The organism is Pseudonocardia sp. TRM90224 (assembly GCF_021245725.1).
Classification (GTDB): domain Bacteria; phylum Actinomycetota; class Actinomycetes; order Mycobacteriales; family Pseudonocardiaceae; genus Pseudonocardia.
Map to the genome: position 1 here is coordinate 1 of NZ_JAJGSX010000039.1, position 82961 is coordinate 82961.

Genomic DNA, 82961 nt, shown 5'->3' on the forward strand with positions numbered 1-82961 from the left:
AGCACAGTCTCCCTGGCAGCGGGGCACTTTCGTCTATCCGGGTACGGACGCACCGACCAGCTCATGAAGAGCCGGGGTTAGGTGGCCGAGCCGAGGCAGTCAGTGCTTTCCTTAAGCCCGTTCCGGGCACGAGGCGAACCGGTCGGGGGAAATCGGGCGCGCCGGGCGCCGGGGTCGGGCATGATCGTCGTCGTGGTCTTCGAATTCCTGTACGGCTGAGTCGAGCCGAGCGCTTCCCACTGCCGCCGTGTGCGGCCGCTCCGTGCTGCCCCCGTACCGAACCAGGAGTCTGATGAGCCACGTCCTCATGTCCACGTCCGCCGCGCACGGCCACGTGCACCCCAATCTGCCGGTGATGACCGAGCTGGTCGCGCGCGGCCACCGCGTCACCTATCCCGTCCCGGCCCGGTTCGTCGACGCCGTCGCCGCGACCGGCGCCACCCCGCTGCTGATCCACACCGATCTGCCCGACCCGGCGAAGGGCGAGCAGTGGCCCGAGGGTGGCGTCGAGGTCATGCAGCTCTTCTCCGACGAGGCGCGCAGCGCGTATGCGCAGATCAGCGCCGCGCTGGGGGACGACCGGCCCGACGTCGTGTGCTACGACGGCAGCGGCTGGGCCGGGCACGCGTTCTCGCGGGTGCACCGCCTGCCGCGGGTCGAGCTCGCCCCGCACATGATCGCCTGGGACACGTTCGAAGAGGACTTCGCCGAGGCCTACGCCTTCTACGAGACGCCGGAGGGCATGGCGTGGCAGGCGGAGATGGACGCCTGGCTGGCCGGGGTCGGGGTCGGGCTCGGGAACCGGGAGTTCCTCGGCGCACCGGACCGGTCGGTGGTGCTGATCCCCGAAGCGATGCAGCCCAACCTGGACCGCGTCGACCGGACCCGCTACACGTTCGTGGGACCGGTGATCGGCGACCGTTCGCACCAGGGCTCGTTCGCGGATCTCGGCACGCCGCCGGGCCGGCCGCTGCTGCTCGTGTCGTTGGGGTCGGCGTTCAACGACCGGCCGGCGTTCTGGCGCGACTGCATCACCGCCATGCACGGCACCGGCTGGACGACGGTGCTTGCGGTCGGCTCGTTCGTCGACGTCGCCGAGCTCGGTGCCGTCCCCGACGACGTCGTCGTGCGCAGGTGGGTGCCCCAGCTCGCGGTGCTGGAGCACGCGTCGGCGTTCGTGACGCACGCCGGGATGGGCGGTTGCTCGGAGGGTCTGTGGCACGGCGTCCCGATGGTCGCGGTGCCGCAGGCGGCCGACCAGTTCGTCAACGGTCCACGGCTGGCCGAGCTCGGGGTGGGGGAGCACCTGCCGGCCGAGGAGGTCACCCCGGATCGGCTGCGGGATGCGGTGCTGCGGGTCTCCGCCTCGCCCGACGTGGCGCAGCGGTGCGCCGAGCAGAAGAAGATCGCCAGAGCTGCCGGCGGGGCGGCCGCGGCCGCCGACGAGATCGAGGGCCTGATCGGCTGACCGCGTTCACACATCCTGGCCGGATCACGGAGAGGGTTGGCGCTCGCCGTCGAGCAGCCCGAGGACGACCAGGTCGACGAAACGACCGTCGACCCATGCCGCGCGGCGCAGGGTTCCTTCGTGGACGAATCCTGCGACGTGGGCTGCTCGGATCATCGCGGCATTCTCGGCCAGCGTGTCGATCTGCAGCCGGTGCAGGCCACGGACCAGGAAGCCGTAATGGCAGAGCACCCGCACCGTGTCGGTGCCCAGTCCACGGCCGCGATGCGCCGGGCGCAGCGAGAGCCCGAGGTGGGCGGTTCTGTTGTGGACGTCGATGCCCCACAACAGTGCCTCGCCCACCAGCTCGTCGTCGGCGAGGTGGACCACGGAGAAGCACGCCGCATCGTCGGAGGGTTCGGGAACGGCGTAGGGCGACGCGGAGGAGGTGGGCGCGATCGGTTGCCACGGGCGTGAGTCGGCCCGCGACCGGATCACCACATCGTCGTAGAGCTCGGCGTGCAGGATGGGGACGTCGGCTTCGCGCCGGGCCCGCAATCCGATCTTCTCACCACGTAGCATTCCGCGACCCTGTCCGGTCCGGTGATCATGATCAACCGGGTTCTTCAGGCAGGACGTACTGGTCGCGGCCGGCGGGGTGGACCACCCGGAAGCTGCTGATCCGGGCGGGCCGGATCGCGACGACGACCTTGTCGGCCAGTTCGCCGGGCACCACCCCCCGCAATGCGTCCCAGAGCGCCGCGATCGTCTCGTCGGGTCGGCTGGTGCGGACGTGGAACCGGACGCCGGCCGTTGCGCCCTCGGCCATCCCGAGGTGGCCGAAGTCGCGCACCGCTGCGGCGAACGGGTCCGGGTCGGGGAAGCCGTGGTCGTCGCTCAGGGTGGTCAGCTCGGCGGGGCTCAGGTGCTCGAAAGCCAGGACGATCTCCTGCGGCCCGCCCGGCGGGTCAAGCGTGACGAGCCCGGCCACCCGGTCGAACGCCGCCGGCGTCGCTGTCATCCACTCGAGACCCAGCCCGCTGCCTTCCTCGCTACGGCGCAGCACCGTGTCGGCGTCGCCCCGTGGTGACGAGCCCCAGTAGGGACCGCCGGGCACGGGCAACTCCTGGTACGCGGCCCACACCGCATCGGTCTCCGGGTCGGCCTCGAGCGGGCTCTCCTCGGGCATGTGGCCGCCGCGCACGTCGGGTGCGAGCCGACCGAGCGGACCGCGTCGGCCTGCGCAAGCACCGGCGAGGGTGTCGCCGAGCAGCAAACCGTGCAGCGCCGGCCACAGCGGTGTCTGCGGAAACGTCAGGGGTGTTGAGCCGTACTCGCGGAGCACGCAGGTGTCGTCCGGCTGGGCCACCACCGCCCACCCTCCCTGGCACTCCGTCCACACCCCCACGCCGCCGCCGTTCCGGTACAGCGTGTCCGGCTTTTCGACCGTGTCGCACACGTCCTGCAGCCGGCGTCCTACCAAGGTGAACCATTCGACGACGCTCGTCGGGAGGTTTCCACCGATCCGCTGCTCGGCAACAGCGATGTCGTCAGGTGAACTGCCGTCCGATGCCACCAGGGGATCGGCGTACCAGCGGTTGATGACGTCGTCCAACCAAGCCCAGCGTGGGGTGGCCAACAGTTCGTGTTGGGCGTCCGAGGTGATCACGCCGCGAAGCTCAGCACGTCCCGCGGATGCCGCAGCTACCCGGTGCGCAGTCCGCGACGCGTCGCGTAGCCCGCCGCGAGGCGGTAGACGGCGGTCGACGGCGGCAGGTGGTGTCCGGATCGGGTGTGCGGGGCGTAGGTTGCGACCCCGTCGGGGCTGACGTCCAGCCACCCGGTGAGGACGTGCTGGTGCTGGCCGAGGACGTGTCGGGTGAACGCGTTGGCGGTGAGACCGGCGCGGCGACCTCCGACGGGCAGCAGGCCGGCGGGCGCGTCGAGCCGGAACCCGTGGGGTGTCACGCCGGACAGGCGGGCCGTGACGACGCAGGGCAGGCCGTCGCCACCGACCCAGCCCAGCAGCGGGTCGGGGAGTCGCGTGATCGCGGCGGCCAATTTGCGGTGGTCGATTCGCGGTCCGGTGCCGCGCGCCGGTGGCCGCTGAGGGGGCGCGGCACCTGGGCGGGGTTCGCCGAGGACCTCCGGTTCACCACGACACGTCAGGTCGGGCCAGGCCAGCGCCCTGCGCGCGGTCACCGTGATCTCCGAGCGGGTGTGGTAGACGCGGAGCCAACGTCGCCACAGGGCTCCGGAGGGCGGGGTGCCGTCGCAGCGGTCCCACAGTTCGCCGAGGTGAGCCGGGTAGTCCGCGATGGGGGCGGACACCACGGCTTCGCCCTGCAGTAGCACGAACTCGGATCGATCGGTCTCGCTGTGCGCACGGGTGTGGTAGGCGAGCGCCACTCTCGGGTCGGCCCGGATGCGCTGCAGCTTGCGCGGGGCACCGACGGAGCTGTTGACGGTTGCCGTCGCGGCGGGGCGGTCCCGGAGCCGGAAGTTGGTGAGCGGGGTCAGCACGACCCCCGCGGCGGGGGTCCTGTGCGCGAGGACGACAACCTGGTCGCCGCCCATGATCTCGTCGACCGCGTCCGACCACGAAGCTGTCATATGTCGAGACTGATAGTCTCGACACTTTTTGTCAAGACTGCCAGTCTCGCGTACGTTGTGCCGGTGGCAGCCGACGAAGCCGGACCCCGATCCCATACCGGACGCCGCCGCAACGAGGCGGCCCGGCGGGCGATCCTGGACGCCATCGGCGCTGCGATCGAGGCCGGCGCGAGTCTCGACCAGCTGACGATCGACCGGATCGCGGCGGACGCAGGTGTCGGCCGGCAGACGATCTACCGGTGGTGGCCGTCCAAGGGCGCCGTACTGGCCGAGGCCATGACCGAGACCGCCCGGCGGCTCGCGCCGCGACCCGAGTCCGGCTCGCTGGACGCGGACCTGCACCGGTTCCTGGTCTCGACGTTCGAGGTCGCCGGCCGGGAGCCCGCGGCCGGTTTGCTGCGGTCGGTCGTGGCGGAGGCGCAGCGGGATGCTGCGACGGCAGCCGCGCTCGCGGAGTTCGCCGCCGCGCGACGCGCCGAGCTCGCGGCGATCGTCGAGGCTGCTCGCGGGCGCGGCGAGCTGGATCCGGCCGCCGATGCCGAGCTGCTTGCTGAGCAGGCGCTCGGCGTCTTGTGGTACCGGCTCGTGGTGACAGGGGCGCCCGTGGACGGCGAGGTGGCGCGCCGGCTCGCCGAGGTGCTCGTCGCGCAGCTGCGTTGATTCACGTCGTCAGCTACCTGCTCGTGCGGATGCGTTCGAGCGCTGAATCGAGCGCCACGGTCAGCGGTGGGACGTCGTCGGCGATCGCTGTGCGCAGCAGCTCGGTGGTGCGCTCGACCGCGGCCTTGAGGTCGGTGCCGATCGTCTGGGGGTCGAGGCCGAGGTGGTCGGCGCCGTTGAAGATCACGCCGCCGCAGTTGGCGATGAAGTCGGGGACGTAGAGGATGCCGCGACTGTGCAGCAGCTCTGCCACCGAGTCGTCGGTGAGCTGGTTGTTGGCCGCGCCGACGACGGCCCGACACCGCAGCCCGTCGACGGTGGTCCGGCTGAGCACCTGCCCGCCGGCGCAAGGGGCGAACACGTCGAGCGGGCGGGTCGCGAACCCGTCGACGGGCACAACCCGCGCCCCGGTCGCGGCGGCGACGTCGTGAGCGCGGTCGGCGTCGGTATCGGCGACGACGACCTGCGCGCCGGCCTCGGCGACGAGCGCCGCCAGGGCCGCGCCGACCTTGCCGACGCCCAGGACGCCCACCGTGCATCCGGTCAGGTCGGGGGAGCCGCTCACCAGCTCGTAGGCGGACCGCACGGCACCGAATACGGTCTCGGCGGTTGCCGGCGACGGGTCACCCAGGCCGCCCTGCGCCGGTGAACGGCCGGTCACGCAGTTCGTCCGCTCGGCGATCCAGTCCATGTCCTGAGGTGTGGTGCCGACGTCCTCGCCGACGACGAACCCACCCTCGAGCCGCTCCACCATCCGGCCCAGGGCGTGCATCCGGGCCCGTCGATCGCTGCTGGTGGGCGGAGGCAGCATGACGGCCTTGCCGCCGCCCAGCGGCAGCCCCGCGGCTGCGGTCTTCAACGTCATCGCCTTCGACAGTCGCAACGCGTCCGTCACCGCTGCCGACAGCGACGGGTACGGCTGGATCCTCAGGCCGCCGATCGCTGGGCCGAGCGTGGTGGAGTGGACGGCCACCACGGCCGTCGACCCCGTCGCAGGGTCGTGCTCGACAACGAGCGACTCGTGCTCGAACTCGCTGTCGAACTCGGATTCGGACATGAGCAGTACTCCCATTCTCAGTGCTCGATTTCTCAGTCCTCGATGCGGATGCGGAGCCGGCGGAACCCACGGCCCTTGTTGTCGATCTTCGCTACGCGGATCCGGCCGATCTGCTTGGTGGACGCGACGTGGGTGCCTCCGTCGGCCTGCGTGTCGAGGCCGACGATGTCGACGATGCGCACCTCGCTCAGCTCCGGTGGCACCAGGTCGGTGGCTGTGCGGATGATGTTGGGGATCGCGAACGCGTCCGCGCGGGGCAGGACCCGCACGTCGATGCGCCGATCCAGCACGACCTCGGCGTTGCAGAGCTCTTCGACCTGCTCCTTGAACCCGGCCGGTACGTCGAGGAGGTTGAAGTCCATGCGCGCCTGCAGCGGTTCCATGTTCGTGCCGGTGACCAGGGCGCCGTAGTCGCGGAACACCACCCCGGAGAGCAGGTGCAACCCGGAGTGGGTGCGCATCAGCGCGCTGCGCCGCTCGTCCTCCACCGCCCCGACGACGGCGGTGCCGACCGGTGGCCGGGGATCGTCCTCGGCGGTGAGCAGCACGAGGTCGTCGGACCTGCGGGTGCCGACGATGCGGGTCTGCACACCCTGCCAGAGCAGCACCCCGTGATCGGGCGGCTGCCCACCGCCGCCGGGGTAGAACGCCGACCGGTCCAGGACCACGCCGTCGTCGGTCACCCCGATCACCGTGGCCGTGAATTCGCGCAACGTCTGGTCGGCCAGATCGAGGCGCGCGGTGCGGGAGGACGTTTCGGTGGCCACGCCGAGGACCGTACGGCCGGCGCCGACCGCGGAGCGCGGTGATCGAACGAGGCGCCGGCGGCACCTACCCGGGCGTCCGGTCGTTCGGCGCTGCCCTGTTCAGGCGGTCGCGAGCCGAACGAACGGTGGGAATCAGGGCTTGGCGACGTCGGAGAGTTCGACCTGTTCCCGTACCTCGACGTGGTCGAGCAGCACGGTCGTCCGCACGTCGACGAACTCCTTGCGGCGGGCGATCCGGTCCAGCACGAAGTCGCGCAGGTACCGCGTGCTCGGCACGGCGACGTGGACCATGACGTCGTCGTTGCCGGTCACCACGAACACGCTCAGCGTCTCCGGCATGGCGGCCAGGCGATCGCGCACCGACAGGATCGCCTCCTCCGACTGCGGCCGGACCCGGATGGCGATCAACGCCTGCACACCCCGGCCCAGCGCTGCCGGATCCACCGCGGCGTGGAACCCGGTGATCACGCCGCCGGCGCGCAGGGCCCGGGTCCGCTCCAGCGCCGTCGACGGGGCAACGCCTACGGCGGCGGCCAGCTCCCGGTTGGTCTGCCGTCCGTCCTGCTGCAAGCGACGCAGGATCGCCCCGTCCACCGCGTCCACGCGCCGCCGCCCTTCAATCAAGGCGAACATAGTTCGCCGAAGACCGATCCTACGACCCGAAGGCCGAACGAACGGCGGCCACTTGTGCATCCCGGCTCGACCTCGCCACCAACCTCCCCACCGTTTTGTGCACTTGCGCGGCCGCTGGGCGCGCATCCACCCAAAACGGTGGGGAAGTTGCCCACCGTTTTGCCAACCCGCACGGGGTTTTGGGTGTGCAGGTTGGCAAAACGGTGGGGAAGTTCGGGTGGCTCACACCGGCTGAGGTCGGCGTGGAATCGCCGTCGCCGCGAGCGATCCGGGCGCTGGAGAGGCGGGTGGGCAGCCGGTTGTTCGACCGGACGAGCCGTCACGTGCGGCTGACGCCGATCGGTGAGCAGCTCGTCGCCGCGGGGGGCCCCCTACATGCGCAGCTGGTCGAGGCGATCGCCGACGCTCGACATGCCGCCGCTGCGCGCACCGCGAAGTTGCTCATCGGGTTCAGCCGGTCGCTGCCCGGTGATCTCGTCGATGCGATCCGCGCCGCCTTCGAGGCGGAGTTCCCCGGCAGCCGGATCCTGCCGGTGACCGTCAACCCGCTGGACATCGCGGCGCTGGCGCTGGACGCCAACGAGCCGGTCACGCACAAGCAGCTGATCGCCGCGACCTGGGGCGACGCTCCACCGTCGACGGTCGGGATGCTGCACAACGTCGTGTCCCGGCTGCGGCGGGCGCTGGCCGCCGTGGAGCCCGACGGCGGCTCGCGCATGATCGGCCCATCGCTCGCGTTGATCCGCGCGGACCCGCCATTTCATCCGGAAAGCCGGGATGGCGCGTCCGGTTGAAGAAGATCGCCAGGGCCCGCGGTATGGCGGTAACGTCCACATCCCTTTCGGGGAGTCTCAGGGCAGGTTCGGCAACCCGCATCGCCGACCGACCACCTGCGGGAGGACATCGATGCAGCCGCTTCAGCCTGGCGACCCGGCCATGGTGGGTCGCTACCGCCTCGGCGGGCGGCTCGGGCACGGGGGCATGGGCCAGGTCTACTGGGGCCGTTCGCCCAGTGGACGGCCCGTTGCGATCAAGGTGGTGCACCCGCACCTCGCCGGCCAACCCGACTTCCGGCGGCGGTTCGCGCAGGAGGTCGACGCCGCGCGGCGCGTGAGCGGGTTCCATACCGCCCCCGTCGTCGACGCAGATCCTGCGGGCGACCCACCGTGGCTGGTCACGGCCTACGTGGCCGGGCCGTCGCTGGCGCAGGCGGTGCAGCGCGCCGGGCCGTTCCCGGTGCCGACGCTGAGGGTGCTCGGCGTCGGGCTCGCCGAGGCGCTCGAGGCCGTGCACGCCGCCGGGCTGGTCCACCGCGATCTCAAGCCCGCCAACATCCTGCTCGTCGACGACGGGCCGCGGGTGATCGATTTCGGGATCGCGAGAGCGCTGGACCCGGCAGAGGCGCACGGCCTGACCGGCACCGGGGCCGCCATCGGCACACCGCGGTTCATGGCGCCGGAGCAGTTCGGCGACGAGCCGATCACCGGCGCGGCCGATGTGTTCGCGTGGGGCACCGTCATCTGCGCCGCGGCCGGCGCGCACCCGTTCGGTGAGGGCTCGGCCGCCACGATCGTCGGCGCGATCCTCACCCGCCCGCCGCGGCTCGACGCGGTGCCGAAGCAGCTGCAGGAGCTCGTCTCGACGGCGCTGGAACGGGAACCCGCCCGCCGCCCCACCCCGGTCCAGCTCATCGAGGCGCTCTCGGACGGCACGTCGTCGCACGGCTGGCTGCCACCACCCGTGCAGGCGATGCTGCCCGAGCACACGCTGCCCGACGCCGCGCCTCCCGGTGAGCGCACCGAGATCGTGTCCACCGAGGTGATCGACGGCGGGCGCACTGCCCGGATCGCGCCCCCGCCCCACCAGCAGCCGGTGCAGCAAACCCGGCAGTTCATGGGCCTGCCGCCGGAACCGGTACCCGAGCCGCTACCACCACCGAGCGGGCGCCGGCGCGGGGCGGCGCTGACCATCGGCATCGCGGTGGGCGCGATGATCCTCGTCGTCGTCGCCCTGATCGTGGGCATCAACCTCTCCGGGGCGCGCACAGCCACGCCGCCGGCCGCGGCGCCCTCGACGGCCGAGACCACCGAGGAGCCGCCCTCGGACTCGACGCCGACCGCTGCCGGCGACGTCACGCCCGAGTCGTTCCTCGGCAACTGGCAGACGGTCGACGGCTCGGACCAGAACGTCGCCGTCAGCATCGACCCGCTTGAGGAGGGCACGACCGCGTACGGGCTGTCGATCACCATCGTCGACGCGACGGCGTGCAACGGCGGCAGCTACAAGGGCACCGGGACGGGCAGCCCGTCCGGCGACGTGCTCGCGACGAGCTGGGTGGTGGCCTGCGACACCGACAGCAGCTTCACCGACTCGTTCACCCGGACGTACACCTTCGACGCCGCGACCGGGCAGTTGACCGATGACCAGGGGCTGGTCTTCAGCAGGCAGTGACGCGGCGTCGCTGATCAGAGACCATCTACGCTGGGCAGCGTGATCACTTCCTCGCCGATCGCCGTGGCGGCCGGAGTGGTGGTGCTGGGCGCGTGGCACTGGCCCGGCGACCCGGCCCGGCTGCCGGTGCTGCTGGTGCACGGGTTGGCCTCCAATGCCCGGGTGTGGGAGGACGTGGCCGCGCGCCTGGCGGCGACCGGCCGTCAGGTGCTCGCGGTCGATCTGCGCGGGCACGGGACGTCGGCCTCCGTGCCCGACCCGCCCGGCTCCGACCCGACCCGGATCGCGGCCGCCGATCTGGCCTGGACGTGCAGGTCACTGGGTTGGTCGAGGGTCGTGGTGGCCGCGCACTCCTGGGGCGCCAACATCGCGTTGCAAATGGCCGCCGACCTGCCGCACCTGGTCGCCGGGCTGGCTCTGGTAGACGGTGGCTGGCGGCCTTACGCCGACCGCTTCACCGACCTCGACACCGCCTGGCGCAGAGCGGCCCCACCCGACCTGACCACAGTGACCCTCGAGGACGTGCGTGATGCGCTGGCCGGCGGGCACCCGGAGTGGTCTCCCTCGGCGGTCGAGGCGACGCTGGCCAACCTGGAGCAGCGCCCGGACGGCACGGTGCGCGCATGGTTGACAAGGTCACGCCACTACGACCGGATAGCCAGCATGTACGCCCACCGGCCGCGCGAGCTGCACCGCCGGGTGCGCTGCCGCACTGTGCTGCTGGCGGCCGACGACCCGCCGCACCCATCGGCACGTGAGGCTGCTTCGACGCTCCTCGACGCCGAGCTGATCGCATTCCGCGACGGCGAGCACGACCTGCATCTCCAGTTCCCGGACCAGGTTGCCGCCGCGATCGCACGGCTCGGCTGAGCGTCGAACGAACCGGGCAAGGTGCGGCCCGAGGACGGCCTGGCGATCGACTTCGTCGTGGTGTCCGATCGCGCCCAGCTGGGTGAGGTCGTCCAGCGGGTGCGCGACGGACGGCTGCGGACGCTCATCGGCACCGTCGCAACCCTCGACGAGGCCGTTGCGGCGCACAACCCCGCTCAACGGGTCAAGGGCAAGACGATCATCCAGGTGCGTCGGTCGTAGGTCGCGGAACCCAGCCGAACCATCACGCCGTGCGCCGGTCCTCCCGGCTGCCGTCGGCGTCGACACGACCGGATCGCAGGGTGGGGATGAGCGCGAGTCCGGCGGCGGTGACGGCTGCGGCGACCACGAAGCCGGCCGACCATCCCGCGGTGGGGGTCGCGGCGGCGGTCGTGAGGACGGCGCTGATCACCGCGAGACCGACGGCGCCGCCGACCTGCTGCACCGCGTTGAACAGCGCAGCGGCGACACCGCTGTCGGAAGGATCGGTCGAGCCGACCGCGACGTCGGTGAGGGCGACGAACGCGACCCCGAGACCGAGCCCGGCCAGCAGGAGCCCGGGCAGGACGACGCCGGCGTAGGTGCTGTCCGGTGCGACGCGGGCAAGGCTCGCCAGTGCGGCGGTCACGAGCGCGAACGAAGTGAACAGCAGGACGCGGTGGCCGGCGCGTGGCAGCAGGCGGGCGGCGGCGGCGGAGCCGAGCGCGATCGCGAGTGCCATGGGCAGGAACGCCAGTCCGATGGCGATCGGCCCGTAGCCGAGCATCCCGCCGAGGAAGAGGCTCAGGAGGTAGAACAGCCCGTAGATCGCGACCGAGACGATGAAGCCGAGGGCGTTGCCCGTGACGAGCACGCGGTTGCGCAGCAGCGTGGTGGGGAGCAGCGGGTCCGTCCGGCGGACCTGCAGGAGCGCGAACGCGGTCAGCATCAGCAGCGCTGCCGCGGCCGCCGACCAGGCCGTGATCGATGTCCAGCCGGCGTCGGCGAACCGCACGAGCGCGAAGACGAGTGCGACGAGCCCGAGCGTCACGAGCACGGCTCCGGCCAGGTCGAAACGACCGCTCGGCGGGACGCGCCCGGCCGGGAGCAGGCGCGGCGCGGCGAGCGCGGCGGCGGCGGTGATCGGCACGTTGATCCAGAACACCCACTCCCAGGACAGGGCCTGGGTCAGCAGCCCGCCCAGCATCAACCCGATCGCCGTTCCGGCGGCGGAGACCCCGCCCCACACGGCAAGCGCGCGGTCCCGGTCGGGGCCGGGTGGGAACACCGTCATGAGGAGTGAGAGCGCGGCCGGCGCGAGCATCGCTGCTGCGAGCCCCTGCAGCGAGCGTCCGACCAGCAGTGGTGCCGCGGATTCGGCGAGGCCCGCCACGAGTGAACCGATCCCGAACCCTGTCGCGCCCGCCACGTACATGCGCCGTCGGCCGATCCGGTCCGCAAGCCTGCCGCCGAGCAGCAGGAACCCGCCGAAGGTCAGCAGATAGCCGGTGAGGACCCACTGCAGATCGCCGGGATCGAGATCGAGATCGGTGCTGATGCTGGTCAGTGCGACGTTGACGATCGTTGCGTCGAGCACGATCAGCAGCTGGCTCCCGGACAGCACGGCCAGCGCCAGCTGCCGCGACGTCGACTTCTCATCATTCACTCCACAAGCGTAGAGCCAAATTCGACTTCGCTCAACGTGTGTAGAGTCGCCGCGTGGAGCGGGAGACCGAAGAGGCGGCCGTGGTCGCGCGGGCGGAACGTCGTCGACGCAGTGACGCGGCGATCGTCGCGGCGGCGCGCGAGCTGTTCGCCGAACGCGGCTTCGACCGCACGACCATCCGCGCCGTCGCCGACCGGGCCGGTGTGGACCCCGGTCTGGTGATGCAGAACTTCGGCAGCAAGGACGCGCTGTTCGCGGCGGCCGCACGCTGGAGTGCACCGATCGAGCAACTGGTGGCCGCGACCCGCGACGAGTTGCCCGCGGCTGCGCTGCACCACGTCCTCGACGCGTTCGAGGACCCGCGCGAACGGGCGGCCGCACTCGCCCTGATGCGCAGCAGCCTCACGCATGAGGCCGCGCGGGTCGCGATGCGCGACGAGGTGCTGGCGCCCGCCCAGGAGCGGGTCGCCGACACGATCGGTGGGCCCGACGCCGCGCTTCGCGCCGCGGTGCTCAACGCATGCATGCTGGGCGTGTCGATCAGCCGCTACCTGCTGGAGGTCCCGGCGCTCGTCGATGCCGACACCGCCGATCTTGAACGGATCCTGCTCCCGGCGCTCGAGCGGATCACGGAGCCCATCCGCTGAACCGTCGACAACGACGTTCTGGCTGTTTGTGAGCGCTAACAACAGCCAGAACGTCGTTGTCGACGTCAGTCCGGTGGGGCCAGCATCGCTGCGAGTTCTGTCGGTCGGCTCAAGGCGGGGCAGTGGCCGCTCGTGATCTCGTCCGGGGTCGTTCCGAGTCGATCGTGTGCGAGTCGGCGTTGGAACGCTGCGGGGAACAGGCGGTCCTCGGTGCAGAGGATGTACCGGGTGGGGACATCCGGGTGGGCGTCGAGGGGCCAGGGCTCGTAGTAGGCGGCGTTGGAGGGCGGGGGCGGTTCCCTGTGCGACACCTGGTCGGCCAGCTCCTTGGGCACGTCGTGGTAGTAGCCGATGTACGGGTCGGGGGAGCCGGTGCGGCCGCCGTCCTTCGCGGCCTGGATCCGGACCGCCTCCGGATATCCGGTGTTGGTCCACCAGTCGGCCGGCGATTCGCCGGGCCGGGGGACCATGGCGGTGACGTAGATCAGTCCGGCGGTGGGGAGACGTTCGGCGACCAGGGGGGCGGTGAACCCGCCGAACGAGTGGGCAACGACGAAGAGCTCGTCCGGTGTGTCGATCATGTCGACGACGCTGTCGGCGTAGCCGGACAAGGTCTCCGATTCGTCGCCTTTCCAGGGTGAAGGGGCGACGGTGGTGTGTCCGCGGGACCGGAGCTCGGTCTCCACGAGGTGCCAGAACCAGCCGCCGCCGACTCCGGCGCCGTGGATGAACGCGAACGTGCTCATGCGCTGCTGCCCCTCTCGCCATCGTGGTGCTGACGACGCTATCCAGGAGCTCTGATCACGTACAGCGATGATCTGTGCTGAATAGGATCGCTCCGGACGATCGCTATGGAGCGATTGGACCATCGGCGGCGCGGCGCGGGCGGCGAGAAAGGCGTCAGCGCTCCATCGGTACACCGGCCGGTAGCGGGTGCTGATGGTTGTCGCGGCGGCCACCAACGCCCGCTACCCACGAGTACGCGCGCTCGGGCGTTCAGGTCGCGACCCATCGAGCGCGTCCCCGGGCGGCCTGCCCACCGCCGCGTTGCTCGACGAGGCGGTCCTGGAGTGCCCGGTCGCACTGTCCAACCGTGATCACCACACGACGTGGGAGTGTGATCAGGCGTCAGGTATCGAGCCGGACGTGTTGGATGCTGACCACCTCTTGTCCCTCGTGCGGCGTGACCGTGTACCAGATGGTCACGTGTTCGGAGTGCAAGCGGAGTTCGTACGCGCCGGGCAGCGGGTCGTCCTCAGGGAACGGGTCTGCGAGCGTCGGGACGGGTTCGTCCAGCAGATGGAAGATCGTCCGCTGGACGGTCCAATCGGACTGGTTGGGGAAGTGCTTCTATGAGTTGCGCGTCCTGCCGCGGCGGGCGGCGAGAATGGCGTGAGCGCTGATCGAACAGCGCTGCGGTCGATCTCGCCGACACCGACGCCCGTCGCAGTGGAGCGTCAGAGCGTCGGGTGTTGGGCGTCGTAGCGCAGCGGGCGTACCTCGATCGGTCCGCGGCACACCTCGGCGCACTTCTCGGCCCAGACCAGTGCTGAGGCGAGATCGGGGGCGCGGATGACCCAGAGCCCGCCGATTTGCTCCTTCGTCTCGGCGAAGGGCCCGTCGGTCATCGTGGTGGTGCCGTCGTCCACGCGCACGACGGTGGTTCTGTCCGACGGCAAGAGCCCGGCGGCGAAGACCCAGACCCCGGCGGCCACCATCTCATCGCTCACGCGCGCGACCCCGTCGACGGTGGCCTGGAGCACCTCCTCGGTCGGCGGTGGCAGGCTCTCGTCGTTCTGGATGGCCAGCAGGTACTGCATGTGCGATCGCTCCTCGGGGTCGTGCGGGTCAGGCGCGCAGTCGGCGGGCGACGGCGGGGATCACGATCGCAGCCGCAACCAGGTGCGTCACCATCAGCAGCGCCTTGGTGGCTGTGTCGGCGTCGGCGATGACGTCGGGCACCAGCGACAGCGCGGTGAGCGCGACGGTGGTGCGGACCCACGTGGTGCGCGGGTGCCGGGCGAACCGGCGCAGACCCAGCGCGATGAGCAGGCCGAGGACCGAGAAGATGACGGTGAGTGTCGCGAAGCCCGTCGGCGGGATCGCGCTGCCGGAGATGGCGCCGCTGATCCCGATCGCCTGGCCGGCCGCGGCGACCGCAGTGGTGGCGCCGGCGGCGATCACGGTGGCCACGGCCCCGCCCCGCAGCAGCGAACCCGCGGACGGCACAGCGGTCGTGGTGGCGGTGACTGGGGCGGTGGTGGGGACGGACATGGTGGCCTCCGGTGGTGAACCGACCGGCACGTTGCCGGTCTCTCACCCTGGCTACGAACGGGATCGACGCCGTTCGACATGTCCTGCGCAGAAAATCCGAAGATCTTTTGTTGGCTCCGTCGGAACACCGATGACCTGGTCGTCCTCGGCGATCACGCCGGCCGCGGGCCGGAGGCACCGCGACGCCGAGCGGACGGCATTCGGCGCGGCAGGGCCTCGACGTCGATCCGGCTCCCGCCCGCTACTGTTCAGGACGATCCGGGGCGGTGGCGGCGGGCTCCGGAGCGCAGGCAGGGGGAGCGTCGCCGCGGGGGTGTCACATGTGGTGGCGACGTGCTCAGGATGCTGATGGGGACCCTGGCGTTCCGGCGAACGTCGAACAGGGTGGACCGCCCGGCGGTGGGTCGGGTGACGGGCTGAGCGAGGCGCTGGCGGCGGCCGGGGCGGTCGAGGATCCCGTGCGGCGGGCGCAGCGGGTGCTCGGGTCGGTTCAGGAGTACCTGGCGGGTGTCGACGACGATGCGCTCGGCGGCCGGCTGGGGCCGCTGCAGGAGGCGCTGATCGCGGTAGCGGCCGAGCTGCCCGACGAGGCCGTGCGTGAGCTGGTGGGCGTGTCGTGGCGGTGTGATCTTGACGAGCGGGCAGCACAGGATGTGCTGGTGCGGTGGGTGCGGCGGCCCAGCGCCGAGACGTTCGCGGCGACCTGGGGGCCGGTGTCGGGGCTGCTGACGCAGTCGACGGCTCTGTGCGGATGGTTGACCCGCACCATGGTGGACGAGCAGGCAGCGGAGTTCCGGGCGCTGGCCAGGGAGCACCTGACGCGGTTGCTCGACGAGCAGTTCGAGAAGTACGAGTTCAGCACGGCTTCGCCGGTGTGGAAGGTGTTGTACGCGCTTGGCCCGGCCGATCGGGCCCACTGGTTCTGCCTCGTGGGCGATCGGGCGGCGGATCGCGGTGACGAGACCGCGGCGGCCCACCGCTACGAGTTGGCGGACCGGTACGGGGGGAAGGGCATCCCTGAGCGTCGGGAGCGGCTGCTGGACCTGTCGGCCCATCGGCAGCTGCGCGAGGGGACGACCTCGGCGGCACGCCTGGGCGGCGCCGGGACACCGACCGCGTATCGGCGAATGCTGCTGGCCGCCGGCGCCGTGCTGCGGGGTGATGCGGCGGAGGCGCTCCCCGACGATCCCGATCGTGACGGCGGCGGGCGGCTCCGGACACCGACGCTGCTGATCCGCGCGCTCGACCTCGTCCAACAGGGCCGCTCGGACGACGCACGGCGCCACCTCGAGCTGGTGCTGGACGCGCCGCCCGCCTCCGCTGTCGAGCAGGATCTGGTCACCAACGCCGCACTCGTCCTCGGCGCCCTCGACGACGACGACCAGCGGATCACGACCGCGGTGCGGACGCTGCGTGCGCGGCACGGGGACGCCTGGCAGGCACGGTCGCTCGTCGCTCCGGCCCGGGTGGTGGCGGCCGTCGCCAGGGTGGACGCAGCGTTGCTGCCCGAGCTGGGCACATCGGCTCCTGGCGGTGCGCTCGACGCGGTGCGTCGTGCGGCGGCCGGTGCGGCGCTGGCGGGGGCCGCGCAGGCGGTCCTGCTCGGCCGGCCCGGCGAGCAGCAGCGGTTGAGCGACGAGGCACGCAGGCTGCTCACCGGCGACGGGGCCGCCGAGGCCGAGCTCAGGGCCGCGAACCGGATCGCGGAACTCGCCGCGACCCTCTCGGGCGACGACACGCCGCAGCGCCCGGTCGACCGGCTCGCCTACGCCGCACTGCGCCAGGACGGCGCGCTCCTCCCGGTGACGCCCGAGGCGCTGCGGTTGTGGCGGGAGCTCGACGCCGAGTCGGCCGGTGATCACCGCAGCCTCCACCATCTCGCCATCGCCGAACACGCGCTCGCGCACCGGCTCGACCTCGACGGTGACGACACCGCGCCCGAGCAGTGGCGCAGGGCTCTCCGTTGCTGGGCACGGCTGGGGGCCGACCCGGCGTTCTGGTCGGATCTGCGCTCGCATCTGGCCGCCGTGGTGCCCGACGCGACGGTCGACGACATCGCGACCGCCGTGGGGCATGCGCAGGCACAGCTGTCGGCGCACTTGCTCGAACCGCACATCGCGCGGGTGCTGCAGCTGCGCCGCAGCGACCCCGAGCGGGCGCGGGCCCACGTGCAGATCCTGCACACCGCGCCGTTCGGCGCCGACGTCATCGAAGCCGCGCGCCGGCGGCTGACCCGCGAGGCGATCAGCAGCGTGCGCGGTCTGCTGCGTGAGGACCACCTGGATCGTGCGCTGGAGGAGGCCCGGTCCTGGGCGGCGGTCGACGCCGGGAACGTCCCGCTCGCCGAACTGCTCCTCGACGTGGGGATCGAGCGTGTGGAGAAGGTCGGCCGGGACGAGTTCAAGTGGGCGGCGGACGCCCGTCCGTTGCTGGAGCAGCTCGCCGACGTGGTGGAGCCGATCCGGGCCGCCCTCAACCTGACCGGTCGCGAGCTGATCACGCGTCGCCGGGCGCACGTCGCGGACGGCGATCACGCGGCCTTCTCCGCCAAGCTCGCCCGATTTGAGTTCTGGCTGGGGAAGAGCCAGCTCTACACGACCTACGACCGGCGCCGGACCGACCCGTTCCACAGCATGTCCGGCTACCGCACCGCGGGGTGGCACCTGGACGTGGCGATCGTACTGGGGCTGCCCTCCCGCGCACCCTTCAGCGCAGCTCGCGAGCTCCTCGTGCTGGCCGGGAAGCTCGCGCGCGGCTCCTCGGTGGGCTTCAACTGACGTGATCGGAGCAGGTGTGAACCCATGGGCGTGGACGGGCCGGAACCCGTACTTCGAGACGGCGTTCCAGGTGCTGGATCTGGACCCCGCCGCCGATCGTGCGACGGCACGCACGCGGATCGGCGCGCGGCGCAAGCGGATCTCCTACGACGCGGAACGGTTCCCGCTGTTCGGCACCACGTTGAGCGCCGCTGACGTCAACGACGCCGAGGAGCGGATCGCCACGCTGTCCGGGCGGATCGCCGCGGAACTGATCACCCACCCGACGGAGGCCGAGGGCGCCGACCTCGCGAGCCTCGCCGAGCTGATGGGGTTGTGCCGGGAATGGTCCGAGCGCGGTGCGGGCGGCGCAGGCGTCCGGAGGGACACCGCGTCGTGGCTCGATACGAGCGTCCTGCCCGAGCTCCTCCCCGCGCCCGGACCGGTCCAGCACACCGCCGAAGGGGCCACGGCATGAGCATCGTCGCCGGTATCGACCTCGGCACGACCAACTGCTGCGTGGCCGTACCCGCCGACGCCGACATCCCGAACCGCGACGAGCTGATCATGCAGCGGCGGCTGCGGCCGTTCGGCGGAGCGCTCATCGTGGCCAACCCGGACCTCTCGCTCACCACTCCGTCCGCGGTGTGGATCGGGCCCGACGGCATCCCCCTCGTCGGTCACGCGCCAAACGCAAGGCCCGTCAGCCGGGTGCGCCGCCTGCCTTGTTCTTCAAGCGCAACATGGGCACCGACCAGCCCGTGACCGCGGGACACACCACGCTCACCCCGTTCGAAGCCTCGGTGCTGCTGCTGAAGCAGCTCAAGGACAACGCGGAAGCGACACTGGGCATGACCATCGACCGCGCCGTCGTCACGGTGCCCGCCTACTTCGAGACCAGCGCCAAGACGCAGACCACGCAGGCGGGCGCGGAAGCCGGGCTGGAGGTGGCCGAGACGCTCATGGAACCGGTCGCCGCCGCGCTGGCCCACATGCACGAGAACGGGTACACCGCGGATCCCGCGAAGAGCCGCCGCTTCCTCGTCTACGACCTGGGTGGCGGCACCTTCGACACCTCCGTCGTCTCGTGGGCCGCGCAAGAGGGCTTCACCAGCAGGTCCTTCGGTGGCAACCGGTACCTCGGTGGGTACGACTTCGACCAGGCCGTCGTCGATTGGGTGATCGCGCGGTTGCCCGCGTACGACCTGCGCTCCGAGCCGGGCGATCCCGGCTCCGACGAGCGCAGGGCACGCCTGTTGGCGCTCGCCGAATCCGCGAAGCACGACCTGTCACGGGAGTCCGAGACCGAGATCATCAGCGACGACCTCGAGGATCGCGCCGGGCAGCCGATGACGATCAACCTGTCGCTGAGCCGGGTCGAGTTCGACCAGCTCATCGAGGGCCACCTGCGCAGCACCGTCGACCACTGCGCCGAGGCGCTCGCCACGGCGCGTGTCGAACCCGGCGAACTCGACGAGATCGTGCTGGTCGGCGGCTCGTCCCGGATTCCGCTCGTCGCCGAGCTGTTGCGCGAGCGGTTCGGTATCGCCCCGCGGTTGTTCCATCCGGAGCTGGTGGTGGCGGTGGGTGCGGCGTTGAAGGCCGCGGGGCTCGCCACCCGCAGCAGCGTGCTGGAGCTGGAGAACCTGGAGCCCGACGGGGACGTCGTCGACATCGCGGGGCGGGTGCTGCTCTCCGGGATCAGCGGTGCCGAGATCGTCGTCGAGGTGGCGGCGAGCACCGGTGATGCGCTGCGCGAGCCGGTCTCCACCGGAGGTACGTTCCTGTTCGTCGACGTCCCGGTCGGCACGGGCGAGTTCACGGTGCGCGTCCTCGCCGATGGTCGGGAGGTCGGCGCCGAACGCCTGGGCGTGCGCACCCGACCAGGCCCGACCGTGCCGGACGTGGCAGGCGACATCCTCGCGCACGACTTCTCCGTGGAGCTGCTCGACCGGCAGCTGTGCCTCGTCGCCAAGGCCGGCACCAGGATTCCCCACCGGGTCCGCCAGCGCCTGGAGACCGCGACGCGGGGCACCACACTCGCCGTTCGGGTGTACGAGGGCTGGATACCCATCGGCACCGTGCGCATCCGCGACCTGCCCGAGGAGCTGGACCCCGGCGCCGCCGTCGAGCTGACCATCGAGTTCGAGGTGGGGTGGACCCTTCGCGCGGGGGTGCGCATCCCGCAGCTGGATCGATCGGCCACCGCCGTCATCGAGCTCCCGGTACGGGAGGTTGCGCCGTGGGAGCAGATCCGTGCCCGGGCCACTGCAGCGCGTGCCGACTGGGCCCAGATCCGCCGCGACGTGCACCCTGCCGAGTCTGCCGCGGCCGCTCCCGAGGTCGAGCGCCGTCTCACCGTTCTCGACACGTTGGTGGCCCGCAACCAGGACCAGGCCAAGGCCCACCACCTCCTGCTCGAAGCCGAGACCATCCTCCAAGGGCTGGTCAACAGCCGCGGCCCGGCCGACTACATGGAACCGCCGCTCTCCGAGTTCGAGGACACCCTGCGTGAGGTCTCCGACCTGGTCCTGCTGCTGCAGCGCAGCGAACCGGAGCGCGCGCCCATCTACCGGGCCCGTCGTGACGATCTGGAGGTCGAGGGCCGCAGCGCCTACGCGGCCGGCGACTTCCTCACCTGGCCCCGGGTCAACGAACAGCTCGACGACCTGCACGTGGAGCTGTTCCAGATCTCGTCCGTGCGCGAGATCGTGATGGTCGAGCAGACCCCGCGGGTCGTGCGCAGCTGGATGGGGCGTCGCATCACGAGGACCGACGCCGAGATCCGGCGGAAGCACGACGAGCTCCAGCTGGATGCGCGGCTGGAGGAGCAGGACCGTGCCAAGCTGCCCGCCCAGCGCGACGATCTGCTCGCCGAGCTGGCGGTCGTCGCGATGGCCATCGACCAGGTGGACGACAAGCGGGCCTCGGCCCCGGAACAGATGTGGAACATCTGGTTCGACCGGATGAAGCCGCTCACCCGACGCGTCGCCGGCTGGGGTCGGGAAGCCCGGATGCGCCGGACGTCGTAGACCATCCGGCCCTCGACCAGCGAAGATCACCGGCGTAGCTTCGCGCGATGGTGAAGAGCTGGCGATGCCGGCTTGGGTGGCACCGCTGGGTGAAGCGGGTCAACGACAGCGGTGAGCCATACCTCGTCTGCCGGCGTTGCAACAAGGAGGACGACGTTCCGAGCCGGACCCGGCTCGGCGGTATCGGCGGTTCCTAGACCTGGCAGCAACCTTCCGCCGGGGATCTCGGCGGCGAGGGCTCGGCCGTGCTCGATGCTGGCGAGTTGCGGGTGCTGACGGCTTTACAGCAGCCACCACCACCCGCTACCCACGAGTACGCCACCGTGGGGCGTCGGTTGCCGCCGTCGACACCTCTTCCAGCACCGCCTGGCGGTCGCCCCGGAGTGACCGGGCCCCGCGCCTCACCCGGAGGCTGGGGGAGGGCAGGAAAGCCACTTTCCGGCCCTCACAGGGCAGGAAAGTGGGCTTTCCTGCCCCCGGTGCGGCGGCGCTGCTGACCGCCCGGGTGCTCGCCGGTCGTGCCGCTGGTCATGTCAGTGGGGCTCCGACGTCCGGCTCGCGCCGTCGTTTCCTCGGCCTCGTCGGTGGCGCGGTCACCCTCGGCGCCGCGACCACCGGCCTCGGCATGGTGCTGGCGCCCCGTGCGGCGGCCGCCGGTGCGGCGGGCGGCGTGCTGGTGACCGACCTGCGCGGGACGGGCCCGCCGGCGCCGGGTGGCACCGTCCGGCGGCACACCGTCACCGCGCGCAAGGCCACGGTGCGCCTGCCCACCGGGCGAGAGGTTGCGGCGTGGACGTACGACGGGCAGCTGCCCGGCGATCACCGCCACCAGGGGCGACGTGATCGAAGTGCACCTGCGCAACGTCGACATCGACGGTGGGGTGACGCTGCACTGGCACGGCTACGACGTGCCCTGCGGCGAGGACGGCGCTCCCGGGACGACGCAGGACACCGTCGTCCCGGGCGGGGAGTTCACCTACCGGTTCCGCGCCGACCAGGCCGGCACCTACTGGTACCACACCCACCACGCCTCCCACGTCGGCGTGCGCAGGGGCCTGTACGGGCCACTCGTCGTCACCGAACGCGACGCCGAAGAAGGGCTGGACCTCACGCTGCCCGTCCACACGATCGACGCCACCGTGCTGCTCGCCGACAACGACGTGCCCATCGAGCAGCCTGCGCCTGCTGGCGTCCCCGTTCGGCTCCGGCTGATCAACACCGACTCCGATCCGCACCGGATCGCGCTGGTCGGGATGGCGTTCCGGGTTGCGGCCGTCGACGGGCGCAACCTCAACGAACCCGGCGAGGTCAGCGCCGTCGCGGTGCGGCTGCCGGCCGGTGGGCGCGCCGACCTCGTGTTCACCATGCCGAGCGACTCGGTGGCGCTAGTCCTCGACGACCACCGCGCAGGGCTGCGCCTTTCAGGGGTGCGGATCGGAGCAGACGAGGCGCCCGTCGCAGATCCGGCCGGGTGGCCAGAACTCGACCTGCTCCATTACGGGGTCGCGGCTCCGGCGCCGTTCGATCCCGACCAGCCCGATCGGCGCATCACGATGGTCCTGGACCGCGGCGTGGCGCTGGTGGACGGCCTACCGGCCTACGCGCACACCGTCGACGGGTACGGGCACCCGTCGATCCCCGACCAGATCGTCGGGGCGGGCGAGGTCGTCCGGTTCACCGTCGTCAACCGCAGCCTCGAAACCCACCCGTGGCACCTGCACGGCCACCCGGTCCTCGTCCTGTCCAGGAACGAGGCCCTGTCGACCGGCAGCCCGCTTTGGGTCGACACGTTCGACGTCCGCGGCGGGGAGACCTGGGATGTGGCATTCCACGCCACCAACCCCGGGGTGTGGATGAACCATTGCCACAACCTCCCCCACGCCCACCAGGGGATGATGCTGCGGCTGCGCTACGAGGGCGTCACAACCCCGTTCGACAACGCGCACCACGGCCACTGATCCGTCGCACGGGGAATGGCGGGATGCGCCAGGAAAGTGCTGTCAGGTGAATCGCCGCAGCCACCGCGGTGGACCGGCACCCCGGATCCAGGCACTGGCTGATCGGGAGTGCGCTGAGGGCTGTCGCGGCAGCCCTGGGCACACTCAACTCACGATCCCGCCCGCTCGGCGACAGCCGGGACGTGCGCGAACGGCACTTTCAGGCCAACCTATCGTTCGAAAGTGCCGTTCGCGCAGCTCACCCCCCGGGTGACGGTCTACGTCGCCGACGACGCCGCGGCCGCGGAGTACGCCGCCGACCGGCGTCAGCGGGCCCAGGGGGCGATGACGGGGGGCTGGCCGGGGATGAGGCCCTGCCCGCCGACCGGCAGCACGACGACCGCCTCGAAGGTCTCGTCGCCGGCTGTCGCCATCGCGAACGGTTGGTGTGCGGGCACGATGAGTGCGTCCCCGGCGGTGACGGTGAAGGTGTCCTCGCCCATCGTGACGGTCATCGTCCCGGCGAGCGCGATGAAGATCTCCTCGCGGTCCAGGGCATGCGGGGGAGCGTCGGTGCCGGGCTTGAGGATCAGTCGCCAGGCGCTGTTCTCGGTGGAGCCGCGGCTGGGCGCGGCCAAGCCGATGAAGGTCGCGTGTTCGTTCTCGAACCGTGGCGCGCTGTCGGCGGTGATGTGTGGCACGACTCTCCTGCAGTTCGGTGGGTATTCGTAAGACGATGCGCCGGGAATCACCGTCGATGATCGCCTTTGCGAGCACAGCGTAACGGGTCTGGGTTCTGACACGATGCATCGACCGCTGGTCGACCAGAACGCGCGGTAAGCGAGCCGTGGCCACCGGTGATCCCGCCCGCGGATCGCGTGATCGATGGCGCGGCGCAAGGGAAGCTTTGCGTTTCCGCCATGGTGGGTGCTGCCGGGCTGGGGCACGTTGGCTGTTCCCGCCGGTTCGGCCCAAGCAGGTGATGGAAATGCACGAATTGTTGGCGGATCCGCCGGTATCGATCTGGGCCGGCCCAGAAGACGGCCAGATCGACGACCTGACCGACGACCACGCTTACTACGCGAGTCGGGCGTCCCGTCGTATCGCCGATTCCCTGGTCCGGTGGCTCGACCTGCCGGCCGGCCTGCGATGGCTCGACGTGGCGTGCCTGTCGGGAGCGGTGGCGGGCGCCGTGCTGACCGGGGCCGGCCCGGCGGAGGTGCATGCCGTCGAGCCGACGTCGAAGTTCGCCCGCCATGCGCGCGGGCAGGTCGTCCGTCCGTCGGCCCGACACTCGCCGACGAGGGGGGTCGCGCTCCCGTTCGGGGACGGCCGGTTCGACGTGGTGGTGACCGGTGTCCTGGAGGGCTTCGTCCCCGAGTCGAGCTGTGCCGTGTCCGAGCTGGTCAGGGTCGCGTCGACACCGGGTGTGGTGGCGGCCTACCTGTCGCTGCCCGGCCCGGACGGGCCGCTCCGGGCCGGCGAGCAGCGCGACCTCCTGCGGGCGATGACCGGGCTGTGGACGAACGCCGGGCTGCACGGCGTCGTGGCGGAAGCGCTCACCGTGCCGGCACCCGCGCGGCGTGGACGGGCGGGCGATGACGCATCCGATACCGGTGGGCGGCTTTTTGTGGTCCGCGGCATTCGCGTGGCCCAGATCCGGCGCAACGGATCGACCGAATAGAGCACGAGAAAGGTGGAGCAATCATGGACGACACCAAGTTGACGGATTTCCTGAACAGGTTCGTCGGTGATCTCGGGGCGACGATGGCTGCCGGGAACGTGGTGGTGGGTGAGCGGCTCGGGCTGTACCGCGCGCTCGCGACCGAGCCCATGCTGCCGGCCGACCTGGCCACGCGGACGGGCACCGCGGCCCGGTACGTCGACGAATGGCTGCGCGGCCAAGCGGCAGGCGGCTACGTCGAGTACGACCGGGACACCGGCCACTACTCGCTGAGCCCCGAGCAGGCCTTCGCGCTCACCGACCCGGACGGGGTCGTCTTCGCCCCTGGCGCCTTCCAGCTCGCCCTCGGCACCCTGCGTGCGGAGGAGCGGATCACCGAGGCGTTCCGCGACGGGCGAAGGTGTCGGCTGGCACGAACACGACAACGAGGTGTTCGTCGGCTGCGAGCGCTTCTTCCGGCCCGGGTACAACGCGAATCTCGTCGACGGATGGATCCCGGCGCTGGACGGGGTGGAGGAGAAGCTGCTCGCGGGAGCGGCGGTGGCTGATGTCGGTTGTGGGCACGGCGCCTCGACCGTCCTCATGGCGCAGGCGTTCCCGAACTCCCTGTTCACGGGAGTCGACTACCACCGCGCGTCGGTCCAGGAAGCGCGCAAGCGTGCGGCCGAGGCCGGTGTGCACAACCGGGTCACGTTCGAGCAGGCCGCGGCGCACGACTTCGACGGCGGCCCGTACGACCTCGTCGCGACGTTCGACTCCTTGCACGACATGGGCAACCCCCAGGCGGCCGCCGCCCGGATCGCGACGGTGCTCGCGCCGGGTGGCACGTGGATGATCGTCGAACCGTCCGCGGGGGACGCGGTCGCCGACAACCTGAACCCCGTCGGCCGCGTCTACTACTCCTTCTCGTCCTTCCTCTGCGTGCCGAACGCCTTGTCGCAGGAAGGCGACTACGCGTTGGGGGCACAGGCCGGTGAACAGGCGATCCGCTCGATCACCGAGGCGGCGGGTTTCGGCCGGTTCGAGCGGGTGGCGGAAACGCCGTTCAACAAGGTCTACGAAGTCAGGTTCTGACCCGGCCTTCCTCCCGGGCCGCTGTCGGCAAATCGACGGCAGCCCGGGAGTTGCCGATTCCCGAAGTCGAGGGAGTTCCCTCTATGGCGACGGCTCGCGCCCGGATGTGCTTGCTGTGGTTCGGGTCGAACGGTGCCCGACCGCTGAGCTGCCCAGTGGAGAGGGGTCGAAATGGACAGCTACGTAGAAGTGTGGTCGGCGGCCGGCGTCGAACGCGCCGTGCTCGCCGGTGAGCGTCTGACACTGGGGCGTTCCCGGCGCAACGACATCACCATCGACGATGCGCAGGCTTCCCGGCTGCACGCGGTGATCGAGCTGCTGGGCGGGGCGTGGTGCGTCCGGGACGTCAGCTCTCGCAACGGCACCTACGTCAACGGCGGCAGGATCGTCCAGCAGACGTCGTTGCGCAGCGGCGACGAGATCCGGATCGGGCGCACGCGCCTCGTGCTGCGGGCAACGGAGGCGGACACGGACGTCGAGGCGACGGCCGCCCAGAAGCCGCCGCCGCGGCTCACGCACCGGGAACGGGACACCCTCATCGCGCTCTACCTCCCGGTCTTCTCGACCGACACGTTCACGGAGGCAGCTACTCCCCGGGAGATCGCGCAATCGCTCTGGATCACTGAGGCGGCCGTGCGCCACCACCTCGCGAACCTCTACGACAAGTTCGGCATCGACGGAACCGGTGAGAAGCGGCGGACCCAGCTCGCGAACGAGGCGCTCCGCCGCGGGGCCATCACCCTCGCCGACGTCCGCGCTGCGCACGAGGCCCGCGAACAGCGGGCCGCCGGGTACGACTGAGCAGATCCCGGGGCGGATTCCGGCGGTCTGCGAAATACCTGGCAAACCGTGCAGGGAACCTTGCGGCGACGACATGGTGCGCTCCCGTCGGGTGGCGAATCCTCATTCGTCAGTCGCCGTTGTGGCTCGGCTCGATGAGCTCCGAAATGTCTTCCGCAGCGGCCCGGGAATGGAGTGACCCATGGTCTTCCGATCGACACCGCTGCGCATCCGCCCCTTTCGTCGTGACGAGCCGGAGACGTTGGACGCGGTTTTCGACGGGCTGTCGGCGCGCGCCAGGTTCATGCGCTTCCACGGCCCTGCGCCGCGGCTGACCGAGAGCGTGCGCCGTGCGCTGATGGATGTCGACGGGAGCCACCACATCGCGCTGGTCGCGGAGACGGCCGGCGGGGACGGCACCGCGCGCCCGATCGGCATCGTCAGGTGCGTCCGTACCCGCGTGGGCGGCACCACCGCCGACGTCGCCATCATGGTCGCCGACGCGTGGCAGCGGCGCGGTGTCGGACGATCGTTGGTCGCGGCACTGGCCGAGCGGGCGGCCGAGGAAGGGATCACCCGTTTGCAGGCGCGTGCCCTGCCGACCAATTACGGCGCTGTCGCGCTGTTCCGGGCGGCGTTCCCCAGCGGGTTCACCATCCCCGACGACGACGCGATCGTCATGATCGCCCTGATGGCGGGCGCGGGGGCGTTGGAGGTCACTCTCGACGACGTGCTCGCCGATCTCGCGAAGTGATCGGATGATGCTCCGATGAGCCGCGAGTTCTCGACCGAATTCTTCAGCGCCCTGGAATCGTCGATCGGTCCCGACGGTGTCGACACGACGCCGGAGGCGTGCGCCCGCTATGGCAGCAACCGGCTGCCGGGTGGCGACCGGCAGGTCGCGGGAGTGGTCATGCCGGCCACGACGGCGGACGTCGCCGCTGCGGTCCGGCTCGCCGGCGAGCACGGCATGACCTTGTGGCCGACCAGCACCGGTCAGAACCTCGGGCTGGGCGAGTTCTCGCCGGTCCGGTCGGGGCAGGTGGTGCTCCACCTCGGCAAGCGGATGAACCGCGTGCTCGACGTCGACGAGCGGCTGGGGTTCGCGGTCGTCGAGCCCGGTGTGACCTTCTGGCAGCTGCGCGCGGAGCTGCGGGCCCGCGGCGACAAGCTCATGCTCAGCTCCACGTCCGGCCCGCCGGAGGGCAGCATCCTCGGCAACGCGCTCGACCGCGGTGCCGGGTACACGCCGTACTTCGACCATTTCGGGATGCTGTGCGGGCTCGAGGTGGTGCTCGCCGACGGCTCGGTGCTGCACACCGGCGACGGGCTCCTGCCGGGCGCGGCCACCCGCTTCGTCAACAAGTCCGGTTTCGGGCCGCTCCTCGACGGCATGTTCTCGCAGTCCAACTTCGGGATCGCGACCCAGGCGGCGATCTGGCTGATGCCCCGGCCGCCTGCGGTGGTCGGGTTCGCGTTCACCTTCCCGGAGGACGACGACCTCGCCGAGATCATCGAGCTGGTCCGGCCGCTCAAGCTGTCCAACGCCGTGCCGACCTTGATCAAGGTGACGTCGGACGTCTACGCGTTCGGCACGCGGTGCACCTATCCGTTCGAGCGGACGGGAGGGGCGATCCCGTTGCCCGACACCGTCCGGCGGGAGCTTCGTGAACAGCACGGGACGGGTGCGTGGACGGTCACCGGCGCGCTCTACGGCCCGAGCGCTGAGGCCGTCGCACCCGCGATCGAGCGGATCCGGGCGGTCTTCGAGGGCTCGGGTCGGGCCACCTACCATCCGCACGACCGGATGCTCGACGATCCGCTGCTCCGCATTCACCTCGACACCTTCAGCGGCGAACCGACCGACAGCGAGCTGGGCCTGCTGAACTGGCGCCCCGGCGGTGGCGCCACCTGGTTCCTCCCGGCCACCCCGATGATCGGGGAGGTGGCGCAGCGCCAGCAGGAGCTCTCCCGGCGAATCCTCACCGAGCACGGATTCGAGTACGTCGTCGAGTTCGTCTGCGGGCCGCGCGCCGCGCGGGCGCTGCACATCATCCCGTTCGACCGCTCCGACCCGGCCGAGGTCGCGCGCATGAATGCGGCGTACGACGCGCTCGTGGCGGCCCACGACGCCGCCGGCTTCCCGATCGGGCGCACGCCCGTCGATCGGCAGGAGTGGGCGATGCAGCGGCTCCCGCAGTTCCAGGACGTCACGTCGAGGATCAAGGGCGCGCTGGACCCGCACGGGATCATCGCGCCGGGGAAGTACGGAATCCGGTGACGCGAACTCGGGCCGGCTCACGCCCGGCGTTGCGCCCTCTTCGCGACGTAGGCGACCAGCTCGGTCCGGGAACGCACGTCGAGCTTCCGGTAAATGGTGGAGAGGTGGCGCTCCACCGACTTCCGTGAGAGGAAGAGCGCCGCCGCCACTTCGGGGTTGCTGTGTCCCTTCACGACGGAGAGGGCGACCTGCAGCTCCTGCGCGGTGAGGTCGTCGAGGCCCGGGGCGGCGGTGGACGTCTCGGCGGCGGGCGCGCCGGCGAGGGTGAGCGCGGAGCGCGTCTGGTCGATCCACGACGTGGCACGCAGGCGTTCGAAGGTGGCCAGCGCCTCCGTGAGCAGGCCGCGCGCCCGGGTGGGCTGGCGACGGCGCCGCCGCAGCAGGTGGTTGGCCCAGGCGAGCCGGGTGCGCGCCTCCTCGAACGGGATCTCGACGCGGTCGAGGCGCCGGAGCGCCCGAGCGAAGTGGTGATCGGCGGTGTCGCCGGTGGCGAGGATGCCGTGGCAGCGGGCAGCGACGGCGGCCGGCCACGCCAGCCCGGTGCCGGCGGCTCGACGATCGAGGTCGGCGAGCCGGCGCAGCGCGTCGTCGCGGCGGTTCGTGTGGATGAGCGCCTCGATGTGGTCGCCGTGCCACGGCACGGTCAGCGGACTCTCCAGACTGACCTCGGCGACCGCGACGGCGACCTTGTCGAGCCACGTGGCTGCGCCGCGGTGGTCGAGCCTGCCGAGCGCGTAGCGACCCCTGGCCGCGTCGGCGTAGACGGGGATGCAGTCGACCCCTCCGGTCAGACCGAGCTCGGCGGCGGACGCTGCAGTCGACATGGCGGTGTGGTCACCGCGGTTGGCGAGGATCCAGGCGTACTTGACCATGGCGAACGATTCCGCGCCGAGCTGCCCGAGCTCACGGCCGAGCCGGATCGATTCGGCGGCGTCGGCGGCGGCGAGCGTCCACGAGCCGGTCCAGTCGCCGAGCTCGCTGCGGTGGGCCAAGGCGTTGGGCAACGCTGCCGGCACCGACGAGTCGCGTGCGGTGTCGATGATCTGGTCGATGAGGACGCCGGACTGCTCGAACCGCTCCGCCCAGGTGAGCGACTGCGCCGCGTGGCAGAGCGCCGGCAACCAGGCGAGGTCGTGGTGCGGGGAGAGGTCGATGCGCCCGCGGTCGAACAGCTCCACGCCGGCGGCGACGTCGCCGTTGAGGATCATGACGTGCGGGACGATGGGCCACGGCAACCGGTGCCGGCGCATGTCCGCGACGCTCAGCTGCTTCTGCGCGCGGGCGCCGACCTGGGCGGCGTCGCGCGGGCGGGCGCCCATGACCTCGAGCAGCGCCCATTCGAGCAGGAGGGTCGCCGCCCGCACCGGGTCGGAACCCTCGACGTCCGGCGCGGTATCGGCGAAGACGGCCCGGGCCTCGTCGAGGCGGCCCGACCACATCGCCGCGTGCGCGTACGCGGCACGGGCATCGGCCCGCAGCCCCGCGTCGTCGCTCGCCGCGTAGGCCTCGCCCGCCCACGCCTCGGTGAGGTCGAGCCGGCCGGCGAGGCCGGCGGCGGCGCTGGCATCGAGCAGCCGTCGGGTGCGGTGCTCGGTGGCCGGGGACAGCTCGGCCGCCCGTCGCAGCGTGCGGGCCGCGGTGAGGTGCCCGCCTGCGCGCTGCGCTCGGCCCGCCGCGTGCTCCAGCCCCGCGGCGATGGCCTCGTCGGGGGCGTCGGCCGCGGCGGCGCGGTAGAGGATTCCCAGCCGCGGATCGGCGGTGGCCGCCAACGCCGCGTAGGCGGCCGCTTTGACCGGCGGCGATGCGGCATCGACGATGGCGGCCCGCAGCAGCGGGTGGGTGAACTCGACCCGACCTTCGACGAGGTCGACGATGCCGGCGGCCTCGGCGTGGTCGAGCAGCCCGGGATCGGCACCGGCCGCGCGGATCGCACGTCCGACCGTGGTGAGGTCCGAGTCGACGCAGACGGCCGCCACCAGCAGCGCCTGTCGCGTGGCCGGGTCGAGGCGCGTGATCCGGCTGCTGATCAGCCGGAGCAGGGCGCGCGCGCCCGCGTCCGGCGGCGGCAGCTGCGACTGCCCACGCAGCTGGGCCGCGGAGAGCGCGGCGACCAGCTCACGCGCGGCGAGCGGGTTCCCGTCGGAGGCAGCGGCGAGCTCCGCCGCAACCCGGGGAGCGATACCGACATCGGCGGCGAACGTGGTCAGCAGCACCCGGCTCTCGGCCGTCGAGAGCCGCTCCAGCTCCAGCTCCGGCAGCGGTGCCAGCGCCGCCGCGGCGTCCTCGTGCGTCCTGACCGTCATCAGCAGGAGCACGGGCTGATCGGCCAGCCGCCGCCCCACGAAGAGCAGCGTGTCGCGGGAGGTCGGGTCGAGCCAGTGCGCGTCGTCGACGACCAGCAGCAGCGGCGTGTCCTCGGCGACGAAGGTGATCAGGCTGTGCACCGCGGTGCAGATCGCGTACGAGCTGGTGACCGGTGGCTGACCGACCTGCCCGGCCACGGCACGAAGCACCGCGGCCTGCTGGCGGGGAAGTTGCTCGACGGCGTGCGGGAACACCCTGATCAGCTCGCCCAGACCGGAGCACGCCAGCTCGACCTCGGACTCCACACCGCGCAGCGTGACCACCGTGTAGCCGTTCGATCGTTGCGCCACGTCGCTGACCAGCGCCGACTTCCCGATCCCCGGCTCGCCGCGCACGACCAGCGCGCCACCGGAGCCCGCCTGTGCCTGGCGGAGCAGCTCCCCGATGTGCGCCCGCTCCACCGCCCGTCCCACGATCCCGCCGCCGCGGCGCAGCGTCCCGACGGCGTGCAGTTCGCGCCGTCGTTTCGCTTGGGGATCGCCGTTGCGGGCCGTCACGGTGGTCGCCGCGGAGCCGGCGAAGCCACCTCCGACGACGGCGACGTCCCACCGCGGCCCGCTCCGGCATCCATCAGATCGACTCCGGGCCTGCCGGTCGGATGTTCTGGTTGACGTGGAACGTGTTGTCGGGGTCGTAGCGGCGCTTGACCTGCGCGAGCCGGTCGTGGTTCGCCCCGTAGGCCGCGCGGACGCGGTCGGGGCCCTCGTCCATGAGGAAGTTGACGTAGGCGCCGCCCGCGGACATGGGGTGCAGCTGCTCCCAGTAGTCGCGGGTCCACTGCGTGATCGCGGCGTTGTTGGCGGGGTCGGGGTCGACGCCGACGATGACGCCCGCCCAGCCGCCGTTGCGGTGGGGGAACGCGGTCGCACCGACGTCGACGCGGCTCGCGGCGCCGTCGAAGGGGTAGAGGTGCATCGTGGAGTGCCCGGTCGGGAGCAACTCGCCGAACCGGCAGTGGACGTCGATCGCCTCGTCGGTGATCTCGTCGAAGACGTCCGCGCGCCAGTACCACTGCAGGCCGGCGGGGTACAGCGGGTCGAAGGCGCTCTGCAGGACGTTGAACGGCATCTCCTGCAGCCCGACGACCAGCGGGGAGCCGAAGGTGCGGATCGGCTCCAGCACCTGGTCGGCCTGCTCGTGCGCACCGGTGTAGCACCACACGATCGCGCAGGCCTTGCGTCCCCACAGCTCCTCCGGGAACGGCGGTGCGCCCGGGATGGTGATCAGGCCGATCCAGCCGCTCAGCTCCTCCGGCAACGACGGCAGGAGCTCGCGGTACCAGCGCATCACGGCGGCGGTGTCGGCGATGTCGTAGAGCACGGGCCCGCCGATGATCGTCCCGCTCTCGCCGATCGGGTGGCAGCGGAACGTGACGGAGGTGACGACGCCGAAGTTGCCGCCGCCGCCGCGCAGCGCCCAGAAGAGGTCGGGGTGAGAGCTCTCGCTCGCGGTCACGAAGCTGCCGTCGGCGAGCACGACGTCGGCGGAGACCAGGTTGTCGACGGTGAGGGCGGCCGGCGATCCCTGGTCGAGAGCGTGCAGCACCGCGGTCAGGTCGTCGCCGCGGAAGCGGGCGATGGCGGCCTTCCCGTGGCGCAGCACACCGGCGAGGTCGCCGTTTTCGACGCCGGCCACCGCGGCTTCGCGTTCGCGCATGAACGCGCTGACGTCGACCTCGCAAGTGGGGCTGTCCTGCCAGCACAGGTCCCTGCTGGCCACGACGAGCGCGGGGTCGTCGCGCAGGACCTGGCGCAGGAGGTGCAGCTCGCGGCGCAGGTTGGTGAGCGCCTGCGCGTCCGACGAGTCGGGCCAGAACAACGCGGCGATGCGTTGCCGGGACTGGGCAGCTCCTGCGTGCACGGCGAGGAAGCCCACGAGCGCGGCGGTGTGCGTGGAACGGGTGCTGACGGCGCCCGGTCCGCCGTCCGTCAACGACTGATCACCGAGCAGGACGACAACGATCACGTCGGCCTCCTCCCGATCGGCCGACCGGGCGTCCGACCAGCCATGCCTACGTAGATTGACGAATACCGGGGGCGCCCCGCAGATACATCGTTTTCGTGCTCGGGCAACTACTTCGCGATCGGCTTCATGCAGATGGCCGTGCCGGTTGTCGTGACCCCGCGCTTGCCCTCCCAATAGGAACGGGTGGTTTCGGGGTACGCGACGCACGCCGTGGTGCCGCCGTCGCTTTCGGTCACCCCGTCGACCCGGCCGAGGACGACGAACGCCGCCTCGGGCGCCGCGCAGTCGACCTTGGTGATCTCGTCCGCGTCCTTCGCGCCGGTCAGGCAGTCGCCGACGCCGGCGCTGCCGGCCGAGGAACGGGCCGCCGAGATACCGAAAACGATGAGTGCGGCGAACCCGCCGGCCAGCACGACCATCAAGATCGCCCCGGTCCGCTTCTTGCGCCTCTCCGCGGCTGCGGCGGGGTCGTCCATCGGCTCCGAAGGCGGCGGTGTGGACGGGCCGCTCCGAGGATCGCGCGGGTCGCCGGGCCGGTGGGGCGGGGGCCCGGGCGGGGCCGGGTGGCGCACGTCGGGCGGGTTGGGCGGCCGGCGCTGCGGCGGTGCGGGGGGCCGGTGGTGCGGCACGCCTGGCGCATGCGGCATACCGGTCGAGCCGGGACCGGGGCGCGCGTGTGGGCGTCCGGCGGGCGGGCCGCCGATGGTCTGTGCTCTCCAGCCGACCGGCGCCGGCCGGCTGGAGGATCCTCGCCCGCCCGGCGCGACCGGGTGGGGCGGCCGGGCCGCCTGCGCCGCCCGGAAGGTCTGGCCGGGCGGTTCGGAGAGGTTCACGGTGGGCTCGCTCGCCGCAACCTCGACGTCGGGCGCGGCCCTGCCGTCGACGACCGGGAGGGGCTGCAGCGGGTGGGGTGGTGGGACGTTGCTCCGACCGTCGCTCATCATCCGTCTCCTGACCGGTGGTGTGGGGCTGCAAGCACTGTCACCGTCAGGCCCGATCGTGCCCATGGCGGCGGCGATAGGTTTTCGACGCACGCTGTCAGGCGAATCGCTGCAGCCACCGCGAGCAGCAGCTCACCCCGGGGTTGGGGGAGGGCAGGAAAGCCACTTTCCGGTCCTCACAGGGCAGGAAAGTGGCTTTCCTGCCCTACACACACCCGGGGCGCGCCGTGGGCCACATGGAACCGTGTGGTCGTCACGGAGCCCTGTGGATCAACCACAGGGTTCCATGAGGCGACCCCGGCCGACCTGTGCAACGTCGAGCCAGGGGCTGCGGCGATTCACCTGACAGCCACTTTCCTGGTACCGCCGCGGCTGGGTTGGGATACGTCCTGCCCTTCCCGGACAGGCCCGCCGGCCTAGCCGCAGCCGCGCCCCTTACCGCGGATCGTCCGCCGGAGTGTCGGGTGCATGAGTCGTGGGCCTGTTCGGCTCTCCGTTCGAGTTCGCCTCTCCCCGAGGTCGCGGTGTGTCGGCGCCAGGTCTGGCGTGGGAGCGGGGTTCGGCCGCAGGCCGCCGGGTTCCGTGCATCTGGACGACCGGACGGCGCGGCTCGGTGTTGAGGAGCAGTTGCGCCACGTCGGGGCGGCCGTAGTGGCCCGTGGGGTCGAGCAGTGACTTCGCCAGTGGCAGCAGGCCGAGGTCGATGTCGGCGAGCACGAGGCCTTCCTGCCGCGGGCTGAGCGTCCGGCCGATCGGGCGGCCGTCGGGGGCGAACACCTGTGCGAAGCCTCCGCTTCCCCCGCAGAGCAGGGCGGCCTTCTCCCCGTCGCCCTGAGCGAAGAGCGTGAGGCCGGCCTCGCCGAGCATGGTCGTGGCCGCGACGACGTAGCAGCCGCCCTCCAGGGCGTAGACCTGGCTCACCCGCAGGTTGGCCTCATGGCTTAGCGCATACACGAGCTCCGGCTCGGCGAGGTTCGGCCAGCTCGCCACGTGGACCTGCTCGCCCATGCCGTACATCGCCGCCCTGAGGAGCGGCTGGAGGTGCTCCCAGCAGTTGAGGGCGCCGATCCGGCCGACGCCCGGCATATCGCGGACGACGAGGTCCGACCCGTCGCCCTCGCCGAAGACGGACCGCTCGACGTGCGTCGGCTTGATCTTCCGCCGGGTCGCGACGACCTCGCCGTCGCGACCGAACAGGAACTGCGCCATGTAGATCGAGCCACCTGCGCGCTCGCTCGCGCCGAGCACAACGTTGATCGAGTTGTCCGCCGCGGCCTTCCGCAGGCGCTCGAAGCGGGCATCGCCCACGACGATGGAGTTCTCGTGGTAGCGCTGGACGAACTGGGTGCCCCAGAGCGGGCTGCCGATCCAGATCCATGCCGGGTAGCCCGGGATCCACGCCTCGGGGAACGCGACCAGCGACGCACCCGCGGTGGCGGCGTCGCCGATGATCCCGATGGCCTTCTCGGTGCTGGCATCCGCATCGAGCCACACCGGCTCGGCCTGCACAGCAGCAGCAACGAAACTGTTCGTGGTCATCGCACTCGCTCTCGCCGGAAGACGGTGCGCGACGCTAGCCGTGGACCCGCGACGGCAGGGGTGCGGGAGTGCACGGGGTCCGGTGCTGGAGCGCACGATCATCGGGAGGCGGGTCGAGCACACGGTAACCTCGCCCACGTCCATGATCGATCCGCGCCTGCACGGAGTCACGTTTGCAACTCTCGCTGGATCTCAGCGATGTCCCGGCCGAGGACCGGTTGGCCGTCTGGCGGTCGGCAGCCGAGGCCTCCTTCGTCCCGGTGGAGATCGTCGCCGGCGACGACGGCCTGTCGAGCGCAACGCTGCACAGCCACGATGTCGGGGACGTGCGGGTGTGCGACGTCCGGGCCGGCGCGGGCCGGGTGGTGCGCAACCGCCGGCTGACCGGCGACTCGTCCGAGGACTACGTGATCGTCGCTGTGCAGCGGAGCGGGTCGGGCCGGGTGGTGCAGGACGGGCGCGACGCGGTGCTGTCACCCGGGGACGTCGTCTGCTACCGGACGACCCGGCCGTACGAGCTGCTCTACGGCGGGCCGTTCTGGCAGTCGCTGGTCAGGATCCCGCGTGCGCTGCTCGCGTCCCCCGACGCGGTGCTCGCCGATGCGACGGCCAACCCGATCCCAGCCGGCAGCGGGGTCGGCCGGCTGCTGGTGCCCCTGCTGTCCGGCCTCGCCGAGGACGCGGCGAACTTCGCGGGTCGACCTGGCGAGCACGAGCTCGCCAACGCGGTGGTCGAGCTCTTCGGTGCGGCTGTCGTCGAGCGCCGCGCAGGTCGCAAGAACGGTCCGCAGAACGCGCGGGAGGTGTTGCGAGCTCGCATCCGGAATTTCCTCGAGAATCGGCTCGGCGACCCCGACCTCAGCCCGCGCAACGTGGCCGCCGAGCACAACATCTCGGTGCGACACCTCCACAAGCTCTTCTCGGAGGTCGGCACGACGTTCGGGGGTGCGCTGCGCGACGTCCGCCTGCGGGCCGCCGGTCGCGAATTGCATCGGCCGGGCGCTGCACATTGGACGATCGAGGCGGTGGCCCGGCGCTGCGGTTTCGCCGACGTCTCCTATTTCAGCAGGTTGTTCACCCGCGCCTACGGGGTCAGCCCGCGCCAGTGGCGAGCCCGGACGTCGGACGAATAGTCCTTTCGGGTCCGATGGCGACCGATGTGGACGGACCGGCCGGGCCGGTGGGTCGAATCCGGGGCCGGACTGCAGGTGCGCCAGCACTTGCGTCGCATGGTAGGAACCTTCCGCGATCGGTTCCGCGGCAGCACCGAGGGGGTGGAGCGAGGGCTGGTGTCGAGGGCTGATGCCGTTCCCCAATCGTCGTATCTGCCTTGTCGGCGGGGTCGACACTTTTCGCCGAATGTCACTCAGGAGTTCGTGAACCGTGCGTCGAGAAAGCAACAAGAACGCCTCCGCCCATCCGCACGACAAGGTGGTCCGCAAGCGGCTGACGTTGGTGGTCCTCATCCCCAGCGTGACGTTGTTGGTGCTCTGGGGCGTGGCGTCGTCGTTCTTCGTCCTCAATGGTGTTTACGTGAGGGCGGTCGCGGCGTCGGTGCGGCAGGTGTCGATCCCCGCTGTCACCGCGCTCGCCGCTTTTCAGGAGGAGCGCCGGCACGTCCTGCAGTACCTGGACAATCCCGCGTTGGACCAGCGTGAGCTGACGGCCCGGTGGACGCTGACGGACCAGCGGCTCGCGACGCTCGAGACGGCGTTCGACTCGACGATCGCCTACGCGCCGAACGAGATCGCGGTCAAGATGACCGCGTTGAAGGGCCAGTTCGACTACCTGACGGTGCTGCGGTTCCAGATCAGCACACGCGGCATCGACCGCGCGCAGGTGAGCTCCTACTACGACGGGGTGCTGGACACGGCGTCGAACCTGTTCGACACCCAGGCCCGGGTGGTACCCGACGCGCAGGCCGCGATGGGCGGTCTCACCGCGGTCGCGGTCTTCCGCTCTGCGGAGTTGATGTCGCGCGAGAGTTCGCTGGTGTCGTCGGCGTTGGCGGCCGGGGTGTTCGTCCCGGAGTCCTTCGTCCGGTACACCCAGCTGCTCGGCTTCTACCGCACGCAGCTGGCGCAGGTCGCGCCGTTCCTCGAGCCCGAGGTCCGCGCCGACTACGAGGCGCTGACCACCAGCGCGACCTGGCAGCAGCTCGCCGGCGCGGAGGATGCGCTGGTCCGCCACGGTGCGTGGGTGGACCCCGAGCGGGAGCCCGCACCGGTGGCTGCGGCCGACTGGCAGCGCCTCACCGCCGACGTCGCCGATCGGCTCAACGGCCTCGCCATCAAGCAGGCCGACAAGGTCTCCGCCGCCGCTCTCGCCTCCGGCGACCGGCAGTTGCTGAACGCGGTCATCGGCAGCATCGTGGCGCTGCTCGCCTCGGTGATCGCGATCCTGCTCGCGGTGCGGGTGTCCCGCTCGCTCGTCGACCGCACGTCGGTGATGGCGCGGCTGGCCCGGTTGCGAGACGACGCGCTCGACCTCGCCCGCAACCGGTTGCCGAGCATCGTGCAACGGCTCAAGAGCGGCGAACCCGTCGATCTGGACGACGAGCTCCCCAGGCTGGACCACGGTGAGGACGAGATCGGTCAGGTCGCCGATGCGTTCAACGCCGCGCAGGAGGCTGCGGTCAACGCTGCCGTGAGCGAGGCTAAGGCCCGCAGCGGGTTGAACAACGTGTTCCTCGGCATCGCGCACCGCAACCAGGTCCTGGTTCACGAGCAGCTGCGGCTCATCGACGAGCTGGAGAGCAGGGAGGGCGACTCGACGCAGCTCGCCTCGTTGTTCCGGCTCGACCACCTCTCCGCGCGTGCCCGCCGAACCACGGAGAACCTGATCATCCTCGGTGGTGGGCAGCCCGGCCGCCGCTGGCGCAAGCCGGTCGCGCTGATGGAGGTGCTGCGTGCGGCGGTGTCGGAGACCGAGGAGTACGCCCGGGTCCGGGTCGAGCAGATCCCGGACGTCGCGATCGTCGGGGCCGTGGTGGCCGACGTGGTGCACATGGTCGCCGAGCTGGTCGACAACGCGACCTCGTTCTCGCCGCCCGGCGCGCCGGTCGAGGTGACGGGCCGCGCGGTCGCACGCGGTGTTGCGGTCGAGGTCTCGGACCAGGGGCTCGGCATGAAGGACGACGTCCGCCAGGAGGCCAACCAGATGATGGCCGCCCCGCCCGAGTTCGATGCGATGGCGCTGCGGGCCGACGCCACCCTGGGCCTGTTCGTGATCGCGCGCCTGTCGGCCAGGCTCGGCACCACCGTCACCTTCGACCCGTCGCGGCTGGGAGGGCTGCGGGTGACGGTGCTCATCCCTTCGCAGCACCTGTCCGCCGCCCAGCCCGTGGAGCCGGCCGACGAGGTCGACAACGGGAGCACCGCGTTGACCCCGCCCGCAGCTTGGGCTGCTCTGGACACCCGCTCGGCGACGTCGACGGCCCGACTTCCGGAACAGGTCGCCGACCGGCCGCGACCGCGACCGCGCCCCGCCCCGGCGCCGACACCGGCAATGGCGCGAGCCGAATCCGTGCCCGCCGTCGCGCCCAGGGCGACGCGCGCCGACGGTCCTGCCGCGCCGGCACTCGTACCCAGCGACGACCGGCCGAGGTTGCCGCAGCGCAAGCCCCAACAACACTTGGCCGCCGAGCTCCGGGAGGAGCCCGAGGACGGCCTTGCCGAGGCTCCCGCGGGAGAGCGGACGGCGCATTCCTTGGCGGCGTTCCACAAGGGCACCCGCCTGGGTCGGGAGGAGCGCCGTGATGTCTAGGAGCGCCTAGTTCACGACCGGTCACAGGAAAGTGCACACAGGAAGCCAAGGGAACCCTCGCATGAACGACCGCAGGAACGTCACGCCCGATCTCAACTGGCTGCTGGACGACGTCGTGAACCGTGCCGCCGGCGCGCAGGGCGCCATCGTGCTGTCCGCCGACGGACTGCAAATGGGCAGGTCCGCCGGTATGAGCCGGGACGACTCCGACTACCTGGCCGCGACTGCTTCCAGCTTGCAGAGCCTTGCCAAGAACGCGAGCCGCCATTTCTCCCGCGGTCAGGTGCTGCAGAACATGATCGAGATGGAGCGCGGGTACCTATTCGTCCTGGCGGCCGGCCGCGGGGCCTGCCTCGCGCTGCTGGCGGAGGACAGCGTGAACGTCGAGATGATCGCTTACCAGATGAACCGGCTGGTCAAGCAGGTGGGTGACTACTTGGAGGTCGCTCCGCGTGATGCCCGACCGCCGGTTCCGGAAGCCACATGAGCGGTGACGACGGCTGGTACGACGAATCAGCCGGTCCATTGGTGCGGCCGTACACGATCACCAATGGCCGTACACCGACCGATGACGCGCAGCTCGATCTCTCCACCCAGGTGATGGCGCTGCGCTCGGAGCTGGTGCCGGCGGGACTGGGCCCCGAGCACGTCACGGTTCTGCACGAATGCCTCTCGCCGGTTTCCCTCGCCGAGATCGCGGCGCACATGAAGCTCCCGCTCGGGGTCGTCCGGGTTTTGTGCGGCGACCTCATCGAATGGGGTCTGGTCATCACGCGGTCCCCTTCCGACCGTCCGGCGGAGCAGCCGGACCTCGAAATACTCCAGGCGGTTCTCGATGGCCTCATCAACTACTGACCACCCGGAGGCGGGTTTCGTCCCCACCCCGGTCAAGATCATCATCGCGGGCGGGTTCGGTGCGGGGAAGACCACCATGGTCGGCTCGGTGAGCGAGATCCCGCCGCTGACCACCGAGGAGGTGCTCACCGAGGCCAGTGCGGGTGTCGACGACCTGTCCGGTGTCGAGCGGAAGAACACGACGACGGTCGCGCTCGACTTCGGCCGGATCAGGATCTCGCCGCGGCACGTGCTCTACCTGTTCGGCACGCCGGGGCAGACGCGGTTCTGGTTCATGTGGAACGACCTGGCGCGCGGCGCGATCGGGAGCATCGTGCTCGTCGACACCCGCCGGCTGGACGCCAGCTTCGCGGCGATCGATTTCTTCGAGCGCCGCGCCATCCCCTTCGTCATCATGGTGAACTGCTTCGACAACGCACCGCGCTACACCGTCGGCGAGGTCCGCGCCGCCTTGGCCATCCCCGATCGGGTGCCGGTCCTGTTGGGCGACGCCCGTGACCGGGACTCGAGCAAACTCGCGTTGGTCCGGCTGGTGCGGCACGCGATAGCGATGCTGCCGATGCCGGCCTGATCGGGCTACCTGCAGCTGGAGCAGCCGGCCGTGTACTGGCAATCGGTGCACGGGCCGCAGATCACGGGCTGGCCCATCCCGCCCGAACACCAGCGATAGCAGATCTGGTGGCATTCGCAGAAGCAGTAGAACCTGGCCCCGCCGGCCGCGGCTGCGCGAACCTGCGGGACGAACTGGCCGAGAAGCCGATCCCCCCAGCGCTCGATGAGGTCAGTGGCCTTGTGCGTCACGGTCATCGACTGCTCCTCCGCCGAAAGGCTGCCAGCTCGGGAACCATCGACCGGAGCGCCTTGCGGCGTCAACGACGATGGCAGGATCGGAGGGGAATTCGGCAGCTCTGTCGTGCCGAACTGTCGGTGCGCTCTGCGACCGTCGCCTCATGGAGCTGCACGGACTGCGCGCGCTGGTGACCGGCGCCGGCACCGGGATCGGGCGCGCGATAGCCGAGCGGGTCGCGGCTGACGGCGCGATCGTGCACGTCAGCGACGTCGACGCGGCCGGTGCGGCCGAGACGGTGCGTCGCGTGCGTGCGGCCGGTGGCCGCGCCGAGCCGCGCATCGCCGACCTCCTCGTGCCGGCCGAGCTCGCCGCGCTGGCCGCCGAGCCCGTCGACCTGCTGGTGAACAACGCCGGCGGCGGCGGGCACATCCCGCCGAGCTATCCGAACGCTCCGCCTGCGGAGTGGAGCGCCACGCTGGAGCTCAACCTGCGGGTGCCGCTGCTGCTCGCCCAGCTCTGCGGCGCCCGGGCCGTCGTCTCGATCGCCTCGATCGCCGGCCTGGGCACGGATGCCTACGCCGGGGTGGAGTACGCAGCCGCCAAGGCGGGGCTGATCCGCGCGACCACGAGCTTGCGCGGGTTCACGCCCCGGTACTCCTGCGTGGTGCCCGACTGGGTCGAGACCGAGCGGGCGCGGCGCGAGCTGGCTGCCATGCCGGCCGCCCAGCGGGCCGCGGAGCTGCCGCTGGTACCGCTGGCTCTGCTGGCCGAGCAGGTCGTCGGCCTGCTGCGCGACGACACCGCCGCCGGCCGCGTGGTCGTCCTGGACCGGGGCGAACCACCGCGCGACCTCGACGCACCGCGCGTCGTCACCTGAACTCCTCCAGTTCCGCGGCCGGAAACCTCCCCACCGTGTTGGGCACTTGCGCGCCGAATCGGCGCGCGTCCAACCAAAACGGTGGGGAGGTTTCCATCAGGTCGCGTTTCCGGTCAGGTCGTCGGAGCGGCCCGCCTCGATCCGCGACCACTGCGCGATGGGCCGCCCGTTGACCCGCGTGTGCTCCACCATGTTCTTTGGCCAGCCCTCGGGCGAGTCCTCCCACGGCTCCCGGCGCCCGTACACGGTCAGATCCATCATCGAGTAGTTGATGTCCTGCACCTCGACGCCGCGGTTCGTCGTCCAGTAGGTCTCGAACACCCGATCGCCGTCGCGCAGGTAGCAGACGATGTGCATCATCCCGATCGTCCGCCCGACGAGCAGGGTCTCCAGGGAGTCCTTCGCGGAGTACCACGGCATCGTCCAGCCCATGAAGTCGTGGTAGCGGATGCTCTCGTCGTAGGGCCCCTGGCAGAACACCGCGAAGGTCACGTCGCGGGAGTGCAGGTACGACAGCTCTCCCATCTGAGTGTTGTTCCACGTGCAGCCCTCGCACTGCTGGGACGCGGGCTGCCCCGGGTGCCACATGAAGTAGTAGGTGATCAGCTGCTGGCGCCCCTCGAACGCGTCGAGCAGGGTCGTGGGCCCGTCCGGCCCGATCAGCTGCGTGGTGGCGTCCACCTCGACCATCGGCAGTCGTCGCCGGGCCGCCGAGATGACATCACCGGCGCGCGTGTGCGCCCGCTCCCGGACCCGCAGCGCGTCGAGCTCGGCCTGGAACGCATCCCGGTCGACGACCGGGGGCATGCTCATCGACTCGTTCGTCATGTCGGCCTCCTGAAGTAGGTACTGCAACTCAGCGGTTGCCACACTATCGCAACCTCTGAGTTGCGTCAACGCCAACCGTGATGGGGCAGCGGCACCGCTCGGTTCGCGGGAAATCGAAATGCGCCGGTCGAGATCGGCGCAAGGCCGGCAGTACGCGCAGATCACCTTCATCGACGCCGCGGTCCGGCTGTGGCGCGACAGCGGTCGCACCGTCGACTGGGCGGTGATGGGTGACGCGGCGGCGCTGGACCGGATGGTCCGCAGGAACCTGCCGCCCGGGCACCGTGGGGTGTCCCGGGAGCTGGTGCAGCAGCAGTTCCGGTTCTGGGGGCAGTACTTCGCCGAGGAGGAGATGGCCGCGGTGAAGCTGATGACCGATCGCTACCGCACCGAGGACCCGTCGGCCGCGTTGGGGCTCGACGAGGCGCTGCGGCGGGTCACGATCCCGACTTCGCGGCGCTCCCGAACTACCGCAAGCTCGTCGACGAGTACAACGAACGAAATCCGGACCGGGCGGTCGCGCACCTCCATTGAGGAATGCGTGACAATACATTCGCAATTCGGTGGCCCGCCGCGGCCTGGCTCCTTAGCCTTCGTGGCATGACCAGGACGAACCTTCGAGTACAGGTCGATCTGCGGTCGGGCGACCGGTTCCGCACATGCTGGGTGGAGCCGCGCGTGAAGGTCGGGGATCGCATCACGCTGCGGAACTCGAACGATCCGCAGGAGCTGTGGGACGTCCTGCGCGTCGGTGCGCCGGTCGACGCGGGCAGCATCCGCCGCGGCTGGGACAACGACATCTGACGCCGGGCGCCGCAGGCCCCGCGAGCCGCCGGACGCCACATGGAACCTTGTGGCGGTCGTACGACGATGAAAGTCGACCACAGAGTTCCATGTGGCGCCGGGAGGCCGCTGGCTCAGTGTGAGCCCAGCAGTGCCCGATTCAGCAGTTCCCGATTCAGCAGTTCCCGATTCAGCAGTGCGGAGTCTTCCGGTAGCAGCCCCACTGGCGGACGACGTTGTTGCACATCTGCTCCCAGCAGCACCAGATCTCCGCGTAGGAGGCGTCGCCTTCGCAGCGGCACTGCTTCTCGGCGGGCGTGCAGGCCGCGTGTGCCTCGGCCTGCGGGACCAGAACCGCCAGCAGCTTGTCGCTCGCGGTGCGGACCATCTTCAACACGTCGTCTCCAACCTCGCCGGACCCTCCGGCGTGGCTGGGAGTTTAGGAAGCGGCGGTGGCACCGACCGCACTTTTCGATCTTCTCCGAACCCCGGAACCGTCAGCGCAGCCTGACGATCACGACCACACCCATGACGGCGATGACGCCGGCCGCCGCGAGCAGCGCCAGCGACACCCCGTCGACGAACGCGGTGTGCGCCATGGTGAGCAGTTCCGCGGGCCGGGCGCCGGGGGAGCCGATCAGGCCGGCGTAGGTGTCGGGCAAACCGTCGCCGGGTGGGACGCCCAGCCGGTAGACGGCGGCGGCCAGCGCACCCAGCAGGGCGATGCCCAGCGCCCCGCCCAGCTCGTTCGCCGCCTGGGCCGCGCCCGACGCCGTCCCGGCCGCGTGCGCCGGCGCCGCTCCGATCACGATCTGGGTCACCAGGACCGTGGTCGGCGCGACCCCGATGGAGATCACGACGTTCGCCACCACGACGCCCCAGAGGCCGCCCATGCCGGGCATCGCGGAGAGCGCCAGCAACCCGGCGCCGACGAGGAGCAGCCCGGTGCCGACGAGCGTGTGCTGCGGAACGGTCCGGACCAGCCTGGGCACCAGCGTGGTCGTCGCGACGAGCGCCAGCATCCCCGGCAGCGTCACCACCGCGGCGAGCAGCGGGGTGAGCCCCAGCCCGAGCTGGATGTAGAGGGCCAGCAGCATCGAGACGCCGAACATGACGAACGAGGTGACCACGTTGGTCGTCAGTCCCAACCCGAAGCCGCCGGCCCGGAACAGCGTCAGGTCGAGCGCGGGTGCGGCGATCCGGCGTTGCCGCAGCACGAACAGGGTCAGTCCGGCGGCGCCGACGGCGAGCCCGGTCAGCGCGATCGCGTCGACACCCTCCAGCGAACCGTGTTTGGCGCCATAGACGAGGGCGAGGATGCCTGTGATCGACAGGCCGACGCTCACCAGGTCCGTTCGTGCGGTCGGGTCGCCGGGGACGGTGGGCAGCAGCCGCGGTCCCGCGATCACCACCAGCGCCATCAGCGGCACGTTCAACCAGAACACGGCGCTCCAGTGGAACGAGACCAGTAGCAGCCCACCCAGCACCGGGCCCAGCGCGCCCCCGGCGGCGAACGAACCCATGAGCACGGCCATGGCGCGGGCCCGGCGGTGCTCGTCGGAGAAGAGGGTGAACGCGAGGGCCATCGCCGATGGCACGACCGCCGCGCCCGCTACGCCCTGCAGCGCACGGGCCAGGATCAGGACCGTTGCGTCCGGTGCGAGCGCCGCGATCGCGGAGGCGACCCCGAACGCGCTCGCGCCGATCACCAGCGCGCGCCTCCGTCCGATCCGGTCGGCGAGTGAGCCCATGGTCAGCAGCGAGGCGGCGATGAGGAAGCCGTACACGTCGGTGATCCACAACGCTGCGCTCGCCGACGCGCCGATGTCGGGAACGATCGAGGGCATCGCCAGGAACAGCACGGTCAGGTCCATCACGACGACCACGCACGGCACCGTCAGCAGCGCCAACGCCCACCACGCGCGGGTGCCGTCGCCGTCGATCACCGATGGTCCAGGCCGGTTCAGCTCGTCTGTCATACCGCTAGAACCTCGATCGATGCGCGAACTCATCGGGCTCGCGCAAAAGCCATGCAGGTCTGGCGTTCCGGCCGAAAACGCTTCATCATCAGCCGCGTCGATCGAGTACGGACTGGGCGGGCGTCGAGGCAGTTGAGGGGACAGGCCGGTGAGTCCGGACGGCTGCTGAGGCGCTTCGGCCGCCGATACGCAGCCGCTGTGCGCCTCGTCGTGCTGGTGCCGATCGGGTCGATCAGCCTGCTGGAAGCGCCCCCGGAGCGTGCCGCGAGCGTTGCCGTCGCTGTTGCGGTGCTGGCGATGTGGACCTGCGGCTACGCGTGGTGGCTGAGCAGGGCCGGCGGCATGGTGCTGCCCCTCGCCCTCGATGTCGTCGTGATGCTCGGCGCCAGCACCGGCCCGTGGACCGGCGTCGTCGGGGACGACAACCGTGCCCCGCTGAGGCTGCTCGTCACGTTCGCCGCCGTGACCTACCAGTGGTACACGCCGCCGGTGGTGGGCAGTCTCGCTGCGCTGGTGACAATCGGTGGGTTGCTCGGGAGCAGCGTGGCCGGGGGAGCGGACGTGAGCACAATGTCCGGGCAAGGGTGGGTGCTGGTGGCGGCGGCGCTGTCCCGAGCGGCGTGGACGCTGGTCCTGCGCGCCGCAACGCGGGCCGATGAGCTGGCGGCCGAGGCCGAGCGGGCGCGTCGTGCGGCGCAGGTCGAGGCCGCCGTCCGGGCCGACCAGCGGGAGCTCGCGAACGCGCTGCACGACACCGCTGCCACGACGATGCTCATGGTGGGCACCGGCCGGGTGCCCGCGGGCGCCGGCTGGCTGGCGCCGCAGGCGCGTCGCGACCTGGAACGGATGCGCAGCGACGGGCGGGAGCCACCCGATCGCGCCGACCTCGTCGCCCTGCTGCGCGAGGACCTCGAAGCGGCGCACCTCACCGTCGAGTTCGAGGGCCCGGAGCAGCTGCCGTTGCCCTTCGACGTGGCACGGGCGATCGCGGACGCCACCCGGGAGGCGCTCAACAACGTTCGTCGCCACGCGGGTGTGGAGCGGGCGGTCGTCCGGCTCGGCGGTGCCGCTGGCGGCTTGTGGTTGGAGATCGCCGACGAGGGGACGGGGTTCGCGACCGGTGACGTCCGGGCGACCAGCCGTGGCCTGACGCATTCGGTGCTCGGCCGGATGAGGCGGATCGGCGGTGCTGCCGTGATCACCTCCGCCGTGGGGACCGGCACCGTCGTGCGGCTGGAATGGCCGGGTGGTGCCGGATGAGCGGCGACGCTGCCGAGGAACTGGCCCGGTCGCAACTGCTGCGCGGCTTGCGGATCGCGACGCTGCTCGTGGCCGCCGTCATCGCGCTCGCGCTCGGCGGCTCGCACCTGGTGCGCAGCCTCGACGTCCACGACCACGTGCTCGTACAGGTCACGTCCTTCGTGATGCTGGGTGCGGTGCTGGCCGGCGAGGCGGCGCTGCTCGTGCTGCGCCGACCTTGGGGGCGCCTGCGCCGGCCCGCCATCGCCGTGGTGCTCGCGGCGTCCGTGCTCTCGTCGGTGACCCTGCCGGACGGGCAGACCTCGACCACCGTCGACTGGATGTTCGGTGCGGCCAACTTCGTGGGCCTCGTGGTGCTGCTCGATCGCCCGCTGCGGATCGTCGGAGCGTTCCTGGCCACCCATGAACTGATCGCGGTGCTGAACCTGGTGCTGCTGCACGACGTGACCCGCGACGCGTTGCTGCGGCTCGCCACCGGCTCGGTGAACGTGATCGGGGTGCCGCTCTGCGTCGCGGTGGGAGCGTCCGCGGTGCGTGGAATCCATGCGGCGGCGCTGGCGTCGCGGCAGGAGATCGAGCGGGTGCGCACGAGGGAGGCCGTCGCGGCGGAGGCCCACCGCCGGCGGCAGCACCGGTTCGCCGAGATCGCTGCGACGAGCGTCCCCTTGTTGGAAGGGCTGGCCGACGGGTCGCTGCCCCCCGACCGCCCCGACGTGCAGCGGCGATGCGCGGTGGAGGCCGCCCGGATGCGGCGCCTGTTCGCGGAATCGGACACGGTCGAGAATCCGCTGCTGCACGAGCTGCGCCATTGTGCGGACCTCGCCGATCGCAAGGGTGTGGTCGTGGAGTTCGACGCACGCGGTCACTGGCCGACGCCGCCGCTGGCGGTCCGGCGCGAACTCACCGATGCCGCGTTGACCGCGCTCGCGACCGCCGCCTCGTGGGCCCGGGTCACCGTCGTGGGCGATGCGGACCTCGTGTCGGTGAGCGTCGTCGCCGACTGCGGGGACGTCGAGGTGCACGATCCGGCGAGCGCCGATGTGCGGGTCGAGACGTTCGCGACCGACGACATGATGTGGATCGAGGCGCGGTGGCAGCCGGCTCGGCAGGGAACACCATCACGGCGCTGATCATCACGGCGCTGATCATCAAGCGCTGCCGGGGTGCGGCCTGAAAGAGTGCCCGTCGGTGCCGAATGCGAAGGTTGTGATCGATGACCGGATCTGCCCCGAATCGATCTGCGCCGCACCCGTCGACCGAGGGTCCGGACTCCGGCGGGGGCCACGAGCGGGCCTTCGCCGTGCTGGCGATGCACCGGCTGGGGCGGCGTGCCGAGGGGTGCTCGGCGATCGTGCGCTGGCTCGGGCTGCGCACGGGGCGTTGGGTCGGGGTGGTGGACCGGTCGGGTGCCGTGGTCGCGGGTTCTCCGCCGGACCCCGCTGTGGCGGCCGCCGTTGCCGCAGGTGTCGAGGTGGTGCTGGCGCGTGGTCTGCGCACCTTCGTGGGCGACGGCGGTCCGGCGGGTGACCTGCTGCTCATGCTCCTGGACACGCCGGCCGACGATGCCTTTGCGGTACTGGTGTTCGCCGGGGCCGACGGGGTGCCGCGGTCGCTGGCCGCCGATGCCGCGACCGTCCTGGGGACCTGGTGGTCGGCGGAGACGACCCGGCGGGCCCGCCGGCGCAACGACGACGCCGAGGCGCGTTCTCGTGAGGCAGTGCTGCACCTGCTCATGTCGCGGCACGTCGCGACGGCTCGGCAGATCGCTGCGGCGTTGTCGCCGGCGCTGTCGCCGCCGCTGCCCGACCCGGTGCGGGTGCACGTCGTCGAGTGCGCGTCGGACAGGCGCGGCGAGGTCGTCGACCGGTGCCGGGAGGCGACCGCCGGGAACGCGTGGATCGTCCGCTGCCCGGTGCACGCCCGCCACGTGATCGTCATCGCGCCGGCGGCCGACGCGCGCGCCGGGGAAGCGCTGGAGGTCGGGCTCACCGGCGACATCGAGGGTTGCGCGGTCGGGTCCGGCGACGCGGTGGCGCTCCACGACACGGCGGTCGGCTACGAGCAGGCGTTCCACGCGCTCGCCGTCGCCCGCGCGCATCCCCGGCGGTGGACGCGTTTCGATCGACGGCTGGACGTCGCGGCGCTCATCGAGCCGGCCGGACGGGCGTGGGCGGCCGCGGTACTGGCGCCGTTGCTCTCCTACGTCCCCGCCCGCAGCGGCGACCCCGACGCACAGGAGCTCGTGGCGACGACGCGGTCGTGGCTCGCGTTCTCCATGTCGGCCACCCGCCACCTGAAGATCCACAAGAACACGCTGGTCGGCCGGCTCCGGCACATCGAGGGCCTGCTCGGCCGCGATCTCGGCGGCGCCGAGCAGCAGGCCGTGCTGGATCTTGCGCTGCGGGTCGTCGCGACCCCGCGCAGCGCCGTGGTGTCGACGGACTCCGGCGGCGAGCTGGACGACCTGCTGCGGCTCCCGGCCGTCCAGCACTGGGCGCGCGCCCTGCTCGACCCGCTGAGCCACCAGCACCGCGGCGCCGGCGGCGCGGTGCTGGAGGCGACCCTGCGGGCGTGGCTGCGCAGCGACGCCCGGCTCAGCGCCACGGCCGACACGCTCGGGATCTCGGTTCCCGGCGCTCGCAAGCGGCTCTGCCGGCTGGAGCAGGAGCTGGGGCGGTCGCTGCTGCGCTCGCCCAGCGCCCGGCACGATCTGTGGTTGGCGGTGCGGGCAGTCGATCTCGCGGCTGCCGGAGCCACGGTGTGATCTGTTACCGAGGAGGCCGGTCGATGGGCGTTTTGGTCCTCGCCGTCCGGTCGGGTGCGCGTCTATTTTGCCGGCATGTCGCCAGCACCTGCTCCGCAACGATGACGCGTCCGGGATGCCTCAGCCGTCGCGGATCGATCGAGGATCGATGAGCGCCGATCCCGAGCCGACCAGCGCGGTGATCGTCGACGACCACGTCGCTGTTGCGGCCGGGGTCCGGTACTGGTGCGAGCAGGCCGTCCCACCGGTCCGGCTCGTTGATGCCGCCGGCGCGCTCGCAGATGTCTGGACGGGGCCCGGCGCCGACGCCGACGTCGTGGTCCTCGATCTGGAGCTGGTGCCGGGGAACCCCGAGTTCGGTGAGCTGCGCCGGCTGGTCGACAGCGGCCGGCGAGTCGTCGTGTACTCCCAGCACGTCGACAACGCCACCGCCATCAAATGCATCGAGCTGGGCGCATTGGCGTACCTGACCAAACGTGAAGGTGCCGAGCACCTGGTTCCGGCGATCCGGGCCGCCGCGGAAGGACTGCCCTACACCGGGCCGTCGCTCTCGGGAGCGCTCGCCGCCGACGACACCTCCACCCGGCCGCAGCTCTCCCCGCGGGAGATGCAGGTGTTGCGGGCGTGGTTCGCGTCGTCGTCGAAGGAGCTCGTCGCCGCCAAGCTCAACATCACGGTGAAGACCGTCGACACCTACATCACGCGGGTGCGGGTGAAGTACGCGAACGTGGGCCGACCGGCCCGGACGAAGAGCGAGCTGGTCGGCCGGGCGCTCGACGACGGACTGCTGACGCTGGCCGAGCTCAACAGCGCCGCGGCGCCGACACCGCGTGAGCGGCGGCGTTCATGAGGGACAGCAGCCCACCGCGCTGACCTCGCGTTCGGCGCGCGCCGGGATGGGCTCGCGCAGCTCACCCGGGGAGGGCAGGAAAGCCCCTTTCCTGCCCTGTGAGGGCCGGAAAGTGGCTTTCCTGCCCTCGCGTGCGGACCGCACACATCCCGGCCAGCGGCGCCCCGGCACATGAAGCGCCACCGGGCTAGGGACGGCCGAAGGCCACCGTCTCCGCCTCGTCGCGGTTCTGGGCGCGCTGCAGCATCCGGAAGATGACGAACCGCTCGCCCGTCCAGGTCGCCTGCTGGTTGTCGACACCGAACCGGCCGCTCCGGAGGAGCTCTTGGAGCTTCTCGTCCTCATGGGACTTCACGGCAATGGGCAGCAGGGGCGTCGTCGCGCCGGTGGCTGCGTCGATCGACAGGAGCAGGCCGGGCACGTCGTTGGCGTTGGCGGACTGGTAGGTGACGATGCTGCCGTCGGTCGTCGGCACCAGGTGCATCGCCCGGCCGTCGACCATCCCGGTGCGCCACGCCTCCGCGCCTGTGCCGACGTCGATGGCCACCAGCTCGTTGCGGAACTCGGTGCTCGTCATACCGGGGTAGGCGCCCTCGGAGCTCGGGTTGATCTGGCGGGGGATGGTGGTGAGGATCAGCTTGCCGTCGACGACACGTGACTGCGCGCAGTGCGCGATCCCGCGCTCTTCGCAGGCTGCGAGGTAGCGGCTCTCGGCGGTGGCGCCCCGCGTCCGGGACACCAGCGGGGCGACCTCGTTCGATCCCCGATCCACGCGAACCGTTTCGATCGTGTCGGTGCCGGCCCGGTACAGCTCGACCACCAGCGGCTCGACCGAGAGCACGCTGCGGACCTCCAGCGGTTTCCCGACGGATTCCAGTGGTGCCCGCCACGACCACTGCTCGCGAAGGTCGGCGTCGTACGCCCGCAGCCCGCTGAGGGCGACGTCGCTGCCCGGCGGCCGCTGGCGACAGCTCACCCGAGCGACCAGCACGTCCCCGACGACCGCGTAGGCGTCCTCGCGGCACTGCCCCTCGTCCGCGACCGGGACGTGCTTGCCGGTGTCGATGTTGAACAGGTGGCCGCCGGCCCGGCTGCCGACGAGCACGAAGTCGCCGATCACGACCGGCACGTCGGCCGTGTCGACCGCAGTCCGTTCGATCTGCGGGATCTCGGTGGTGAACACCTCTTGGCCGGAGGCGATGTCGACCACGGTGAGCGTGCCGCAGTCGCTGCTCTGCGCACCCGCGGCGCGCAGCAGGGCCACCCGGGTACCGGAGCGTTGCTGGGAGGACGGGCAGTCGTCGCCCGGCTCGCCGGGGAGCGGGAGCTCCCACGCCACCTGGCCGGACGCCAGGTCGTGGGCGACGACGCGGCCCGGCAGCCGCCGCACGAGGTGGGTGTCGGTGACCCAGTGGTCGCCGGTCGCCTGCACGCCTGGTGCGGCGCCCTGCGGGAGCCGCCACAGCTCCTGTGCGGGGCCGGTCGCGCCGATCGCCGCCGCCCAGTCCTGCGCGGCGCGTGCGCCCGACTGCCCGCCGCCGTTCGACGACAGCAACACGCCGCCGACGACGCCGGCAACCACGATCGTCGCGCCGATCGCCGCCGCGATGACGATCCGGCGCGGCTTGCGGCCGCTGTCCCGTTGTGGCGGCGGGAGGCGGTGGCCGGGCCCGGGGATCCGGGTCGGGGGAGGTTGCGTTCCACGGCCTCGTGCGGACTTGAGCTTGCCGACCCCGTACAGCAAATAGCCGATCGCGATCACACCCACCAGCAGGCCGACGACGATGACGACGAACCCGCCCTCACGAGGGTCGAGGAACTCGTAGAGCGAGCGGTAGACCCCGGCGCTGAGGAAGAACACGAGGTAGGCGAGTGGGAACGCGATCCAGGTCAGCGGGTACCACCAGCGGGCCGCCGCTTGGTTGCGCCCGACGGCGAGCCAGTCGACGAGCACGAGCAGCGGCGTGACGATGTGCTCGAACGGCAGGTACCCGGGGTCGCCGCCCATGATGCCGAAGAAGGTGCCGGCGACCAGCAGGAGCAGCACCGCCGTGGCGCCCCGCAGCCACGGCGACTCCGGCTCGTGCCGACGGAGCCCGGTGCAGGCCGGGTACACCAGCAATCCGAGGTAGACGACGCCGGTGAGCAGGCTGGCCTGTTGGCTGAGGCCCTCCAGGTTCTGCCGCCACGCGGTGGCGTCGCTGAACCCGTAGAGCGCGCTGGCGGCGATGACCAGACGCCACACGCTGACGGCGGCCAGCACGTCGGGACGCACCCGCGGAGCCGGCGGCGGGGGTCGGTCGGGGAGGTGGATCGGCACCGTGTCGGCTCCGCCACGGGTGAACTGCATGCAACGTCCTTCGATCGTCGTTCCGTGGTGCGCGCCCGTCACTCCGCGGTCGGTCGTGCCCCCTGCGGCTGCGCGAACGGATTCGTGATCCATTCGGTCGGATGCACGTGCTCCGCCGGACTCGTGGTCCTGGTGGTCCTCGGGGTCCTCGGGTCGGTCTCGGCGCGCGCGATGCTGCGCAGCCGACGGGCTTCGCGGCGGTGGCCGACCGAGCAGTAGAGCGGCGACGACCCGACGCGAACCGGCTCCCGGACGTCCGCGGGACAGCCCGGTAGCGCGCATCGGACGGCTGCCGAGTACGAACCGTTGGACATGCCTCTGATCCCGTCTCGACGCCCGTCGCCCACCCGACGTCACGGTATGACCGGTGACGGCCCGCCGGTGCCGGGTGAACGCCGGACATCGATCTCCCGTGGGAGAGCTCAGAGGAACGAAGGGTCGTCGATCACCATGCGCCAGCGGCCGTCGACACCACGGCGCAGCACCTCTGCGGTCACGCCGGAGCCGTGCTGCACCGTGCCGTCGCCCGCGACGAACGTTCCCGACCAGTTGGCGGACGAGAGCGCCAGGTCACCGACGACGTGGATGCGACGTGTTGCGCCCGTCATGGTCCGCATCGAGGAGACGAACCCGTCGAACATGGCGCGGATCTCGGCATGCCCGCGACAGGGCCGGCCCGTCAGGTCGAGGGCGAGTCCGTCACCGGTGTAGAGCGCGGTGACCGCGTCGAGATCTCTGCTCGTCACCGCCGTGAGGAAGGCGTCGTGGACATCGGTCGGTTCGTTGAATGCCATCCCCATATCGTTCCGACCACGTTTGCACCCGGATTGCACAGCGCTTTCCCGGCGCGGTCAGCCCACGGCGGCGAGCCGGCGGTCGAGGGCGGGCAGCCCTGAGCCGGCAACCGGGAGCCATACCCTCCCCGCGCACCCGGGGTTGGGGGAGGGCAGGAAAGCCACTTTCCGGCCCTCACAGGGCAGGAAAGTGGCTTTCCTGCCCTTGTGTGCGGAACGCACGCATCCCAGCCGGCCACCACAACCCGGGCCGGGCCGCGGGGCTCGCTCGTGCACGGAGGCATCAACCTGCGCCTGATGAGGGTGGCGGCCCGAGCACCGGCTCGCGCGTCACGGTGTGGCCCAGCCCACTCGCTCTTCACGCGCCCCTACCTCGCGGCTATAGTCATACAAAGTACGAATGACCATAGGAGGTGGCATGCGAGTCGTCGAGTTCGACGCGGGTGGGTACCGCTTCGTCCACGTGCAGGGCGTGTTCCAGTTCTCCAGCGGCGTGCTGGCCGATCGGGGGTACGAGGTGGAGCGGGTCCGCCTGCCTGCGCCCGTGCCGCTCGCCGACGGGTTCCGGCTGGTCGAGAAGCGGTTGGCGGCGGTGGGTCGACCGATCGCGGCGCTGTGCGCGATGGAGCTGCGCTCGCCCGCGCCGTTCTCAGAGCGCGGGTTCGTGGACTTCAACCGCCGGTACGTCGGCCAGCTGGCGGAGTGGGGCCTGGTCCGCGACTACGTGAACCCGGTCGCGCGCACGAACGTCTGCCCGGTCCGCGGCGCACCGGCCGTCCCGTCATTGCATTCGTTCGCCTACACCGCGCGGTCGACCCGACGGTCGCCCACCTTCGTGCTGGCCGGCAGCTCGGAGGCCGACCAGGGGCCGGCGGAGTACCGCGACTCGATCGTCCGGCGAGGCGACGTCTCGACCGACGGCATGCGCGAGAAGCTCGCCTGCATCCTCACCGAGCAGGAGAAGCGGCTGCGCATCCTCGGGCTGGGTTGGGCGGACGTCGGGTGCGCCCGCCTCTACACCGCGCACGACCTGGGTCCGCTCATCCGGGAATGCCTCTTCCGGACCGGGACGGCCGCCGAGGTGACGTGGATCGACGCCCGGCCGCCGGTCCAGGACCTCGATCTAGAGATGGACAACAGCAGCGTCGCGCGGGAGGTCGTGCTCGATGGCGAAGCGTGAGGTGGTGGCGTCGGATCTGAGCCGGCCGGTCGGGCACTTCGCCCAGGCGATCACGGTGGACGCGAGCGACCGGCTCGTGTTCGTCTCCGGGATGACGGCGCGTGCGGCTGACGGGTCCATCGTCGGGGCCGGTGATGTCGTCGAGCAGACCCGCCAGGCGTGCCGGAACCTGCAGGGGGTGCTCGAAGCCGCCGGCAGCGGGCTCGGCGAGGTCGTGCGCGTGGACGTCTACGTGCGCAACGTCGAGCACTTCGAGGGCGTGCACCAGGTGCGCCGCGAGTTCTTCCCGCCGCCCGCGCCCGCGTCGACGATGGTCGAGGTCAGCAAGCTCGTCGACCCGCAGATGCTCGTCGAGATCACCGCGGTCGCGATCGTTCCGGGAGACCGGCGATGAGGCTCGCCACCGTCGTGACGCCGGAAGGTGAGACGTTCGGCGCCGTCACCGACCGCGGTCTGCTGGACCTGCGGGCGCGGCTCGGCGGCCGCTACCCGGACCTGAAGGCGCTGCTGGCGGCCGGGCCGGCCGATGTACCCGAGCCGGTCGAGATCGACTACGCGCTCGCGGACCTGACTTGGCGCCCGGTCGTCCCGAACCCCTCGAAGATCATCTGTGTGGGGCTCAACTACCGCGATCACCGCGCCGAGACCGGCAACCGCGAGTCGGCGCATCCCGCGCTCTTCCTGCGGACCCCGGACTCGCAGGTCGGCCACGGACAGCCGCTGCTGCGGCCGGGGGAGTCGGCGACGCTCGACTACGAGGGCGAGGTCGCGGTCGTCGTGGGGCGGGCCGGGCGGCGCATCCCGCGCAGCCGGGCGTGGCAGCACATCGGCGGGATCAGCTGCTACAACGACGGATCGGTCCGCGAGTACCAGCGCCACACCGCGCAGTACACGGCCGGCAAGAACTTCCCGCGCACGGGCGGTTTCGGGCCGTGGTTGACCACGATCGACGAGTTCGGCTCGGCACCGCTGCTCACACTCTCCTGCCGGGTCAACGGCACGACCGTGCAGGCGGCCCGCACCGACGACATGATCTTCCCGATCGACGAGATCGTCGAGTACGCCTCCACGGTGTTCGCGCTCGAACCGGGGGACGTGATCGTGACCGGAACGCCCGGCGGGGTCGGTTCCCGTCGCGAACCGCCGGTCTACCTCCAGGCGGGCGACGTCGTCGAGGTCGAGATCGACGGGGTCGGCGTGCTGCGCAACCCCGTCGCCGACGAAACCCCGGGGTAGGCATGTGATGGCCGACCTGCACGATCTCGGGATCGACGAGCTCGCCCGGCTGCTCGGCATGGGCGCGGTCTCGCCCGTCGAGCTGAGCACGCACCTCGCGGACCGGGTCGAGGCCATGGACCCGGCGATCAACGCGTTCGTGCACTGGGACCGGCGGCCGGCGCTCGCGCAGGCCCGCGCGGCGCACGAGCGCCGGCGGGCCGGCCGCCCGCGTGGGCCGCTCGACGGCGTGCCGGTCGCGATCAAGGACAACATCACGACGGCCGACCAGCCGACGACGGCCGGCTCGGCGGCACGGCTGCCGGTGCCCGAGGGAGATGCGGCAGTCGTGGCCGCGCTGCGGGCCGCCGGTGTCGTGATCTTCGGCAAGACCAACCTGCCGGAGCTCGCCTACGGCCCGGTCGACAGCTACGTCTTCGGGCCCACCCGCAACCCGTGGGACCCGCACCGCTACGCCGGCGGCTCCAGCATGGGCGCGGGGGCGGCGGTCGCCGCCGGGTTCGTGCCCGGCGCGGTCGGCACCGACACGACGGGTTCGGTGCGGAACCCGGCGAACTGGTGCGGCGTGGTCGGGCTGAAGCCGACGCGCGGCCGGATCCCGCTGGACGGTGTCATCCCGCTGTCCCGTTCGCTCGACCACGTCGGGCTGCTGACCCGCTCCGCCAGGGACTGCCGGCTGCTGCTGCCGGCAGCGGAGGGCTGGCCGGTCGCGCCGATGCCGGGCGCTCCGCGACCGGGACCCGGTCGGCTGCGGATCGGTCTGCTGCGGACCGCGATCCTCGCCGGGCTGCCCGATGCCGTGCAAGCGGCCGTCGCGGCAGCCGTCGAGGAGTGGCAGGCGCTCGGGGCCACCGTCGTGGACTGTCCGGTCCCCGGCTGGGGTGCCGCGGCCGCGGCCGCGGAGGTTGTAGTGGCCAGGGAGGCGGCCGTGCGCTACCGGCCGCTGATCGATGCCGATCCGGACAGCATCGGCGTCGGGCTCCGTGGACGCCTCGAAGCGGCAGCAGCGGTGTCGGGGCAGGCGTACGTGGACGCGCGCCGGGTCGCCGCCGCCTTCGACGCCGAGCTGGAGGCGGCGACGCGCGGGGTCGACCTTCTGGTGCTGCCCGGCCGTGAGCGGGCTGCGCCGCGGATGGATGTCGCGGGCCGGGTGCTCGACGCGCCGGTCGGGGTGCGCTGTGTCGCACCGCTGAACGTGGTGGGGTGGCCGGCGCTCGCCGTGCCCTGCGGGGTCGACCCGGACGGGCTTCCGCTCGGCGTGCAGATCGTGGCGCGCCCGGGTGTCGACGAGCTGCTGTTGCAGGCGGCGGAGGCCCTGCAGGAAGTGACGGGTTGGCACCTGCGCCGACCACCGTTGTGAGCGAGGTTCACCTATGTACGACGAAGGAGACGTCATGGCAGACATGCTCGTGGTCCGCAGCCGCGAAGGGCAGGCGTACCGGCTCGGCAACGCGCTGTTCAAGGTCGGCGGCAGCCAGACCGGAGGTCGGTTCGACTTCATGGTGATGGATGTCGAGCACCGCTCCGGCCCGCCGCTGCACGTGCACGAGGCGCAGGACGACACGTTCTACGTGCTGTCCGGGGTGCTCACCCTGCAGGCCGGTGACGAGGTGCTGGAGATCGGACCGGGCGACTTCGCGACGGTCCCACCGGGCGTCGCGCACACGTTCGACAACCTCGACGCCGCTCAGGGCCCGGTCCGGGTCGTGAACATCATGACCCCGGGCGGGTACGACGAGCTGTTCAAGGAGTGGGAGAGCGTCACGGCCAACCCGCTCGCCGAGGAGGTGGTGGCCATCTACGCACGCCACGGCGCGCGGCCGGTCGGGCCACCCCTGCGTGATCACCTCGACAACAGCGCCGGGTGAACCGCGTGGAGCACCATGAGGGAGACGGACTCGAAACCGGCCACCTGAGCCGGGTGCAGATCGTCGCGCTGGCGCTGGTCTCTTACACGCCCGCGGTTGCGCTCGCGACCGTTCCGTTCCTGCTCGTCGTCGGCGCGGGCAACGGGAGCTGGTTCGGCGCGCTGATCGGCGCCGCCGCGATCGGCTGCGTCGGCGTCGCCGTCGTCACCTTCGCGCGCCGCTATGTCGTGACCGGCACGCTCTACTCCTACATCGCCCACGTCTTCGGGCCGTGGGCGCGGGCGCTGATGGGCGCAGCGCTGCTGCTCGGCTACGTCGCCCTGATCGCCGGGGTGTCGATGACCAGCGGGGTCTTCGCCGGGAGCTTCCTCGTCTCGATCGGCGTGGAGCCCGGGCTGGACGCCGGTCCGTTGGCGCTCACGACGACCGTCGCCATGGTGCTGGCCGCCGCGCTCGCCTACCGCGGCCTCGACACGTCGGTGCGCACCGCGGTGGTGCTGACGGTGATCACGCTGCCGATCACCCTCTTCGTGACGATCGCGGTCGCGACCAGCACCGGGCTCGCGTTGCCGGCCCAGCTGGGCCTCGACGGCTCGACGTTCGGCGGCATCGTCAACGGGGTGGCCGCCGCGGCGGTGTTCCTCGTCGCATTCGAGAGCTCCGCAGCACTGGCTGCGGAGACGCGCAACCCGAAGCGCAACGTGCCACTGGCCGTCATGAGCGTCCCGATCGTGCTGGGCGGCTGCTACCTCCTTGCGACGTTCCTGCAGGTCCCCGGGCTGATGGCGGCCTCGGACGCGCTGGCGTCCGGCATGTCGCCGGCAGCCGCGCTCGCCCAGCAGGCCGGGTTGGGGGCCGGCTTCGCCATGGTCACCGACGGCGCGCTGGCGGTCGCCAACGTGGCCTCGCTGATCGCGTTCGTCAACTACGGCTCGCGGTTCGTCGCCACCCTCGCGACCGACGGCCTCGCGCCCCGATGGCTGGCCAAGGTCCATCCGCGCCACCGCAGCCCCAGTGCCGCCATCATCGCCCTCTCCGCCGTCGCGCAGGCCGTGCTCCTCGTCCTCGTGCTGGTCTGGCCGGAGGAACTGCTCACCGGGGTCTTCCCGTCGATCTCCACGCTGACCGTCTACCTCTGGCTGATCCCGTACGTCCTGATCTGCGTCGGGGCGGTGGTGCTCGCCGTGCGCGAGCGGAAGCTGACGCCGACGCTCGCGGTGTGCGCGTTGCTCGGCGCCGCGGGGATGGTCTGGGTGTACGTGAACGCGCTGCTCAACCCACCACCGGCTCCGGTGGACGCGATGGCGGTCGTCTCCGCGGTGGCGATCGTGCTCGTCTTCGCCTTATTCCTGGCGCGGGAGCGGATCTCGCGCCCGTCGGTGGACGCCCGATGAGCAGGACGGGACCGCTGGCCGGCACGACCGTCGTCGACCTCACCCGGGCGCTCGCCGGGCCGCAGGCCACGATGCTGCTGGGCGACCTCGGGGCGTACGTGATCAAGGTGGAGCAGCCCGGCCGGGGCGACGAGACACGCGGTTGGGGACCGCCGTTCGTCGGCGCAGAGGGGGAGCGGCCGGAGTCGACCTACTTCCTCTCCGCGAACCGGAACAAGCAGTCCATCGCGCTCGACCTCAAGCAGCCCGCCGACGCGGAGCTGCTGCGCCGCCTGATCGCCGCCGGGGACGTCCTCGTCGAGAACTTCCGGCCGGGGGTGCTCGACCGGCTCGGGTTCTCCGTCGCCGAGCTGCACGCCCTCAACCCGCGGCTCGTGGTGCTCTCGATCACCGGGTTCGGGCACGACGGGCCTGATGCGGGCCGCGCGGGCTACGACCAGATCGCGCAGGGCGAAGCCGGCCTCATGTCGATCACGGGCAGCGCCGCCGACGATCCGCAGAAGGTCGGCGCCCCGATCGCCGATCTGCTCGCCGGGATCTTCGGGGCACAAGGTGTGCTGGCCGCGCTGCTGGAGCGGGAGCGGACCGGACGTGGCCGGGTGGTCCGGACCTCGCTGCTGGCAGCGGTCGTCGCCGTGCACGGGTTCCAGGGCACCCGCTGGACCGTCGCGGGCGAGCTGGGCACCGGTGTCGGCAACCACCACCCGGCGATCGCGCCCTACGGCCTGTTCCGCTGCGGCGACGGCGCCGTGCAGATCGCCGCCGGGAACGATCAGCTCTGGGCCCGCCTGTGCGACGTGCTCGGGCTCGACCCGACCGCGGCCGAGTTCGCGACGAACGCCGACCGGGTGGCGCGCCAGCCGGATCTGATCCGCATCATCGAGGACGCGCTGCGCCCCCGAACGTCGGTCGAGGTCCTCGCCGCCCTGCGCAAGGCGGAGATCCCCGCCGGCGAGGTCAAGTCGCTCGACGCCGTGTACAGCTCGCCGCAGACGCGCTCGCAGCGCCTGCTCGTCGACGTCGACCACCGTGCGCTGGGGCGGATCGTGCTGCCCGGCAACCCCCTGCGGTTCTTCGAGCTCGACACCGGCGCCGAGACCACCCCGCGCGATCACGACGCGCCGCCGCTGCTCGACGGCGACCGCGCCGCCGTGCAGGCGTGGCTGGACCGCAGCGAGGACGCGCCGTGACCGGCACAGCTGAGACCCTCGACGCGGTGCTCGACCCCGCCTCGTTCGAGCGTTGGCCGGAGAGCAGCGACTCGGTCGTCGCCGGCGCAGGCACCGTGGCGGGCACGCGCGTCGCCGTGCTGCTCGGCGACTACAGCGTGCACGGCGGGTCGATCGGCGTGGAGGCCTCCGGGCGGTTGGCGGGTGCCATCCGCCGGGCCACCGCCGAACGCCTGCCCCTGCTCGCCTCCCCACGGTCGGCCGGCACCCGCATGCAGGACGGCACGCGCGCGTTCGTCGGGATGCTGCCCATCACGGCCGCGGTGACCGCGCACCGGCGCGCGGGCCTGCCGTACCTCGTGTGGTTGCGCGATCCGGTGTTCGGCGGGGTGCTCGCCTCGTGGGGATCGCAGGGGCACGTGACGGCCGCGGAACCGGGGGCGCGCATCGGCTTCCTCGGGCCGCGGGTCGTCGAGGCGCTGCGCGGTGCCGGTATGCCGGCGGGCGTGCAGACCGCGGAGAACCTGCACCGCAACGGCCTCGTCGACCGCGTGCTGCCGCTCGCGCAGCTGCGCGGGGCTGTCGGCAAACTACTCGGACTGCTCGACACCACCGCCGAACCGGCGGCCGTGGAGCCCGGGTGTCCGGCGGCGGAGCCGGTCGGGGAACCCGATGCCGCGACCGCCGTCGCCCGCAGTCGCGACCCGGGACGTCCGGGGGTGCGCGACGTCGTCGCGGATGCCGGACTCCGGATCGCCGAGCTGCACGGCACCGGCCGCGGCGAGACCGGACCCGCTGTGCTGCTGGCGCTGGCCGACCTCGGTGGTGCCCGATGTGTGCTCATCGGGCAGGACCGTGCGGCGCAGGCGGACGGGCACCCGGTCGGGCCGGCTGAGCTGCGGGTGGTGCGCCGGGGCATCGCGCTCGCCGACGAGCTGTGGTTGCCCATCGTGACGGTGGTGGATTCCGACGGCGGGGAGCTGAGCGTCCGCGCGGAGGAGGGCGGGTTGGCGGCGGAGGTCGGCGGCTGCCTCATGGACCTCACCTCCGTCACCTGCCTCAAGGTGGCCGTGCTGCTCGGGCAGGGCGCGGGCGGCACGGCGATCGCCCTGCTCGCCGCGGACCGGGTGCTGGCCGCGCGGCACGCCTGGTTGGCGCCGCTCCCGCCGGAAGGGGCCAGCACCATCCTGCACGGCCGACCCGACCGTGCCCCCGAGATGGCGGCAGCGCAGCGGATCCGGGCGCACGACCTCGCCCGGGCCGGCTTCGTGCACCGGATCGTCGACGAACGCCCGGACGCGGCGGCCGAGCCGCAGGCGTTCGCGCGGCGGCTGGTCCGAGCTGTCGGGGCCGAGCTGTCCGCGCTCCGACTCCAGACCGAAGGAAGCCCTACGAACATGAAGAGGGAATCGATCCGATGACGAAGATCGTGATGATCTCCGGAAGCCTGCGTGCCGAGTCCACCAACTCCGCGATGATCCGTGCTGCCGCCGCGTCCGTGGCCGCGTGCCCCGGCGTCGACGTCGAGGTGGTGTCCGTGGACGAGGTCCCGCTGTTCAACGAGGACGTCGAGGCCATGGGCGACCCGTTCGAGGTGATCGCGCTGAAGCGGACCGTGGGCAGCGCCGACGTCCTGCTGATCTGCACGCCGGAGTACAACGCCAGCGTTCCCGGGGTGCTGAAGAACGCCCTCGACTGGCTCTCGCGGCCGTCCGGCGAGAGCGTGCTGACCGGCATGCCGGTCGCGACGATGAGCGCATCGACCTCGGGGTTCGGCGCGCGATGGGCGCAGGACCACCTGCGCAGCATCCTCGTCGACGGGATCGGCGCCGTGCTGGTCGACCACGAGCCCGTGTGCATCAGGAAGTCGGACGAGCGGGTCGTCGACGGCATGCTGGTCGACCGCGAGGCGCTGGCGGAGATCCGCTCGCTGGTCGCCACCGCGGTGGGCACCTGCCTCGACGCCGCCTCGGCGTGAGCGGGCGGGTCACCGAAGGCCGGAACCGCTCCGGTCACCTGATCCGCAGCCAGCGCAGCGTCGCCTCGGCCTGTGCGCGCTGGAACTCCCGCACCGTCGGCAGTCCCGGGGGCGCGGGCCTGCGGGCCGAGTCGGCGAAGAACCCGGCGCAGCCGGCCAGCACGCCGGAGATGTGCTCGGCCGGTACGTCCGGCAGGTGCGAGCGCAGCAGGTGCTCGACGTCGTGGCCGCCGTAGAGGTTCACGTTCACCAGCACCATGAGCCGATCGAGCCATGCCGGGCCGGTGCAGGCCCACGGCCAGTCGACGACGACCACGCTCCCGTCGGGCCGGACGAGGAGGTTGTCGGCGCGGACGTCGATGTGCACCAAGGTGTCGCCGGCGAGCGCGGCGACCCCGACCCGGGCCAGGTCGCGCAGGTCGTCGAGGTGCGCCGCCGCCCACGGGTCGAGATCGTCGTGCGGATCGGCGGCCAGGCGGTCGAAACCCGCGAAGTCGTCGGCCAGTGCCTCGGCGGCGGTGCGCGAGTCGAGCACCGGCGCCGGTGTCAGGGTCTCGGCCATCTGGCGCAGCGCGGCCATGACGGCGTCGACCTCCGACCGGACCCACGGCGTCGCCGGCTGCCGGCCGTCGACGTCCTCGAACACCAGCGCGACCCACTCGCCGTCGTCGTGCACCCCGAGCAGGTCCGGCGCCGGCACGCGCGCCGGTAGCGCGGTCATGACCAGCGCCTCCCGGCGGTGCATGTCGGGGGTGTGCGGGTTCAGCGACGGGTGGACGGCCTTGACGAACGCTCGCAGACCACCGGCCGTACGCACTCGGTCGGCTGTTCCCGGGGAGAATCCACCGACCTGCGACACAGCCTCGACGATCCGGTCGCCCACGATGGCCTCGACGGCCCGATGCACGTTTCCCGGCAACTCCGGCCAGCTGATCCGAACCCCCGCTGCGATCACCATGGGCGGGGAGCATGGCAGAGGCTTGCGATGGGTGCGCGGTATTTGCAGGAGTTCGCCACCTCCTCGCCGCGAGCGGCAGGAGGTCGCGAGATGAACCGCAGGGGTCCTTTGATCAAGCGTGGACGGCGCTCAGGTTCATCTCGGCGCAGGGAGCGAGCAGAGTGCGTGCGGAACGCACACCCGCCAGCCACCTACGAGGCCGGGGGAGCAGGCACAAAAACCTATCGCCGCCAGCATGGCCGTGGCGGGGAAGCGTGCGTCATCGTCGCTGCAACACCACCGGAGCACGAGGTGCGGCATGAATGCGGAGCATGGCGACAGCCTGGCCGGCGAGGTCGATCCCGGAGTGGATTCCGGCTCCTCGTGCTCGCGGCTCCGGGCGCGGAGCTTCCCCCCAACTCGCCCCGTGCCCGGAGTCGCGTCCCCTCGAGGTGGTCAGGTGAGGTGGTTGCCGGGCGTCAGGTTCTACGCGGTCCTGACCCGCCATCGCAGCCAGGGCGGATGGGTTTCCGCCGTCGTTCCGGACGATCACGCGCCGGCCATCGCGGGCCCGCTCGGGCGGATTCCGGTGGTCGCCGTGGTGGATGAGCGTTCGTGGCGGACGAGCGTGTGGCTGGACCACGTGGGCAGGTGGTTGCTGGTGGTGCCGAGGTCGATCCGCCGCGAGAAGGACGACGGCGACGTCGTCAGCGTTGCCATCGCCATCGATCGCACCCGACTCCAGCTGTTCCCGGAGGTTTGACGAAAGCGCCACAACAGAGCCGTGACATGACGTCCACGCATCATCGGGTCGACGACTTGCACGGCTGTGAAAGGAGACTGTTGTGGACGCTCGTGTCGAGCCCGGCCGGATCGAGGCCGACCTCCCCATGGACTGGGTGGAGGTTTGGTCGAGCGCCGGCGTGGGGCGCGTCTCCCTCGCCGGCGACCGGATAACCATCGGTCGGTCCTCCCGCAACGACGTCATCATCGACGACCCTCAGATCTCCCGACTGCATGCCGTCATGGAGCGACTCGGCGGCGCGTGGTGCATCCGCGACATCAGCTCGCGCAACGGCACGTTCGTCAACGGCGGGCGGATCGTGCAGCAGGCGACGTTGCGGCCCGGCGACGAGATCCGGGTCGGACGCACCCGGCTCATGCTGCGGGGCGAGGGGCCCGTATCCGATACCGACGTGGAGGTGACCGTTGCGCATCGACCGCCACCGCGGCTGACCCACCGAGAGCGCGACACCCTCCTCGCGCTGTTCTCAGCCGTCTCCGCCACCGACACGTTCACCGAACTGGCCACACCCCGAGACATCGCGGGCTTGCTGTGGATCACCGAAGCGGCAGTGCGCCACCACCTCGCGAGCCTCTACGAGAAGTTCGAGATCGACGGCGGTGGTGAGCAGCGCCGCGTGCGCCTGGCGAACGAGGCGCTCCGCCGAGGCGCGATCACCTTCGCCGACGTGCGTGCGTCCACCGCGGAACGGGCTGCCACCGGGTCGTAGCCACCACCGCGGGTGCCGGTTCCGCTCAGTCCGCCCGGCGGCTCCGTAGATCCTCGGCGTCGGCGGAGATCGCGGCGTGCAGCCGGGCGAGCACATCGGCGCGGGCCCGGAGCTTCGATTCGGCATGCGCGGCGGCCACCAGCCGCTCGTTCAGCTCGGCCGCGACGTTCGCCGCCGCGACGGGTGCGTCTCCCGGCTCCACGACCCGGTCCAGGAATCCCGCGGCCACGGCGTCGTCCGGTCCGAACGACTCCGCGAGCAGCGCCGCCCGCTGGAACGCCGCGGGGGTCAACCGGGCCTCGAGGAGCACCACGGCCGAGCGCGGCAGGGTGAGCCCGATCGCAACCTCGTTCGCCGCCACCCTGTACGTGCCGTGCGTGCCGATCCGGTAGTCCGCGGCGAGCAGGAGGAACGCCCCCATCGCGATCGCGTGGCCCGTGCACGCGACGACGACCGGCGCGGGGAACGACATCAGCCGGGCAGCCGTGGCGAACCCGGTCAGCACCATGTCGGATGCCTCCGGACCACCACCGCGCAGGACGTTGAGGTCGAAACCGGCCGAGAAGACGCCGTCCCGGCCCTGCAGGACGACCGCGCCACCGCCCTCGACGTCGGCGGCGGCGCGGTCGAGCGCACGGCCCAGGTCCGCGAGGAGGCTCGGAGACAGGGCGTTCGCCTTCCCGTCGTCCATCGTGATCGTCACGACATCGGCTCGACGGTGGTAGTGCACAGCGCTCGTCATGGTCACGGAAAGCAGTGTGCCGACCGCGCGTTCCGCAGCGCTGCCCCGAAACTGCGCAAGAACCCGCCGCAGGTAATCCTGTTGTCCCGGCATAGCCGAACCGGCGCGGTTCGTTGCGCACGCGAGGGCAGGAAAGCCACCTTCCGGCCCGCACAGGGCAGGAAAGTGGCTTTCCTGCCCTCCACCCCCTGGGTGAGCTGCGCGAACGGTCTGCGGCGTGGCTGCCTGACCGCTCGCCTCACCAGCGTCCGTGAACCGTCGGACTGTTCACGTTGCGGATCACCGATCCGGAGTTGTTGTCGATCAGGCGCACCTTGACGAAGATCTCGTCCCCTTCCCCCGAGTCCTCGTTGAGGTCGCTGTCGAGGACGCATGTGCTGTACCGGAACTCCAGCCCGCTGGGCACAACATTGCGTGCACTGGCGTTGAACGGCCCGAACTCGTGGTCGTCGCCACCTCTGGTCCAGTCGTCGTCGCCCCAGCCGTCGAGAATGATCCGATATCGCTGGATGTCGACGAGCGCTTCGCTCTGCGGCATCCGCACCAGCACCACCCCGGACACGAGCTCACGATTCGCGGCACAGCCGGCGCTCGGCGGCCCGATCGAGAGCGAAACCGTCATCGAGCCGACCGCCGCGTCGGCCGCGGACCCCGCGAATCCGAACGCGGCCGCGGTCGTCATGGCAACAACGGCCGTCCGACCGAATCGCCGGGGCCAGCGCGTATCCGCAACCTTCGTCTGCACGATGTTCACCTCGAGAATCCGTGGACAAGTGGCCCAAGGCTCGGTGAGGTGCGCGATCCACGCCATGGCCCTACCAGCAGGTTTTCCTGCACCCGTAACACGCACCGACGGTCAACACCGGGTGGGCGCCATGCCAGCGGCGACAGATTCATCGCGACAGGTGCGCGTGGGTGCGGGGCTTGTCACCTTCCCGCAGGAGAACCGCGCGCCGGTGCCATGTCCGCCGTTGCCGCCGGTCCTGACCATGGAACGGCACCCGGAGGGCCCGGGTCGGCGCAGGCCGAAGGCGGTTGTACGTAGCGATGCCTGACCAGACAGATCGTACGGCGGGACGTCGTCGGCTCCGCTGGCATTGGCTCGTGCTGGTCGGCTTCCTGCTGGTGATGATCGTGCCGGCGTTCCTGGCCGGGCTGGGGACTGGTGGGGAATCCGCGCGGCCGCCCGCGGCGGGCGAGGTCGCCGCCCCTCCGGTGGCGCCGGTGGCGCCCGCGGAGGACGTCGAGGGCCTCTCCGGAGGGCTCCTGCCTCGCGCCGACGGTGTGCAGGCGGCGAACGGGGACGGGAGCTCCCCCCCTCGGGACGAGCGGCCGGCGAGTCCGTCCGCGTCGTCGCAGCCGGGCGGTATGGGGCAGGTGATCCTCTCGCTCGTCATGCTCGTGCTCGCGGTTCCGCTGGCCGGTGTCGCGGGCACCACTACGTGGTGGATGCTGCATGCGTGGCGCACGCCTGACTCGTTGAAGGGCACCGGCTTCGTCCGGCGGACCGCACGCCGCACCCACACCTTCTCGTTGCTGCTGCCGGCCCGGCACGAGCAGGAAGTGCTGGCCGACACGATCGACGCGCTGGCCAGGCAGGACCACGACGCGTTCGAGATCATCGTCATCATCGGGCACGACGATCCCGAGACGATGGCCGTCGCGCACGCGGCTGCTCGCCGGCATCCGCGGCTGGTGCAGGTCGTGATCGATCACAACGTGCCGAAGAACAAGCCGAAGGGGCTCAACACCGCCCTTCCCCGGTGTCGCGGCGAGATCGTCGGCGTGTTCGACGCCGAGGACGAGGTGCATCCCGGGCTGCTCAAGCTGGTCGAGGCGCGGTTCGAGGAGACGGGCGCGAGCGTCGTGCAATCCGGTGTGCAGCTGATGAACATCCACACGACGTGGTGGTCGCTGCGCAACTGCCTCGAGTACTACTTCTGGTTCCGGTCGCGCTTGCACTTCCACGCTCAGCAGCGGTTCATCCCGCTCGGCGGGAACACCGTCTTCGCCCGCGCCCACGTGTTGCGCGAGTTCGGCGGTTGGGACCAGGAGTGCCTCGCGGAGGACTGTGAGCTAGGAGTCCGGCTGTCCGCGGCGGGGCACCAGGTCGCCGTGGCCTACGACCCGCAGGTCGTCACCCGCGAGGAAACCCCGGACACGATCCCGAGCTGGATCAAGCAGCGGACCCGTTGGTGTCAGGGCTTCCTGCAGGTGCTCCGGAAGGGGCTGTGGAAGCAGCTGCCGACCCGCAGGCAGCGCATGCTCGCCCGGTACACGCTCTGGATGCCGTTCCTGCAGGCCTACTCCGGGGTGATGATCCCGATCTCGCTCGTGACGATGTTCGTCGTCAAGGTCCCACTCGCAGTGACATTGCTGTCGTTCGTGCCGCTGATCCCGACCGTTGTCAGCATGGCCGTCGAGGCCGCGGGGCTGGAGGAGTTCGGCCGCTCGTTCGGCATCCGGATCAGGTTCCGCGACTACGTCCGGCTGGTGCTGGGCGCCTTTCCGTATCAGGTCCTGCTGTCCTTCGCCTCGATCCGTGCCGTGGTCAGGGAGGCCCGCGGACAGGTCGGTTGGGAGAAGACCGCGCACGCGGGGGCGCACCGCAACGCCCCAGCCAGTAGCGCAGCCCAGTAGCGCAGCCGCCGTACCGCATCCACCCGGAGGAACCCGAGATGATCACCGCGATCTCCCGCTCCCGCCTCATGTCGGCGGCGGTGCTGCTGCCCCTGCTCGTGGTCACCGCGGTCGTCCGCGCGGTGAACCTGGTCGGTGCTCCCCAACGCATCGACGACGAGGGCACCTACGTCGCGCAGGCGTTCGCGATCCTGCAGTTCGGTGAGGTGACCCACTACACCTACTGGTACGACCACCCGCCGCTCGGCTGGATCCAGATCGCGGGCTGGATGAAGCTCCTGGAGACGTTCGGGTTCCTGACCGACTCCGTCGCGGCGGGTCGCCAGCTCATGGTCGTCGTGTCCGTCGTCGCCGGTGCGCTGCTGTGGACGCTGGCGCGCAGGCTCGGGTACGGCCGCGTCGCGGCGGGCGCCGCGGTGGCGCTGCTCGCGCTGTCCCCGCTGGCTGTGGGGTTCAACCGCACGGTTTACCTGGACAACCTCGCCACCGCGTGGGTCCTCGCCGCGCTCGTTTGCATGTGCACCCCGCAGCGGCGCCTCGCCGCCTACATCGGCGCGGCGGCCTCGTTCGGCATCGCCGTGCTGACGAAGGAGACGTTCCTCCTGCTGCTGCCCGCGGTCGCGTGGTTGGGCTGGCAGCGCGGCAACCACGCCACCCGCCGGTACGCGATGGCCGTCGCGGGGACGCTGTTCGGGCTGCTCGGCAGCGCGTACGTGCTGACGGCCGCGGTGCGCTCGGAGCTCATCCCGGGCGAGGGGCACGTCAGCCTCATCGACGGCATCGCGTTCCAGCTGCTCTCGCGCACCCCGGGCGGCAGCGTGTTCACCCCGGGCACGAACAACTACAACACGGTGGCGCAGTGGGTGGACCTCGACTGGATCCTGGTCGCCGCCGGTCTGGTCGCCGCGCTCGTCGCGCTTGCGGTCCGGCAGCTCCGCCCGATCGCGGCCGGCTACCTGCTGCTCGCGGTGATGATGTTGCGTGGTGGCTACCTGCCGGTCCCATATGTGATCGTGCTGCTCCCGTTGGCGGCGCTGCTCGTGGCAACGGTCGCGGCCGAGGCTGCGCGTCGGCTGAGTGCCGGTGCGGTGCTGGTGCGAGCTGGAGCGGTCGCGGTGCTCGTCGCCGTCGCCGCGACCGGCGTGGCCGCGGTTCCGCCGTGGGGGGCGAAGATCGGCTTCCTCACCAGCGCCGACCAGGACGCGCCGACGCGCCAGGCCCGCCAGTGGTTGATCGAGAACGTGCCCCGCGACCAGCGGCTCATCGTGGACGACGTCCACTGGGCGGACCTGGTCAGGGCCGGCTGGGATCGCGACGACGTCGGCTGGTTCTACAAGCTCGACACCGACCCCGCGGTGCAAGCGCTCAGCCCGAAAGGTTTCATCGACTACGACTACATCGTCGCGACCGAGGCCATCCGGCTCTTCCCCGCTTCGTTCGCCCAGATCAACGGCGCCCTGACGAACTCGCAGGCGGTGGCGACCTTCGGCGCGGGATCGCAGCGGGTCGAGATCCGGCGCATCGGTGCGAGCGCCGCACCGCCGCATGCGGAGCCCGAGCTGAGGACGGTCGGAGCCGCGCTGGCGGACCGGCTCGCGGACACCGCCGAACCGGTTGTGGTGGAGCAGCTGCGGGCGGGCCGGGTCGACGCTCGTGTGCTCACGACACTCGGCTACCTCGCCACCGTCGAGGAGGTGCTGGTGGCCGACCTCCCCGAAGCGGCCGGCGAGGACGCCGCGGGCCGGCCGCGTCGACAGGTGCTGCTGAACGCGTCGGGCGCCCGTGCCGAGCGCATCGTCTCCTACTTCAAGGCCCAGCGCGGCGCGTTCGAGGTGCAGGCGGCCGTGGCCGGGCCGAGCGGTGTCCGGGTCGTGTTCGCGCCTGCCGCACCGTCCGGGCTGCTCGCCGCTGCCGCGACACCACCTGCCCAGGGCGAGGCCGCTGCACTGCGGGTGCTCAACCTCGTCACCGGTTCGGGTCCGTTGCAGGTGCGGCTCGCCGGCATCGACGGCACTGCGACCGCACCGATCCCGGTGGGCGCGTACGGCGACACGGGCATCGGCGCGGTCGGCTATCACGCGGTGCCCCCCGGGGTGACCACACTCGGGGTGGGCGCGATCGACCCGGCACTGCCCACGGCGTTGAGCCAGACCGTCGCGCTCGCCCCGGGCAGCAGCTACACGCTGATGCTCTTCACATCGCCGGAGGGCAACGGCGTCCGCGGTCAGCTGGTGCCGGACCCGGCCGTCCCCGGCCCGGACCTGCGCGGCATCGTCCGCCTTGTGCACGGCGCGGCGAAGGGGCCGGAGCTGACTGTTGCGTCCGCGGATGCCGGACCGCTCGCGCAAGCCATCTCGTACGGTCTCGTGACCGGCTACGCCGAGCTGATCCCCGGTACCGCCGCGCTCACGCTGACCAGCGGCGCCGCAACCTCGGTCGCGCAGGTGCCGGTGAACGCCGGTGGTGTCGCGACGCTCGTCGTGATCGACGGACCGGACGGGCCGGTGGTCCAGCTCGTCCAGGACCCGGTGCAGCCCCCGGCGGGCGCGGCGCTCGAAGTGACCTCGCCGGCGAGGCCGGGTGTCCTGGTCCCGGTGGCACCGTCGGATCCGGCCGCGCCTGCGGAGGCGGCCGCGCCCCCGCCACCGGTTGCGTCCGACCGCGGGCTCGGCGACCTGCCGCTCATGGTGATCGGCTGGGCCCTGGTCATGGCCGCGGCGGGGTTCTGGCTGCGTAGGCGGAAGCCCGGCATCGACGTGGCCGCGCCGGGTCGCCCGGCACCGCTGCCGGCCGGTTCCCGTCCACTCCTCAACGACGACGAAACCGTGCAGCTCATCCGGTGGAAGCCGACGTTGGGCCGAGCGCCACGACCGCCACGACCACCCGACGATCCCGACAACACGATGATGGTCGAGCAGATCGAGGCGATGCGTGCCGCTGCAGCACGAGAAGCTGCTGCGCGAGCGGCGGTGGCGCAGCGCCCGAACCCCGCACAGCGCCGCGCACCGGCCCCACCCACCCCCGCCCAGCCCCCGCGCGAACCGGCGGTGCCGGCGGGGCGGGACCGCGCTTACCACGAGCCGACGGTGTTCCGCGGTGACCTGGCGGCGCTTCGTCGGGCAGCGGCGCAGTACGTCGCGCGCGGCGGGCGCGACGGCGACGCGGGCCGGACGACCGCGATGCCGCCGGTTCGTCCACCGGCCGGCCCCACCGATCCCCGCCGCAACCACCCGGCACCGCACCCTCGGCGCCCGAAGCCCTAGAGCGGCGGCCACCACCAGACGTGGGGCATCAGGAAAGTCCGCCATGGCCCTCCGGGCCGCCGCGAGGGATGAGAATCGGTGCTGGGTGCGGCACTCGGGGGTACGCCGCGGTAGGGGTGGGTGACCGAACGGCACTTTCGTCCATACCTAGTGGACGAAAGTGCCGTTCGTTCGTTTCCGGCCCGACGGGTGGGTGCACGGACTGCCGGGCGTAGGGCGCTCGTGCACAGGTTGATGCCTTCGTGCACACGTTCGAACCTGTGAACGAGGAGGCGAACCTGTGCACGACCAGCCCCGCGGCCTGAGCCGGGCCGTGACGGTCGGTCGGGTTGTGTGCGTTGCGCACGCGAGGGCGGGAAAGCCACTTTCCGGCCCTCACAGGGCAGGAAAGTGGCTTTCCTGCCCTCCCCAACCCTTGGGCGACGGCGCGAACGGCACTCTCGATCGGCCAACGCCAGGAACCTCGGGTGCCGGTCCACCGCGGTGGCTGCGGCGATTCACCTGACAGCCACTTTCATGCAACCACGTTGCATGAAAGTGGCTTTCCTGACCTTCCCGTGAGCTCGCCGGGTCGCGTGGTCACCGGCGGAGCAGCTCCTGCCCGAGGGTGGTGGCCGCCGGCGACACCCATTGCCCGTCGAGCGTCGCACCGTCGATCCGGTAGCCGACAGCGCCGGCAGGTGAGCCGTCCCTCGTGTAACCGATGATCAGGAGGTCTCGCACGAGCAGGCCGACCCCGGAGTACTGGGATGATCCCACCGTCCAGGCCACGTCGTACCGGCTGTCGCTGCGACTGATCGTGAGCGTGCCGGTGTAGTGGCTGCCGTCCGGGTTGCTGCCCTCGACCGAGTAGTCGCCGCTCAGCCCGGGCGTGCCGAGGGCGGTCTCCTGTCCCGGCGTCACGCCCGCTTCCGCGTCCACCCATCGCCCCTCCAAACGTCCACCCGCGACGCGGTAGACGACGACGCCGTGCGGGGCGCCGTCGCCCGCGTACCCCACGGCGAGCGTCCCGCCCTCGACGAGGCCGACCCCCATCTGCGGCGGGGCGGTCGGGAACGACCACTGCAGGTGGTTGACCTCGCCCGTCACCGCAACGGTCACAACGCCCTGGTAGGCGCCCGCGTTGTCGGGATTCAGCCCTTGCTCGATGACGTAGGTGCCCGCCAGGTCTGGTTGCACGTTGGTAGGGGGCGCCGGGCCGGGCGTCGGCCCGGCGAGATCCGGCCCGGTGCGGCCACCGATGAGGGGGAGTGCCAGCAGTGCCACGAGTCCGAGGGCGATCGCCGCGAGCGCGAGCCCGGCGATCAGCAGTCCCGTTCGCCGTGGCGGTCGGGGCGCCGGCCCGGGGTCAGCCGACGCGACCGGCGGTTCGCTGGCAGGTCCGCTGGCAGGTCGGGGAGCAACCGGCCGGGACGGGCCGGGATTCAGCGCCGCCCGAGCCGCCTCGGCGAGCGCGCCCGCGGTGGGTGGGCGGTCGGCGGGCCGTTTGGCCATGCCCCGGGCGATGACGTGGTCCATGCCCGGCCCGAGATCGGCCCGGTGCGGAGCCAACGACGGCGCGGGCTTGTGGAGATGGCCGTGGATGATGGTGGGCGCCTCACCCGGGAACGGCGGCCGATTCGCGAGGAGCTGGAACAGCACGCAGGCCAGGGCGTAGGTGTCGACGCGATGGTCGACGGATCCGCCGAGGAACCGTTCGGGGGCCATGTACTGCACGGTTCCGGCGGTCTCGCCGCTGCCCGTCACGTTCGTGTTCGACGTGTGGGCCCGGGCGATGCCGAAGTCCACGAGGTAGACGAACTCGGGCCGTCCCGGGACCACGAGGATGTTCGACGGTTTGACGTCGCGGTGGATCAGCCCCTGCGCGTGAGCGGCGTCGAGCGCGGCCGCCACCTGCTCGACGATCGCGACGGCCCGCGGGGCGGCGAGCGCACCCTCGCGGGCGAGCACGGCCCCCAGATCAGGGCCGTCGACGAAGCGCATGTCCAGGAAGAGCCGCCCGTCGATCTCCCCGTAGTCGTGGATGGGGACGACGTGCGGCTCGTGCAGCAACGCCGCTATCTCCGCCTCCCGTCGGAAGCGGGTGCGGAACGCCTCGTCGTCGGACAGGTGCGCGGGCAGCAGCTTCAGGGCGACGACACGATCCCGTTTGCGGGTGTCGTAGGCGCGGTAGACCTCGCCCATGCCGCCCCGCCCCAGGAGCCGGTCGAGCCGGTAGGGCCCGAACTCGCCTTCTGCCACCGGCCGCACCCCTCGCGTGGCGGCGCCGTCCAGGCGCCGTCGAGTCGTGCCGCATCGTACGAGCGGGCGCCGATCCGGTCCAGGTCGCCACGAGGGAGTTCGAACGTCTGCGCGACCGATGATTCTCGCCTCCCACGGTGGTCTATACGTCCGAGGCTCACGACCGGTACCGGAAGGTGACGACCAGGATGCAGACACCAGAGATCGCTTCTCCACACGAGTGGGAGGCCGCGCGCCGGCAGTTGCTCGTGAAGGAGAAGGAGTTGACCCGCGCCCGCGATGCGCTCGCGGCAGAGCGACGGCGGATGCCGTGGCTGCCGGTGGAGAAGGCGTACCGGTTCGACGGACCGCAGGGCGAGGTGAGCTTGCTCGACCTCTTCGAGGGCCGTCGCCAGCTGATCATCTATCGGGCCTTCTTCGAGTCCGATGTGGCCGGCTGGCCCGACCACGCTTGCGTCGGCTGCTCGATGATGGCCGACCAGGTCGCTGACGTCGCACACCTGAACGCCCGCGACACCTCCCTCGCCTTCGTCTCGCGCGCACCGCTGCCGGACATCGAGCGCGTGAAAGCCCGGATGGGCTGGACGATGCCCTGGTACAGCCTGCTCGACGGTTTCGACCTCGACTTCGGGGTCGACCAGATGCACGGCACGAACGCGTTCATCCGCGAGGGCGAAAGCGTGTTCCGCACGTATTTCGTGAACGATCGCGGCGACGAATCGATGGGCGGCACGTGGAGCTATCTCGACCTGACCGCTCTCGGTCGGCAGGAAACGTGGGAGGACTCGCCCGAAGGCTATCCCCAGTCACCTCCGTACCAGTGGTGGCGCTGGCACGACGCATACGGATCGGGTGAGCAGCGCGGGTGATGCCCGCCGCAGGACTCCAGGCCTGGACCGACACGGGTGAGCGGGCAGGCCTGGACTCCGAGGCCGGAGCGGGACGTCCGGCCGGGCGCTGTCAGCAGCGATCGTTCACACGCCGGAACCTGCAGGGACCGCATGCGGTGTCGTGCAGCTCGTCCCAGAGTCGGTACTGCTTCAGATACCTCTGAGTCCATTCACCATCCCACACGCAACCGCAATACCGCTCGGTGCACACGACCGCTGCAGCTTTCCCCTGCGGGACCACCAGCTCGAGGAGGTGATCTGCCAGCCGGGCCACCTGATCTTTTGCGTTCCTCAATCCAGCTCCCCTTGTCGGGCGGTTGTCGGCCTCCGCACCGTAGGAGAGCTGCGCTATAAGAAGCCTGTCAGAGATCTGTCGAGCACCGTCCCGCTGTGCGGGGTCCCTATCCTGCGACGGGGGTGTCCGCAACCAGGTTGCTCGTGCTCGGCGTCGTCGACGCGTCCGGGGTGGCGCACGGCTGCCAGGTGCGGCGGACGTTGGTGCAGTGGCACGCGCAGGCGTGGGCGCATGTCGCGCCGGCGTCGATCTACCAGGCCATGCGCACGCTGACGAAGCACGGGCTGCTCGAACGCCTCCTGCCGAGGCCGGGGACGGCGGCCCCGAGCGCACGGCGCACCGGATCACCGCGGCCGGGCGCCGGGAGCTGCTGGACCTCCTGCGCGGCGCGGTCGCCGATCCCGGCACGGGCTTCGATGCGCTGAACGCGGCCTTCGGGTTCCTGCACCTGCTGGAGCGTGCCGAGGTGGTGGCGCTGTTCGAGATGCGGGCCGGGGCGCTGCGCGGCCGGCTGGCCGTCGCTCAGGAGGATCAGCCCTGCCGGGGTTGATCGACGCGCACTCCCACGTGATGACCGGCAGCCTCGAACAGGCGTTGGCGTTCGGTGTGACCACCGAGATCGACATGTTCGCCCCGCCGGCACGGGCGTCACGGTGGCGGGCGGGCATCCGACGCAGCTGGTGGAGCGGGGTGTCTACCCACCGTTCCCGGTGCTGGGTCCCGGGGACGACCCAGCGTCGTTCGTCGCGGCCCGGGTCGCCGAGGGCAGCGACCACCTCAAGATCTTCATCGACGACGGGGGAGTGGTGGGCTGGCCGGTGCCGACGCTCCCCGGGTCGACGGTCGCGGCGCTCGTGTCCGCGGCGCATGCCCACGGTGTGCTGGCCGTGGTGCACCCGGGCGACCACGCGGCGGCGGAGGTTGCCGTCGCCGCGGGTGCCGACGGGCTCGCGCACGTGCCGTTCGACCGTGTGGTGACCGGCGCGCTGGCGACCCGGATGGCCGAGCAGGGGACCTTCGTGATCCCGACGCTCGGTGTTGCGGACGCCGTCGGTGGATGTGGCAGCGGCCCGGCCCTCGCGGCCGATCCGAGGTTCGGGTCCCGGCTGGACGCCACCTCGCGCATGATGTTGACGATGGTGGGCGGCAACTTCCCGCTCGGCCCCGGCGCCCATCCCGACGTGGCGGCGGCCCGGGAGAGCATCGCGGTCCTGCGGGAACGCGGGGTCACCGTGCTCGCCGGCTCCGACGCCGGCACCCTCGGCGTCGCGCACGGCGTCAGCCTCCACCACGAGCTCGCGCTGCTCGTCGACTGCGGGTTGACGCCGGCCGAGGCGCTCACCGCGGCCACGGCCGCGCCGGCGGACGCGTTCGGGCTGGCCGATCGTGGCCGGATCCGCGTCGGGTTGCTGGCCGACCTGCTCCTCGTGGCCGGCGATCCGATCTCGGAGATCACCGCGACCGCGGCCATCTCCGGTGTCTGGAGGCGTGGCTGCCCGGTCTGATCTTCCGGTCTGATCGGCCCGCGGCGCACGTGGAGGTCGACCTCGGCCTCCACGTGCGACGGTGGGACGGGCTGTGGTTCAGCAGGTGCCGCGCCGGTAGCAGGCGCCGCACTGGCCTCCGCAGCAGTTCATGTAGTACTGGATCCGCGTGAACTGGTCGCAGCCGCAGCTCACCTCGTACCCGCGGCAGGCCTGTGCGGCTGCCTTGGGTGCGACGCGGGTCACGAGGGCGTCGGCAGCACGTGCGACGATCTTGAACATGCGGTATCTCCGATCGACGGGCGGACGGGGAATGTTTCCGGTCAGATGACTGACTGGACAAATAGGAACCGACCGTCAGGTAAATGTCAAGAAAAGCGCTCAGTGAATACTATTGGCAACAACTGGTAAGCGCTCCGTCACGACGGTTTACAGGCGACCGTACTTGTTGTAGACATCGGAGACGGGCACCCCCGCCTGGACCTCCTCGCGCACCTTGTCCTCGACGTCCTTGGCCTCTTCCGACTTCGCCAGCACCTCGTCGAGCGCGTCCTTCGGGATGACCAGCACACCGTCCTCGTCGCCGAAGATCCAGTCGCCCGGGTCGATCCTGACCTGGCTGGTGAGGCTGCCGGTGACCGAGATCGGGACCTCGATGTCGCGGATGCGGGAACGGTGCAGCGACTCGATGGGGGAGGTGTAGCGGGCGAACACGCCGAGGCCGTCGATCTCGCGCACGAGCCGGCCGTCGCGGATGCCGCCGTCGATGACGATGCCGGTGGCGCCGCGCACCCGGCTGGCGTTGCTCATCAGCTCACCCCAGATGCCGCTCTGCCGCTCGCCCGCCGCACCGACGACCACGACGCAGCCCTCGTACATCTGCGTGAAGATGCCGAAATCGGCGAGCTTGGGGTTCGGCGGCATCTCCTCGCGCGCTCGCATGTCGGGCCCGGCGATCGCGGTGAACGCGGGCCCGGCCACCTGCATCGAACGGTCGAGCGGCGCGATCGCGAGGTCGAGGCACTGGTTTGGCAGGCCCATCTCGTCCATGACGTCGTAGACGACCGCGGTGTAGAGGGCCTTCAACCGCTTTGCCGTGTCCATGCTCGCGCCCCTCACTCGAAGATTCCGAAGCCCGGGACGGCGTGCGCGCGCACGGCGTCCATGTCCAGCTCGACGCCGATGCCTGGGGTGTCGGGCGGGATGATGTAGCCGTCCTTGACGATCGAGCCGCTGCCGTCGGGCGCGATCACGTAGCTGTCCCACACGTCGCGCTCTTCCAGTGCGTGCCACTCCTGCACGTAGAAGTTGGGGATGGCCGCACACTGGTGGGCGGTCGCCATCGTGCCCAGCGGGGTGGAGACCAGGTGCGGGGCGAACGGGATGTAGTGCATCTCGGCGAGGTTGGCGATCTTCTTGGCCTCGGCGAGCCCGCCGCACTTCGGGACGTCGGGCTCGATCACGTCGACCGCCCCCTTCTCCAGCAGCTCGCGGAAGCCCCACCTGAGGTAGAGGTTCTCGCCCGCGCAGATCGGGGTGCGGGTCTGTGCGCGCACCCGCACCAGCGCGTCGACGTTCTCCGCCGGCACCGGCTCCTCCAGCCACATGAGCCCGAACGGCTCCAGCTCCCACGCGATCCGGCAGGCGCTGGGCACGTCGTAGCGGGCGTGCAGGTCGATGGCGAGATCGACGTCGGGGCCGATGGCCTCGCGCACCGCGGCGACCCGCTCGACCATCGAGCGCAGCTCAGCGGCGTTCACGGTGTGGTTGAAGGCGTCGAACTTGGCGGGGTGGCCCAGGTCGTCGATGTCGAACTTGATCGCGGTGAAGCCCTCCTCGACCATCCGCTGGGCCCGGTCGATGCAGCCGGCGACGGAGCCGGCGGGGTCGTCGCCGTCGCCGCAGTCGGCGTAGAGCCGGATCCGGTCGCGGAACTTCCCGCCCAGCATCCGGTGCACCGGCTGGCCGGCGGCCTTGCCCGCGAGGTCCCACAAGGCCAGCTCGATGCCGCTGAGCGCGATCACGAACACCCCGGCCTGTGGTCCGGCGAAGACGCGGCGGCGCAGCTTCTCCCAGCAGCGTTCGACGTTGCGCGGGTCCTCGCCGATGAGCAGCTCCTTGAAGGAGTTGATCAGCCCGACGACGCCGCCCGCGCCGGCGTCGGGGTTCGCCTCGCCGTACCCGGTGAGCCCCTCATCGGTGTCGATCCGCACCAGGGTGGCCTGCCCGTGATAGGCGACCACCGCTGTCCGGACGTCGACGATCCGCATTGTTACCTCCCGGGATTGGTGACGAGCGCCACATGTCATATAAGCTGATGAGATGCCGAGGAGACAAGAGGCCGAGGACCCCGTGAAGGTCCGCACGCTCCCGGTGCAGGTCGCTGCGCGCCTGACCCGACGGATCGTCGAGGGCGGCATCGAGGACGGCCGCGCGCCGTCCGAGCTCGACATCTTGCAGGAGTTCGGCGTCTCCCGCGTGGTCGCCCGCGAGACGCTCAAGATCCTCGCGTCGCTCGACATCGTCGACATTGCGCAAGGCCGCCGCGTCACCGTCCGCCCGCAGGCCGAGTGGGACTACCTGAGCCCGCTGCTCGCCGAATGGCTCCCCGACGAGCACGTCGACGGCCTGCTGCGCGAGCTGCACCAGATGCGCGAGCTGCTGGAGCCGGGGCTCGCCGCGATGGCGGCGGTCGTGATCAGCGACGAGACGTTGGCCCGGCTGCGTGAGGCGGTGGACCGGATGGCGAGCCTCGAATCCGACCCGGCCGCGTACCTGGAGGTCGACCAGGAGTTCCACATGGAGATCTGCCGGGCCGCGGAGAACCGCATTCTCGACCGCATCATGTACTCGGCCCGCTGGCTCGGCATCGCCAGCCGCCGGGTGACCAACAAAGGCAGCTTGCCCAACGCCACAGTCGACCACGCGCGGATCTTCCGGGCGCTGGAGGCCCGCGACCCGGACGCCGCGCGCGAGGCCATGCGGGTCCACATGGAGGGCAACTCCCCGCTGCTCCCGCAGAAGGCCAAGCGGAGCGATCTCGAACGGGCGCCGTAGTCCGCTCGGCGTAGATCCCGCGTTCCGCACGATCCCGTTCCTCGTAGGAGGCGAAACGGCGCCCCTGCCGCTTCGCCCCGTCGGTTGCACCGTCGCCCCGGTCGGACGCGTCCAACGTCGGACGCAGGAGGAGTTGTCATGGCACCTGATCTTGTGTGGTCGAGACGGAAGTTCCTGGGGATGAGCGCGCTCGGCGCCGTCGGGCTCACCGCCGCCGCCTGCGGTGGCGGCCCACCCGCCGCGCCCAAGGTGGACGTCCAGGTTTCGCAGGCGGTGCTCGACGCCGCAGCCCCGTTCCGCGGGCAGTCGGCCGGGATGCTCTCGCAGAAGCTGTACTCCGAAGCCGCCAACCAGGCGCTCGACCGGTCGTTGCAGGCGTTCGCGCAGGCCACCGGCACCACGGTCCAGAACGACCTGGTCTCTGGTGATGCCGGCGACCTGGTCGCGAAGATGGACGCCGACGTGAAGGCGGGCACGGCTCGCGACCTCGCGTTCATGAGTGATGCCCGGTTCGTCGGCCAGCTGCACAACCTCGGCGACCTCACCGACGTCACCGACGTCGTCGAGGAGATGAAGAAGCTTTACGGCGAGCCCGCCACCGAGGCCACAAACTACTGCGTCTTCGAGGGTCGCTGGTTCGCCATCCCGTACCACTTCATCGCGTCCGGGATGTACCTGCGCAAGGACTGGTACGCGGAGAAGGGGATCGCCCTCAAGCCGCACTACAGCTGGGAGGAGCTGCGCGACAACGCGCTCGCGGTCTCCGACCCGGCGAAGCGCCGGTTCGGCTGGGGCCTCACGGTGAACCGCTCGGGCGACGCCAACGGGTTCATCGAGAACGTCATCAACACCTACGGCGGGGCGATCGCCGACAACACCGGCCGGAAGGTGACGCTGAACTCCCCGGAGACCGTCGAGGCGGTCTCGTTCATCGGCGACATCTACACGAACCCGAAGTACAAGCCGATGCTCCCGCCCGGGATCGAGAGCTGGACCGACTCCAGCAACAACGAGAACTGGCTGGCCCAGATCCTCGGGCTCACGCTCAACCAGTTCAGCGTGTACGCCGACTCGAAGACCAAGGGCAACCCCGTCTACGCGAACACGCACGTGATCAGCGGCGCGACCGGTCCGGCGATCGACAAGCCGTTGGCGTACGGCCAGTCGAACTCGTTCGTCGTGTTCAAGGGGGCGAAGAACCCCGACCTGGCCAAGCAGGTGGCGAAGTTCATGGTGAGCGGGAGCGCGCTGCTGGGTGTTGCGCAGGGCGCGCCCTGCCTGGTCAACCCGGCGTGGGAGAAGGTGTGGGATTCCGACCCGTACTACTCCTCCGGTGACCCGGCCTACGGCCCGATCCGGGAGCAGACCCGCACGCCGCTCCCGCTGACCACCACCACCGGCTACTCGTTCCCGCAGCCCCCGAGCCCCGGCCAGCAGGCTGCGGTGGCCGCCTACCTGCTCACCGACATGATGCAGTCGGTCGTCCAGGGCACCCCGGCGGCGCAGGCCGTGGCGACCACGCACGAGCGGATGGTGCAGATCTTCGAGCAGCAGGGCTACAAGCAGTGACCGTCGTGCGTCCGCGGCCGGCCCCGTCCGGCCCGCGGGCGGCCGGGCCGTCGTCGCTCTCGGGCGCCCAGCGGGTGTTCGGGCGCGACTGGAAGCTCGCCGCGGCGTTCATCGCGCCGACCGGGCTGCTCGTCGCGGCGCTGATCCTCTTCCCGATCATCAGCTCCGTCGTCACCAGCACCACCGAGCGGCACGGCGCGGAATCCGTGTTCGTCGGGCTGGACAACTACACGGCGCTCGTCGACGACGCGGTGTTCCACAAGGGCGTGCTCAACTCGTTCGTCTTCACCGCCTACGCCGAGATCTTCAAGGTCACCCTCGGGCTGATCGCGGCGCTGATGCTGCACCACATGCGCCGCGGTCGGGCCGTGCTCGCCGGGGTGATCCTGCTGCCGTGGGTGGTGCCGACGGTCGTCACGGCGTTCACGTGGCGGTCGCTGTTCGACCCGATCTTCGGCAGCGTCAACACGCTGCTCACCGACTCGGGGATCGGTCCGGTGCTCGCCGCGATCGGGCTGGTCGACAGCTGGCCGGCGGAGTGGCTCTCCGACCCCGAGCTTGCGATGCCGGCGGTCATCCTGGTCAACGTCTGGAAGGGCATCCCGTTCTTCACGGTGACCTTCCTCGCCGGGCTCAAGGCCATCGACGCCGGCCTGTACGAGGCGGCCATGGTGGACGGGGCCTCGCCCTGGCAGCGGTTCCGGCACATCACGCTGCCGGGGCTGCGTCACGTCATGATCGTGACGGTGCTGCTGTCGTCCATCTGGACGTTCAACAACTTCGACCTGATCTGGCTGATGACACAGGGCGGCCCCGGTGATGCCACCGCCCCGTACGTGATGGTGGCGTACTCGAAGGCGATCCAGCAGCTGCAGCTGGGCGCGGGCGCCGCGGTGACGCTGGTGATGCTGCCGATCGTCGGCATCCTCGTGCTGGTGCTCGTGCGGATGATGCGGCGCAGCGACCAGCCCGGCAGCGGCGACCTCGGGCGCAGCCGGCTGACCCCGGCCCAGCGCGCGGCGATGCCGTGGGTGATCGTTGCGGTCTCGGTGCTGGTGCTGGTGTGGGCGTCGCCGCACATCGTGTGGAAGGCCGCGCTGGTGCTCGGCGTGTTCGTGCTGCTCGCGGCCGTCGTCGGGCGGGTCGTCTCGACGCTCGCCGCGCGGGGGAACCGGACGGCCGCCAGGGTGGTCAACGGCACCGGCACGGGCGTCGCTCTCGTGGGGCTGCTCGGATTCGTGCTCGCCCCGCTCTACTGGATGACGGTCACCGCCTTCAAGTCCGACGACCAGATCGTCATGCGCACCAACGACCTCTGGCCCACCCCGTGGAGCACCGAGCAGTTCACCAACCTGTTCTCCGGCCGGGCGTTCGGCACCTGGTACGTGAACACGGTGCTGGTGGCCGGGGCGTCGACGCTGATCGCGCTGATCTGCGCGGCGCTGGCCGGCTACGCGCTGGCCCGGCTGAAGTTCCGCGGTTCGGAGAGCTTCACGGTGACGATCCTGCTCACCTACGTGATGCCGGGCGCGCTGCTGTTCATCCCGCTCTACCAGATGATGAGCGGGATCGGGCTCAACGATTCGCTGTGGTCGCTGGTCGTCACCTACCCGACGTTCACGCTGCCGTTCGCGACGTGGCTGCTCGTGGGCTACTTCAAGTCGATCCCCGCCGACCTGGAGGAATCGGCGCTGGTGGACGGGTGCACGCGGTTCGGTGCGTTCCTGCGGATCGTGCTGCCGCTGGCGAAACCGGGCCTGCTCGCCGTTGCCCTGTTCACCCTCACCAACGCGTGGAACGAGTTCCTCTTCGCGTTCGTGTTCATCACCCGCAACGAGTACATGACCCTGCCGGTCGGCATGCAGTCGATGATCTTCGGGGACGTCGTGCCGCAGGGCCAGCTGGCCGCCGCGTCGCTGCTGATCAGCATCCCGGTGGTGCTCATGTACGCGTTCGGGCAGCGGTTCCTGACCGAAGGCCTGACGGCGGGTGCGGTGAAGGGCTGACCCCCGGGGGGCGGGTCGCGCACGGGGGTCAGGAAAGCCACTTTCCTGCCCCACAGGGCCTGACTGTGGCTGTCAGGTGAATCGCTGCAGCCACCGCGGTGGACCGGCGCCCGAGGTTCCTGGCGTTGGCCGATCGAGAGTGCCGTTCGCGCCGTCGCCCAAGGGTTGGGGAGGGCAGGAAAGCCA

General features: G+C 71.3%; 78 protein-coding genes. 49 read left to right on the forward strand and 29 right to left on the reverse strand.

Going from position 1 to position 82961, the window contains the following annotated elements:
- Positions 1-292 precede the first annotated feature (292 nt).
- Complete coding sequence (locus tag LL648_RS34735) at positions 293-1468, forward strand: macrolide family glycosyltransferase (protein WP_232667064.1); 1176 nt, start codon at positions 293-295, stop codon at positions 1466-1468.
- A 24-nt stretch (positions 1469-1492) separates the two neighbouring features.
- On the opposite strand, the gene LL648_RS34740 is transcribed toward LL648_RS34735, so the two are convergent.
- The 3 genes from LL648_RS34740 to LL648_RS34750 all read right to left on the reverse strand — a co-directional run bounded on the left by LL648_RS34740 (position 1493) and on the right by LL648_RS34750 (position 4060).
- The gene (locus tag LL648_RS34740) at positions 1493-2029 is read right to left on the reverse strand and encodes a GNAT family N-acetyltransferase (RefSeq protein ID WP_232667065.1); all 537 of its coding nucleotides are present in this window, start codon (positions 2027-2029) and stop codon (positions 1493-1495) included.
- A gap of 31 nt (positions 2030-2060) precedes the next feature.
- A complete protein-coding gene (locus LL648_RS34745) occupies positions 2061-3062 on the reverse strand; it encodes a hypothetical protein (RefSeq protein ID WP_232667066.1) in 1002 nt (333 codons plus the stop codon).
- Positions 3063-3151: 89 nt separating this feature from the next.
- Positions 3152-4060 carry a hypothetical protein gene (locus LL648_RS34750; RefSeq protein WP_232667067.1) on the reverse strand — a complete coding sequence of 303 codons (909 nt, stop codon included), beginning with the start codon at positions 4058-4060 and terminating at the stop codon, positions 3152-3154.
- Positions 4061-4123: 63 nt separating this feature from the next.
- Here LL648_RS34750 and LL648_RS34755 point away from each other — a divergent pair, with 63 nt between their 5' ends.
- The gene (locus tag LL648_RS34755) at positions 4124-4720 is read left to right on the forward strand and encodes a TetR/AcrR family transcriptional regulator (protein WP_232667068.1); all 597 of its coding nucleotides are present in this window, start codon (positions 4124-4126) and stop codon (positions 4718-4720) included.
- A gap of 13 nt (positions 4721-4733) precedes the next feature.
- Here LL648_RS34755 and LL648_RS34760 read toward each other — a convergent pair whose 3' ends face one another.
- The 3 genes from LL648_RS34760 to LL648_RS34770 form a co-directional block, all read right to left on the reverse strand.
- Positions 4734-5777 (reverse strand): Glu/Leu/Phe/Val dehydrogenase dimerization domain-containing protein, encoded by a 1044-nt coding sequence (locus LL648_RS34760; RefSeq protein WP_232667069.1) that lies wholly within the window; start codon positions 5775-5777, stop codon positions 4734-4736.
- Between the two features lie 32 nt (positions 5778-5809).
- The gene (locus LL648_RS34765; protein ID WP_232667070.1) at positions 5810-6544 is read right to left on the reverse strand and encodes an alanyl-tRNA editing protein; all 735 of its coding nucleotides are present in this window, start codon (positions 6542-6544) and stop codon (positions 5810-5812) included.
- A gap of 132 nt (positions 6545-6676) precedes the next feature.
- Positions 6677-7147: an Lrp/AsnC family transcriptional regulator gene (locus LL648_RS34770; RefSeq protein ID WP_232667071.1), complete on the reverse strand. Its 471-nt coding sequence runs from the start codon at positions 7145-7147 to the stop codon at positions 6677-6679.
- A gap of 272 nt (positions 7148-7419) precedes the next feature.
- On the opposite strand from LL648_RS34770, the gene LL648_RS34775 reads away from it, so the two are divergent.
- From LL648_RS34775 to LL648_RS34790, 4 genes are all read left to right on the forward strand, one after another.
- Positions 7420-7971, forward strand: a complete 552-nt coding sequence (locus LL648_RS34775; protein ID WP_308190435.1) for a LysR family transcriptional regulator — start codon at positions 7420-7422, stop codon at positions 7969-7971.
- A 112-nt stretch (positions 7972-8083) separates the two neighbouring features.
- Positions 8084-9628, forward strand: a complete 1545-nt coding sequence (locus LL648_RS34780) for a serine/threonine-protein kinase (RefSeq protein WP_232667073.1) — start codon at positions 8084-8086, stop codon at positions 9626-9628.
- Between the two features lie 39 nt (positions 9629-9667).
- Complete coding sequence (locus LL648_RS34785) at positions 9668-10498, forward strand: alpha/beta fold hydrolase (RefSeq protein WP_232667074.1); 831 nt, start codon at positions 9668-9670, stop codon at positions 10496-10498.
- A 21-nt stretch (positions 10499-10519) separates the two neighbouring features.
- Positions 10520-10720 (forward strand): hypothetical protein, encoded by a 201-nt coding sequence (locus tag LL648_RS34790; protein ID WP_232667075.1) that lies wholly within the window; start codon positions 10520-10522, stop codon positions 10718-10720.
- A 22-nt stretch (positions 10721-10742) separates the two neighbouring features.
- On the opposite strand, the gene LL648_RS34795 is transcribed toward LL648_RS34790, so the two are convergent.
- Complete coding sequence (locus tag LL648_RS34795) at positions 10743-12143, reverse strand: MFS transporter (RefSeq protein WP_232667076.1); 1401 nt, start codon at positions 12141-12143, stop codon at positions 10743-10745.
- A 53-nt stretch (positions 12144-12196) separates the two neighbouring features.
- On the opposite strand from LL648_RS34795, the gene LL648_RS45535 reads away from it, so the two are divergent.
- Positions 12197-12790, forward strand: coding sequence for a TetR/AcrR family transcriptional regulator (locus LL648_RS45535; protein WP_232667077.1), 594 nt, complete (start codon positions 12197-12199; stop codon positions 12788-12790).
- Between the two features lie 65 nt (positions 12791-12855).
- Here the strand turns inward: LL648_RS45535 and LL648_RS34805 are convergent, their stop codons facing one another.
- The 3 genes from LL648_RS34805 to LL648_RS34815 all read right to left on the reverse strand — a co-directional run bounded on the left by LL648_RS34805 (position 12856) and on the right by LL648_RS34815 (position 15064).
- The gene (locus LL648_RS34805; protein ID WP_232667078.1) at positions 12856-13536 is read right to left on the reverse strand and encodes an alpha/beta hydrolase; all 681 of its coding nucleotides are present in this window, start codon (positions 13534-13536) and stop codon (positions 12856-12858) included.
- Between the two features lie 711 nt (positions 13537-14247).
- Positions 14248-14610 (reverse strand): YciI family protein, encoded by a 363-nt coding sequence (locus tag LL648_RS34810; RefSeq protein WP_232667079.1) that lies wholly within the window; start codon positions 14608-14610, stop codon positions 14248-14250.
- Positions 14611-14638: 28 nt separating this feature from the next.
- Positions 14639-15064 carry a DUF6069 family protein gene (locus LL648_RS34815; protein ID WP_232667080.1) on the reverse strand — a complete coding sequence of 142 codons (426 nt, stop codon included), beginning with the start codon at positions 15062-15064 and terminating at the stop codon, positions 14639-14641.
- A gap of 320 nt (positions 15065-15384) precedes the next feature.
- On the opposite strand from LL648_RS34815, the gene LL648_RS34820 reads away from it, so the two are divergent.
- From LL648_RS34820 to LL648_RS34835, 4 genes are read left to right on the forward strand one after another with little or no spacing between them, the layout of a single operon-like run.
- Positions 15385-17841, forward strand: coding sequence for a hypothetical protein (locus LL648_RS34820; protein WP_232667081.1), 2457 nt, complete (start codon positions 15385-15387; stop codon positions 17839-17841).
- Between the two features lie 16 nt (positions 17842-17857).
- The gene (locus LL648_RS34825) at positions 17858-18298 is read left to right on the forward strand and encodes a hypothetical protein (protein WP_232667082.1); all 441 of its coding nucleotides are present in this window, start codon (positions 17858-17860) and stop codon (positions 18296-18298) included.
- Positions 18295-18585: a hypothetical protein gene (locus tag LL648_RS34830; RefSeq protein ID WP_232667083.1), complete on the forward strand. Its 291-nt coding sequence runs from the start codon at positions 18295-18297 to the stop codon at positions 18583-18585. Before LL648_RS34825 ends, LL648_RS34830 begins: the two co-directional genes overlap by 4 nt.
- Positions 18582-20852 carry an Hsp70 family protein gene (locus LL648_RS34835; RefSeq protein WP_232667084.1) on the forward strand — a complete coding sequence of 757 codons (2271 nt, stop codon included), beginning with the start codon at positions 18582-18584 and terminating at the stop codon, positions 20850-20852. Before LL648_RS34830 ends, LL648_RS34835 begins: the two co-directional genes overlap by 4 nt.
- Positions 20853-21297: 445 nt before the next feature.
- On the opposite strand, the gene LL648_RS34840 is transcribed toward LL648_RS34835, so the two are convergent.
- Positions 21298-21681 (reverse strand): hypothetical protein, encoded by a 384-nt coding sequence (locus LL648_RS34840; RefSeq protein ID WP_232667085.1) that lies wholly within the window; start codon positions 21679-21681, stop codon positions 21298-21300.
- A 10-nt stretch (positions 21682-21691) separates the two neighbouring features.
- Between LL648_RS34840 and LL648_RS34845 the strand changes: the two genes are divergently transcribed.
- Positions 21692-22810, forward strand: a complete 1119-nt coding sequence (locus LL648_RS34845) for a multicopper oxidase family protein (protein ID WP_232667086.1) — start codon at positions 21692-21694, stop codon at positions 22808-22810.
- Positions 22811-23115: 305 nt separating this feature from the next.
- On the opposite strand, the gene LL648_RS34850 is transcribed toward LL648_RS34845, so the two are convergent.
- A complete protein-coding gene (locus LL648_RS34850; RefSeq protein ID WP_232667087.1) occupies positions 23116-23490 on the reverse strand; it encodes a cupin domain-containing protein in 375 nt (124 codons plus the stop codon).
- Positions 23491-23777: 287 nt separating this feature from the next.
- Between LL648_RS34850 and LL648_RS34855 the strand changes: the two genes are divergently transcribed.
- From LL648_RS34855 to LL648_RS34880, 6 genes are all read left to right on the forward strand, one after another.
- Entirely contained in the window at positions 23778-24473 is a 696-nt protein-coding gene (locus LL648_RS34855; RefSeq protein ID WP_232667088.1) for a class I SAM-dependent methyltransferase, read from the forward strand.
- A gap of 23 nt (positions 24474-24496) precedes the next feature.
- Complete coding sequence (locus LL648_RS34860) at positions 24497-25021, forward strand: hypothetical protein (RefSeq protein WP_232667089.1); 525 nt, start codon at positions 24497-24499, stop codon at positions 25019-25021.
- Positions 24984-25547, forward strand: coding sequence for a class I SAM-dependent methyltransferase (locus LL648_RS34865; protein ID WP_232667090.1), 564 nt, complete (start codon positions 24984-24986; stop codon positions 25545-25547). Before LL648_RS34860 ends, LL648_RS34865 begins: the two co-directional genes overlap by 38 nt.
- A 171-nt stretch (positions 25548-25718) precedes the next feature.
- The gene (locus tag LL648_RS34870) at positions 25719-26348 is read left to right on the forward strand and encodes an FHA domain-containing protein (RefSeq protein ID WP_232667091.1); all 630 of its coding nucleotides are present in this window, start codon (positions 25719-25721) and stop codon (positions 26346-26348) included.
- Between the two features lie 181 nt (positions 26349-26529).
- Positions 26530-27081: a GNAT family N-acetyltransferase gene (locus LL648_RS34875; RefSeq protein WP_232667092.1), complete on the forward strand. Its 552-nt coding sequence runs from the start codon at positions 26530-26532 to the stop codon at positions 27079-27081.
- Between the two features lie 15 nt (positions 27082-27096).
- A complete protein-coding gene (locus LL648_RS34880) occupies positions 27097-28608 on the forward strand; it encodes an FAD-binding oxidoreductase (RefSeq protein ID WP_232667093.1) in 1512 nt (503 codons plus the stop codon).
- Positions 28609-28625: 17 nt separating this feature from the next.
- On the opposite strand, the gene LL648_RS34885 is transcribed toward LL648_RS34880, so the two are convergent.
- The 4 genes from LL648_RS34885 to LL648_RS34900 all read right to left on the reverse strand — a co-directional run bounded on the left by LL648_RS34885 (position 28626) and on the right by LL648_RS34900 (position 35417).
- Positions 28626-31469, reverse strand: coding sequence for an AAA family ATPase (locus LL648_RS34885; protein ID WP_232667094.1), 2844 nt, complete (start codon positions 31467-31469; stop codon positions 28626-28628).
- 73 nt (positions 31470-31542) lie between these two features.
- The gene (locus tag LL648_RS34890) at positions 31543-32937 is read right to left on the reverse strand and encodes a BBE domain-containing protein (RefSeq protein WP_232667095.1); all 1395 of its coding nucleotides are present in this window, start codon (positions 32935-32937) and stop codon (positions 31543-31545) included.
- Positions 32938-33044: 107 nt separating this feature from the next.
- Entirely contained in the window at positions 33045-33878 is an 834-nt protein-coding gene (locus LL648_RS34895) for an LppU/SCO3897 family protein (protein ID WP_232667096.1), read from the reverse strand.
- Positions 33879-34313: 435 nt separating this feature from the next.
- On the reverse strand, positions 34314-35417 hold the full coding sequence (locus LL648_RS34900; RefSeq protein WP_232667097.1) for a carbon-nitrogen hydrolase family protein: 1104 nt from the start codon (positions 35415-35417) through the stop codon (positions 34314-34316).
- A 173-nt stretch (positions 35418-35590) separates the two neighbouring features.
- On the opposite strand from LL648_RS34900, the gene LL648_RS34905 reads away from it, so the two are divergent.
- The 5 genes from LL648_RS34905 to LL648_RS34925 all read left to right on the forward strand — a co-directional run bounded on the left by LL648_RS34905 (position 35591) and on the right by LL648_RS34925 (position 40608).
- Positions 35591-36550 (forward strand): helix-turn-helix domain-containing protein, encoded by a 960-nt coding sequence (locus tag LL648_RS34905; protein ID WP_232667098.1) that lies wholly within the window; start codon positions 35591-35593, stop codon positions 36548-36550.
- A gap of 250 nt (positions 36551-36800) precedes the next feature.
- Entirely contained in the window at positions 36801-39182 is a 2382-nt protein-coding gene (locus tag LL648_RS34910; RefSeq protein ID WP_232667099.1) for a sensor histidine kinase, read from the forward strand.
- Between the two features lie 61 nt (positions 39183-39243).
- Positions 39244-39669: a roadblock/LC7 domain-containing protein gene (locus tag LL648_RS34915; RefSeq protein WP_232667100.1), complete on the forward strand. Its 426-nt coding sequence runs from the start codon at positions 39244-39246 to the stop codon at positions 39667-39669.
- Positions 39666-40037: a DUF742 domain-containing protein gene (locus tag LL648_RS34920; protein ID WP_232667101.1), complete on the forward strand. Its 372-nt coding sequence runs from the start codon at positions 39666-39668 to the stop codon at positions 40035-40037. The genes LL648_RS34915 and LL648_RS34920 overlap by 4 nt, the downstream gene beginning before the upstream one ends.
- Positions 40018-40608, forward strand: coding sequence for a GTP-binding protein (locus LL648_RS34925; protein ID WP_232667102.1), 591 nt, complete (start codon positions 40018-40020; stop codon positions 40606-40608). Before LL648_RS34920 ends, LL648_RS34925 begins: the two co-directional genes overlap by 20 nt.
- A 5-nt stretch (positions 40609-40613) precedes the next feature.
- Here the strand turns inward: LL648_RS34925 and LL648_RS34930 are convergent, their stop codons facing one another.
- Complete coding sequence (locus LL648_RS34930) at positions 40614-40844, reverse strand: hypothetical protein (RefSeq protein WP_232667103.1); 231 nt, start codon at positions 40842-40844, stop codon at positions 40614-40616.
- Positions 40845-40987: 143 nt separating this feature from the next.
- Between LL648_RS34930 and LL648_RS34935 the strand changes: the two genes are divergently transcribed.
- A complete protein-coding gene (locus LL648_RS34935) occupies positions 40988-41704 on the forward strand; it encodes an SDR family NAD(P)-dependent oxidoreductase (RefSeq protein WP_232667104.1) in 717 nt (238 codons plus the stop codon).
- Positions 41705-41800: 96 nt separating this feature from the next.
- On the opposite strand, the gene LL648_RS34940 is transcribed toward LL648_RS34935, so the two are convergent.
- Positions 41801-42532, reverse strand: a complete 732-nt coding sequence (locus LL648_RS34940; protein ID WP_232667105.1) for a DUF899 family protein — start codon at positions 42530-42532, stop codon at positions 41801-41803.
- A gap of 118 nt (positions 42533-42650) precedes the next feature.
- On the opposite strand from LL648_RS34940, the gene LL648_RS34945 reads away from it, so the two are divergent.
- Entirely contained in the window at positions 42651-43136 is a 486-nt protein-coding gene (locus LL648_RS34945) for a hypothetical protein (protein WP_232667106.1), read from the forward strand.
- Entirely contained in the window at positions 43133-43336 is a 204-nt protein-coding gene (locus LL648_RS34950) for a hypothetical protein (RefSeq protein WP_232667107.1), read from the forward strand. The genes LL648_RS34945 and LL648_RS34950 overlap by 4 nt, the downstream gene beginning before the upstream one ends.
- A 169-nt stretch (positions 43337-43505) precedes the next feature.
- Here LL648_RS34950 and LL648_RS34955 read toward each other — a convergent pair whose 3' ends face one another.
- A complete protein-coding gene (locus LL648_RS34955) occupies positions 43506-43712 on the reverse strand; it encodes a hypothetical protein (RefSeq protein ID WP_232667108.1) in 207 nt (68 codons plus the stop codon).
- A gap of 100 nt (positions 43713-43812) precedes the next feature.
- Positions 43813-45294, reverse strand: coding sequence for an MFS transporter (locus tag LL648_RS34960; protein ID WP_232667109.1), 1482 nt, complete (start codon positions 45292-45294; stop codon positions 43813-43815).
- 198 nt (positions 45295-45492) lie between these two features.
- Here LL648_RS34960 and LL648_RS34965 point away from each other — a divergent pair, with 198 nt between their 5' ends.
- From LL648_RS34965 to LL648_RS34980, 4 genes are all read left to right on the forward strand, one after another.
- Positions 45493-46554 carry a sensor histidine kinase gene (locus LL648_RS34965; protein WP_232667110.1) on the forward strand — a complete coding sequence of 354 codons (1062 nt, stop codon included), beginning with the start codon at positions 45493-45495 and terminating at the stop codon, positions 46552-46554.
- On the forward strand, positions 46551-47684 hold the full coding sequence (locus LL648_RS34970) for a hypothetical protein (protein ID WP_232667111.1): 1134 nt from the start codon (positions 46551-46553) through the stop codon (positions 47682-47684). The genes LL648_RS34965 and LL648_RS34970 overlap by 4 nt, the downstream gene beginning before the upstream one ends.
- An 83-nt stretch (positions 47685-47767) precedes the next feature.
- Positions 47768-49318: a helix-turn-helix domain-containing protein gene (locus LL648_RS34975; protein ID WP_232667112.1), complete on the forward strand. Its 1551-nt coding sequence runs from the start codon at positions 47768-47770 to the stop codon at positions 49316-49318.
- Positions 49319-49466: 148 nt separating this feature from the next.
- Positions 49467-50168 (forward strand): response regulator, encoded by a 702-nt coding sequence (locus LL648_RS34980; RefSeq protein ID WP_232667113.1) that lies wholly within the window; start codon positions 49467-49469, stop codon positions 50166-50168.
- A 187-nt stretch (positions 50169-50355) separates the two neighbouring features.
- Here the strand turns inward: LL648_RS34980 and LL648_RS34985 are convergent, their stop codons facing one another.
- Both LL648_RS34985 and LL648_RS34990 read right to left on the reverse strand, forming a co-directional pair.
- Positions 50356-52518, reverse strand: a complete 2163-nt coding sequence (locus LL648_RS34985) for an outer membrane protein assembly factor BamB family protein (protein WP_232667114.1) — start codon at positions 52516-52518, stop codon at positions 50356-50358.
- 422 nt (positions 52519-52940) lie between these two features.
- Entirely contained in the window at positions 52941-53312 is a 372-nt protein-coding gene (locus LL648_RS34990) for a YybH family protein (RefSeq protein WP_232667115.1), read from the reverse strand.
- A gap of 418 nt (positions 53313-53730) precedes the next feature.
- On the opposite strand from LL648_RS34990, the gene cnbZ reads away from it, so the two are divergent.
- From cnbZ to LL648_RS35035, 9 genes are read left to right on the forward strand one after another with little or no spacing between them, the layout of a single operon-like run.
- Positions 53731-54492 (forward strand): 2-amino-5-chloromuconate deaminase CnbZ, encoded by a 762-nt coding sequence (cnbZ, locus tag LL648_RS34995; protein WP_232667116.1) that lies wholly within the window; start codon positions 53731-53733, stop codon positions 54490-54492.
- On the forward strand, positions 54479-54886 hold the full coding sequence (locus LL648_RS35000; RefSeq protein WP_232667117.1) for a RidA family protein: 408 nt from the start codon (positions 54479-54481) through the stop codon (positions 54884-54886). Before cnbZ ends, LL648_RS35000 begins: the two co-directional genes overlap by 14 nt.
- Positions 54883-55728 carry a fumarylacetoacetate hydrolase family protein gene (locus LL648_RS35005; RefSeq protein WP_232667118.1) on the forward strand — a complete coding sequence of 282 codons (846 nt, stop codon included), beginning with the start codon at positions 54883-54885 and terminating at the stop codon, positions 55726-55728. The genes LL648_RS35000 and LL648_RS35005 overlap by 4 nt, the downstream gene beginning before the upstream one ends.
- 7 nt (positions 55729-55735) lie before the next feature.
- Positions 55736-57088 carry an amidase gene (locus tag LL648_RS35010; protein ID WP_232667119.1) on the forward strand — a complete coding sequence of 451 codons (1353 nt, stop codon included), beginning with the start codon at positions 55736-55738 and terminating at the stop codon, positions 57086-57088.
- Positions 57089-57122: 34 nt separating this feature from the next.
- A complete protein-coding gene (locus LL648_RS35015) occupies positions 57123-57596 on the forward strand; it encodes a cupin domain-containing protein (RefSeq protein ID WP_232667120.1) in 474 nt (157 codons plus the stop codon).
- A 5-nt stretch (positions 57597-57601) separates the two neighbouring features.
- Positions 57602-58990 (forward strand): APC family permease, encoded by a 1389-nt coding sequence (locus LL648_RS35020; protein ID WP_232667121.1) that lies wholly within the window; start codon positions 57602-57604, stop codon positions 58988-58990.
- Positions 58987-60180, forward strand: a complete 1194-nt coding sequence (locus LL648_RS35025) for a CaiB/BaiF CoA transferase family protein (RefSeq protein ID WP_232667122.1) — start codon at positions 58987-58989, stop codon at positions 60178-60180. The genes LL648_RS35020 and LL648_RS35025 overlap by 4 nt, the downstream gene beginning before the upstream one ends.
- Complete coding sequence (locus LL648_RS35030; protein WP_232667123.1) at positions 60177-61580, forward strand: carboxyl transferase domain-containing protein; 1404 nt, start codon at positions 60177-60179, stop codon at positions 61578-61580. The genes LL648_RS35025 and LL648_RS35030 overlap by 4 nt, the downstream gene beginning before the upstream one ends.
- Positions 61577-62137: an NADPH-dependent FMN reductase gene (locus tag LL648_RS35035; RefSeq protein ID WP_232667124.1), complete on the forward strand. Its 561-nt coding sequence runs from the start codon at positions 61577-61579 to the stop codon at positions 62135-62137. Before LL648_RS35030 ends, LL648_RS35035 begins: the two co-directional genes overlap by 4 nt.
- A gap of 34 nt (positions 62138-62171) precedes the next feature.
- On the opposite strand, the gene LL648_RS35040 is transcribed toward LL648_RS35035, so the two are convergent.
- Positions 62172-63095: a phosphotransferase family protein gene (locus LL648_RS35040; RefSeq protein WP_232667125.1), complete on the reverse strand. Its 924-nt coding sequence runs from the start codon at positions 63093-63095 to the stop codon at positions 62172-62174.
- Between the two features lie 448 nt (positions 63096-63543).
- Between LL648_RS35040 and LL648_RS35045 the strand changes: the two genes are divergently transcribed.
- Positions 63544-63837, forward strand: coding sequence for a DUF1905 domain-containing protein (locus LL648_RS35045; protein WP_232667126.1), 294 nt, complete (start codon positions 63544-63546; stop codon positions 63835-63837).
- Positions 63838-63919: 82 nt separating this feature from the next.
- Positions 63920-64588 (forward strand): FHA domain-containing protein, encoded by a 669-nt coding sequence (locus LL648_RS35050; RefSeq protein WP_232667127.1) that lies wholly within the window; start codon positions 63920-63922, stop codon positions 64586-64588.
- 25 nt (positions 64589-64613) lie between these two features.
- On the opposite strand, the gene LL648_RS35055 is transcribed toward LL648_RS35050, so the two are convergent.
- Together LL648_RS35055 and LL648_RS35060 are read right to left on the reverse strand one after the other, a co-directional pair.
- Positions 64614-65330, reverse strand: a complete 717-nt coding sequence (locus tag LL648_RS35055) for a crotonase/enoyl-CoA hydratase family protein (RefSeq protein WP_232667141.1) — start codon at positions 65328-65330, stop codon at positions 64614-64616.
- A gap of 238 nt (positions 65331-65568) precedes the next feature.
- Positions 65569-66141 carry a hypothetical protein gene (locus LL648_RS35060; protein ID WP_232667128.1) on the reverse strand — a complete coding sequence of 191 codons (573 nt, stop codon included), beginning with the start codon at positions 66139-66141 and terminating at the stop codon, positions 65569-65571.
- A 293-nt stretch (positions 66142-66434) separates the two neighbouring features.
- Here LL648_RS35060 and LL648_RS35065 point away from each other — a divergent pair, with 293 nt between their 5' ends.
- Both LL648_RS35065 and LL648_RS35070 read left to right on the forward strand, forming a co-directional pair.
- Positions 66435-67970: a glycosyltransferase gene (locus LL648_RS35065; RefSeq protein WP_232667129.1), complete on the forward strand. Its 1536-nt coding sequence runs from the start codon at positions 66435-66437 to the stop codon at positions 67968-67970.
- 38 nt (positions 67971-68008) lie between these two features.
- A complete protein-coding gene (locus LL648_RS35070) occupies positions 68009-71233 on the forward strand; it encodes a DUF4397 domain-containing protein (RefSeq protein ID WP_232667130.1) in 3225 nt (1074 codons plus the stop codon).
- A 579-nt stretch (positions 71234-71812) separates the two neighbouring features.
- Here LL648_RS35070 and LL648_RS35075 read toward each other — a convergent pair.
- Positions 71813-73474 (reverse strand): serine/threonine-protein kinase, encoded by a 1662-nt coding sequence (locus LL648_RS35075; RefSeq protein WP_232667131.1) that lies wholly within the window; start codon positions 73472-73474, stop codon positions 71813-71815.
- 188 nt (positions 73475-73662) lie between these two features.
- Here LL648_RS35075 and LL648_RS35080 point away from each other — a divergent pair, with 188 nt between their 5' ends.
- The 3 genes from LL648_RS35080 (at position 73663) to LL648_RS35090 (ending at position 76164) form a co-directional block, all read left to right on the forward strand.
- Positions 73663-74343 (forward strand): DUF899 domain-containing protein, encoded by a 681-nt coding sequence (locus tag LL648_RS35080; protein ID WP_232667132.1) that lies wholly within the window; start codon positions 73663-73665, stop codon positions 74341-74343.
- Between the two features lie 524 nt (positions 74344-74867).
- The gene (locus tag LL648_RS35085) at positions 74868-75209 is read left to right on the forward strand and encodes a hypothetical protein (protein WP_232667133.1); all 342 of its coding nucleotides are present in this window, start codon (positions 74868-74870) and stop codon (positions 75207-75209) included.
- Positions 75210-75312: 103 nt separating this feature from the next.
- The gene (locus LL648_RS35090; protein ID WP_232667134.1) at positions 75313-76164 is read left to right on the forward strand and encodes an amidohydrolase family protein; all 852 of its coding nucleotides are present in this window, start codon (positions 75313-75315) and stop codon (positions 76162-76164) included.
- Positions 76165-76242: 78 nt separating this feature from the next.
- On the opposite strand, the gene LL648_RS35095 is transcribed toward LL648_RS35090, so the two are convergent.
- The 3 genes from LL648_RS35095 to LL648_RS35105 form a co-directional block, all read right to left on the reverse strand.
- Positions 76243-76425 carry a hypothetical protein gene (locus tag LL648_RS35095; protein WP_232667135.1) on the reverse strand — a complete coding sequence of 61 codons (183 nt, stop codon included), beginning with the start codon at positions 76423-76425 and terminating at the stop codon, positions 76243-76245.
- A gap of 147 nt (positions 76426-76572) precedes the next feature.
- A complete protein-coding gene (locus LL648_RS35100; RefSeq protein WP_232667136.1) occupies positions 76573-77247 on the reverse strand; it encodes an RraA family protein in 675 nt (224 codons plus the stop codon).
- Between the two features lie 11 nt (positions 77248-77258).
- A complete protein-coding gene (locus LL648_RS35105; protein WP_232667137.1) occupies positions 77259-78413 on the reverse strand; it encodes a mandelate racemase/muconate lactonizing enzyme family protein in 1155 nt (384 codons plus the stop codon).
- Positions 78414-78465: 52 nt separating this feature from the next.
- Here LL648_RS35105 and LL648_RS35110 point away from each other — a divergent pair, with 52 nt between their 5' ends.
- The 3 genes from LL648_RS35110 to LL648_RS35120 all read left to right on the forward strand — a co-directional run bounded on the left by LL648_RS35110 (position 78466) and on the right by LL648_RS35120 (position 82775).
- On the forward strand, positions 78466-79200 hold the full coding sequence (locus tag LL648_RS35110) for a FadR/GntR family transcriptional regulator (protein ID WP_232667138.1): 735 nt from the start codon (positions 78466-78468) through the stop codon (positions 79198-79200).
- Positions 79201-79338: 138 nt separating this feature from the next.
- The gene (locus LL648_RS35115; RefSeq protein ID WP_232667139.1) at positions 79339-80769 is read left to right on the forward strand and encodes an extracellular solute-binding protein; all 1431 of its coding nucleotides are present in this window, start codon (positions 79339-79341) and stop codon (positions 80767-80769) included.
- Positions 80770-80774: 5 nt separating this feature from the next.
- Positions 80775-82775 (forward strand): ABC transporter permease, encoded by a 2001-nt coding sequence (locus LL648_RS35120; RefSeq protein WP_232667140.1) that lies wholly within the window; start codon positions 80775-80777, stop codon positions 82773-82775.
- The last annotated feature ends 186 nt before the right edge of the window (positions 82776-82961 follow it).

Bases quoted from the DNA above. Each gene is read 5' to 3' on its own strand.
- LL648_RS34780 (WP_232667073.1), top strand. From the start codon at position 8,084: ATGCAGCCGCTTCAGCCTGGCGACCCGGCCATGGTGGGTCGCTACCGC.
- LL648_RS35080 (WP_232667132.1), top strand. From the start codon at position 73,663: ATGCAGACACCAGAGATCGCTTCTCCACACGAGTGGGAGGCCGCGCGC.
- LL648_RS34900 (WP_232667097.1), bottom strand. From the start codon at position 35,417: ATGACCACGAACAGTTTCGTTGCTGCTGCTGTGCAGGCCGAGCCGGTG.
- LL648_RS34880 (WP_232667093.1), top strand. From the start codon at position 27,097: ATGAGCCGCGAGTTCTCGACCGAATTCTTCAGCGCCCTGGAATCGTCG.
- LL648_RS34820 (WP_232667081.1), top strand. From the start codon at position 15,385: ATGTGGTGGCGACGTGCTCAGGATGCTGATGGGGACCCTGGCGTTCCG.
- LL648_RS35105 (WP_232667137.1), bottom strand. From the start codon at position 78,413: ATGCGGATCGTCGACGTCCGGACAGCGGTGGTCGCCTATCACGGGCAG.
- LL648_RS34870 (WP_232667091.1), top strand. From the start codon at position 25,719: ATGGACAGCTACGTAGAAGTGTGGTCGGCGGCCGGCGTCGAACGCGCC.
- LL648_RS35115 (WP_232667139.1), top strand. From the start codon at position 79,339: ATGGCACCTGATCTTGTGTGGTCGAGACGGAAGTTCCTGGGGATGAGC.
- LL648_RS34925 (WP_232667102.1), top strand. From the start codon at position 40,018: ATGGCCTCATCAACTACTGACCACCCGGAGGCGGGTTTCGTCCCCACC.
- LL648_RS35015 (WP_232667120.1), top strand. From the start codon at position 57,123: ATGGCAGACATGCTCGTGGTCCGCAGCCGCGAAGGGCAGGCGTACCGG.
- cnbZ (WP_232667116.1), top strand. From the start codon at position 53,731: ATGCGAGTCGTCGAGTTCGACGCGGGTGGGTACCGCTTCGTCCACGTG.
- LL648_RS34750 (WP_232667067.1), bottom strand. From the start codon at position 4,060: ATGACAGCTTCGTGGTCGGACGCGGTCGACGAGATCATGGGCGGCGAC.
- LL648_RS35040 (WP_232667125.1), bottom strand. From the start codon at position 63,095: ATGGTGATCGCAGCGGGGGTTCGGATCAGCTGGCCGGAGTTGCCGGGA.
- LL648_RS34740 (WP_232667065.1), bottom strand. From the start codon at position 2,029: ATGCTACGTGGTGAGAAGATCGGATTGCGGGCCCGGCGCGAAGCCGAC.
- LL648_RS34815 (WP_232667080.1), bottom strand. From the start codon at position 15,064: ATGTCCGTCCCCACCACCGCCCCAGTCACCGCCACCACGACCGCTGTG.
- LL648_RS34860 (WP_232667089.1), top strand. From the start codon at position 24,497: ATGGACGACACCAAGTTGACGGATTTCCTGAACAGGTTCGTCGGTGAT.
- LL648_RS34990 (WP_232667115.1), bottom strand. From the start codon at position 53,312: ATGGCATTCAACGAACCGACCGATGTCCACGACGCCTTCCTCACGGCG.
- LL648_RS34875 (WP_232667092.1), top strand. From the start codon at position 26,530: ATGGTCTTCCGATCGACACCGCTGCGCATCCGCCCCTTTCGTCGTGAC.
- LL648_RS35000 (WP_232667117.1), top strand. From the start codon at position 54,479: ATGGCGAAGCGTGAGGTGGTGGCGTCGGATCTGAGCCGGCCGGTCGGG.
- LL648_RS34805 (WP_232667078.1), bottom strand. From the start codon at position 13,536: ATGAGCACGTTCGCGTTCATCCACGGCGCCGGAGTCGGCGGCGGCTGG.
- LL648_RS35005 (WP_232667118.1), top strand. From the start codon at position 54,883: ATGAGGCTCGCCACCGTCGTGACGCCGGAAGGTGAGACGTTCGGCGCC.
- LL648_RS34970 (WP_232667111.1), top strand. From the start codon at position 46,551: ATGAGCGGCGACGCTGCCGAGGAACTGGCCCGGTCGCAACTGCTGCGC.
- LL648_RS34975 (WP_232667112.1), top strand. From the start codon at position 47,768: ATGACCGGATCTGCCCCGAATCGATCTGCGCCGCACCCGTCGACCGAG.
- LL648_RS34855 (WP_232667088.1), top strand. From the start codon at position 23,778: ATGCACGAATTGTTGGCGGATCCGCCGGTATCGATCTGGGCCGGCCCA.
- LL648_RS34920 (WP_232667101.1), top strand. From the start codon at position 39,666: ATGAGCGGTGACGACGGCTGGTACGACGAATCAGCCGGTCCATTGGTG.
- LL648_RS34830 (WP_232667083.1), top strand. From the start codon at position 18,295: ATGAGCATCGTCGCCGGTATCGACCTCGGCACGACCAACTGCTGCGTG.
- LL648_RS34935 (WP_232667104.1), top strand. From the start codon at position 40,988: ATGGAGCTGCACGGACTGCGCGCGCTGGTGACCGGCGCCGGCACCGGG.
- LL648_RS34930 (WP_232667103.1), bottom strand. From the start codon at position 40,844: ATGACCGTGACGCACAAGGCCACTGACCTCATCGAGCGCTGGGGGGAT.
- LL648_RS35095 (WP_232667135.1), bottom strand. From the start codon at position 76,425: ATGTTCAAGATCGTCGCACGTGCTGCCGACGCCCTCGTGACCCGCGTC.
- LL648_RS34980 (WP_232667113.1), top strand. From the start codon at position 49,467: ATGAGCGCCGATCCCGAGCCGACCAGCGCGGTGATCGTCGACGACCAC.
- LL648_RS34735 (WP_232667064.1), top strand. From the start codon at position 293: ATGAGCCACGTCCTCATGTCCACGTCCGCCGCGCACGGCCACGTGCAC.
- LL648_RS35055 (WP_232667141.1), bottom strand. From the start codon at position 65,330: ATGACGAGCGCTGTGCACTACCACCGTCGAGCCGATGTCGTGACGATC.
- LL648_RS35070 (WP_232667130.1), top strand. From the start codon at position 68,009: ATGATCACCGCGATCTCCCGCTCCCGCCTCATGTCGGCGGCGGTGCTG.
- LL648_RS35100 (WP_232667136.1), bottom strand. From the start codon at position 77,247: ATGGACACGGCAAAGCGGTTGAAGGCCCTCTACACCGCGGTCGTCTAC.
- LL648_RS34950 (WP_232667107.1), top strand. From the start codon at position 43,133: ATGACCAGGACGAACCTTCGAGTACAGGTCGATCTGCGGTCGGGCGAC.
- LL648_RS34895 (WP_232667096.1), bottom strand. From the start codon at position 33,878: ATGAGCGACGGTCGGAGCAACGTCCCACCACCCCACCCGCTGCAGCCC.
- LL648_RS35035 (WP_232667124.1), top strand. From the start codon at position 61,577: ATGACGAAGATCGTGATGATCTCCGGAAGCCTGCGTGCCGAGTCCACC.
- LL648_RS35010 (WP_232667119.1), top strand. From the start codon at position 55,736: ATGGCCGACCTGCACGATCTCGGGATCGACGAGCTCGCCCGGCTGCTC.
- LL648_RS35110 (WP_232667138.1), top strand. From the start codon at position 78,466: ATGCCGAGGAGACAAGAGGCCGAGGACCCCGTGAAGGTCCGCACGCTC.
- LL648_RS34915 (WP_232667100.1), top strand. From the start codon at position 39,244: ATGAACGACCGCAGGAACGTCACGCCCGATCTCAACTGGCTGCTGGAC.
- LL648_RS34945 (WP_232667106.1), top strand. From the start codon at position 42,651: ATGCGCCGGTCGAGATCGGCGCAAGGCCGGCAGTACGCGCAGATCACC.
- LL648_RS35025 (WP_232667122.1), top strand. From the start codon at position 58,987: ATGAGCAGGACGGGACCGCTGGCCGGCACGACCGTCGTCGACCTCACC.
- LL648_RS34760 (WP_232667069.1), bottom strand. From the start codon at position 5,777: ATGTCCGAATCCGAGTTCGACAGCGAGTTCGAGCACGAGTCGCTCGTT.
- LL648_RS35060 (WP_232667128.1), bottom strand. From the start codon at position 66,141: ATGGCGTGGATCGCGCACCTCACCGAGCCTTGGGCCACTTGTCCACGG.
- LL648_RS34940 (WP_232667105.1), bottom strand. From the start codon at position 42,532: ATGACGAACGAGTCGATGAGCATGCCCCCGGTCGTCGACCGGGATGCG.
- LL648_RS34960 (WP_232667109.1), bottom strand. From the start codon at position 45,294: ATGACAGACGAGCTGAACCGGCCTGGACCATCGGTGATCGACGGCGAC.
- LL648_RS34985 (WP_232667114.1), bottom strand. From the start codon at position 52,518: ATGCAGTTCACCCGTGGCGGAGCCGACACGGTGCCGATCCACCTCCCC.
- LL648_RS34810 (WP_232667079.1), bottom strand. From the start codon at position 14,610: ATGCAGTACCTGCTGGCCATCCAGAACGACGAGAGCCTGCCACCGCCG.